Origin of the sequence: Proteus sp. CA142267 (genome assembly GCF_003336825.1) — a bacterium.
In the GTDB taxonomy this organism is placed as follows: domain Bacteria; phylum Pseudomonadota; class Gammaproteobacteria; order Enterobacterales; family Enterobacteriaceae; genus Proteus; species Proteus terrae.
Genome location: NZ_QPMG01000010.1, coordinates 57,672 through 156,137 on the forward strand (window position 1 = coordinate 57,672; position 98,466 = coordinate 156,137).

77 protein-coding genes and 1 tRNA gene (1 of these 78 cut by a window edge) are annotated in these 98,466 nt (G+C 39.1%); 52 read left to right on the forward strand and 26 right to left on the reverse strand.

The features are described 5' to 3' along the window. From C0T34_RS15140 to C0T34_RS15165, 6 genes are all read right to left on the reverse strand, one after another. Positions 1 to 260: the 5' end (the start) of an SGNH family hydrolase gene (locus C0T34_RS15140; protein ID WP_098941820.1), read on the reverse strand. 943 nt of this gene lie to the left of the window's left edge; 260 of the gene's 1,203 nt are visible here — the first part of the coding sequence; it begins with the start codon at positions 258 to 260; the stop codon falls past the left edge of the window. Beyond that, positions 247 to 1,665 carry an MBOAT family O-acyltransferase gene (locus C0T34_RS15145; protein WP_098941821.1) on the reverse strand — a complete coding sequence of 473 codons (1,419 nt, stop codon included), beginning with the start codon at positions 1,663 to 1,665 and terminating at the stop codon, positions 247 to 249. The genes C0T34_RS15140 and C0T34_RS15145 overlap by 14 nt, the downstream gene beginning before the upstream one ends. A 163-nt stretch (positions 1,666 to 1,828) precedes the next feature. Beyond that, positions 1,829 to 2,623 carry a protein bax gene (locus C0T34_RS15150; RefSeq protein ID WP_098941822.1) on the reverse strand — a complete coding sequence of 265 codons (795 nt, stop codon included), beginning with the start codon at positions 2,621 to 2,623 and terminating at the stop codon, positions 1,829 to 1,831. A 275-nt stretch (positions 2,624 to 2,898) separates the two neighbouring features. Continuing rightward, positions 2,899 to 4,053 (reverse strand): DUF4056 domain-containing protein, encoded by a 1,155-nt coding sequence (locus tag C0T34_RS15155; RefSeq protein ID WP_098941823.1) that lies wholly within the window; start codon positions 4,051 to 4,053, stop codon positions 2,899 to 2,901. Then, complete coding sequence (locus C0T34_RS15160) at positions 4,053 to 5,195, reverse strand: BamA/TamA family outer membrane protein (RefSeq protein ID WP_109850409.1); 1,143 nt, start codon at positions 5,193 to 5,195, stop codon at positions 4,053 to 4,055. Before C0T34_RS15160 ends, C0T34_RS15155 begins: the two co-directional genes overlap by 1 nt. Further along, a complete protein-coding gene (locus C0T34_RS15165; protein ID WP_109850410.1) occupies positions 5,195 to 6,196 on the reverse strand; it encodes a hypothetical protein in 1,002 nt (333 codons plus the stop codon). The genes C0T34_RS15160 and C0T34_RS15165 overlap by 1 nt, the downstream gene beginning before the upstream one ends. 356 nt (positions 6,197 to 6,552) lie before the next feature. On the opposite strand from C0T34_RS15165, the gene C0T34_RS15170 reads away from it, so the two are divergent. Beyond that, positions 6,553 to 7,008: a regulatory protein RecX gene (locus tag C0T34_RS15170; RefSeq protein ID WP_098941826.1), complete on the forward strand. Its 456-nt coding sequence runs from the start codon at positions 6,553 to 6,555 to the stop codon at positions 7,006 to 7,008. A 4-nt stretch (positions 7,009 to 7,012) separates the two neighbouring features. Here C0T34_RS15170 and C0T34_RS15175 read toward each other — a convergent pair whose 3' ends face one another. Next, the gene (locus C0T34_RS15175; protein ID WP_162556836.1) at positions 7,013 to 7,885 is read right to left on the reverse strand and encodes a LysR family transcriptional regulator; all 873 of its coding nucleotides are present in this window, start codon (positions 7,883 to 7,885) and stop codon (positions 7,013 to 7,015) included. Between the two features lie 424 nt (positions 7,886 to 8,309). Between C0T34_RS15175 and C0T34_RS15180 the strand changes: the two genes are divergently transcribed. The 12 genes from C0T34_RS15180 to caiF all read left to right on the forward strand — a co-directional run bounded on the left by C0T34_RS15180 (position 8,310) and on the right by caiF (position 29,687). Further along, the gene (locus C0T34_RS15180; RefSeq protein ID WP_109850412.1) at positions 8,310 to 12,422 is read left to right on the forward strand and encodes a neuraminidase-like domain-containing protein; all 4,113 of its coding nucleotides are present in this window, start codon (positions 8,310 to 8,312) and stop codon (positions 12,420 to 12,422) included. A gap of 41 nt (positions 12,423 to 12,463) precedes the next feature. Continuing rightward, positions 12,464 to 15,166, forward strand: coding sequence for a hypothetical protein (locus tag C0T34_RS15185; RefSeq protein WP_109850413.1), 2,703 nt, complete (start codon positions 12,464 to 12,466; stop codon positions 15,164 to 15,166). A 55-nt stretch (positions 15,167 to 15,221) separates the two neighbouring features. Then, on the forward strand, positions 15,222 to 19,553 hold the full coding sequence (locus C0T34_RS15190; protein WP_109850414.1) for a SpvB/TcaC N-terminal domain-containing protein: 4,332 nt from the start codon (positions 15,222 to 15,224) through the stop codon (positions 19,551 to 19,553). A 61-nt stretch (positions 19,554 to 19,614) separates the two neighbouring features. After that, positions 19,615 to 19,932 carry a phage holin family protein gene (locus tag C0T34_RS15195; RefSeq protein ID WP_088494501.1) on the forward strand — a complete coding sequence of 106 codons (318 nt, stop codon included), beginning with the start codon at positions 19,615 to 19,617 and terminating at the stop codon, positions 19,930 to 19,932. Further along, the gene (locus C0T34_RS15200; RefSeq protein WP_098941830.1) at positions 19,929 to 20,318 is read left to right on the forward strand and encodes a M15 family metallopeptidase; all 390 of its coding nucleotides are present in this window, start codon (positions 19,929 to 19,931) and stop codon (positions 20,316 to 20,318) included. The genes C0T34_RS15195 and C0T34_RS15200 overlap by 4 nt, the downstream gene beginning before the upstream one ends. After that, positions 20,315 to 20,671: a DUF2570 domain-containing protein gene (locus C0T34_RS15205; protein WP_066748856.1), complete on the forward strand. Its 357-nt coding sequence runs from the start codon at positions 20,315 to 20,317 to the stop codon at positions 20,669 to 20,671. The genes C0T34_RS15200 and C0T34_RS15205 overlap by 4 nt, the downstream gene beginning before the upstream one ends. 91 nt (positions 20,672 to 20,762) lie before the next feature. Next, positions 20,763 to 20,894 (forward strand): hypothetical protein, encoded by a 132-nt coding sequence (locus C0T34_RS18415; protein WP_257216053.1) that lies wholly within the window; start codon positions 20,763 to 20,765, stop codon positions 20,892 to 20,894. A gap of 4 nt (positions 20,895 to 20,898) precedes the next feature. Continuing rightward, complete coding sequence (locus C0T34_RS15210) at positions 20,899 to 23,760, forward strand: RHS repeat-associated core domain-containing protein (protein ID WP_109850415.1); 2,862 nt, start codon at positions 20,899 to 20,901, stop codon at positions 23,758 to 23,760. Between the two features lie 184 nt (positions 23,761 to 23,944). Continuing rightward, complete coding sequence (locus tag C0T34_RS15215; RefSeq protein WP_109850416.1) at positions 23,945 to 26,800, forward strand: RHS repeat-associated core domain-containing protein; 2,856 nt, start codon at positions 23,945 to 23,947, stop codon at positions 26,798 to 26,800. Positions 26,801 to 27,144: 344 nt separating this feature from the next. Further along, positions 27,145 to 27,756 carry a lytic polysaccharide monooxygenase gene (locus C0T34_RS15220; protein ID WP_098941833.1) on the forward strand — a complete coding sequence of 204 codons (612 nt, stop codon included), beginning with the start codon at positions 27,145 to 27,147 and terminating at the stop codon, positions 27,754 to 27,756. A gap of 292 nt (positions 27,757 to 28,048) precedes the next feature. Further along, the gene (gene fsa, locus C0T34_RS15225; RefSeq protein ID WP_098941834.1) at positions 28,049 to 28,711 is read left to right on the forward strand and encodes a fructose-6-phosphate aldolase; all 663 of its coding nucleotides are present in this window, start codon (positions 28,049 to 28,051) and stop codon (positions 28,709 to 28,711) included. Positions 28,712 to 29,294: 583 nt separating this feature from the next. Then, the gene (caiF, locus tag C0T34_RS15230; RefSeq protein WP_023582988.1) at positions 29,295 to 29,687 is read left to right on the forward strand and encodes a carnitine metabolism transcriptional regulator CaiF; all 393 of its coding nucleotides are present in this window, start codon (positions 29,295 to 29,297) and stop codon (positions 29,685 to 29,687) included. A 73-nt stretch (positions 29,688 to 29,760) separates the two neighbouring features. Here caiF and caiE read toward each other — a convergent pair whose 3' ends face one another. The 6 genes from caiE to caiT all read right to left on the reverse strand — a co-directional run bounded on the left by caiE (position 29,761) and on the right by caiT (position 36,874). Beyond that, positions 29,761 to 30,354, reverse strand: a complete 594-nt coding sequence (gene caiE, locus C0T34_RS15235) for a carnitine operon protein CaiE (RefSeq protein ID WP_098941835.1) — start codon at positions 30,352 to 30,354, stop codon at positions 29,761 to 29,763. A gap of 39 nt (positions 30,355 to 30,393) precedes the next feature. Beyond that, on the reverse strand, positions 30,394 to 31,179 hold the full coding sequence (gene caiD / locus C0T34_RS15240; RefSeq protein WP_098941836.1) for a crotonobetainyl-CoA hydratase: 786 nt from the start codon (positions 31,177 to 31,179) through the stop codon (positions 30,394 to 30,396). Positions 31,180 to 31,255: 76 nt separating this feature from the next. Further along, positions 31,256 to 32,812, reverse strand: coding sequence for a crotonobetaine/carnitine-CoA ligase (caiC, locus tag C0T34_RS15245; protein ID WP_109850417.1), 1,557 nt, complete (start codon positions 32,810 to 32,812; stop codon positions 31,256 to 31,258). 73 nt (positions 32,813 to 32,885) lie between these two features. Beyond that, the gene (gene caiB / locus C0T34_RS15250) at positions 32,886 to 34,106 is read right to left on the reverse strand and encodes an L-carnitine CoA-transferase (protein WP_098941838.1); all 1,221 of its coding nucleotides are present in this window, start codon (positions 34,104 to 34,106) and stop codon (positions 32,886 to 32,888) included. A gap of 69 nt (positions 34,107 to 34,175) precedes the next feature. Next, positions 34,176 to 35,318, reverse strand: a complete 1,143-nt coding sequence (gene caiA / locus C0T34_RS15255; protein ID WP_023582983.1) for a crotonobetainyl-CoA dehydrogenase — start codon at positions 35,316 to 35,318, stop codon at positions 34,176 to 34,178. A 41-nt stretch (positions 35,319 to 35,359) separates the two neighbouring features. Further along, positions 35,360 to 36,874, reverse strand: coding sequence for an L-carnitine/gamma-butyrobetaine antiporter (gene caiT / locus C0T34_RS15260; protein WP_098941839.1), 1,515 nt, complete (start codon positions 36,872 to 36,874; stop codon positions 35,360 to 35,362). Positions 36,875 to 37,474: 600 nt separating this feature from the next. On the opposite strand from caiT, the gene C0T34_RS15265 reads away from it, so the two are divergent. The 16 genes from C0T34_RS15265 to C0T34_RS15340 all read left to right on the forward strand — a co-directional run bounded on the left by C0T34_RS15265 (position 37,475) and on the right by C0T34_RS15340 (position 54,936). Further along, entirely contained in the window at positions 37,475 to 38,248 is a 774-nt protein-coding gene (locus C0T34_RS15265) for an electron transfer flavoprotein FixA (protein WP_109850418.1), read from the forward strand. Positions 38,249 to 38,259: 11 nt separating this feature from the next. After that, positions 38,260 to 39,198, forward strand: a complete 939-nt coding sequence (locus tag C0T34_RS15270) for an FAD-binding protein (protein ID WP_109850419.1) — start codon at positions 38,260 to 38,262, stop codon at positions 39,196 to 39,198. Between the two features lie 57 nt (positions 39,199 to 39,255). Beyond that, a complete protein-coding gene (gene fixC / locus C0T34_RS15275; RefSeq protein ID WP_109850420.1) occupies positions 39,256 to 40,548 on the forward strand; it encodes an FAD-dependent oxidoreductase FixC in 1,293 nt (430 codons plus the stop codon). Then, complete coding sequence (fixX, locus tag C0T34_RS15280; protein ID WP_023582978.1) at positions 40,545 to 40,832, forward strand: ferredoxin-like protein FixX; 288 nt, start codon at positions 40,545 to 40,547, stop codon at positions 40,830 to 40,832. Before fixC ends, fixX begins: the two co-directional genes overlap by 4 nt. A gap of 85 nt (positions 40,833 to 40,917) precedes the next feature. After that, positions 40,918 to 42,240 carry an MFS transporter gene (locus tag C0T34_RS15285; RefSeq protein ID WP_098941843.1) on the forward strand — a complete coding sequence of 441 codons (1,323 nt, stop codon included), beginning with the start codon at positions 40,918 to 40,920 and terminating at the stop codon, positions 42,238 to 42,240. A 472-nt stretch (positions 42,241 to 42,712) separates the two neighbouring features. Continuing rightward, positions 42,713 to 44,350, forward strand: coding sequence for an AMP-binding protein (locus C0T34_RS15290; RefSeq protein ID WP_098941844.1), 1,638 nt, complete (start codon positions 42,713 to 42,715; stop codon positions 44,348 to 44,350). Positions 44,351 to 44,416: 66 nt separating this feature from the next. Then, positions 44,417 to 45,652, forward strand: coding sequence for a CoA transferase (locus tag C0T34_RS15295; protein ID WP_098941845.1), 1,236 nt, complete (start codon positions 44,417 to 44,419; stop codon positions 45,650 to 45,652). Positions 45,653 to 45,688: 36 nt separating this feature from the next. Next, positions 45,689 to 46,516 carry an acyl-CoA dehydratase activase gene (locus C0T34_RS15300; RefSeq protein ID WP_098941846.1) on the forward strand — a complete coding sequence of 276 codons (828 nt, stop codon included), beginning with the start codon at positions 45,689 to 45,691 and terminating at the stop codon, positions 46,514 to 46,516. After that, positions 46,513 to 47,754, forward strand: a complete 1,242-nt coding sequence (locus tag C0T34_RS15305) for a 2-hydroxyacyl-CoA dehydratase family protein (RefSeq protein WP_036934372.1) — start codon at positions 46,513 to 46,515, stop codon at positions 47,752 to 47,754. The genes C0T34_RS15300 and C0T34_RS15305 overlap by 4 nt, the downstream gene beginning before the upstream one ends. Further along, on the forward strand, positions 47,754 to 48,887 hold the full coding sequence (locus C0T34_RS15310) for a 2-hydroxyacyl-CoA dehydratase family protein (protein WP_098941847.1): 1,134 nt from the start codon (positions 47,754 to 47,756) through the stop codon (positions 48,885 to 48,887). The genes C0T34_RS15305 and C0T34_RS15310 overlap by 1 nt, the downstream gene beginning before the upstream one ends. Positions 48,888 to 48,967: 80 nt before the next feature. After that, positions 48,968 to 50,287, forward strand: coding sequence for a GntP family permease (locus C0T34_RS15315; protein WP_072069069.1), 1,320 nt, complete (start codon positions 48,968 to 48,970; stop codon positions 50,285 to 50,287). A gap of 95 nt (positions 50,288 to 50,382) precedes the next feature. Continuing rightward, the gene (locus tag C0T34_RS15320) at positions 50,383 to 51,522 is read left to right on the forward strand and encodes an acyl-CoA dehydrogenase family protein (protein ID WP_098941848.1); all 1,140 of its coding nucleotides are present in this window, start codon (positions 50,383 to 50,385) and stop codon (positions 51,520 to 51,522) included. A gap of 53 nt (positions 51,523 to 51,575) precedes the next feature. Next, entirely contained in the window at positions 51,576 to 52,352 is a 777-nt protein-coding gene (gene fixA, locus C0T34_RS15325) for a putative electron transfer flavoprotein FixA (protein ID WP_098941849.1), read from the forward strand. Positions 52,353 to 52,363: 11 nt separating this feature from the next. Further along, a complete protein-coding gene (locus C0T34_RS15330; RefSeq protein ID WP_098941850.1) occupies positions 52,364 to 53,305 on the forward strand; it encodes an FAD-binding protein in 942 nt (313 codons plus the stop codon). Between the two features lie 63 nt (positions 53,306 to 53,368). Further along, the gene (locus C0T34_RS15335) at positions 53,369 to 54,655 is read left to right on the forward strand and encodes an FAD-dependent oxidoreductase (RefSeq protein WP_098941851.1); all 1,287 of its coding nucleotides are present in this window, start codon (positions 53,369 to 53,371) and stop codon (positions 54,653 to 54,655) included. Beyond that, positions 54,652 to 54,936, forward strand: a complete 285-nt coding sequence (locus C0T34_RS15340) for a ferredoxin family protein (protein WP_075673872.1) — start codon at positions 54,652 to 54,654, stop codon at positions 54,934 to 54,936. Before C0T34_RS15335 ends, C0T34_RS15340 begins: the two co-directional genes overlap by 4 nt. 73 nt (positions 54,937 to 55,009) lie before the next feature. On the opposite strand, the gene C0T34_RS15345 is transcribed toward C0T34_RS15340, so the two are convergent. The 11 genes from C0T34_RS15345 to aspA form a co-directional block, all read right to left on the reverse strand. Next, positions 55,010 to 55,975, reverse strand: a complete 966-nt coding sequence (locus C0T34_RS15345; protein ID WP_098941852.1) for a helix-turn-helix domain-containing protein — start codon at positions 55,973 to 55,975, stop codon at positions 55,010 to 55,012. A 710-nt stretch (positions 55,976 to 56,685) separates the two neighbouring features. Further along, entirely contained in the window at positions 56,686 to 61,620 is a 4,935-nt protein-coding gene (locus C0T34_RS15350) for a DNA repair ATPase (protein WP_109850421.1), read from the reverse strand. 90 nt (positions 61,621 to 61,710) lie between these two features. Then, positions 61,711 to 63,906 carry a flotillin family protein gene (locus tag C0T34_RS15355; protein ID WP_109850422.1) on the reverse strand — a complete coding sequence of 732 codons (2,196 nt, stop codon included), beginning with the start codon at positions 63,904 to 63,906 and terminating at the stop codon, positions 61,711 to 61,713. Between the two features lie 86 nt (positions 63,907 to 63,992). Then, a complete protein-coding gene (locus C0T34_RS15360; RefSeq protein ID WP_109850423.1) occupies positions 63,993 to 64,628 on the reverse strand; it encodes an OB-fold-containig protein in 636 nt (211 codons plus the stop codon). A 302-nt stretch (positions 64,629 to 64,930) separates the two neighbouring features. Then, positions 64,931 to 65,578 (reverse strand): type II CAAX endopeptidase family protein, encoded by a 648-nt coding sequence (locus tag C0T34_RS15365; RefSeq protein ID WP_109850424.1) that lies wholly within the window; start codon positions 65,576 to 65,578, stop codon positions 64,931 to 64,933. Between the two features lie 310 nt (positions 65,579 to 65,888). Then, a complete protein-coding gene (locus tag C0T34_RS15370; RefSeq protein ID WP_075673429.1) occupies positions 65,889 to 66,362 on the reverse strand; it encodes a type II toxin-antitoxin system YhaV family toxin in 474 nt (157 codons plus the stop codon). Positions 66,363 to 66,368: 6 nt separating this feature from the next. Beyond that, positions 66,369 to 66,704 carry a type II toxin-antitoxin system PrlF family antitoxin gene (locus C0T34_RS15375; RefSeq protein ID WP_075673430.1) on the reverse strand — a complete coding sequence of 112 codons (336 nt, stop codon included), beginning with the start codon at positions 66,702 to 66,704 and terminating at the stop codon, positions 66,369 to 66,371. Between the two features lie 274 nt (positions 66,705 to 66,978). After that, a tRNA-Phe gene (locus tag C0T34_RS15380) sits at positions 66,979 to 67,054 on the reverse strand. Between the two features lie 296 nt (positions 67,055 to 67,350). After that, positions 67,351 to 67,923, reverse strand: coding sequence for a transcriptional regulator (locus C0T34_RS15385; RefSeq protein WP_098941859.1), 573 nt, complete (start codon positions 67,921 to 67,923; stop codon positions 67,351 to 67,353). A gap of 183 nt (positions 67,924 to 68,106) precedes the next feature. Next, positions 68,107 to 69,432: an anaerobic C4-dicarboxylate transporter gene (locus tag C0T34_RS15390; protein ID WP_109394971.1), complete on the reverse strand. Its 1,326-nt coding sequence runs from the start codon at positions 69,430 to 69,432 to the stop codon at positions 68,107 to 68,109. A 158-nt stretch (positions 69,433 to 69,590) separates the two neighbouring features. After that, positions 69,591 to 71,015 (reverse strand): aspartate ammonia-lyase, encoded by a 1,425-nt coding sequence (gene aspA, locus C0T34_RS15395; protein ID WP_072069056.1) that lies wholly within the window; start codon positions 71,013 to 71,015, stop codon positions 69,591 to 69,593. Positions 71,016 to 71,389: 374 nt separating this feature from the next. On the opposite strand from aspA, the gene C0T34_RS15400 reads away from it, so the two are divergent. The 5 genes from C0T34_RS15400 (at position 71,390) to C0T34_RS15420 (ending at position 76,548) form a co-directional block, all read left to right on the forward strand. Beyond that, positions 71,390 to 71,896, forward strand: a complete 507-nt coding sequence (locus C0T34_RS15400) for an FxsA family protein (protein WP_098941861.1) — start codon at positions 71,390 to 71,392, stop codon at positions 71,894 to 71,896. 169 nt (positions 71,897 to 72,065) lie between these two features. Next, on the forward strand, positions 72,066 to 72,359 hold the full coding sequence (locus C0T34_RS15405) for a co-chaperone GroES (RefSeq protein ID WP_036914050.1): 294 nt from the start codon (positions 72,066 to 72,068) through the stop codon (positions 72,357 to 72,359). Between the two features lie 52 nt (positions 72,360 to 72,411). Then, positions 72,412 to 74,058, forward strand: a complete 1,647-nt coding sequence (gene groL, locus C0T34_RS15410; protein ID WP_098941862.1) for a chaperonin GroEL — start codon at positions 72,412 to 72,414, stop codon at positions 74,056 to 74,058. 189 nt (positions 74,059 to 74,247) lie between these two features. Beyond that, the gene (locus C0T34_RS15415; protein ID WP_098941863.1) at positions 74,248 to 75,879 is read left to right on the forward strand and encodes a Na+/H+ antiporter; all 1,632 of its coding nucleotides are present in this window, start codon (positions 74,248 to 74,250) and stop codon (positions 75,877 to 75,879) included. Positions 75,880 to 76,203: 324 nt separating this feature from the next. After that, a complete protein-coding gene (locus C0T34_RS15420; RefSeq protein WP_023582946.1) occupies positions 76,204 to 76,548 on the forward strand; it encodes a DUF4156 domain-containing protein in 345 nt (114 codons plus the stop codon). A 106-nt stretch (positions 76,549 to 76,654) separates the two neighbouring features. On the opposite strand, the gene epmB is transcribed toward C0T34_RS15420, so the two are convergent. Continuing rightward, complete coding sequence (epmB, locus tag C0T34_RS15425) at positions 76,655 to 77,683, reverse strand: EF-P beta-lysylation protein EpmB (protein ID WP_098941864.1); 1,029 nt, start codon at positions 77,681 to 77,683, stop codon at positions 76,655 to 76,657. 44 nt (positions 77,684 to 77,727) lie between these two features. Here epmB and efp point away from each other — a divergent pair, with 44 nt between their 5' ends. From efp to C0T34_RS15515, 18 genes are all read left to right on the forward strand, one after another. After that, complete coding sequence (gene efp / locus C0T34_RS15430; RefSeq protein WP_088494539.1) at positions 77,728 to 78,294, forward strand: elongation factor P; 567 nt, start codon at positions 77,728 to 77,730, stop codon at positions 78,292 to 78,294. A gap of 982 nt (positions 78,295 to 79,276) precedes the next feature. Then, positions 79,277 to 79,897: a 4Fe-4S dicluster domain-containing protein gene (locus C0T34_RS15435; RefSeq protein WP_075673437.1), complete on the forward strand. Its 621-nt coding sequence runs from the start codon at positions 79,277 to 79,279 to the stop codon at positions 79,895 to 79,897. Between the two features lies 1 nt (position 79,898). Further along, complete coding sequence (hyfB, locus tag C0T34_RS15440; RefSeq protein WP_109850425.1) at positions 79,899 to 81,914, forward strand: hydrogenase 4 subunit B; 2,016 nt, start codon at positions 79,899 to 79,901, stop codon at positions 81,912 to 81,914. Positions 81,915 to 81,926: 12 nt separating this feature from the next. Continuing rightward, complete coding sequence (locus C0T34_RS15445; protein WP_006536164.1) at positions 81,927 to 82,877, forward strand: respiratory chain complex I subunit 1 family protein; 951 nt, start codon at positions 81,927 to 81,929, stop codon at positions 82,875 to 82,877. A 6-nt stretch (positions 82,878 to 82,883) separates the two neighbouring features. Next, entirely contained in the window at positions 82,884 to 84,335 is a 1,452-nt protein-coding gene (locus C0T34_RS15450; protein ID WP_109850426.1) for a hydrogenase 4 subunit D, read from the forward strand. 12 nt (positions 84,336 to 84,347) lie between these two features. Next, complete coding sequence (hyfE, locus tag C0T34_RS15455; protein ID WP_036934333.1) at positions 84,348 to 84,998, forward strand: hydrogenase 4 membrane subunit; 651 nt, start codon at positions 84,348 to 84,350, stop codon at positions 84,996 to 84,998. Positions 84,999 to 85,002: 4 nt separating this feature from the next. Next, positions 85,003 to 86,571 (forward strand): hydrogenase 4 subunit F, encoded by a 1,569-nt coding sequence (locus C0T34_RS15460; RefSeq protein ID WP_098941869.1) that lies wholly within the window; start codon positions 85,003 to 85,005, stop codon positions 86,569 to 86,571. Position 86,572: 1 nt separating this feature from the next. Further along, entirely contained in the window at positions 86,573 to 88,306 is a 1,734-nt protein-coding gene (locus C0T34_RS15465; protein WP_075673441.1) for a hydrogenase large subunit, read from the forward strand. 11 nt (positions 88,307 to 88,317) lie between these two features. Further along, positions 88,318 to 88,872: a hydrogenase 4 subunit H gene (gene hyfH / locus C0T34_RS15470; protein ID WP_075673442.1), complete on the forward strand. Its 555-nt coding sequence runs from the start codon at positions 88,318 to 88,320 to the stop codon at positions 88,870 to 88,872. Next, positions 88,869 to 89,651 (forward strand): NADH-quinone oxidoreductase subunit B family protein, encoded by a 783-nt coding sequence (locus C0T34_RS15475; protein ID WP_072069032.1) that lies wholly within the window; start codon positions 88,869 to 88,871, stop codon positions 89,649 to 89,651. The genes hyfH and C0T34_RS15475 overlap by 4 nt, the downstream gene beginning before the upstream one ends. Beyond that, positions 89,644 to 90,054, forward strand: coding sequence for a formate hydrogenlyase maturation HycH family protein (locus tag C0T34_RS15480; RefSeq protein WP_088494545.1), 411 nt, complete (start codon positions 89,644 to 89,646; stop codon positions 90,052 to 90,054). Before C0T34_RS15475 ends, C0T34_RS15480 begins: the two co-directional genes overlap by 8 nt. Next, a complete protein-coding gene (gene hycI, locus C0T34_RS15485; protein WP_109850427.1) occupies positions 90,051 to 90,551 on the forward strand; it encodes a hydrogenase maturation peptidase HycI in 501 nt (166 codons plus the stop codon). The genes C0T34_RS15480 and hycI overlap by 4 nt, the downstream gene beginning before the upstream one ends. A gap of 427 nt (positions 90,552 to 90,978) precedes the next feature. Further along, positions 90,979 to 91,968, forward strand: coding sequence for a glycosyltransferase (locus C0T34_RS15490; RefSeq protein ID WP_098941873.1), 990 nt, complete (start codon positions 90,979 to 90,981; stop codon positions 91,966 to 91,968). Between the two features lie 413 nt (positions 91,969 to 92,381). Beyond that, positions 92,382 to 93,965: an ABC transporter substrate-binding protein gene (locus tag C0T34_RS15495; RefSeq protein ID WP_098941874.1), complete on the forward strand. Its 1,584-nt coding sequence runs from the start codon at positions 92,382 to 92,384 to the stop codon at positions 93,963 to 93,965. Then, positions 93,950 to 94,933, forward strand: a complete 984-nt coding sequence (locus C0T34_RS15500) for an ABC transporter permease (RefSeq protein ID WP_098941875.1) — start codon at positions 93,950 to 93,952, stop codon at positions 94,931 to 94,933. The genes C0T34_RS15495 and C0T34_RS15500 overlap by 16 nt, the downstream gene beginning before the upstream one ends. Next, a complete protein-coding gene (locus C0T34_RS15505; protein ID WP_109394989.1) occupies positions 94,930 to 95,742 on the forward strand; it encodes an ABC transporter permease in 813 nt (270 codons plus the stop codon). Before C0T34_RS15500 ends, C0T34_RS15505 begins: the two co-directional genes overlap by 4 nt. Further along, a complete protein-coding gene (locus C0T34_RS15510) occupies positions 95,736 to 96,533 on the forward strand; it encodes an ATP-binding cassette domain-containing protein (RefSeq protein ID WP_075673451.1) in 798 nt (265 codons plus the stop codon). The genes C0T34_RS15505 and C0T34_RS15510 overlap by 7 nt, the downstream gene beginning before the upstream one ends. Positions 96,534 to 96,592: 59 nt before the next feature. Continuing rightward, positions 96,593 to 97,237, forward strand: coding sequence for an ATP-binding cassette domain-containing protein (locus C0T34_RS15515; RefSeq protein ID WP_098941877.1), 645 nt, complete (start codon positions 96,593 to 96,595; stop codon positions 97,235 to 97,237). A gap of 80 nt (positions 97,238 to 97,317) precedes the next feature. Here the strand turns inward: C0T34_RS15515 and C0T34_RS15520 are convergent. Then, positions 97,318 to 98,466: autotransporter domain-containing protein (locus tag C0T34_RS15520; protein WP_239450336.1), on the reverse strand; the 1,149-nt coding region annotated here is incomplete at its 5' end.

The window sequence follows — 98,466 nt, forward strand, 5'->3', positions numbered from 1 at the left end:
TGATTATCAGGATGATTAACTTGTAGGTAATCTCCATAGCTTTCTACCGCAACGAATACGCCATCACGTAGTTGTCCACCTACTTGCCAAGCATAATAGTGAGAAAGCCCAGACCAAGGTGCAGGGCGATGATATTGTTGTTGCCAAAAACGCTCTAGTGATGTTTGGTTTAGCCAAATCAGAAAGAGGGTGCTGAATAGCACCATTAAGGCAACTTTTGCTGTCTTTTTTAAGTTTGAGCAGAAATCAAAAGCTGGCATAAATAAATCCTGGCACCCCATCTGGAGACAACATGAAAATAATCGTGAGGATCAACGCAAGTGGTAGAGGATAAACATACCACGGCACTCTTTTCTCAAGACGAGCCACAATACCCCGCAATGTGACAAAGCAAGGGTAAAGTAAGAAAAGTCCCCAGAACATAAAGAGGGTTAAGCCTTCAGCTTGTAATGACGCCCAAGCACCCACACTAAAGAGTTGCTGTATTAAAACTAAAGCATCTCCCACGGTTTGACTGCGGAAAAATATCCAAGCAAAGCAAACAAAGTGGAAAGTGATTATCCATGACAACAACATATTTAATGACGATAACGCGCTTGGTGGGGCATTTTTCTTCACTGGGAGGAGACGGTGTTTAATATTTAATAACACCACTCCAATCCCGTGAATAGCACCCCAAATAATAAAGGTCATAGCAGCACCGTGCCATAATCCAGAAATTACCATCGCGGCAAAGGCATTAAAATTTTGTCTAATCACCCCTTTACGATTGCCCCCTAAAGGAATATAGACGTAATCACGAATAAAGGTAGATAAACTGATGTGCCAGCGACGCCAGAAATCGGCTAAGTTTATTGCTAAATAAGGCGCATTAAAGTTGCGAGGGACAACAAAGCCCAGCAATAAGGCAATACCTGTAACAAGATTGGTGTAACCAGAGAAATTGAAATAGATATGCCATGCATAGGCATAAACCGCTGTCAGCACTTGTCCACTTTGCGCTAAATCGGGCGCATTAAATACCGGATCAACATAGTTTGTTGAGAACCAACCACTTAACCAAAAGAGTTTTGCGATAGCTAAAACAATCAGCATTATCGCCCCTTTATAATCAATGATTTTTCGTGTTGGAGCCTGAATTTGTGGTAGAAACTCTTTAGCGCGATTAATTGGCCCCGCGACTATACTTGGGAAAAAGCATAAATAAAGAACAACATCCAAAAACGGTGCTTTAGGGATCTCTTTTCGGCAAACAGAAACCACATAACTAACCGAATGGAAAATATAGAAAGAGAGACCTAATGGCGCAAGCAACTCAATAAGAGGCAGCTCAATACTGAGTCCCCATTGTTGGAATGCTTGTGTCAGCGTTTCTTGGAAGAATGAGTAATATTTAAAGGCGGTAAAATAGACCGCAACTAATAATCCTAATAGCCAGTATATGACTTTAGAGGATGTGTACTTAGTTAATATATTCGCCAGTAAATAAATAAAGAGTGTGTAACTTAATAAGATAATCGCAGGACGATAATCTGCATAAAAGAGAAAAGCATAACTTACTGTTATCAGTAGAATATTTTGGATCTTAACGTGCTTTTGGAAGAGCCAATATAGAACAAAAAAACTAACAAAGGCTCCGAGAAACTCGAATGAAAAAAAATTCATAAAGGGCTCTAAGGGTGTGATTTAAAAGTCATACCAAACGTGTTACCCCATATATTATGAATTCTAAGCAGGCTTTCAATCAAAAGATTATCTTGTGATAAATAAAAGCCACTTTTCTCTAGAAAGAAAAGTGGCTTTTTGTCAGATGAAAGCCTGTAAAGACTTAACTATCTTGTTTCGACTGTAACTGAACCTGAGTGATCAGTTTTTTATTTGAGTCGAACATTTCGGTCAGATAATCGTTATAACTTGAGCCCATTTCTGAGTAACCTTTCAAGTCAGTGATTAACTGGCGAGAGTCGAGTTGTTGCTGCGTCATTCTTTGCTGTGCTCTTGAGGAGCGCAATGAATTATAAGCGCGGTGCGTATTAAGATTACGCATATAAGCAATCACTGAGCCTTCAATATCAGGGTAGGCTGCATAGCCTTTGGTTTTCCCTGGAACGTTATTGCAAGACTGACTCCCACATCGCATACCGAATAGATTATTATTTTGTTGTGCCAACTTCGATGTTCCCCAGCCTGATTCCGTTGCAGCTTGCGTTGCGACAAAGTGTGTCGGAATAATATCAACGCGAGTCAGTAACGAATCCCAATTTACTTTTTTAGGGCTGGTACATGTGACGCCATAGTATTGACAGATTTCACGCAGTTTTTTTAAATCTGCGCTGCCCCAGTGCTGGGCTTTACGTTGAGCGGTTAACCACTCACGATCTCTCAAAATCTTATTATTAACATTGTCAATAATAGGAACTATGACATTTAAAAACGCTTTCTTACGCTGTGTTCCCGAAGGGTATTTTTTCAAATCTGGCAACGGTGTTGACGTGCTTTTGAAAGAATACGCCTGCAGTATCTGGGAACTGCTGGTACTGGTTGAAGCAAAACTTACACCAGTAAATAGTAGTGAAATCAAGAAAGCGAAGACGGCACTTGTCCTCATCAATTGAGAGGGCATTGCTTCTCCTCGTTTAACTGGATAAAAATCGAACGAATACTAGCAAATTACTTTTTTCATAGCTACAAAATATCGTCTCACATTAGGATAACTACGAGTGATTTGTTAAATAAATGTATAAGGTTTACTGGAAAGCCACGTTTTATAATCGCTTTTTTCCTTTAACAAAAAGTGCTTTTTTATCTTAAACTTAAATTTATCTTATGTAAAAAGACATGACTTAACCTAAATTTAGTAAAATTAAGCATTTTTAACGTGTCAATTTTGTTTGTTATTTAGTCAATTTTTGTTGTTTTTGGTCTAGTTTTATTATCAATTTCACGCGCTTTTTCTGTTAAATCAGTAAAATCCGCTTCACGCCAGTAGGTTTTAGGATGCGGTAAATTTCCCATTTCCTTTGTTGGCCAAAGCTGAAATTCTGCTAATTGTTCTAAAACGTAACCAGAATAAGCACTAGGTAAAGTGAGGTAGTGAGGGGGCGTTATTTCTTCGAAAGGTAACACTGGATACCGTTGGTCTGAGATATGATAATCACGCAGTAAAACTAAGAATTTATCGGGGACTCGTTGCTGACTATCCCACCATTGTCCATCAATAACATCAAACCATTGTTGCGTTAATTGGCGAGGTTGAGCCTCTAATTGGTAGAGCGCAGAGGGAATAATGCCTTGCATTGATTGATTATATTGTTCAAGGCTGGTGGCATGACCCTTTAAGATCAGTGTAAGAGAAAGCCTTGCTCCAATTAAATTGGAGTAGAGATCTTCGGGTGAAAATGCAGAGATACCTTCTGAAAAGCCTGGTACAGAGCGAAAACCATACCATTGTGCAATTTCATGCCATACCGCAAGGCGATAACCGAGGTGTGCGGCAAGATAGGCACTTAAGGTGTAACGCTCTAATTCGTTTTTAGGTGGCGTGAATGCGTTAAAGTGGATTTTACGTTGCGCCAACTCATCACTTAGCGTTAGCGTCCACTCTTGTCCTAATTTTGGATAGATATGGCTAAAGAGATAATAAGTATAATCCGCTGTATCACGAATATGGGCGATATCAAGAAATCCCCCTTTATGAGAATAAATTAAGCCAGATTTTTCACTTCCTAAGCCCAATACTGCACCTGTACCTAACCAAAAACTGTCGTTATAACGATGATTGCCCAATGCTGAGGCTTCGACAACGTTATCAATACGATAAAAAGGAATAGGGATTTCGAATGCTTTAACTTTTAAGTCGTAACCAAAGGCACAACAAGGTCTTAAGCCGTTGGGGGCGGTCAACGGTGCGGGTGTTTGCCAAAGCTGTGTTGCTTCTTCATCGGTAACGCTATCAAGATTGGCATGCAGAGATTTTACAGGAGTGACTTGAGTACAACCTGCAATAAATAAGAAGAAGACAATGGTGTTGATAAAAATAAACCGCTTAAACATCAAAATGCTTCACCTACTTGAAAATAAAATCCTGTACTTTCTTTACCTATACCAAAATCGAGACGTACATTCATACGTGGCTTAAATTCGAATCGATAGCCTACTCCGACACTCGGTAGCCAATGGCTTTTACCTAAATCACGCGCTTGGTCGCTTAACGTACCACCACCAACCCAAAGTGCAATGCCATGACGCCAATCGAGTTTTTGACGGTACTCTACTTGGGTTGAAAATACATGATTATCTTGATATCGCCCTTCGTAATAGCCTCGCATTTGGTGTCCATTGCTCAATTTAGATAATTGGCTCCAAGGTACATCACCTGATGTGAAACGGGCATAATTATCAAATGCTAATACCGAATTATCACTTAAGGGATAATAGTAGTTATATTGTATCTGCGTCGCATTAAAGCGGTTATTACTGCCCGTATCTGGTGAATAATGGGTATAACTGATATCAAAAGCCTGACCTTGATAAGCATTCGGTAAGAAATCGCGACTATCGTAAGTAAAGCGAACCGTTAATCCCGAGCTGGTTGAACGTAAAGGTAAATCACGTGCATTCATATAGTCTTTAAAGGGATTATCTGGGGCAGCAGCTTGTAGATTGGAGTAATCCCACCCTAATCCTATATAGGTATTTTTGGTAATTTGTCGCAGTAAAGAGGGCGTTAAACGCAATTCTTGAGAGCGAAATTCGCCGAAATGATCTTTTACACGCCCTTCGTGATAACCCTCACCCCAATAATTGGTAGGTACATTATTTAATGTTCCTGTGAGATAAAAGCGCCAAGTGTCATCAGCCAGATAAGTGTAGTTGCTAAAGTTCATGCCAAAAGCGCCGGTTGATGAACCAAAGCCACTTAATGAGAGAGACGAGATTTTGCTATCAGGGCGACTATCCGCTTGATAAAGACCAACGAGGGCGATACCTACACCCAATTCTAGCTCTGGTGTATAAAATGGGCCTGGTAATACGCCCCAGTCGATAGTTTTACTGCGGTCGAAGTTATTTTCTCCCCCTAATCCAACTAGCCATTGGTCTATTTGTTGTCTATCGGGAAAGAGTTGAGCTTGTGCTGTATGCGAAATAAATAGGCTGGCAAATGCCAGCCCAAAAATAAAGGGGTATTTAACCATTAAAAACGGAACTCACCTGAAACAAAGAAGCTATTACGGTTGTTGAAACCAAGCTCAGTGATCACATTAAAATTACGAGTCACTTCTAAACGCGCACCTACAGTTTGGTTCCATTTATGAGCAAGATGTTGTTCAACGTCAAATTTGACGTTCCCAATTCCTTCTAGAAAATCAGGATTATTCATCATGTCATTTAGTTTACCTGGTAGATGTAATTTACTTACATCTCCTCTAAAACGTTGAGTAATATCTTGGTACATTGCACCTGTCCACACCTGTAATTTGGTATTACCTTGGCCTGAAATCAGTGGTGAGAAAACAAACTCATAACCCACACGAGGTGAAATCACTAACGCTTTAATATCACCATCTAAAATATCTAAGTTTGTTTTAGTGTAGTTTAAGTCAAAAGTACCAAAAAATTGGTTATAACCACCGGCTAAAGTAAAACCCGCACCATAGGTTTTACCCTTAAAATCAAGCTCAAATATCTCATCTTTAGCTAAGGACATAGGAAAGCCAAAATCCATAGATACGTCATTTAAGACTGTTTTTGATGTTCCTTTTGTATAACCGTATAAGCCGTATACATTCATAAAAGGGAAAACCCAGCTATCCAGCTTGAGCATATGAGTTTCACTTTTTTCACGAGTATGTCCTACATCAACTTTAACAACATCGCTCATTTCTAGCCATTTACTGGCATCAAACCCAATCTTATCCACAATAATATCTTGGCGTAGATTCATATAGCTATAGCTGGCACCAAAAGGCTCTGGAATATCATAACCGCGGGCACGGGCTTCATCGCCCCAAATGGGTAAAACACGAGATTGGCTTGCTGGAGTACGAGTATCTAATGAACCTTCATTATTTAAAGCAGTACCACCGGATTGGCTAACACTTAAAGAAAACAGTGGGCGATCGCTATCCGCATAAGAAAAACCGGTCGCAAGAAGAGAGGCGGTTAATACCACCTTATTTAAATTGGAAAAGTTCATACATAACCCACAGGAAATTAAAAAAGTAAGTAGTAAAAGAGTAGCGGAAAATTTTAATCTTTTTCTAATTGATGGTCACCAGCTATAAGTGCGATATACAGTAATTGATGCTTGTATTTCGAATTATTGTAGTATTATTAAGTGATTATTAAGTTAATATCCCTATTTTTCCTAAGAAAACCTTAATAAAACTAGTAGATTAAAATTATAAAAGAGAATGATAATTCTTCTTTTAATTATTACTGTTTTATTTCTCTCGATATTACTGATGAAATTATCATCGAAATAAGCTATTTCGATGATAAACCGTTATGATAATAGTTGCTTTATATGGACTCTTTTAATAAAGGAACGTTATGACCTATCAAGAGCTTTATCAGTACGCTATTTTTATGCTGTCTCGTCGTGATTACAGTACAAGCGAACTGCAACGTCGAATCGAACGCCGAATTCGCGAAATTGAGAAAGATTCACCGACTGCACCTGAATATTTGCCTCAAGTCATCGAACGCTTACTTGAAAGCCAATACCTAGACGACAGTCGTACCATTTATAGCTTCTTTCGCAGTTATTTAAATAAATCCTATGGGCCGTTACGTATTCGCCAAGAATTACGCCTAAAAGGATTTCCTAGCGAAATTATTGAACGCGTATTAGAAGAAACAGATACTGATTGGTACGCACTTTGCCAAGATCTTAAAGAGAAAAAATTCGGTACAGCTAAACCTAAAGATTTTAAAGAGAGAGCCAAGCAAATTCGCTATCTACAATATCGTGGATTTACCTCTGATTATATCAATGCGCTGTTTTAATTGATTAACGTAGTGTCATTGCAATATCAGCTAATTTTTTATCATTATTTTTTTTAAAATAGACCTTTTGATGTAAGAAAATATCAAAAGGAAATGGTGAGCGAATAAATTGAACCTCATCATTTGTGATCGTTGAAATATAATGAATATTTTCAGGCATAAAGCAGTAACCCGCCCCTACATCAACGCAGTGCAAGACATCTGCCATCTCTGTTAAGCCTAAAGTATGATATTGATAACCTTGATTTTTTAGCTTATCTAAAATCGTTGAAAATATGGGGTTTTGCAAAGTACTGCTTCTTTGTATTAAGGTTTCTTTGGCAAAAAATGTTTTGATGTTGGGATATTGTTCAAAGAGTTTTTTACTCACCAATAAGCCGACTTTTTGTGTGCATAAATTAATCGTATTAATGTTTTTATGAGGATAGTCAAATTCAAGAGAGGAAATAACAAGATCAAACTCTTTATCAAAAAGTTCTTCTTTAATATCATCAATATAACCATCTTCTAAAGATAGACTATATTGATTGTTTTTTTGTCGGATCTCCAACAGTTTTGTTTTTAAGTCAGGATAATAAAGACCATCTAATTTAATGGAGAGCGAGGTTTTATTCTCATTGGGATTCATTATCTGATTTTCAATTTTTCTAATTTTTTCATAATAGGGATGTAAACGATCATAAAGTGTTTTCCCCGCAGGGGTAAGATCCATTCCGCTTTTGGAGCGTTTAATCAGTGACTTACCTATTTGGCTTTCAAGTTCGTTAATTCCGTGGCGTAGTGCGGATGGGGTAACATTGATTTGTTCTGCAGCTTTGACTAGGCTTTGACAAGTTGCGACGGCAAAGAACTGATTTATTTTTCGTGAGAAAAACATGCAGGCGTTCTCCATATTTATTTATATATATCTTATGAATAAATAATCCTCCCAAATGGAATCGTTATATTGATATTTATCAATAATCATTTTGATGCGACTAAAAATGAAAAAAAGGATAAAGAATAAATTAAAAAAACAACAATACCGACTAATGTTGATAATAAATAAGCATATTTTTGATAAAAATAAAATCAAACGATTAATTGTTTTTTATTTCCGTATTTTAGTTATTAATTTTCTCTGTTTTTCTCAATCTTTTTTATTAAAAACCGCAATCAATCTATAAAGAATAAAAAAACTCAATATCAGGTTATAAAAAATTCAATTTTCAATTCTTATTTTCTTGGTATTTTAATTTTCGAGATGAAACGACGATTTTATTCTCTTAATTTTAAATTAACTTATATTAGGAAAATATTTAATGAAAAACATTAATACACTTTTAACGAAAATGAATTCTGATACAGTGGAAAATATCACGTTAAATGATCTAGCTCCCTTATCACTTCATGAAATCCACACACTGAGTGAAGAGAAACTTAGTTGGCATGAAGCAAAAACATTATATAAAGAAGCTCAAGAAGCTGCAAAAATTAATAAATTAAAAGAAGCTCATTATTTAACACGTAATAATCCACAAGTACAAAATGCCGTGGCTTTAGGTATTCAACCTCATGCTGCTCAAAGTAGTACGTTAGAAAATTGGATCCCAAATCGAGAGAACCACTATGTTGATTCTAAATCTGTGGCATCGATGTTTTCACCTGCGGGTTATTTAACTGAACTTTATCGTGAAGCAAAAGAAATACATCCTGGTAGCCCAATGTATCGTCTTGATAAACGTCGTCCTGATTTAGCACAATTAATACTTTCTCAAGACAATATGGATAAAGAAGTTTCTACTCTTTCTTTATCAAATCAAATTCTTACTACCGCACTGCAAAATAAATTGGGCAATGATAAAGATTTATTTCAAGAACTAGCAACAAATCGCGTAATGGGTGAAAATCCTTATCATCAGCCTTATGAAACTATTCGACAAACATTATTATTACGCGATGGCTTAGTTGATAAATTAATAAAGGCTAAAGATTATCTTAATATTTTAGATACAGAATGGATCTCAACGATTAATTCATCTATTTCTCCTGAATTATATGCTATTTTAACAGAATTAATCTCTGACGATAAAATTGATGAACTAATAGAGAAAAATTTCGGAAATAAAGACATCAGTTTAAAGAATAATTTAAAGTTCTTATCAGAATATTATTCTGTTTCAGAAGAAGAAATATTACCATTATTTAATATGCTTAAAGTAAATAATGAACTATCTGCAAAAAGTATGTTGGTATTAAATAAGATTATTCGCTTACATAAAGCAACAGGGATCTCTGTTGATAATCTATATATTTTAATTAAAACAAAAAACAATGATAATAATATTGACTCTGAGGTTATTCGTTCTATTCTTCATGTACAATATATTATGGAGAAATACAATGTTAATATTGAGCAATCTATAGTACTTAATGGTGCTGATATTAATCGCCAAACATTGAATAATTCTTTATCGCTATTTGATATTTTATTTAATTCTCCTCCATTAGGTAAAAGTAAATTTATTGCAGATAATAAACCACTTGATTTTCATTCATCATCTCCAGATGATATTATACGTATTAATACCTTAAAACGTGCATTTCATATCGATGATATTGGCATTGTTGCTATGTGGAAATTAGCTTCTGGTAAAAAAACGGGATTTACTTGTTCTATAAAGAATATATCACTGTTATATCGAGTATATTTATTAGCAACAGTACATAGTCTAGACATTTATTCTCTTTCTTTATTACTTGATATGTTACCTGAACCTTTCAGTAAACCCATTAATGAACAATCTTTATCAGATGATGCAGGTAATTTAATTTATACAATAGATAATTATTGTAACTTTATCAAAGAGTATAAGTTTAGTATTCCAGAACTATATTCAATGACAGCTAAAAAATATGATTTGTCTTATAATCAAGAAATGGAAAGACTCTTTAACGAGTTAATGAAATTTAATGATTTTTATATAGATGAATTCACCGAACGGGCAATTATACCGTGCTATTTACCTATACTAGGTTATCATTTATCCCTTCCTTCATTAAGTGTTGCCAATGCTGTATGGGAATATCTCGATAGTAATATGATATTAAACTTATCTATTGATGATTTTAGAGACTTGGTAAGGAAGGATGATAAAACATTAGAAGATAAAAATAAACTTGTTACTTATATAAAAATGTTGTGTCAAATGATTTCTATATTGACTAAGTTAGGATTGAATGAAAACGAAATAAATATATTGGGAGAAAGGCGTTTGTTTAATTATGAATCTGTTCTTCCTAATATCGAATCAATAAAAGATATATCTGAATTCCATCGTTTCTATTTAGATAAAATAAATAATAAAGATGAGCTAATTAACCTTTTTATCGGTTATGGAGCTGTTTCAATTTTATCAAAGGCATATGGAGTCTCTGGTGAGGTAATTGAGCAAATTATTTCTTTATTAAAACTGGATGATGAAATTAAATTTGATAATATCAAAGAAATCTCTAGCTATATTGATATGGTTAAAACATTTAACATCACACCAAATAACTTTAATCTATTAACTCAGTTAAAATTTTCTACAAGTGGAAATAAAGAAAAAGACTACTTGAATTGGGATAGAATTAGTAAAATTTTACAAAGCGGGCTAAATGCTCAACAAGTTATTTTACTAAAAGATAAAATGGATGAAAAAGAGAGTGTTGCACTCAGTGCATTTTATATTCATAAGTTTCAGGAATTAAATTTAGTAACTAGTGATGATATTTATCATTATTTACTAATTGATAATAAAGTTTCATCTGAAATAAAAACCACAAAGATAGAACAAGCTATTGCAAGTATACAGCTATATATTAATGAATTTTTATCTTTGGATATGAAAAATGCTAATTCACTTATTAAGTCTCGTCAATTTTTTATAGATTGGGATAAATATAATAAGCGTTATAGCACTTGGAGTGGTGTCTCTTTATTAGCTTATTATCCTGAAAACTATATTGATCCTACAGTACGTATTGGTCAAACTAAAATGATGGATACGTTGTTACAGTCAATCAGTCAAAATAGTATTAATAGTGATACGGTTGATGATGCATTTAAAACCTATTTAACTTCTTTTGAACAAATTTCTAATTTAGATGTGATTAGTGGTTATCATGATAGTGTGAGATTAGAAGATGGGCACACATATTTTATTGGTTGTAATGCGTCAGAAAAAGTAAGTTATTATTGGCGTAGTGCAGATCATAGTAAAATAAAAAAAGGAGTCATGGCAGCAAATGCTTGGACAGAGTGGACTAAAATTGAGAATGGTGCTAACCCTTACAATAATTTGATTCGTCCTGTTATTTTTAATAATCGATTATATGTTGCTTGGATTGAACAAAAAGAAACTGAAAGTAAAAAGTCTGAGAATAAAGAAGAAAGTACATCTACACCAATTTCTAAGCAGACACAATATAGTTTAATTTTATCACATATCCGTTATGATGGTACTTGGAGCTCACCTATTGATTTTCAACTGCCTAATAATATTATAGATAATGAAAAAGGAAATTTTTATTTAAGCTATAACGAAGAATTAGATAAATTATATTTTTTAACTTATGTCACAAGTGATATCTATAAAGATGAAAATAAAGAGTATCAAGTTTATTCTATTGATAATGAAATGGTGTTTTCTAATATATCGGATTTAAATGAGGAACGTGCAAAAAATATTTATATTAATGTGAAGTCTGAATTTGATTTGAGTAGTGAAAAACTCACTAAAAATATTAATAATAAATTTGCATTGAGAGGTAAATTAGCTTACTCAATATCTCACGATCCTATTGATGATATAAAAACAATGGACTCTCAACATGTCTCTTTTTCTGGAAGTTTAATTAATGGTGTCAGTGTAGAGTCGAAAAATAAAACATTATCTTGTTACCTTTCTGCTTTTGTTAACTGTAATATTAATTATGGACATTTTGCTCCTGCACCTATTAAAGATATCTTTAAAGGTTTATTAAAGAGTGGTTCTCTATTAGAGGATATTGTTTATACTTCAGGTAGTGTTGGTAAGTTGACAACCTTGTCTTTTAATGGAAAAACTGATTGTAGTTATTATTTAGGTTTTGATGTTATAAAAAATATAATTTACTTCTTTATTTACGATAATACTAAAGGTGCGGTAATTAACGGTTTAGATGTTAATAATGGAGAAGATTATAGCGTAGAACTGTCTTTTTTCACTAAACAGTCAAATGGTTTATTAAAATATACATCGAAAAATAAAACTGCCTTTACGCTTTCTAATGAATTAGGCAATTTCTCGTTACAACATTTTCTAGATAAAGAAACACCAAGATTTATTTTTTATGTTTCTGGAAAAACAACGAGTCAATTGCATATGGGAAAGGAGTATCTTACCCATTAACTATTAGTGATTTAAATAAAATTATCTATAGTGCTGACGAAATGGTTAATGATATTAAGATAACATTATCTTCTAGCCAGGATAATAAAGTCACCTATTCTCTCGAACAATGGTCTAACGCTAATACTTCTTTAGTTGAGGGTAGTAATAGCTTCAATAGTAAAAATAAAGAGCTTAAGCTTGATGTTCCTCAGAATGCATTTAATGACAATGGTGAGTTAATATTAACTGCGAATGTAACAGCGGTTAATAAGAACCAAAAAATTATTGCTAAAAGCCTATGTTACTTTAAAGTCAGTGAATTAGAACATATAAATGAGAGTATTATTAGTTTAAAAACAAATCAAAAGCATGCCCAATATATGTCAATGACAGTGGCAAATGAACCTTTGTTAGTGCGTTTAAATACATTATTTGCACGTCAATTAGTCAAACGTGCGAATAACGGAATTGATGCTATTTTAACGCTAAACTCTCAGAGACTGCCTGAACCCGCTCTGGAAAAAGGCGCTGATGTACCGATGGATTTTAATGGTGCGAATGCTCTCTACTTTTGGGAACTGTTCTATTACACCCCGATGATGTTAGCAAATGTGATGCTAGAAGGGCAAAATTACGACGAAGCTAGTCGTTGGCTACGTTATGTGTTTAGTCCAAATGGTTATATTGATAACAATACTCATACTCATCGTGTTTGGAATTCACAGCCATTATTAGCGGATACAGCTTGGGATCATGATCAACTGGATTCAACTGATCCTGATGCTGTGGCACAAGCTGATCCAATGCACTATAAATTGGCTACATTTATGAAGTGCCTTGATATTCTTGTGGCACGAGGTGACAGTGCTTATCGTCAACTTGAGCGTGACACACTAAATGAAGCTAAAATGTGGTATGTACAAGCGCTGAAATTATTAGGAAATGAGACAGAACTATTAGAGGACGATGTGTGGTCAGCACCGACATTAATTGATGCAGCAACCATAACACATCAAGCAAAACCTTCTGTTAATGATGAGAAAAAAGAAACAACATTATCACGCACAGCAAATACCTTAACTTCGCTTTTTTTACCACAAATTAATGAGAAGTTAGCGCAGTATCGAGACACGTTAAAATCGCGTTTATTTAATTTGCGTCACAACTTATCGATTGATGGGCAATCGCTGTCATTACCAATGTATGCAACACCAGCAGATCCTAAGGCATTGCAAATCACCGCAGTTAATCAATCGCAAGAGAATGGTGTATTGCCGAAAGCGATGATACCGGTTCAGCGTTTCCCTGTGATATTAAATAGCGCAAAATCAGTCGTCAGTCAGTTAATACAGTTTGGTAGTTCGCTTTCTAGCATCACTGAGCGTCAAGATGTGGAAGCGTTGTCAGAATTACTAGCAACGCAGGGTAATGAAATTACTCTCCAAAATATCAAGTATCAGCAGAAAACGATTGAAGAGTTTGCTTATAACGAAAATTCATTACAGGATTTACGGAAAGGTGCCCAAACCCGCTATGATTATTATAGCAAATTATATAACGAAAACATTAGTGCGAAAGAAACAAGAGCACTAGCACTTCGCGTTATGGGCATGGGATTTACGACAATAAGTCAACCATTTTATGTGGGCGCGGGTATAGCGGTTTTAGCACCAAATACGTTCGGTATGGCAGTGGGGGGATCAAATTATGGTGGGCTACTTAATGCAGTAGGTACTGGATTCCTTAGCGCTGGTAGCATATCTAATATGGCGTCAGACATTTTAAGTCAATCTGAAGTGTACCGTCGTCGTCGTGAAGAGTGGAAACTATTACGTGATACAGCACAATCAGAATTAACACAATTTGATGCACAAATTAAAGCATTGGGTGTGCGTAAAGAAGCAGCTAATTTGCAATTAGGACTTCTGATGCAACAGCAAGTGGATATGCAAGCACATTTAACGTTCTTACAAAATAAATTTACCAATAAAGCTCTGTATAGCTGGTTACGCAGTAAATTGATGGCGATTTATAAGCCATTCTACGACTTAACTGCCTCCCGTTGCCGTATGGCGGAATCGGCTTATCAGTATGATTTAGGTGAAACACAAACCTTTATTCGCCCAGGGGCATGGCAAGGTAATTATTCCGGTTTGATGGCGGGTGAAAGCTTAATGCATAACCTGACTCAAATGGAAAACAGCTACCTTGAAAAAGATAAACGTGTTTTGGAAATCACCAAGATTGTTTCGTTGGAAGACGTGTACCAAGGTTTAGGCACTAATAAGTTTGGTTTTGAACAAGTCGCTGATGTGATTAATAAATCGAAAACCCAGCTAGGTACGGCAGAAAATGGTATTACGCTGAAAAACGGTCAATTACAGGCTTCGATTAAGCTCTCTGATTTAGCTATCGACAAAGATTATCCTGCAGATTTAGGTCAATTACGTCGCGTTAAACAAATTAGTGTGACATTACCTGCGTTAACAGGCACGTATCAGAATATTCGTGCGGTGTTGAGTTATGGCGGTAGTGCGGTGAAACCACGAGGTTGTAGTGCGATTGCGATTTCTCATGGCATGAATGACAGTGGTCAGTTCCAACTGAACTTTAATGATGAGCGTTATCTGCCATTTGAAGGTTTACCTGTGAATGATAGCAGTACACTGACTTTAAGCTTCCCTGATGCGACAGATAAGCAAAAAGAGATGTTACTGACACTGAACGACATCATTCTCCACATTAATTACACCATTCGCTAATTACCCAAATCTTAATTAATTACAGGCTCCTTAGGGAGCCTGTCAGGAGTTCTACATGCAAAATTCAGAGAAATTGACCTTTGATGCGCCAAACTTACCAAAAGGTGGTGGGGCTGTCACAGGATTAACGGGCAACATAGGTGCTGTTGGCCCTGATGGTGCAGCCACTTTTAGCTTGACGTTGCCCATTAGCCAAGGTCGTGGTTATGCCCCTTCTTTAAGTCTAAGTTATCAAAATCAAGCCGGTAATGGCGCTTTTGGCTTTGGCTGGTCTGTGGGTGTGATGTCGATTCGTCGTCGTACTTCAAAAGGCGTGCCTACTTATACTCAACAAGATGAATTTGTTGGGCCTGAAGGTGAAGTGATTGTGCCAATTATCAATAAGAAAGGCGAAATTGAAACGGCACAACGTAATGAGTTACTTGGCATAAAACTCGCTCATCAATATCAAGTGACAACTTATCGTTCACGTATTGAAAAAAGTTTTAGTCGTTTTGAATATTGGTCATTAAATGAGGCTAATGCTTCAGCCAATACACCAAAACAATTTTGGGTGATGTTGAGTGCAAATGGTGAGGTTCACTTATTCGGTTATGAAACCACAGCACAGATCGTGGATAGCCAAAACAGTGCACATATTGCGCAATGGGATCTCAATGCTTCGGTTTCAGCGATGGGGGAGCAAATTGAATATCACTATCGCGCTGAAGATGAACAAGGTTGTGATAAACAAGAAATTCAATCCCATAAAAATGCTAATACACAGCGTTATTTAGAGAAAGTGTATTACGGTAACCCTGTGGGAGAGCGTGCTTTTTCATGTACGAAAACGGATAATACCTTACCGAAAAATGCCTTGTTTACTTTGGTCTTTGATTACGGTGAGCGTGATAGTGCATTAGCCACCTATCCACAATGGCAAAGTAATTCCGCATGGGCACTGCGTAAAGACTGTTTTTCTCTTTTCCATTACGGTTTTGAAGTTCGTACTCGTCGTTTATGTCGCCAAGTACTGATGTATCACCGCCTTGAAAGTTTAGAAAAACAAACAGTATTGGCAGAAACCCCTGAATTAGTCGCTCGATTAACGCTCACTTACGATGAGTCCGCATCAGGTAGTGTTTTAGTCTCAGCACAAAAATCCGCGTTTAACAACAATAAAAATGCGCAGTCGTTAGTGACATTGCCACCGGTTAAATTTGATTGGCAAATGGTGGGGGCGACTAAACAAGCCCAGTGGCAATCACTGGATGAGCTTGCTTCTTTTACACCACAACAGCCTTATCAATATGTTGATTTATTAGGCGAAGGATTGGCTGGCGTGTTGTATCAAGATCGTGGTGCTTGGTGGTATCGCGCCCCCGTCAGAAAAGAAGATAAACAAAATCCGAATGCCATAACATGGGATAAAGCAAAAAAGCTTCCTGTTATTCCGTCATTGCGGAATTCAGCCATGCTGACCGACGTGACGGGTAATGGAAAACTGGAATGGTTAGTTACCCAAGGTGATGTGAATGGTTATTACACCCAAGATGAAACCAACGCAGAAAATTGGCTAAATTTTGTGCCACTTGATGCACTGCCAGTAGAATATTTTCATTCTAGAGCGGAAATTACCTCATTAACAGGTAGTGGTTTTGCTGATTTAGCTTTAATTGGTCCTCGCAGTATTCGTCTTTATGCGGGCTCTGCGCAAGGCTGGAAAAAAAGCAAAGATATCATGCAGGCTGATGGCGTGACGTTGCCGATTAAAAACGTTAATCGACGTACCTTAGTGGCTTTTAGTGACGTATTGGGTTCAGGTCAACAACACCTAATTAAAGTGGATTACCAAGGCGTAACCTGTTGGGTGCATTTAGGTGAGGGGAGATTTAGTACTCCGATGACGATCCCTGGTTTTTCTGCGGATCGTCTGAAATTTAATCCTAATCAATTCTATTTAGCAGACTTAGATGGTAGTGGTACGACTGATATTATTTATGCTCAATCTACTCATTTAGAGGTGTATTTTAACCAAAGTGGTAATCAATTTGTGCGTGGTGATGATATCGCATTACCTAAAGGTGTGCGCTTTGATAACCAATGCCAACTGCAAGTGGCGGATATCCAAGGTCTTGGTGTCGCTAGTATTTTACTGACAAAAGCTTATCCAACACCGCAACATTGGGTGCTTTCGTTACAAAATAAAAAGCCGTGGTTATTAACGTCCATTAATAACAATATGGGGCTTATTCAGAATTTGCATTACCGTAGTTCAGCGCAATATTGGTTAGATGAAAAATCAACTCGTCAACAGCAAAATAAAGCTAAAGCGGTTAGCCACTTACCTTTCGCACTACATACGTTGTGGAAAATTGAAACCATTGATGAAATCACGCAAAGTCTTTTAACGCAAACTTACAACTATCGTCATGGTGTCTGGGATGGTGAAGAAAATGAGTTTCGTGGTTTTGGCTGTGTAGAAGCCACCAATGCTGAGTCTTTTAAAAGTGAAGAAAATACCACGGATAAAACGCCAAGTGCATTAACGCGCCAGTGGTTTTTAACGGGAAAATCCTTAGTTGATAACCAGTTTTTTAATGAGTTTTGGCAAGGCGACAGTGTGGCGTTTTCTCACTTCTCACCACGCTTTACCCAAGGCGATGGAAGTTCAGAAAAAGCGTGTGATAACACAGTGCATCAAGAACACGCCTATTGGCTTGAGCGTGGACTGCAAGGCCAATTGCTGAGAAAAGAGGTCTATGGATTAGACAATACCGTTGTATCTGATGTGCCTTATGTCGTTACGGAACAACGGCCACAAGTGCGTTTAATTGAAGCGCAAGGGCGCTCACCAGTGGTGATGCCTTCTGTAGTCGAAAGCCGTGACTATCATTATGAGCGTATTGCTTCTGATCCTGCTTGTCATCAACACATTATCTTAGAGCAAGACGATTATGGTTTTGTATCTAAAGCCGTTTCGATTAACTATCCAAGACGCGCTAAGAGGGCGAAAAACCCTTATCAGCACTACGAAAGCCTACCCGAGACGTTATGGGCATCCAGTTATGATGAGCAACAACACACTCTGCGTTTAGGTTTGTCGCGTCAAACTTGTCATCATCTTGTTCATCCTGAAAAACAGGTTTATCAGCTCGCGATCATCAACGCCAGTCGCCAAGATAGTTGGACATTCGGTGCGGAAAAGCAGCCGAAAGAAGGCCTGAATGTCGAAGCATTATTAGCGAGCAATAATTTGCTCACACAAAAATCAGCTTCAGTCTTTGTAGGGCAACAACAGCTTGCTTATCTGGATGTGAGTGGTAATGCAACATTAGCAGAACCCGATTTCCCTGTGCGTTTAGCTGACAGTGAAATCGCGGAATTAGATGAAGAAACCGCAAAAGTTATTTCACAACCTTATCCAGATTTAAAACTGGATGAAGTGATGAAAAATGCAGGTTATCAGCAAAAAGACTATTTATTCGCTGATGAAACAGAAAAAAGCAAAAAATTGTGGGTAAAACCGTTATTAGGCGTTAAAGCCTATGGTTCATTAGCCCAGTTCTATAAGCCACTGGTGTATAAAAAAACAGAGCTTTCTTGTGATTATAACTTACTGTGGGATAAGCAATTCTGTGTATTAATGGGTAAAGGATCTCCTTTAAATACACAAGATTTTCATCTTACTTATGATTGGCGCTTTTTATCACCTAATTCAATAACAGATGAAAACAAAAATCTTCGTCAAGTGACCTTTGATGGTTTTGGTCGTGTAACGACAACCCGTTTTTCAGGGACTGAAAAAGGTCAGGAAAGTGGTTATAGCCATAAAGCCTTTACGATGCCAAATACTGTCGATGAGGCTTTGGTACTGACATCAACTCTGCCTATTGCTACGGGTTTTGTTTATGTCACGGACAGTTGGATGTCTTCATCGTCAAAACTGCCTCCACACGCTCTGCAAATTATGACTGACCGTTATGACAGCGACTCACAACAGCAAATTCGCCAGCAAATCGCCTTTAGCGATGGTTTTGGACGCCTATTACAAACCTCTATCAGAGTTGAAGCGGGTGAGTCCTTTGTGCGCAGTGAAAAAGGGGAATTAGTGGTGGACTGTGTACAGCAAGCACAGCAAAAAAGTACCACAACACGTTGGGCAATTTCAGGTGAAACTGAATATGACAACAAAGGGAATGTAAAGCGCGTTTACCAGCCTTATTTCCTGAATGATTGGCGTTATGTTTCGGAAAGTTCATCTCAGCCTAATCGCGTTGCGGATACCCATTATTACGATGCATTAGGTCGTTTATATCAAGTGATTACTGCAAAACAATATCGCCGCCATACGATGATGACGCCGTGGTTTGTGGCTCAGGAAGATGAAAATGACACCTTAGTGTAGGTTATTTATTACGCGGATTAATGGGGAACACCATTTATCCGCTCTATTTAGGAATTTTATTATGCTGGTAGCAATCCCATCTGAAAGCGATGCGCTGGCTTGGATGATTATCGGTGGATTTTCAGCCTGGGGAGGTATCGTGAGGTATTTAATGGAAATTAGGCAAAAACAAATTAGGTGGTCTTGGTGTGGCATTGGTAGCCAAATTGTGATTTCAGTATTCACAGGATTATTAGGGGGATTATTGAGTTTTGAAAGTGGTGCAAGTCGCTATATGTCTTACATGATTGCAGGGCTTTTTGGCTCAATGGGAAGTACCACATTGATTTGGCTATGGAATCGTATTTTTGGCATGAACAACCTTAAGGAGCCTAAATGAATACGTATACATTAAGTCAACGTAGTCAAAACAACTTAAAAGGTGTGCATCAAGATTTAGTGCAAGTGGTTCATCAGGCGCTGACATTGAGTGAATATGATTTTGTGGTCATCGAAGGGCTACGCTCATTCGCGCGCCAAAAAGTGCTAATGAAAGAAGGCAAAAGCAAAACACTCAATAGCCGTCATTTAACGGGTCATGCTGTAGATATTGTACCGTTAGTGAATGGCTCGATCCCTTGGCACGATTGGTCTGCGTTTGAATCTGTATCAAAAGCGATGAAACAAGCAGCACATCAATTGGGTGTTTCAATGAATTGGGGCGGTGATTGGGTATCGTTTCGTGATGGCCCTCATTATGAGCTGTCTAGAGAGGTATATTCATGAGTCTAACCTGGCTTCTACGCTGGGGATTAAAAGGAGGCGTGTTGTTAGTCATTCTGACCACGCTTCTGGTGATCCGCTATCAGCACAACCAAATTAATCGACTTTCAGAACAAAATAGTCAGCTTGAATATCAACAACGTACATTGCAATCACAATTAATGCAATGGCACGAGCAAGCGGAAAAAATCTCTGAAACGCTCACTCATCAACAAAAGGAGCAACACTATTTAGAGGAAGAAAATCATGCAATACGCCAAGAATTACGGCTACTTCTGGCTCAAACGCCTTGTGCTAATGAGTCTGTGCCTGACGCTGTTATCCAGTTGCAGCAAAACACCCTTAACCGTCGTTAAAGCACCCGAAAAATTTGTACCAACACACTTATTACAGCCCTGTTCAGCACCGTTTTTTAATGTGCAAGTATGGGGAGATTATCCTGATTATGTGGCACGTTTAATGTTGGTATTAGAAAAATGTAATACCGATAAAAAAGCGGTGGCAGAAATATTGGCAACAAAAAATCAGCTTGGTACTCATGAGTTAGATCATAAAAGAAAGCAAATTAAGGAATTATAGAAATATGTCAAATCAACAATTACATACAAGAACGCCAACGGTGGTGGTTCATGATAATCGAGGATCAACAATCCGTGAAATTAGCTATTGCCGTCATCCTGATACGGTTAGCCAAACCGATGAGCGTATTACGCGTCACCATTATCATGTTCGCGGTTATTTAGAACGCAGTATTGATGCAAGATTGTATGAAGCACAACAAACAGACTCAGCAATTCAATCGAATATTCAACAAACGGTGAGTTTAGGTGGCGCGATTGCTGTATCTCAAGGGATTGATAATGGTACAAGCTTTAGTCTTAATGATATTGAGGGTACCGTTTCACAACAGATTAATGCAAAAGGAACAGTCACAGCTTATGAATACAGTGATAAACAGTTTGAGCGTTATTTAGAACAAGTCAAAGAAGGAAAATTAGGGAATTCAGACACGAAGGTTATTCAAAAATTTAAATGGGGACAAGGAAACGCGAGTGAGTTAATCGATACCAATCAAGTGGGAAAATGTATTGAACACTTTGATACGGCAGGTAAAAAAACGTATAGCAATTATTCTCTCTTGGGGCATGTTATTGCAGAAACACAACAATTGCATATGGGCAGTGTTATTGACTGGAATTCAAATAATAATGAAGAAGCGAGTATTGAGCGAGCTGAAAAATTTACCACTCAATATACTTATGATGCGATAGGGGCTGTATTAGAAGAAACCGATGCAAAGGGGAATAAACGCCGTATTGCCTATGATATTGCAGGCTTTGTTAAGCAATCTTGGTTGACCTTAAAAGGGCAATCAGAACAAGTGATTTTACGGTCACTCTCTTATAGTGCGACAGGGCAAAAACTGCGTGAAGAGCAGGGTAATGGCTTAGTCACCACTTATGAATATGAGCCTGAAACGCAACGTTTACTGCATGTCAAAACAGTGCGTCCACAAAACCATGTTTTGGGTGCGAAGATTATGCAAGATCTGCGTTATGAGTACGATCCTGTCGGCAATATTATTTGTCTGAAAAATGATGCTGAAGCCACTCGCTACTGGCGTAATCAGAAAATCGTGCCTGAAAATCGTTATATCTATGACTCTCTGTATCAATTAGTGAGTGCAACAGGTCGTGAATCGGCCAATCAAAAAACACCTGCTTCAATGCAATCTCAAACCATTACCACGATGGTCAAAGATGCACAAAGTTATACCAATTACACGCGGTTATACACTTATGACAGAGGCGGTAATTTAACGCAAATCCGTCATAACTCTTCTATTGCGCAACAAAGTTTTACTCAAGATATTACCGTTTCAAATAAAAACAATCGCACCTTATTAAAGTCACAATGTTCTGATCCGAAGCAAGTCGATAGCTATTTTGATGAGAGCGGTAATTTAACCCAGCTTCTTAATGGTGATGCCATTATTTGGGATAGCCGTAATCATTTGAAAGCCACAAAAGAGATAATGGAAAGTGGACATTTGTCTGAGGGCGAAACTTATCAATATAACAGTGCGAGCCAACGTATGACGAAAATACGCGGGCGTAAAGCTGTTGGCGGTGATTTAGAAAGAGTCACTACGCTCTATTTACCGAATATTGAACAATGGGACGTGAGTACAAATTCTGTGACAGAGAAATATGCCGTTGTACAAATTCAAGCAGGCACGAGTGCCAAAGTCAGAGCATTATGTTGGGAGATGGGTACACCGAAAGGGATTGAAAATAATTCACTGCGTTATAGCTATGATGACGGTATTGGCAACAGTGGATTAGAAACCGACGGTAAAGGGCAATTAGTCAGTTATGAAGAGTATTACCCTTATGGGGGCACCGCCATTTGGTCTAGCGAAAATGTGGTAGAAGCAGATTACAAAACCATTCGTTATTCCGGTAAAGAAAAAGATTCTACGGGGATGTATTACTATGGTTATCGTTATTATCAACCGTGGATTGGTCGTTGGTTAAGTGCAGACCCCGCAGGTACGATTGATGGGCTAAATTTATATCGCATGGTGCGCAATAATCCTGTGACATTACATGATCCAGATGGGCGGGCACCGACTCCTGCAACAACAAGTGAGCATTTTATCAATCGACTACCGACTTCATTTCATAAAATAAAAACAAATAATTGGGCGAGGGAGGTTATTAATCAGGCTGAGGTTTGGAATCAAGAAGATTCACTCGACTTTAAAAGAGAAACTCACTATGCAGTCAGTAAGTTAGGCCGGCATTTTTCGCTCTATTCAACCCCTGATTATCCATCAAAACAACTCATTGTTACTGCCCATGGTGGTTTTAACTTAAACAGTGGAGCGGTTCCAATACCCGATGGAATGACATTAGAATTCTTAAATCCACACAGAACTTTTTTATTGGATCCGGGGATTGATAATGTCGCAATAGAAAAGAGTCTTACGTTATTTTCCATTTCAAATCATCATATGGAGTTACATAATCAATTCGCGATTGAAGAAATGGAATTATTGGGAATAAGGACAGTGACAGGCGAGTATAATAATATGAATTCTAAAGTAGCAGAAGAAGATAATAATGGGAGAATTAATATTACAAATTATAGATTAACCACATATGAGACCGATACACCCGATAAAATAGGTAATGCGTTGGCTGCCAATCGAGCGATTACGCAAACAATTCAAGATCAAACAGTAAGAACGGATATTGTCACAGTAAGTGATACGATCACTTCTGATGGGCTTTCTTTTCCTTCAGTTACGACAATGGGAAGACTTTTCAATGACTTAAGGGTAAATGATATTAAATATGACAATATTGTCTGCTCATTTTGTCGTTCCAAAGATGACAGGCCCAATATGGACTATGATCCTATTCGACAGATACGTGAATAACCTTATTGTAACGCTCTTAATAATGTTTAGAGGCTAGACGATAAGTGCGGTTAAATTAATCATGAGGAATTTAGTTTAGAAATAAATTAATAATAAATCTTCATGACCCAATATATTTAACCGCCATTAATCACTAACGAAATATTTATTATCTATAAAAAGAAAATTGAAAGGAATTAAAAATATGTTAAATAAACAATTACACACAAGAACGCCAACGGTAGTAGTTCTTGATAATCGAGGATCAACAATCCGTGAAATTAGCTATTGCCGTCATCCTGATACGGTTAGCCAAACCGATGAGCGTATTACGCGTCACCATTATCATGTTCGCGGTTATTTAGAACGCAGTATTGATGCAAGATTGTATGAAGCACAACAAACAGACTCAGCAATTCAATCGAATATTCAACAAACGGTGAGTTTAGGTGGCGCGATTGCTGTATCTCAAGGGATTGATAATGGTACAAGCTTTAGTCTTAATGATATTGAGGGTACCGTTTCACAACAGATTAATGCAAAAGGTACGGTGACAACGTATGAATATTCTGAGCCCAGCGTTGAGCGATATTTAGAGCAAGTCAAAGAAGGAAAATTAGGGAATTCAGACACGAAGGTTATTCAAAAATTTAAATGGGGACAAGGAAACGCGAGTGAGTTAATCGATACCAATCAAGTGGGAAAATGTATTGAACACTTTGATACGGCAGGTAAAAAAACGTATAGCAATTATTCTCTCTTGGGGCATGTTATTGCAGAAACACAGCAATTGCATATGGGCAGTGTTATTGACTGGAATTCAAATAATAATGAAGAAGCGAGTATTGAGCGAGCTGAAAAATTTACCACTCAATATACTTATGATGCGACAGGGGGTGTATTAGAAGAAACCGATGCAAAAGGGAATAAACGCCGTATTGCCTATGATATTGCAGGCTTTGTTAAGCAATCTTGGTTGACCTTAAAAGGACAATCAGAACAAGTGATTTTACGGTCACTCTCTTATAGTGCGGCAGGGCAAAAACTGCGTGAAGAGCAGGGAAATGGCTTAGTCACCACTTATGAATATGAGCCTGAAACGCAACGTTTACTGCATGTCAAAACAGTGCGTCCACAAAACCATGTTTTGGGTGCGAAGATCATGCAAGATCTGCGTTATGAGTACGATCCTGTTGGCAATATTATTTGTCTGAAAAATGATGCTGAAGCCACTCGCTACTGGCGTAATCAGAAAATCGTGCCTGAAAATCGTTATATCTATGACTCTCTGTATCAATTAGTGAGTGCAACAGGTCGTGAATCGGCCAATCAAAAAACACCTGCTTCAATGCAATCTCAAACCATTACCACGATGGTCAAAGATGCACAAAGTTATACCAATTACACGCGTTTATACATTTATGACAGAGGCGGTAATTTAACGCAAATCCGTCATAACTCCGCTATTGCGCAACAAAGTTTTACTCAAGATATTACCGTTTCAAATAAAAACAATCGCGCCTTATTAAAGTCACAATGTTCTGATCCGAAGCAAGTTGATAGCTATTTTGATGAGAGCGGTAATTTAACCCAGCTTCTTAATGGTGATGCCATTATTTGGGATAGCCGTAATCATTTGAAAGCCACAAAAGAGATAATGGAAAGTGGACATTTGTCTGAGGGCGAAACTTATCAATATAACAGTGCGAGCCAACGTATGACGAAAATACGCGGGCGTAAAACTGCTAACGGTCATTTAGAAAGAGTCACTACGCTCTATTTACCGAATATTGAACAATGGGAAGTGAATAACAATCCTGCTACAGAAAAATATGATGTGGTTCATATTCAAGCAGGCACGAGTGCCAAAGTCAGAGCATTATGTTGGGAGATGGGTACACCGAAAGGGATTGAAAATAATTCACTGCGTTATAGCTATGATGACGGTATTGGCAACAGTGGATTAGAAACCGACGGTAAAGGGCAATTAGTCAGTTATGAAGAGTATTACCCTTATGGTGGCACCGCCATTTGGTCTAGCGAAAATGCAGTAGAGGCTGATTACAAAACCATTCGTTATTCAGGTAAAGAAAAAGACGCTACGGGTATGTATTACTACGGTTATCGTTATTATCAACCGTGGATTGGTCGTTGGTTAAGTGCAGACCCAGCCGGTACGGTGGATGGACTAAATTTATACCGAATGGTGCGTAATAACCCAGTGACATTGCATGATCCGGATGGAAGAAATCCTAGCTTTACGCCTGAAGGAAGAAAAGATGAAGTATTACAAAAAATGACACCTAAACAGCTGAATGATGCTTATTATCAGGATGTTATGATAAATTTAGATAATGAATTGGCCGAAGGCAGTACTTTAGCGAAAAAAATGGCTGGCAAATACGTGGAGGCTATAAAAGATTATACCGCAGGGGATAGTAATAAAATAAATGCCTATTTGCGAGAGAATGGACCGCATGCCAACGATTTGTCGAGAAAGATAACAAAAAAAATAAATAATCTTGAAAAAGCTTTAAATAAGATGCCAAAAATAGAGGGGGATTTTCTTCGTGCAGTGCCTGACTCTGGAATTAGCAGTAAACTAGCTTCGGGAGTATTGAAAATTGGGGATAGGTTAGGTGATCCAGCTTACTTATCCACGACGAGTAGTGTCAGTGCTCTCAAGACGCAACAGTTTTATCAGATGCACAAACAGGTCATTATTTATGATATTCATTCTGCTATGGGAACACGTTTACAGTTCAGGCCATTTACATCAGTGAGCATGCCACAGCGTGAAGTACTGTTACCAAAAAATGGACAATACGAAATCATAAATTTTACATCTTTCAGTGGTGATAATCACAGAGGAAAGGAACAATATATTACCTATATAAGACTGAAACATGTTCCCCATAATAGCGAAATTACTACATATGGGATGAGTGATGGAGAAATAAATAAAACCAGTAATAGCTTGGCTTCATTAACTCATTCAGATGGTTTAACCAGGGGGAGTCGTTTTCTTCGGAGATTGAGTTGCATCACTAAGACCCATTAATACACAAATTATGTATTGTTAGGGTACACCGAAAACAGGCAACCCAGAGAGACAGCATTTCTGTTTTATTTGGGTTGTTTTTATTTTATATTGATGATTTTATTTCTTTTAATAAAATATAAAAAAGTAATAAAAATAATTTAATTTATTATTTTTGTTATTGATAGTCATTTAATAAATATTAAATTACCGTGTTAGTTCCATTTTAATATTAAATTAAATAGCGATATCACTCACAAATATAAATAAATCAATATTTAATTATCTTTTTTTGACTAGTATATATTGTGATTGATGCAATCATTATATTTAAAAATACTTATTAATAATTATGAGGCTTTATTATGAAGAAAAATAAACTTATGGTATTCACTGCAACATTATTATTATCATCAGCGGGTTTTATTTCAACAGCGTCAGCTGATGTGACGTTAAAACATGGCTATATTGATGTCCCTCCCAGTAGAGCTTTTCTTTGTTCAGCAAAAGGAGGCAAGTTAAATGAGGATTGTGGTCCAATACAGTATGAACCTCAATCAATTGAAGGGAAAAAAGGATTTCCTAATGGCGGGCCTGCTGATGGTCAAATTGCCAGTGGTGGAAAAGACGCTTTTTCTGCTTTAAATGAACAAAGTGCTGATCGCTGGCATAAAGTAGCAATGAAAAGTGGAGAAAATACCTTTAAATGGACATTAACCGCTAAACACAGTACAGCTTCATGGCAATTCTTTATTACCAAACCAGAGTGGGATGTAAATAAACCACTGACTCGTGCTGCTTTTGATTTAACACCATTTTGTCAACAAGATGATAATGGGAAAATACCAACAGAAACCGTAAAATTAAACTGTAATATACCAGAGCGTTCAGGTTATCAGGTTATTTTAGGTGTTTGGAATATTGCAGATACAGGCAATGCATTTTATCAAGTCATTGATGCTGACTTTAAAAAATAATCAATTTAACGTAATAGAAGAAATTATTTAATATTAATAATGGCATTGTACTCAATCTTGTTTATTTTTAAATTATAAATAGATCATAAATCCGAATTCTAAATTTGGAACAGTGCTAATGTCTTTTATTAAATAAAAAACATGACTATTTATTATCGTTATTTAATTAATAGCGCCTTTACTCGGGCGTTATTTTTATTGGAACCACTAGAAATCCATCGCGCACAATGCTACTTTTTACGTTATACCTATAATTATTTAGCTTAAAAACCAACATTATTGAGGCGCGATTATGGAAATATATTTAGATACAGCGGATATCGAAGAAGTCAGAAAACTCTCTCAAGTTCTTCCTATTGCAGGTGTCACCACCAATCCGTCTATTATTGCTAAATCCGCACAAGATATTGAAATACTGTTACCTGAATTAAAAGCAGCAATGGGCGGTAAAGGCCGCATATTTGCACAGGTCATTGCCAGTGATGTCGATACCATGATTGAAGAAGCATTGCGTATAGGAAATATTGCAGATAATACCGTGATTAAAATTCCTGTTACAGAAGCAGGGCTTGTCGCTATTAAACAATTAAAGCAAAAAAATATGCTGGTATTAGGCACTGCAATTTACAGTGTGTCTCAAGGGTTAATGGCGGCATTAGCAGGTGCAGACTATATTGCTCCTTATGTGCATCGAATGGATAGACAAGGCTCTGATGGTGTAAGAGTGGTAAAAGAGTTACAAACTCTAATTACTATGCATAATTTACCCACAAAAATCCTAGCAGCGAGTTTTAAAACACCACGACAAGTGGTCGATTGTTTATTAGCAGGCGCTTCTTCAGTGACATTACCGATAGAGCTTGCTTACTCAATTATCCGTTCACCAGTAGTGGATGATGCAGTAAATAGATTTGCTGACGATTGGCAAACCGCATTTGATCGTCGTTTTTTATAATCAAATTAATAATATAAGATTAAGTGCTATATCGCTATATACCGCAATATGGCACTTTATTTATCAATTTCGGTATATGTCGATATTTATCTTCACTTTTACTAATGTATTAATAACTAGGTTAATATAGCTTAAAATAAACGAATATTGATTTATATCTAATAATAAGCCACCTTTATAGCAATCTAAATTTAGATCTATTACTATAATGTTAGTCTATAAATGGATTATTAATACAATCTATTCTGTTTTTTGTTTTGTTGTTAAAAATGGCTTTTATATCAATAAATTATTATTAGTTACTTAAAGTGTTTTTTATATTTTAATATTTTATTAATTTTTTGTTTTTTACTCGGTTTAATTGTTATTGCTTTGGATTTAATAACAAAATAATAAATTGTGACGGGCGTGTTAATTAAAGAGTTTGGTTGTTAAAAATAAACTAATATTATATTGATGGGGTAGTTAACTTACCTAATTAACAGGGAAAACCGATACTCCGCGGTGCAATGATAATTAACATATTCAGTTATTATCTTTATTTAGCGATAAATAAAACTTTATTTGTGATACTGGAGTAAATATGTGTGAAGAATACATGAATAAGCCACTCTATCTGTCCATTGCTGATTGGGTTCAAGAGCAAGAACGCTGGGTAAGCGCAAAAGAGATTGCGAAGAAATTCGATATTCCTCAATGCAATGCGATTAATATCGTCTCTTACATTCTTTCTGATGTAAAAGAAATTGAGTGTGAAACAAAAAGCGTGCCTAACCAGCTTGAAGGTAGAGGCTGTCAATGCCAACGCATGATCAAAGTGAGTCATATTGATCCTCAGCTTTATTCTCGCATAAAAGGTCATGTTCAAGGCAAAAGCAGTCAAAGCTCACCTGAAAAATTAGCAACGATGATCCCTCATGGATTAAATCATGAGCAAAAATGGCAATGGATGTTGTCAAAATCTCAACGTCGCTAATTTACGTGACTTCCTTTCATGCTAAATAATTTGAACAATGACGACAGGCGCTTGCAACGCCTGTCGTAGTTTGTCACTGACCTTTCGGCTTTACATCTGTTGTACCGCGTAAATGCGGGCGATTAGGTTCAGGTGCAGTTAAAGGTGTGGTTTCAACTAAGCTTTGGCGACAACGAACCGCCAAGTCTTGATATTCGCGTGTGTTCATACGCTTCCATTCCATGTCATTGTCAGTAATATCCCGCACATGTTTTGCAGGGCTACCCATCAGCATTTGCCGAGGTTGCCCTTGAAAGCCTGCTTTTACAAAGCTCATGGCGGCAACAATACTTTCTTCACCGATTATTGCACCATCCATAATCACGCTATTCATGCCGATTAAACTGTCACGCCCGATAATACAACTATGAAGAATGGCACCGTGTCCGATATGCCCATTTTCTCTAACAATGGTATCCATATCGGTATAGCCATGCATGATACAACCGTCTTGAAGGTTAGCACCTGCTTCAACAATCAAGCGCCCATAATCCCCTCTTAGTGATGCCAAGGGGCCGATATAAACACCCGCACCGATAATCACATCACCAATTAATACAGCAGATGGATGAACATAAGCTGTTGGATGAACCACAGGAATAAGACCTTCAAACGCGTAGATACTCATCAGTTTTCCTCTTTGTTGTATTATCGAGATTAACGATAATTACCGGCCTTTCCACTCAGGCGCGCGTTTTTCAGCAAAGGCTAGTGGGCCTTCGGTGGCGTCTTCTGAATGTAAAACACTTGGGTAATGTTTTAACACACCACTGCGCATAAGTTTGTAACCCTCTTCAATAGAAAGCTCGCTAGTAGCGCGGTAAATCTCTTTTAATGCAGCAACAGCCAGTGGGGCACTGTTGGCAATTTGGTCTGCAAGTTCGCGTGCGCTGTCCATAAGTTCAGCGGAGCTGACAACACGGTTTGCAATACCCCAACGAAGCGCTTCGTCGGCATTCATGCGACGACCTGTCATCAGCATTTCATTGACGATAGCGGGTGGTAAACGTTTAGGTAAACGCAGAACACCGCCACTGTCAGGTACAATGCCTAACTGTGCTTCAGGTAAAGCAAAAGAAGCATTGTCTGAACACACCATCATGTCGGCAGCGAGTGCTAATTCAAAACCACCACCAAAAGCATAGCCGTTAACTGCAGCAATGACAGGTTTATCCAGATTGAAAAGCTCAGTTAAACCCGCAAAACCACCGGCACCAAAGTCAGCATCAGGTGCTTCACCTTCAGCCGCAGCTTTTAAATCCCATCCTGCAGAGAAAAAGCGTTCACCTGCACCTGTAATAATCGCAACACGTAAGTTGGGATCATCACGAAAACGCAGAAAAACTTCGCCCATTTCATGGCTTGTTTTCGCATCAATAGCATTCGCTTTTGGTCTGTCTAATACAATTTCAAGTACTGAACCACGAGTTGTTAGGTGTAATGACTGGCTCATGTTGTATTCCTTTTCGTCATCAAAAATAAGCATTTATGATTGAGGTTATTAATTTGTGATTAAACCTACCTATGTCTTATTTCAAATGCTTTTTAATCACTTTTCCTGAGCAGTTACGAGGTAAGCCATCTCTAAATTCAACTTCAGAGGGGACTTTGAATTTCGCCATATTTTGCTCACAGAAATGGAAGAACTCTTCTTTACTCAAGGTCTCATTTTCAACCAGTACAACAAATGCTTTGATCGCTTCATCGCGAATGTTGTCAGGGACACCAATTACAGCCACATCTTGAATTTTAGGATGTGAAGAAATGATGTTTTCAATCTCAACACAAGAGACATTCTCGCCACCGCGTTTGATCATATTGCAGCTACGATCAACGAAATAGAAAAAGCCTTCATCATCACGATAACCATAATCACCAGTATGTAACCAACCATCAGGCTCTAAGGCTTTTGCTGTAGCATCAGGTCGGTTGTAATACTCTTTAAAAATAGTTTTTCCGGGTTCGCCTTTTACGCAAATTTCACCTACAACTCCATCAGGGACTTCATTATTTTGTTTGTCCCTGATTTGAGCTTGATAGCAAAAACCAGGTCTACCAATTGAGGGCCAACGGCGTTTATCGCCGGGTCTGTCACCAATTAAACCAACAATAGTTTCTGTCATGCCATAAGAGGTGAGTAATCGCACGTTAAAGCGTTCAAGGAAGGCATCTTTTTCTTCGTCAGAAAGATTGAGGTAAAACATCACTTCACGTAATTTGTGCTGCTTTTCTTCTGATGAAACAGGTTGCGCTATTAAGGTTCTCATCATCATTGGAATACATTCCGCGACCGTTGCTTGGTATTTAAGGATCTGTTTCCAAAAGGCTCTGGCACTGTATTTTTCTAACAATACAAAGGTAGCACCCACAGAAAATGCGGCGAGTGATGCAGTGCATTGGCAGTCAATATGAAAGGCTGGCATAACCGTAAGATAAACGTCGTCTTCGCGTAATGCGTTTTGCCATGATGAGTAATAACCCGCAAAGCGTAGGTTATAGTGTGTAATAACTACGCCTTTAGGTTGAGATGTTGTTCCTGAGGTAAAAAGAATTTCAGCAGTGTCATCCACACTTAATGGTGTGTGATGATTAAGCGTAACAGGGTGCTTGGCTTTCTCTTTTAAAAAGTCGATAACGCCTTTTTCAGCAGGTAGACTGTTTTCTGTTATTAAAAACAGTTGCGTTAAAGGGCATTGTTCATCCTGCAACATAGGTTGGTAAATAGGATAGAAATTATCGCGGGTGATCACGTAATGAGCTTGGCAGTGATTGATTATCCATGCGCTCTCTTCATACATAAAGCGCGCATTAATTGGCACCATAACAGCGCCAATTTTTGCCAAGCCAAACCAGCAAAAGAAAAACTCAGGACAGTTATCAAGATGTAAGGCAACGTGATCGCCTTTTTTTATGCCACCAGCATGAAAAAGATTTGCGGTTCTATTTATCTCTTCATTTAATTCACTGTAGCTAAATTGTCTCACTTGTCCTTGTGCGGATTCAAAAATTAGCGCTGTTTTTGTACCATAAACCTCTGCCAAATCATCCCACATCTGACGTAAGTTTTGTTTGCCAATCACATCCATTAAACTGTTACCCTATCTTTTGCTGTAAATTCAGACGTGCTTTATGCCTACACAAGGTCTGAATTTTACAGTGTTACTTTACGATTTTAGCCAGTCCCTTATCGACCAGCCCCCTGATTTGTTCTTCGCTATAACCGATATTTTTCAAAATCGCGTTTGTATCCATGCCGTGAGATGGCATTCCACGCCATATTTTTCCCGGATTATTTTTGAATTTAGGCATCACATTTGGCCCTTTGCAGGTTTCGCCATTCATGGTTTGCCATTCGGTAATCGATTCACGCGCGATATATTGCGGATTGTCTTCAAGCTCTGGAATAGTCAGCACTTTAGCGCTGGCAATATTGAGTTCTGAAAGACGTTTGAGTACTTCTGTGATGGGTTGCTTAGCTAGCCATTCATCTAATTTGTCTTCAAATAATTGACCATGAGGGCAATTAATACGGTGAATAAGTTGAGTGCCTTCAGGCACTTCCGGTGTACCAAGCAGATGAGCAAGTCCGATATCTTTGAAGATTTCTTGAATTTGAGTGATACCGACAACTTCCATCACGATATAACCATCTTGGCAACGGTAAAGCCCACAGCCGGCATAGTACGGATCTTTCCCTTTGGTCATACGAGGACAGATTTCGCCACCATTGAAATAGTCCATCATGAAGTATTGCCCCATACGCAACATCACTTCATACATAGCAATATCAATACTTTCGCCTTTGCCTGTTTGTTGAACTTTATACAGTGCCGCTAACGCAGAAGTGGTTGCGGTCATCCCTGAGAAATAGTCTGCGGTATAAGGGAAGGCTGGCATTGGCTGATCTTTGTCACCGTTTTGAATAAGGTAACCACTGAAAGCCTGAGCAATGGTGTTATAAGCGGGTAAGTTGGTGTATTGCGGATCGCCATATTGACCAAAACCCGATAAATGAGCGATAACTAATTTAGGGTTATGTTCCCATAATACTTCATCTGTAATACCGCGACGTGCAAAGGCAGGGCCTTTACTTGCTTCGATAAAGATGTCGGTTGTTTCCATTAATTTTAGAAACGCATCACGACCTTCGTCTTTAAAGATATTTAACGATAGTGCATGAAGATTACGGCGAGAAAGTTGAGGGTAGTGAGGTTGAACGCGAATGGTGTCAGCCCATGCAACGTTTTCAATCCAAATCACTTCAGCTCCCCATTCTGCGAACATTTGTCCTGCGAATGGCCCTGCAATTTCAATTCCTGAAAACACAACACGAACCCCTGAAAGTGGGCCGAATTGTGGCATTGGTAAATGTTCTGTCATAGCATCACCTCGTAAGTGGTCTGAGTGAAAACTCTCTCATCATTTGATGAGAGAGTTATTCGTGATTAATTAGCGATACTGTTTAAGTACTGAACGTCCTAATGTCAGGATCTGCATTTCATCAGAACCACCAGATACACGGTCAACACGAAGGTCACGCCAGAAACGAGAAATACGGTGCTCGCCAGCAATACCGACACCACCAAGCACTTGCATTGCACTATCAACTACTTCAAACGCCGCATTTGCACAGAAGTATTTACACATAGCTGCATCACCAGAAGTGATTAAGTTGTTGTCACTCTTCCATGCAGTTTCATATAACATGTTGCGCATTGAATTGAGTTTGATCGCCATATGAGCGAATTTTTCTTGAATAAGTTGGAAACGACCGATAGCTTCGCCAAATTGCACACGTTGGTTGGCATAACGTGCCGCATCTTCAAATGCACACATCGCTGTACCGTAGTTAGTGAGTGCCACTAAGAAACGCTCGTGGTCGAACTCTTCTTTCACACGGTTAAAGCCGTTACCTTCACGACCAAACATGTCTTTCTCTTCAAGCTCAACGTTGTCGAAAGTGATTTCACAGCAGCTATCCATACGTAAACCTAGTTTTTCTAACTTGTTGACTTTGATACCTGGTTTGCTCATATCCACAAACCATTCAGTGAAGATAGGTTTATCTGGAGACGCTGAATCACGGCTCATCACAACAACGTAAGGGGTATAGGCACTACTAGTGATAAAGCACTTGCTACCATTGAGGTAAACTTTGCCATCTTTACGGGTATAAGTAGTTTGTAAGCTACCTACGTCAGAGCCTGCGCCGGGTTCTGTAATTGCGGAGTTCCACATCTGTTTACCTGTACCGCGGAACGCCATAATTTTATCAATTTGCTCTTGAGTCCCTTCACGCAAGACGGTGTTAAATCCACCCGGCAATTGATAAAGCACGTAAGTTGGCGCACCTAAACGACCTAATTCCATCCAGATTGCCGCAACAGTAACAAAACCTGCATTTAATCCACCGTGCTCTTCAGGGATAAGCAGATTGTCTATTTCCATATCCGCTAAGGCTTTGACAAAACGTTCTGGGTATTTACTTTCGCGATCACACTGTGCGAAATAAGCTTCCCAGTTTTCACTGGCCATTAATTCGCGGACACCGTCAACAAACAGTTCCTGCTCATCATTCAATCTAAAATCCATGTTAATAACCTCTTAATATGTCATTCTTTGCGTATAGCGGATCAGTCTTTCCAATGTACTTTGGCATCTTTAATAAAGGACAAGGTGACCATGATATTGACGAAAAATAGTGGACATCCTCCAGCGATAATGGCGGTTTGAATTGGTTTTAAACCCCCAAGTGCGAGCAGAATGATGCCGATAACACCGACCAGCACAGACCAGCCGATACGCACTAATAAAGGTGGCTCAGAGCCTTCTTTCATAGAGCGACAAGTGGACATTGCTAGTGTGTAAGAACAGGCGTTAATTAAGGTGACAGTGGCAATAAAGCAGAGGATAAAGAAGCCCCACATTGTCGCTGTACTCAACGGTAATGCCGCCCATGTCTCGATGATTGCGCGAGGTACACCGTATTGTTCAATCAGTTGTGGAATGTTGAGGATATTTTGGTCAATCAGTTGTATGGTGTTGCCACCAAGAATTGTCCAAATTAACCAAGTTCCTGCGGTTAAACCTGAAACCATCCCTAAACATAATTCACGAACAGTACGGCCTTTAGAGATACGTGCTAAGAAGATACTCATTTGGATGGCGTAAATAACCCACCATGCCCAATAGAAGACAGTCCAACCTTGAGGGAATCCACCTTTACCGATTGGGTCTGTATAGAACAGCATACGAGGCATATACATCATCAATGTACCAACAGAGTCAGTGAAGTAATTGACGATAAAGCTCGCACCACCAACGATAAATACCCAACCCAGCATTAAGAAGCTCAGGTAAGTACGAATATCACTGGCGATTTTCACCCCTTTTTGCAGACCGAATGCTACGCAAATTGCGTTTAATAAGATCCAGCAAGAGATAATGATGGCGTCTAATTGCAGGGTATGAGGAATACCAAATAAGTATTGAATACATTCAGTCACTAACGGTGTTGCTAAACCAAGGCTAGTTCCCATTGCCAGAATTAAAGCAACAAGATAGAAGTTATCAATAATGGTTCCGACGATCCCATTAACGTGTTTTTCACCGATTAGCGGGGTTAAGGTGCTACTTGGACGGATAACTTCCATTTTGCGAACAAAGAAGAAGTAAGCGAATGCAACAGAAAGGAAACTATAAGTCGCCCAAGGTAAAGGACCCCAGTGGAACAAGCTGTAAGCAAGGCCAATTTCTTTAGCTTGAGTTGAGTAAGCTTCCATCCCAAAAGGAGGGCTTGAAATATAGTAGTATATTTCAATCGAACCCCAGAAGAGGACGGCAGCCGACGTACAAGACGCAAACATCATGAAGATCCAGCTTGCGGTACTAAATTCAGGTTTATCTTCCCCAAGGCGTTTATTGGCATAACGACCGAAGACTAACCAAAACCAACCCCCGAACATAATGACCATGTACCATTCGAAGGCCCAACCCCAGACATTGGTAACATAGCTGAATACGGCATTAATCACTTCATTTGAAGCGTCAAGATCACGTACCGTTAGCCAGCATAAAATACCAACAATGATTAATGGCGGAAAAAAAACCTTCGGTTCTATTCCTGCCTTTTTATTATCTTTGCTCATAGGTAAATTTTCCAAATATATTTAACGCAGAAGTTTAAGTAGTGTTAATTCCTAATATCTAATAAAGCATTTGAGTTTATTTATGAATATTTCGTCTATTGGTGTTTCATCATAATAGATAAATAAACTGATTGGCTAACCCACAAATCGATTAATGATGATGAATAATGGATATTATAAGAAATCCATTCTGTTATTCACTTCACACTATTCTTTTTGTCGATTTTATGTTACGTTTTATAACGTTTTATTTTCATTGTAACTTATTGATAATTATATCTATCGTTTTGTATGTAATAGGGTTGTTATATTCTGTCTTTCAATATTGTTGATCTTGGTGGCAATATTGAACGTTAAATACCGTTATATTTATTATGTTCAATATTGTTGATCGATGTAGCAATATTGAACGTTGTTCACTTCAATTAAAACTAATTTCAATATTGGTGATATGTTTAGCAATATTGAAACCTATCCATTCTTTATTTGTTAATGTTCAATATTGGTGACCTAGGTTTAATTTTTTAATCTCTTAATTGTGTTAATTCTATATTACATTGCCAGAGCAAATGACATTATTTATTAATTTCAGGAGATGTAATGAATATTATTACATGTTACAAGAGTGTTCCCGATGAGCAGGATATTACGGTAAATAGCGCAGACAGTTCGCTGGATTTTTCTCGTGCTAACACCAAAATCAGCCAATATGATTTAAATGCAATTGAAGCCGCTAATCAGCTTAAGACTCAACTTGATGGCATTCAAATCACGGCAATGAGTGTTGGTGGTAAAGCACTGACAAATGCGAAAGCACGTAAAGACGTACTTTCGCGTGGTGCTGATGAACTCGTAGTTGTGGTTGATGACCAATTTGAAGCTTCTTTACCTTACCAAACAGCGGTTGCGCTGGCTGCGGCAGCGACTAAAAAAGGTTATGACTTAATTCTTTGCGGTGACGGCTCTGCGGATCTTAGCTCACAACAAGTTAGTTTGCTGGTGGGTGAATTATTAAATGTTCCTGCGATAAATGGTATTAACAAAATTGTTTCTCTTTCTAATGACTCAATTACGGTTGAGCGCGAGTTAGAAAATGAAATCGAAACACTGACCATTCCATTACCTGCTGTTATCGCCGTTTCTACCGACATTAACACACCTCAAATTCCTTCGATGAAAGCCATTCTTGGCGCGGCCAAGAAACCTGTTCAGCAATGGAGTGTTGCCGATCTTGGTCTGGATGCGATTACTACGCGTTCAGAGCAAAAAGTGGCGGCACCAAAACAGAAAGTACGTCAACGCATCATTATTGAAGGTGATGGCGATGATCAGATTGCTGAGTTGGCAGAACATTTACGTAAAATTCTTAAGTAATAGGGGGAGTTATGAGCCAGTTTTCAACTGTTTGGGTATTTAGTGATGCACTTTCCCGTTTACCAGAATTAATGGGTGGCGCTTCTTCATCAGGGCAATCTATCAATGTATTTACATTGAATGATGAACAAAGCGTTGCTGCTTTTAAATTAGGGGCAACAGAGGTTTTCCAATTAGAAGGTAAACCTGACGATCGCATTATTGAAGACTATGCACAGAGCATGGTTGAAACCATTAAACAAAAAGGTGATGCAGGATTAGTGCTATTGCCTAATACACGTCGCGGAAAATTATTAGCTGCACGTTTAGGCCACCGTTTAGAAGCAGTCGTTTCTAACGACGCCCAATCTTTAAAAGCAGATGGTGATGCATTAGTGGCAAAACACATGGTTTACGGCGGTCTTGCTTTTGGTGATGAAATCCTGAAAACCCCTTACTGTGTGGTAACTGCAAGCGTGGGTGCTTTTAATGTTGCATCAGAAACTGGCGCTACAGGTAATGCACAAAAAGTCGCATGGATTGCTCCAGCTCAAACTATCGTTCGCAATTCAGTTCAACCACGCGCAATCAACACAGTTGATTTAGATAAAGCGCGCTTTGTTGTTAGCGTTGGTCGCGGTATCGGTAGCAAAGAAAATATCGTTATTGCAGAAGAGTTAGCGAAAGCCATTGGTGCTGAAATCGCCTGTTCTCGCCCTGTTGCTGAAAATGAGAAATGGATGGAACACGAGCGCTATGTCGGTATTTCTAACCTGATGCTAAAACCTGAACTCTATTTAGCAGCAGGTATTTCAGGACAAATTCAACATATGGTTGGCGCTAATGGTGCACAAACTATTGTTGCTATTAATAAAGACAAAAATGCACCTATCTTCCAATTCGCTGACTACGGCATTGTTGGTGATTTAATGAAGATTTTACCTGCATTAACTCGTCAATTATCTAACTGATTTATTTAAGCAGGGAAGGAAACTTATCTGCTGTTTATCGCAAATTCTGGAGATGTTATGTCCGATTCCGAAGATATTTTCGATGCCATTATTGTTGGCGCAGGATTAGCAGGATCTGTGGCTGCACTTGTTTTGGCAAGAGAAGGCGCACAAGTATTGCTAATAGAAAGAGGTAACTACGCTGGCGGGAAAAATGTAACCGGTGGTCGTATGTATGCACATACCCTTGAGCGCATCATTCCTGAGTTTGCGCAAGAAGCGCCTGTTGAACGCGTGATTACTCATGAAAAATTGTCATTTATGACTGAAACAGGCGCAATGACGATTGATTACCAAAACACGGAAGGGAACAACCCCAAAACGGCCTCTTGGTCTGTATTACGGGGCGAGTTTGACCAATGGCTAATGGAACAAGCCGAAAACGCGGGTGCGCAATGTATTACGGGTATTCGTGTTGATAAGCTCGTTGAGCGTGATGGCAAGATTGTCGGCGTCGAGGCAGACGGTGATGTGTTAGAAGCCAAAGCGGTGATCCTCGCCGATGGTGTGAATTCTATCTTGGCTGAACAGTTAGGGATGACAAAACGTGTTGCGGCTGAAAATGTAGCCGTGGGTGTAAAAGAGATCATCGAACTGCCTGAAAGTGTCATTAAAGATCGTTTTAACCTAAAAGATAACGAAGGTGTGGCTTGGTTATTTGCAGGTTCGCCTACCGATGGACTAATGGGTGGCGGTTTCTTATATACCAATAAAACCACGCTTTCTTTAGGTCTTGTCTGTGGGCTTCACCATATTAAAGATGCAAAAAAATCAGTGCCACAAATGCTGGAAGATTTTAAACAGCATCCCGTTGTTGCTCCGCTAATTGAAGGCGGAAAAATGGTGGAATATGGTGCACACGTTGTTCCTGAAGCTGGATTAAGAATGCAAAATGAATTAGTACGTGATGGCGTATTAATTGCTGGTGATGCTGCAGGGATGTGTATGAACCTAGGCTTTACTATCCGTGGCATGGATTTAGCGATGGCATCAGGCGAAGCCGCTGCAAAAACCGTGCTCTCTGCCATGGAGAAAAATGATTTTAGCAAGCAAACGCTAAATGAATATCTCAAACATTTAGAAGATGGCCCGTTACGCGATATGAAAGCCTATCAGCGTATGCCTGATTTACTTGATAACCCTCGTATGTTCACCGCTTACCCTGAAATGGTAGTTGGTATTGCAAAAGATCTCTTCACCGTAACGGGTGATGCGCCAGTACCGATGCGTAAAACCATGATGCGTCATACCAAAAAAGTGGGCTGGATGAATCTGATCAAAGATGGGATCAAAGGAGTAAAAGCAATATGAGTTCTCCCGTAAATGTCGATGTCAAATTAGGCATCAATAAATTTAATGTCGATGAGGAAAATCCACATATCGTCGTTAAAGAGCAGCCTGATATGCAGGTATTGGAAACCTTAGTTAAAGCATGTCCAGCAGGTCTTTATAAAAAGCAAGAAGATGGCACCATCAGCTTTGACTATGCAGGGTGCTTAGAGTGTGGAACTTGTCGAATTCTTGGTTTAGATAGTGCGCTTGAAAAATGGGAATACCCACGCGGAACGTTTGGCGTGGAATATCGTTACGGATAATGTATCGCTACTTTTCTCCCAGTGCTGCTCCGGCCTGGGAGCTTTTCTTTTTTGCTTTATTTAGAAAAAATACCAGGACGCAGTCATGCAACCCAGAAACTTTGATGATATTCGTTTTACCTCTGTACATCGTCGAGTGATGTTATGGGGGAGTGGCGGCCCTTTTCTTGATGGCTATGTATTAGTGATTATTGGTGTGGCATTAGAGCAACTCACACCGTTATTACAGCTTGATACACAATGGATTGGTCTGCTTGGTGCGGCAACATTAGCAGGGCTTTTTATTGGTACATCACTCTTTGGTTATATTTGTGACAAAGTCGGTCGCCGTAAAATGTTCCTTGTGGATATTGTGGCTATTGCCATTATTTCGATTGCGACGATGTTTGTCTCCACGCCAGTGGGGTTGTTGGTGATGCGATTCCTTATTGGGATTGTGATTGGTGCTGATTATCCTATTGCGACCTCGATGATCACTGAATTTTCCAATAAAAAACAACGCGCTTTTGCCGTCGGTTTTATTGCTGCAATGTGGTATATCGGAGCGACTTGCGCCAACTTAGTCGGTTATCTTTTATATGATATTGCAGATGGTTGGCGTTGGATGCTGGGCAGTGCCTTTATCCCTTGCGTGATTATTTTAATTGGTCGCTTTGATTTACCTGAATCACCGTTGTGGCTAATACGCAAAGGGCGTATTAAAGAGTGTAATGAAATGATGATAAAACTCTTTGGTGAACCCGTAGTATTTGAAGCGGAAGATGCCAAAACAACGCGTTTTATCGAGCTATTTAATAAACGTCACTTCTCTTTTGTTCTGTTTGTTGCGGTCATTTGGACTTGCCAAGTTATCCCGATGTTTGCCATTTATACCTTTGGGCCACAGATTGTCGGTTTATTGGGATGGGATGCGGGAAGAAGTGCGGCACTGGGGAATGTGGTGATTAGCCTGTTCTTTATGTTTGGGTGTATTCCTGCCATGTTTTGGTTAAATCAGACAGGGCGACGTCCACTATTGATTGGTAGTTTTGGCATGATGACATTGGCATTATTGGTGCTAGGGGTTTTCCCTGATTTACCTATCTTATTTGTCATCTTAGCGTTTGCGACTTACGCCTTCTTTTCTGGTGGCCCCGGAATTTTACAATGGCTCTATCCTAACGAATTGTTTCCGACTGATATTCGTGCCTCAGCAGTGGGGATCATTATGTCAATAAGCCGTATTGGTACGGTTATTTCAACGTGTGCTCTTCCTGCCTTTATCGCCACTTATGGTATTAACACCACGATGCTGGTGGGGGCTGCGATCTCTTTATTCGGCATGCTAGTCTCTGTGTTGTTTGCACCAGAAACCAAAGGATTAACACTCAATCAAACCTCAACCATGCCAATGCGACGAGGAAAATAGTCAATCTAATCGATGATTAATAAAATAAGTTAAGTGATTTAAATTACTTTTTATTTAGATGTTATAAAATTTAATCATTATTGTATTTATTTTTATATTATTTTGATTTAAATTATCACGTCGATATTTATTGATAAGATTTGTTTATATCTTAAAGTGAGATGAGTATATTTATATTAAAAAAGAGAGTGGTTTTATTTTTTTATTTAAATAAAGTGACTCTCCTTTTTCTTTATTAAAAATAACACCTTTATAACGCCTTGGTTTCAAATTTATCTCATTATTATTAATTACTCTTCAATTACAAATTATATTTAACCCACCAAATCTAGACCTCAATCACAAATCTCTCTCAGACTATTCAAATGACGAAAAACAGTTCGTTATTTACCAAGAATGAATAATTTCCCCTACCCAGAATAAGGTCATTACAGACGTAAACACCAGCAAAGAAGCGGTTGAGTAGGTATTTATGACCTTATTAGAAATGACAGTTAAAGAATGTCTAAACAATGTAGTAAAGCAACATGCTTTACAAATAGCCTTGATTGAAAACCAAAGTAAAAAGACACTTTCTTGGCAACAATTACAACAAGAAGTAGAAAGTGTTGCGCGTGGTTTTTTAGCGATTGGTTTAAAAAAAGGTGATCGTTTAGGTATTTGGTCTGCTAATAGTAAAGAGTGGATAATTTGTTTTCTTGCTGCTGCTCAAATTGGTGTTCCTGTTGTTTGTATTAACTTTCATTTTAAGAAAAGAGAGTTATTAGATTTATGTCGATTAACCGGAATTAAAGCACTCTGTTTTTCTGATGGTTTTAAAAGTAATCATTTTATTGAGGTTGTTAATTGTCTTTCTAAAAAGGCATCTGAAAATAAAGATGTATTACCTCAATTATTTATTAGCATGGGAAATGAACATGCAGAAAAAAGTGTCTCTTTATCTCAATTAAAAGAAGTTAGCCAAAAAATATCAGAGAAAGAATATCAACATGCGGTTGCACAAGTCAGTGTAAAAGATTTGCTGACCATCCAAATGACCTCTGGCAGTACAGCAATGCCTAAAGGTGTCATGTTAAGCCAATATAATGTCATTAATAATGCCATGCTGTCAGCACAGCGCTTAGGTGTTACGCATGACGATGTGATTTGTCTTGCCGTTCCTCTGTTCCACTGTTTTGGACTCTCTTCTTGCCTCTTTTTTGCATTAACAACCGGATGCCAATTAGTTCTTCTCGATAACTATTGTGCTGAAGATGTTTTAAAAGTGGTGCAAGACTATCGTTGTACCGTTATGCATGGCGTGCCAACGATTTTTAGTCGCTTAATGAAGCATGAACAGTTTTCTCACTACGATTTATCTAGTCTTGATAAAGGTATTATTGCTGGGGCGAGTTTTCCTCCTACATTAATCGATGACATCGAAAATATCCTCGGCATGAAAGGGATCACCGTCTCTTATGGCCAAACAGAAGCTTCACCTTGTTGCACTCAAACTCTCCCTAATGATGCTTTAGAGATCAAACGCAGCTCTATTGGTAAGCCTTTACCTTTTGTTGAAATGAAAATTATTAATCCAAAAACAGGCAAACCTGTGCCAGTGGGCACTTTAGGTGAAATTTGCACGTGTGGCTTCCATGTAATGATGGGTTATGACAATGCGCCAGATAAAACTAAAGAAGCGTTAGACGAAGAGGGTTGGTTACACACGGGTGATATTGGTTATGTCGATGAACAAGGAAATTATCACTATGCCTATCGCATGAAAGAGATTGTGGTACGCGGCGGTGAAAATATCAGTCTTTGTGAAATAGAAGAGGCGATTGCTGAATATATTGGTGTTGATGCGACAAAAGCATTTGGGATCCCCTCAGCTGATTTAGGCGAAGAAGTGATTGCCACCATTTGTGTGCAAAAAGGCCACAGCATTGGTGAAAGTGAATTACGCGAATTTCTACAAGAGCGATTGGCTCGCTACAAAATCCCCAAAGAACTCCATTTCTTTACAGAATTTCCTCATACCCCTTGCGGAAAAATTGATGTGCAAGCGCTGAAATTGCAATTGGGTTATAGCGTTTCAATCACGGATGAAAAAACCAAAGTAGCGGGTTAAGTGACAACGGATTTATCCACATTCTGACAACAGCAGTATGAAGTCTAAAAATAATTAGGAGAAGAAATGACAAGTCATAAAGCACTGGAAGGCGTCACCGTAGTTGAGTTGGCGACCTTTATCGCAGTACCTGCAGCGGGTCGTATTTTAGCTGATATGGGAGCGAACGTAATTAAAATCGAATCTCCAAGTGGCGATAACTTACGCTATACCGCACCAACAGAAGGTCGCCCGTTAGATCAACATGAAAACACCAGTTTTGATTTAGAAAACGCCAATAAACGTGGGATCGTGTTAAATACGAAAACAGAAGCAGGGAAAAAAATCCTGTTTGAGCTGTTAGAAAAAGCGGACATTTTCTTAACTAACTGGCGTCCCGGAGCAAGAGAGCGCGCAGGTTTAGACTATGAAACGTTAAAACAACGTTTTCCAAAGTTAGTTTACGCTAGCGTGACAGGTTATGGTGATGAAGGCCCAGATAAAGACCTTCCGGGATTTGACTACACCGCATTCTTTGCGCGTGGTGGTATTTTAGGTTCTCTGTACCAAAAAGGCACAGTACCTATGAATGTGATCCCAGGACTTGGCGATCATCAGTGTGCATTAGGCTTGGTTTCAGGTGTGTTAGCCGCTTATATTCGTGCTCAAAATATCGGCCAAGGTGAGTATGTTTCAACTAACTTACTGCATACCTCAATTTATACCCAAGCAATCATGATCCAAGCGGCACAATACCCTGACTATGGTCAGCCGTATCCAATCGATCGCCGTAATACCACCAGCCCATTTATTCTGGCTTATAAAACAAAAGATGACCGTTTTATTCAAGTCTGTATGCCTGTTTACGACGCTTATTATCCAACCTTTATTTCTTGTATTGGTCGTCCAGATTTAGCAGAAGACGCGCGTTATACCCGTCTACAAGAAGTGGCAAAAAATAATCGCTCTCCTGAATTATATGACCTGATTTGGCAACAAGTTGAGCAAAAAACAGCGTCAGAGTGGGCAGATATTTTCACCAAAAACGATATCCCATTCAGCATTGCACAAACTTGGGAAGAAGTGTTGGAAGACAAACAAGCTTGGGCAATCAACACCTTCTACAACATGAAATACAAAAATGGCAGTGAAAAAGCCTTAGTTCGTCCACCAATTGATTTCTTAGAGAGTGGTTTACCTGAATATCGCCGTGGTCCTTTGTTAGGTGAAGACACACCGTCTGTATTAGCTGAATTAGGATATAGCGCTGAAGAGATAGCAAACCTTGAAGCTAATAAAGACGTGATGACGTGGAAAGAATAATCCACTTACTTTTTTAATTTTCAGGAGAGCAAAGGCATGCAACAAGACATTTTCACAATGGGCGTTGATATCGGATCGTCTGCATCAAAATGCATCATCATGAAAAATGGTGACGTTATTGTCGCGAAGTCGTTGGCATCAGTCGGTGCTGGGACATCTGGCCCTGAAAAAGCGATCAATGAAGTATTGCGCCAATTTGGTGGCGATCTCAGTCAGATCAGCTGGATCTGTGCAACAGGATATGGCCGTAATTCTCTGAAAGAAGCCAATAAAGAAGTGAGCGAATTGAGCTGTCATGCGAAAGGCGCACACTTTCTTTTTCCGGGCGTGAAAACGGTGATTGATATCGGCGGTCAAGACGTTAAGGCACTTCATATGGATGGTGTCGGCCGTTTATTAAACTTTGTGATGAATGATAAGTGCGCTGCTGGTACCGGACGCTTTCTCGATGTGATGTCGCGAGTATTAGAAACCAAAATTTCCGATCTCGCTCAAGAGGGCGCTAAGTCCACTAAAAAAGTCACGATTAGCTCAACCTGTACCGTGTTCTCTGAATCGGAAGTTATCTCCCATCTCGCAAATAACGAAACAATACCCGACGTGATTAATGGTATTCACCGCTCTGTCGCTAGCCGTATTGCTGGTCTGGCAAAACGGGTCGGTGTTGAAGCTCCTGTTGTTATGACAGGCGGTGTTGCCAGTAATTTTGAAGTTGTTCGTTATGTTAGCGAAGAGTTGAACGCCTCTATCGCCACCTCTCCATTATCACAATACAACGGGGCGATAGGTGCCGCCATTTATGCCTTTGAAGCGTACCGCCATCAACTGGAAGACGATGCGTTAACAATAGGAACATCAAAATGAGCAATGTAGATATGAATGCGCCGGATTATATTCCTGCGAAAAAACGACTGCAAAAAATCGCGGCTGATGCTTATCAGCGTGCGTGGGACGCGAAAAACAGCGGTGAAAAAATAGGGTGGTGTGCCTCTAACTTTCCTCAAGAAATCGCTGAAACATTAGGTTTATGTGTGGTTTACCCTGAAAACCAAGCCGCTGCAATTGCAGCGAAAGGTGCAGGTTTAAAAATGTGTGAACACGCAGAAAGCATGGGATATTCCAACGATATCTGTGCTTATGCTCGCATCAGCCTCTCTTACATGGATATTAAACAGTGTGAAGAGATGGATATGCCACAGCCAGACTTTCTACTGTGCTGTAACAACATCTGTAACTGCATGATCAAATGGTATGAAAATATCGCTTATGAGCTGAATATCCCGATGATCCTTATCGATATTCCTTATAAAAATGACTATGACACTGATGATGTCACGGTGAAATACGTTCAAGCTCAATTTGATGATGCGATTAAACAACTCGAAAAGGTCACTGGCAAAGTTTTCTCCGAAGAGAAATTTAAAGAAGTTTGTGAGATCTCACAACGTACAGGGCGCGCATGGTTAAAAGCGGCAGAATATTGCCAATATGAACCCTCTCCAATGAATGGTTTTGATCTCTTTAATCACATGGCTGTTGCGGTTTGTGCTCGCGGTAAATTAGAAGCTGCACTGGCTTTTGAGCAACTGTGTGAAGAGATGGAACAAAACATCAAAGAGAAAAAATCGACTTATCGCGGAGAAGAAAAATACCGTGTTCTCTTTGAAGGTATTGCCTGCTGGCCTTACTTGCGTGCCACATCGACTCCGTTAAAAGAGCAGGGTATCAACGTTACCGCTACTGTTTATGCCACCGCGTTTGGTGTGATTTATCAAAACAGCGACGAGATGATGCGAGCTTACTCTTATGTTCCTAACTGTGTCTCTGTTGAGCGTGCTGCGGATATGCGTATTGACGTTAGTCGTCAGAATAAAGTGGACGGCGCGATTATTCACGTTAACCGCAGTTGTAAGCTCTGGAGTGGCATTATGCCTGAAATTGAGCGCCGTATTCGTCATGAACTTAAGATCCCAACAGTGACTTTTGATGGCGACCAAGCTGATCCTCGTGTTTTCTCTGAAGCGCAGTATGTCACCCGTGTTGAAGCATTGACTGAAATTATGGCTGCTAACAAAGCAGAAATGAAAAAGGGAGACATCTAATGAAAACATTAACGGAGTTGTTTGATGAGTTACAAGCCGTGGTGGATAACCCTGTTGCTCAATTAGATGGTTTTATTCGCAGTGGCAAAAAGGTTATTGGTTGTTTTCCTGAATATACCCCGAATGAAATTGTCTATGCGGCAGGTATGGTGCCTTTTGGTATTTGGGGTGCAGAAGGACGTGAGATCTCAGAAGCGAAGAAATATTTTCCTCCTTTCTATTGTGCGTTAGCGCTTTCTTCTCTTGAAATGGGGTTAGATGGCGCGCTGAATAAACTATCAGCAGCCATAATTCCTTCTTTGTGTGACACCTTAAAATGCTTAGGGCAAAACTGGAAAGCCGGTGTGCCACAAGTGCCTTTTATCCAACTGGTACATCCACAAAATCGTAAAACCCCAGCAGGTATTGCTTTCTTAACCGAACAATACAAAAAAATTGCACTGCAATTAGGGGAAATTTCAGGTCAGCCAGTGACAGATGATGCACTGAAAAATGCGATTCATCTGTTTAATCTGCGTCGCGCCGTGTTACGCGAGTTTTCAGAGATGGCTGCGCTTCATCCAAACTTAATCACACCACAACGCCGTAATACCGTGATCAAAAGTGGTTACTTTATGGATGTCGTTGAACATACAAAATCTGTTGAAGCCATTGTTGCACAATGCAAAACCTTATCCCCAGAACCTTGGAAAGGGCACAAAGTTGTTGTGACAGGCATTATTGCGGATAGCCCTTCTATTCTACAAATTTTGGCTGATAACAAGATGGCGATTGTGGCGGATGAAGTCGCACATGAGTCTCGTCAGTTCCGCCAAGATATCCCTGAAAACAAAGCACCTTATGAAGCGATGGCAGAGCAAATCGCTCAACTTGAAGGGTGTTCACTTTTGTATGATCCAGAGAAAAAACGCGGTCGTTTAATTGCCGACATGGTGAAAAACACCGGTGCTGATGGTGTCGTTTATTTGCTGACGAAGTTTTGTGATCCCGAAGAGTTCGATGCCCCTATTGTGAAGAAATTTCTCGATAGAGAAGGCATTCCTTCCATCATTATCGAAATCGATCAGCAAACTAAAACATATGAACAGGCAAGAACGGCACTGCAAACTTTTGCAGATGTGCTTTCTGCTTAACAACATTAATCAATAGTCACAAAAGACCTGCGTCATGTACGCAGGTCAATTGAACCCTAACACATATAAGTGGGGCAATCATGGGTATTATTTGTTTAATCATCGGGCTAGCGATATTAATGATTATGTGTATGAAAGGCATACATATTTTCATTTCTGTCTTTACCACCAGCCTGTTTCTTGCTGTGACTGCATGGCTTGTATCACCAGATATGCTTAATCCTGTCGATGCACTATTACAAGTGTATACCGGCGGATTAGGTGGTTATTTTGGCAGCTTCTTCTTCATTTTCGTACTTGGTGCGATTTTTGGCAAACTAACCGCTATCAGTGGCGCTGCTGATAGTGTTGCCTCTTTTATTATTGGTAAATTTGGTGAAAGAGCCGTTATTCCTTCATTAGTTGCGGCTTGTGCCATTTTAGCCTACGGCGGTGTTTCAGTGTTTGTTGCACTGTTTACCGTTTATTCAATGATGGTGAGTTTATTCCGCAAAGCGAATCTTCCTCGCAGACTTATTCCGGCTGTCTATTTTGCAGGTGCGGGTACGTTTGTGATGATAATGCCGGGCTCCCCTCAGATCCAAAACCTTATCCCAATGAAATTCTTAGGTACTTCGGCTACTGCTGGTTTAGTACCGGGGATGTTGACTGCACTGTTCCAAGTCACCTTAGTCATTATTTATCTCACTTGGTTATTTAAGCGTGTAAAAGCAAAAGGCGAAGGCTGGGTTGAAGACGAAAAAACTGCAAAAGCAGAGGAAGGTAAGAAAGATCGTCAATTACCTAATGTGTTAGTCGCATTACTCCCTATGCTTATTCTGCTTGTCGTGCTGAATATCCTAAAATGGGACCCTGCTATTGCGTTGTTCTGCGCGATTATTGCCGCCTTAATTGTGTACTTACGCTACCTCGATTGGAAAAAACTTGTCCCTAATTTAGCCGCAGGAACGATGGAAGGGGTGACCTCCCTCTTTAACACGGCAGTTATTGTTGGGTTTGGTGCGTTAGTCATGACCTTACCTGCGTTCAAAGAATCATTCCAAGCAATCGCTCAATCGGGTCTTAATCCACTTGTTGTGACTGCAATTTCAGTCGGTGCCTTGGTGTTTATCAGTGGTTCAGGCTCTGGTGCGTTAAGTATTGCTATGCCAATGATTGCTGCAATGTTCCCTGCAACTGTGGTTGATCAAGGCTCCTTACACCGTGTAGCCACAATGGCATCTATGAGTACAACACCTCCATTTAACGGATTGATTATTACTGTCTTTAGCGTCTGTGGTGTCAGCCATAAAGAGGGATACGGTCCTGTGGGTACATTAACCCTCGCTATCCCACTGTTAGCCATGATGTTTATGTTGCTGCTGTACACCTTTTTACCTGCATCTATAGCGACGATGTAGAAATAACGTTAACCCATTAATGCGTGCGATAAGACGACAAACGTGAAATCGCACGCCATAGAGATAACCATAAATATTCTCAGAGGAAAATAAACATGGATTTTCAGCTAACAGAAGAACAAGTCCTGATCCGCGATATGGTCAGAGAGTTTGTTGAAAACGATATTAAACCAATTGCGGGTGCAATTGATAAAGAGCATCGTTTTCCAAGTGAAAGCATCGCCCCGATGGCTGAATTAGGACTCTTTGGTTTCAATATTGATGAAGCTTATGGTGGTACAGAGGCGGATGCAATTAGCTATGTATTAGCAACAGAAGAGATGGCAAAAGTCAGTGCCTCTCACGCGATGATCATGGGTTCACAATGCTCTTTAACGGGCCCAATTATTCAAAAATATGCTAATGAAGAGACTAAAGCACGCATTTTACCAGGCGTAGTTTCTGGCGAAAAATTAGGGTGCTTCTGTTTGTCTGAACCTAGCGCGGGTTGTGATGCTGCGGCTCAAGAAACAACCGCTGTTCGCCAAGGCGATAACTATGTGATTAATGGCTCTAAATTGTGGATCACCGCGGCACCTCAAGGTGCGTTCTTTATCGTGTTTGCCATGACAGATAAAAGTAAAGGCGTTAAGGGGATCACTGCATTCTTAGTTGAGCGTGATAACCCGAGTATCAGCATTGGTTTACCTGAAGATAAAATGGGCATGAACGGCTCTGAAACCTGCTCTGTGAGTTTTAGTGATTGCGTTGTTTCAGCTAGCGCTATGTTAGGCGAAGAAGGTAAAGGCTTTAATATCGCAATGGAAACCTTAGATGGTGGGCGTTTAAGTTGTTCTGCGCTTGCATTGGGGATCGCGCAAAGCGCATTAGATGCCACTATTGCTTACACCAAAGAGCGTATTCAATTTGGTAAACCAATTGCTGCTAATCAAGGTATTCAATGGGTATTAGTGGATATGGCAACCCGTGTTGATTGCGCCCGTATGCTGGTTTATCGCGCGGCTGCAGCCAAAATGGCAGGTCTTCCTTATACCCGTGAATCTGCTCAAGCCAAACTTTATGCAGCAGAAGCTGCCACTTATGTGACTCAAAAAGCCGTCCAATTACATGGCGGTATGGGTTACACCAAATCCTATCCTGTTGAACGTCTGATGCGTGAAGCAAAACTCACCGAAATTTTTGAAGGCACAAGTGAAGTGCAACGCATGGTTATCGCTAAACATATTTTAGCGTAATGAGATTTGAGCTTATTAATTTGTTGCATTGTGCAAAACGGAGAATGTGAATTATGAAACTTATTGCCTGCTGTAAGGTTGTTCATGACGAACAAGACATCACAACACGGCCTGATCGTACACTCGCAACTGATAATGCGGGTTTAAAAATTAGCTTGTATGACTTGAATGCCATTGAAACCGCAGTAGAAATTGCCTCTACCCTTGGTGATAGCACTGTAACTGCATTAAGTGTGGGTACAAGTGCAATGGTTGAAAACGCGAAGATCAAAAAAGATATTTTATCGCGTGGTCCTGATGCATTAACACTGGTTGCAGATGATGCATGTAGCGCTCTTTATTCAACGGATACTGCCAATATTATTGCGCAAGCGGCACAAAAAGTTGGTTTTGACTTATTAGTTTTCGGCGAAGGTTCTGGTGACTTATATGCTCAACAAACAGGTTTAGCGGTAGGTGAATATTTAGGTTTACCTTGTGTCAACGCAGTAAACAAAATCACCGTTGAAGGTGACAAAATCATTGTTGAACGTGACTTAGAAAATATCACGGAAGAACTAGAGCTGACATTACCTGCCGTTGTGTGTGTCACTTCAAGTATTAACACACCAAAACTCCCTTCAATGAAAGCCATTTTAGCAGCAAATAAAAAGCCTGTTGAAAAGCTGGGTTTGGGAGATATCGGTGTTGATATTTCTGCTCTGACTGTTGTGCAAACACAAGTGTGTGCACCAGAACAGACTGATCGCCTCGGTATTATTTTAGATGGTGATTCAGATGAAAATATTGCCACTTTTGCTGAACATTTACGCCAAGCGGTTAATCAATAAGGAGATTAAAAATGGCTAGTTTACTACCTACTACCTTTGTTTATGCCGAAAAAGCGGATGATTTAGCAAAGCTGATTGCGTTTGCTCGTGGTCTTGGTGAAAAGGTTAATGTGCTGTTTATTGGTGATGATGAAAGTACGCGTGAATGTGTCAATTTAGGCGCTGACTGTGTTTATTGTTTCGCACCACAAGAAGGTGTAATTGTTGAAGATTATGCAGCCTCTTTTGCCGCCATTATTAAAGAAGCGGGCGCGAATGCACTGGTTCTCCTTGCTTCATCAAAACGTGCAAAAGCGATTGCAGCTCGCCTTGGCGTAACGTTAAAAGCCGGTGTTGTCAGTGATGCATTAAGTCTTGCTATTGAAAACAATACCGTGATTGCGACACACCAAGTTTATGGTGGTTTAGCACATGCTAAAGCAGAAATTCGCTCACCTTATGCGATTGCCACTGTGGGCAGTGCACTTGATGTGGAAGCCATCAAAGATGCACCCAATGCACCTGTGGTGCAAAGTGCCTTTATCGCCCCCGCACATACATTAAAAGTGTTAGCACGTAAGCCAAAACAAGGTAGTACTGTTGATTTAGGTAAAGCGCATTGTGTTGTTGGTGTTGGACGTGGTTTTGCTAAGGCTGATGATATTGCATTAGCGTCAGCATTAGCGAAAGCCCTTCAAGGTGAAGTGGGTTGTTCTCGTCCAATCGCTGAAGGTGAAGGCTGGATGGAACACGATCGCTACATTGGTGTTTCAGGCGTGACTTTAGGTGCAGATGTTTATGTTGCTGTCGGCATTTCAGGGCAAATCCAACATATGGTTGGTGTGGATAGAGCAAAAATCATTGTTGGTATCAACAAAGATAAAAATGCCCCAATTTTCAATATGGTGGATTACGGTATTGTTGGCGACCTCTACAAAGTGTTACCTGCATTAACCGCGAAGCTTGGCGGCTAATCACCGTAGGTCGCTTAGTGATAATTTGCTAAGCGACCACACATAATAAAAGGATAGGAAAGTATGTCAGACGATATTTTTGACGCCATTATTGTGGGTGGTGGACTTGCTGGTGGTACTGCTGCCTATGTATTAGCACAAGCAGGGTGTGATGTTTTAGTGGTAGAGCGAGGTAATTTCGCTGGCAGTAAAAATATGACTGGTGGGCGTTTATATGCACACAGTCTTGAAAAAATCATTCCCAATTTTGCCCAAGAAGCCCCTGTTGAACGGCTTGTGACACGCGAAAAAATTTCCATGCTAACGGAAACCGATGGCGTCACTTTAGATTATCAACACACTCAACAAGAAGAGGAAGCCGCGCGCTCTTATACGGTATTGCGTTCTTCATTTGATCAATGGTTAATGGGAAAAGCAGAAGACGCTGGCGCACAAGTGATCACAGGCGTTCGTGTCGATGAAGTGTTGGTAAAAGATGGCAAGGTGTGTGGCGTAAAAGCGGGTGATGATGAAATTGAGGCCCATGTTGTTATTCTCGCTGATGGTGTTAACTCATTATTAGCAAAACAGTTAGGTATGACACAAAAAGTTAATCCCCATACCGTGGCTGTGGGTGTTAAAGAGTTATTGGAATTCTCGCCACAACAAATGGAAGATCGATTTGGTTGTACTAATGATGAAGGTTTAGCTTGGCTTTTTGCTGGCGCACCATCAGGCGGATATTTAGGTGGTGGATTCTTATATACCAATAAAAATACCGTTTCTTTAGGCCTTGTTTTAGGGCTGCATAATGTCGATAAATTCGAAAAAACGGTTCCTCAATTATTAGAAGATTTTAAACAACATCCTGTTGTTGCACCACTTATCAAAGACGGCAAATTATTAGAATATTCAGCACATATGGTGCCCGAAGGTGGCATGAATATGGTATCTGAATTAGTCAAAGATGGCGTATTAGTTGCGGGAGATGCTGCTGGATTTTGCCTTAACGTTGGCTATACAGTAAGAGGGATGGATCTAGCAATTGCCTCTGGTGAAGCGGCTGCAAAAGCAGTATTAATGGCGAAAGAGCAAAACAGCTATAGCCAAAAAGAATTAAGTTGCTACCAATCTTTATTAAATGACAGTTTCGTCATGAAAGATATGAAATTATACAAAGACTTACCTTCTTTCCTTGATAATACAAGATTCTTTACGGATTACCCGCAAATGGCAGCCAATGTCATGCATGATTTATTCGTGATTAATGGCCCAGAAAAACCTGTACGTAAGAAAATACTGTCTCAAGTTAAGAAAGTCGGTGTGATGAACTTAATTAAAGATGGATTTAAGGGGGTACGTTCTTTATGAGTCAAGTAAACGTAGACGTTAAATTAGGCGTCAATAAATTTAATGTGGATGAGGAAAATCCACATATCGTTTTAAAGGATGATATCGATCCTGCACAATTTGAAATCTTAATGAAAGCTTGCCCCGCAGGGTTATATAAAAAAGATGAAAAAGGACAATATCTTTTTGATTATGCAGGATGTTTAGAGTGTGGTACTTGCCGTGTTTTATGTGGCGATACAATTTTAAAAAAATGGGAGTATCCGTGTGGCACATTAGGCATTGAGTTTCGTTACGGCTGATGTGATAACTTTTATCTCCTCCCTCTAGAATAACCTCCAAAATGTAAACTAGAGGGGGAGATAATTAGTCTATTTATCTTAATGAGTGTATTTTCCGATATTCGGAAGGTGTCATAAAAAATTCGGATTTAAATTTTCTACTCAAATTAGAAATATCGCTAAATCCACATTCATAAGCTAACTGTGTAATATTTTTCTCTGCCAAGAGAGGATTAACTAAAGCCGTTTTATAATTCTCAAGACGTTTTTGGTAGATCCAACGAAGTACAGACGTATTTTGTTCTTTAAATAACATCTGTAAATAGCGTACGGAGATCCCACACGCATTTGCACATTCATTTACACTGAGATCAGGATCAGAAAGATGTTGCTCAAGATAGTGCTGAGCAAAATAAAATAGCGTTGATCTTCCTAAGCTTTGCGGTGGTGTCGCAATACTGTATTCACTGAAAGCAGATGTAATTAGATTCAATAAAATATCGGCAAGTTGCTGTGCATGTTGTGGTGGCATTGAATCTAAGAACGGAATATAGCGCATCACAAAGCTATAAACGAGAGAGCCAGTAATGCTATTACCACGTATCGCTCTTGCGGTGAGATTTTGGGTATTGCCTAAACGTGATGCCAATTTCTCTCTTGGGATCAAAATTTTAAATAATGAGTAATCGTTATCAAAAGACCATGATACGGGTCTTGCCATATCAAAAATACAAAAGTCACCTTGCCGTAGAAATGCGGTTCTTCCATCTTGAGTAAGATGGCTGGTTCCTGAACGCTGTATCTCAATTTGAAAATGCTCTTCTAAGCTCAGTTTATGAGTTAAAGGACGGCTACTCGCCCAGTGCCCATTAGACTCTAGCTGAATAAAGCGCATATTTGTCACCTGTTGCTCGACAATATTGGCATAAAATCGAGAATGAGGAGGCAATTCGACTTCATTGCATTCATAAGACGATAAAAAGCGGTCTTTTATTGTATCCCTGAATACGGAAAACCGATCTACGTCAGGGAGTTCCCGAGTCGTAAACATGCTTTTCATAGTACGCCCACTTTTATTGAAAGTATTTTGTTGTGTTGCTATTCGTCAGGTTTAAAAATGGCTTAAATCAGACAGAAATAGAATAATTCTTTTTGATAACTTTAATCTAAAAATTAGAATAGTAAGTTTAAATAATTATTAATGAAGATATCGACTATCTTCTTTGTTAATAAATTGAAGACAATATATTTAAAAATTTTTAATTTATTTAAACTAAAGTCATGTAAATTATATAATTAATTTATAGCACTTTTGATGCTATCATTTCTATGCTATTAATCCTAAGTTAATTTCCTATCTTTAGAGAGAGATCTCATAAATAGATTAAGAGTGATTCTTATTAATATCTCGTTTATTTCATTCTTTTCAGAGTGTGAGTTAATATGGATTTTATGTACTGGATATAATCATTTGTTAAATAATATTGTTATTTATTGTTAATCGTAGCGTTATTAATTATATAAAATATAATTAAATTTCTATAAATTTAATTATTAATAGAATTAATAATATATATTACAACAATTCTTCCTTTGATATCATGATTTATTAATAGTAAATATATTTAATCTTAACGATGTTCACGCTTTCATTTGTTGTGAACAAATCAATATCGTGAATGTGAAATAGGTTTTTCGATTTATAAAACATTATTTATGTAGTATTTAGCCCACTAAAATAAGTGGGCTAAACATGACTATTTTTTATCTTTAACGTAGACCTTGCACACTTTCCACCAAATTGGCTAACTGTGATACTACGCGCTCGCCAATATCAGCGTTATCACCACCCAATGCTTTATTACGCATAAAGTCTTTCTTGATTTGTGCCCAACGAATGGTGTCTTTTTCGGTTAATTTTCCACGTAACTCAGCAAGTTTTAATAAGTTCTCTTCAGCACCTGTTGTTAGCAGTTGTGCTTCACCAAGATAGTGATCGTCTAGCAAGCGTTCAATTTCTTCATCATTCATTACCGCAGATACTTTCTCACTTAATTTATTCATATTGCGGTAACTACCTTGTAAGCGGAATGCTGGCTCTGTGCGATATTTATCTGATTGCGCTGCGCTGGCAATATATTGCTGATTCACTTTTAAGATAACGTTTCTTAAGGTAATTAAGTGCTTAAGTACCATCACTATTTCGTTAATTTCAGCATCTGAATATGGGTAACTTAATGTGTTGGTAGAAACAGATTTCCCTATTGCTTTATCCACTAAAACATAGAGATCGTTAAGATCACGCAGAGCCAGCGGTGCTAATACCGCATTAGATGTTAGGCTGTTTTCGATATAACTGAGCGCAAAGGCTTCATCCATACCACCTAGTACTTCACCTAAGTTATAAATATCAGCACGGTTAGCCAGCATATCAGGAATACGGAAGACTTCGCCTGATTCGGTATAAGGGTTTCCTGCCATTACGACACAGAATTTTTTGCCACGCATATCATAGGTTTTGGTTTTTCCTTTCCATACCCCTTCAATACGTCTTGTTCCATCACACAGTGAGATAAATTTTTGTAAGAATTCAGGGTGAGTATGCTGAATATCATCCACATACAGCATAACGTTATTACCCATTTCTAGTGCTAAGTTGAGTTTCTCAAGCTCTTGTCTCGCTGTTGCGTTGGGCGCTTGCTCCGGATCGAGCGATAGCACGTTATGTCCTAACGCAGGACCATTGATCTTCATAAAAATAAGACCTAAACGTGCGGCTGCATATTCCATTAATGTGGTTTTGCCGTAACCCGGAGGGGAGATCATTAATAATAATCCCATTAAATCGGTGCGCTTACCTTCTCCTAAAGCACCAATTTGTTTTGCCATATTGTCGCCAATAATCGGTAAATAAACATTATTAATCAGCTTGTTACGGACAAAGGAGCTTAACGGTTTGGCTTTAAATTCATGTGGTTTTAAGCGCTCACGTTCATCACTGACTATTTTCTGACGCAAGGTGAGGTACTGTCTAAATGCAGGAATAAAGTTTTTTCGCTGCCCGCGCATTCGACTGAAATAATCATCTAAACTGAGTGATAACGCTTGATTTTCAATCGTTGGGTGAGAGCCTAATAGTCCCGTCACTGTAAAGTATAAATCGGCTTCACTATAACGGGCTGATGCGACTTTATCTAAAATAATGATAGCAATAGCACCCGGAATATAAGGCGTAAGATAGGCATAATCAGGTAGAGAGCATAACCCTTGTAGCCAATTTTGGATCAGTGCCCAACGCTGTGCGTATCGCGCACCTAAATTTTGTTGTGAACGATTAAAGTCCATCCACATATGGGCTTCTTCTAATCGACTTTGCAGTGCAATCACTAGCTCTTTAGCGTATTTGCTATAAACCAATTCAATGGGTGTTTTCGCCAACGCAAAGCTTAAATATTCAGAGGCTTGTATCGGAATATAGTGTTCGCACTCAATCGGATTATCATGAAGAAATAGGCGTATATCCGCTTCAATTTCAGCTTGCAGGTCGGTTAATGCGTCATCTGTATGGAATAATTGCTGAATATTCAGTGCTGTTCTTGCACGTTCAGGCCACAGGGCAGGGTATTGCTCATTTTGTTTGGTTTCCCAAAATAGTGCGGCTACTGCGCGTGCAGTGGGGTTATAACGTAGAAGATCGGCACTTTCACCTATTGGGATCAGCTTTTTCAATATAGCGATCGCATCGTGATCGTGGATCCCTTTTTCATAGCCTTCTTTATAACGTGGCGTTGCGAAATCACGCACGAGCTTTTCCAGCTTTTCTGGAATAGTGAGTGCTTCTTTTAGTGTTTCGTAATCAAGACCATCTTGACGTTTTCCTGCCGCATAAATAATGGAGTAAGCAAGGTATTCTGCGCGATAAACGGTGTCTGATTCAGACTCAAGTGAAGCATTCCAATAAGGCTGTAATTGGGCAAGTTCTGCATTTTCAATCGGCTCTTGGTAATCCGTTCCTGTCAGGTATAACCAGAGTTTATCTTCTTTAGGTAAGATAGTGAGATCAAGCTCTTGCGTATTAACACTAAAACGATGGCGAGGCCCTAATTTAATGATATTACCGCCGTCTTCAAAAATATCAGTTTTATCTCGCAGAATACGAATAGCCTGATCACGAGAGGATTTTAGACGCGCATCAATATCATCAGCTTTGACGTTATCATTGATTTCTCTTAGTTTTTCAATGATTTCCCGCGTTTTTAATGATAGTGGATCGGATGCAAAGAATGCATTTAACTCATCTTGTGATTGTAAGCGAGAGGTTCGACGTTGCAGATTTTCCAGCAAGCGATTTGCCGCAGTAAGCAGGCTTTGTGATCGACGTTGACGATCATCAAGCAGTACTTGTTTGTGAGATTCAAAGGTTTCAACTAACTCTTCACGTTTAGCGAGAATATCATCAAGAAATTCATCATGATGGCTAAATTGGCTTTCCAGCTCTTCTAATTGAAGCAATAAGCGAGAAAGTTGATCATCACAACGCTCAGGATCGGTTGCAAGGGATAATGCATTAGTGATCCCTTGGCTAAACAAGCGAAATTGTGCGCCAAATTGGGCCACGCTTTCGACACTACTTTGTGATTTGCGTTTTTGTTGTAGTCGAGCGCGGGATTGGTTTAGTTGAGCATAGATCTGTGAAATTGCATCAATAATATGCGTTTGTTGAGTGATATCTTGGAATGTTAAAGATGCCATTAAATTAGAAAGCATATCCAAATCAGTAGACATTTTTTCCATGTCATTCATCGGGATATCTAACTGTGCGCTGTTTTGTGCTTTTTCAATGAGATTTTCAAAGGTAACAAGCTGAGTTTTAAACGGTTGTAATGCTTTATCACTGGCAAGAAAAAGCGCTGTAGCTTGAGAAACGCGTTGCTGAGTTTCCGTAATTTCCGTTTCCATCACGTTGAGCTTGGTTAAATCCATATAACGGAATTCACGCAATGAAATCAGATGCCCACGATGAGCATTCAGTGAATTTAAGCTATCAACAAATTGTTGTATATCAGTCCAACTATCAGGCAGTGTTAAGGCGAGTAGTGATTTTTGGCGATTAACCGCTTCAAGCATGGATTTCGCAGATTGCTGACGAATACTTTCTACTTTTTCATATTCATCAAGGACTAATTCGCTGGTTTGAGCGATATCTTTGAGGAGTTTTCCAATACCTAAACAGTGTTCATCATTAAACCAATAATAGAGATCTAATAAATTTTTAGGTTGTGAACTGAGTTGCTCATAACGAGCAATAGAAACTTGATTACCTTCAATTTCTTTTGCGACATGCAATATTTCAGAGATCCCTCGAACTAAATCGGCATTACCAATTCTTCCATAGAAACCATTACGAGGCGGTTGTTTATCGGCAAATTCTTCAGAATAGAAGGGAGTTTGCCAAACTTGCATTGGATGAACACGTGTTGCTTCTTCGCCTTCACCTTCAAAGAGTACCATTTTTCCGTCTTCTAACATCGCATAGCCGTGGCCAATTAGAGGCACAGCAAGTTTGCGCTCAATCATATTGTAATTGAAAAGCGCAAGGCGACCTTGTGAAGGCGAGTAGAAAACATATAACACGTCTTCACCATTAGGCGAACGGCGTAGACGGCGGAAATACATACCTTCCATCGGTTGATCAAAGGTTTTGTATTCACCATTTTGCAGGTAATAACCGCCAGGAAAAATAATGCCATGATCTTCAGGTAGTTGAACACAAGCTTGTCCAATTGCATCAATGCGTTGGACAGTTTGCGTCAAAATGTTGTAGACCAAATAACGCCAATTTTCTTCTCGATATGGTAAGATTTTTAATAGAATTAAACTGCCTGTTTGAGCATATTCAATTTGTGCATCATCAAGAGATTGGTTTTTATCTAATACGGCTTCACGATAAATACCTAAACCATCTTCCGTATTATTTTCACATTTGACCGTTAGATCGCCACCGGTTGTTTCGACAAAAACGGTATCAAGAATATTGATATGAGGGAAACGACCATTAACCGTATCTTCACGTTGGGTTTTCGTCCATTCAAAATCGTAAGCAGGGGGAAGAGCGATATCTCGCTCACCACGATTATCAATATATTCAATACGTTGCTTATCACTTGAAATTGACCAACGAAAAACACGCACATCAGTAATACGAGCACCAATCTGGAAACTGGCGAGTAACTTTCCGTCACGCTCAACTAGCTGTAATAGTTGCGTATTTTTATAGTAAGTATAGAGCTCAGTAAAATCTTGAATAAAGCGATTGTCGTTTAAGAACGTATTTTCATAAGGTACGGCTTCAACATCAAACTCGCCCTCATTTTCAATTAAACGATAAAGCGAAAAAACATCTTCAAGATGTGTTTCACGTTTTAATCCAAGGAAAACGTTATAACCAAATAGTAACCACTTACCTACACGAACAATATCTCTGGCTTGGCAGTTATTTTCAGTGCGAATACGAATACGGCCAATAATATCCATTTGGCTTTGACCAAATTCATCTAAGCGATGCTGATTGAGCTCAGTGGCTTTTTGATGAAGTTGTTGACCTTGCTCAGTGAGGCGTTTGCGTAAAATTTCATACGCACCACCTTGTGCAACGGCGCTATCGAGTATTTCCTGCTCGCGATTCGTATCCAGAATGTCAGACATGGTATAACGGATTTCCTTGGCTTAAACGATAAAAACAAAAGAAAAGACACAGAGATAAACGCTATGTCTTTTCACCTCCTTTAAATGAAATTATTCTTCTTTAGAGGAGTCTGATTTAGTTGTCACATCTTTAATTAGCTGACTGGCGCCTTTTGTTGCCATAAATCCATTAATTAAATCTTGAACTTCAGGATTTTTTAATAAAGAAGCGATATCGAGTTTTTTATCTTGTTGAGTACGGTTAATCAGCTTTTCAACGTTCTCTTTGGCAAAACTGCTTTTATCCATAAAACCATCAACAGCTTTGCCTAAGCTTAATGCTTTAGAGAAGGTATTAAAGAAGTTGCCATCACCGCCCACAATTTCAATATTGGTTTTGCTTAGAGCGGCTGCCAATACATCAGCTTGTTCGCGTGCAATTTCTTTGTTGGCTTCAATAGATGCCATTGCTTGTTCAAATTGTTTTTCAAGACGCATGCGGAACTCTTCGTGCGAACGAGCCGTATCGCTAAGGTGATCCATCGATTTAAATTTATCAGTTAAACCATCGGCTTCTGCTTTCAAGCGTTGGCGAATAACTTCGGCTTGTGCTGAACCTAATTGGCCTTCACCGCGTGCTTGAGCGGCAAGTTTTTCTTCAAGGATCTTAGCATCCGCTAAACCGAGCTTCTCTTTTGCATGTGCTTGTTGTTCTTCGCCACGCGCTTGAGCGGCTAATTTTTCTTCCAAGATTTTCGCTTCTGCAAGGCCTTGTTGTTGTTGGGCTTGTGCTTTAGCTTCCATCACTTGCGCTTCAGTTAAGCCTTTTTCTTTCATGCCTCGTGCTTCCGCCAATAGTTTTTCAGCGGTGACATTAGCAAGCACTAATCCTTCTTTCTCTTCAGCTTCTGCAGTTGCTTGGCGTACACGAGCTTCAGCAAGACCTAATGCTGCATGCTCTGCTTCAATACCTTCAGCTAAACGTTTTTTCGCTTCAGCTTGTTTTACTGAGGCTTCTAATTCCGCTTTCGCCATGGTGCTGATTTCTTCAGCTTTGTGCTTAGCACTAGATTCATCGGCTTCAGCTCTTTTCACTTGGCGAACTAAAGATTCTTCCGCTTCTGCTTGTGCATTAATCACAGTGACTTGGCGCATACGTTCAGCTTCTGAAACTTCACGTACTTCTTTAATGCGTTCTTCTTCTTGAGCTACGGTTTTTTCTACGGCAACACGCTCACGGATAACATTTGAGATGTTTTTACGTTCTTCTTCTAATGCTTTTTCTTTCTCAATACGTTGCAACTCAACTTCACGTTCACGAGCCACAATTTCTAACTCACGCGCACGATTCACACGCTCTTGTTCAATAGTGACGGCGCGGGTACGATTTTGTTGTGCAACTTCTACTTCGCGCATACGGTTTTCTTCACGGATCTCAATTTCTTGTTGAGTCTGAATACGAGCCTGCTCTGCTTTAAGACGCTCTTCTTCTTGAACGCGTAGCGTTTCTGACGTTTCACGAGCGCGAATATTGTCGATTTCTCGTTTTTGGCGTGCTTCTGCATCTGCTTGTTGGCGCTCTAAAGCCAGACTTGCTTCGCGAGTTTCAACATTTTTCTTTTGAATAGCGAGCTCTTGATCGCGCTCTTTTTGGTTGGTTTCAATATTATGAATGGCGGTAATTTCCGTGATTTTACGGATACCTTCAGAGTCAAAAATATTATTAGGATCAAGCGCTGATTTCGGGGTTTGTTCTAAATAGTCGATAGCAACATCTTCTAATGCATAGCCGTTTAGATCTTTACCAATGACATCAACAATGCGATCACGGAAATTTTGTCTATCTTCAAAAAGCTTAGACAGTTCAAATTGTTTACCTACCGTTTTCAATGCTTCAGAAAATTTTGCACTAAAAAGAGTACTGACTGCTTGATGATCAGAAGCTCTATCAACACCAATGGCTTTCGCGACTTTTAGTACGTCTTCGGTGGTTTCATTAACACGTAGATAGAAAGCAACTGTGATATCTGCACGTAAATTATCCTGACAAATCAAGCCATCTTTACCACGACGGTCTACTTCTAACGTTAAAAGAGAAATACGCATAAACTCTTTTTTGTAGATAACAGGATAAACCAATGCACCCGTAAAATGGACTTTAGGTTGTGAGGTCATATCGTTGACAATTAAGGCTGTACCTTGAGGCACCTTAATATAGAAAGCCTTAAATAATCCAAATAGCCCTAAAATAATTAGGATTGCGAAACCAACGACAGTTAAGAAAGGCATAACGAAAGCCAAATCCATACTTTTTTCTCCATAGGTTCAGACGATACCGTCATTTTTTAATAGTGTTTGTCTGTTAACTAAATTGTCTTTCATCAATGTGGATATTAACGATGAAATTCATCTTCCGTTACGACTTGATAACTGTGAGTGAGCGCGTCATAACTAATAATAACTACGCTATCCCCTCGTTTAATATTTTCTGTTTCAGGCGCTCTAATTTGTAAAATTAAACCTGCACCTCCATCTTCTAAAACAGCTTCACCTTTGTTTTCTGTTACATTCGCTGATCGTACTATGGCTAATTTACCTATCAATTGGTGTACTGATTTAGGCTTATTACGTGACATCAGTTTTTTACGGATCGGTTTTAAACAAACAGCAGTAAGATTAAGTGCAATAAAAGAAGTAATGATAAAGGCAATAAAACCCGTTAAATAACGAATAAAACTTGTTTCAATAGCATTGATAATCCAATAATTAGTAAAGTAACTGATAAACCAGCCAAAAAGGGTGAATAAAGTTAAAATAATGGTGACAGGAATACCCGCTAATCCTAATTTAGTTAACCAACCAGCAAGCCCTGTTGCATCAACATTGATATCTAATTCACTATCAATATTAAATAAATCAATATCTAATAATCCAAAAGCAGCGCAGAGCCAATAGAAAGAGATAATAATAAGTAATGCACTAAAAATAATGCTGGGAAAAGCTAGGCTATTTTGGAAAAACAAATTCATAAAGGTTCTCTTAATTTAAGAAAATGGCAATGTTATTATCATATTAATATCTCTTATCATACTTTAAAACGTTGAAAAAGCATGTAGTTATAATCACATTCTCTATTTGTTTTTCAATTTTATTTTTTATAGAATTTAATATAACTTATTGAGATGATTATAAATAATATTCGGTATTATTGTGTATAGAATCAGATCATTCTCTAAAAAATAATAAAAACATTTTCATCTATTAAGTATCATTTCTTTTTAAGTTAATAAGTTTTTTATTATAAAAAATAGAAATATACTAAATAAAAACTCTATAACATTAAAAAAATGATACTGATTGTGTTGTGTATTCCATGTAACACTATCGGAGCGATTAATGAACGAGTTCCTATTCTGATTTGGCAAAAAACAACACCCACAACAAAAATAAGGATAAACGTAGTGATTGACTCATATTGAGTGTGCATCGCTGCAAATAGAAGTGACGAGAGAATAATGGCAATCCATTTGCCTATATTGCCATACCACATACCTGCATTTAATAGAAAACCTCTAAAAATGATTTCTTCAGTAATTGGAGCAACAAAAATAACAGAAAGAGCAAATAAGAAGAAGGCAAAGCCTGTAATATATTCGATTTCTGTAACCCATGAATTATCTTCAGAGCCTAAAAATAAACTAATAAAATATAATCCCACTAAGGCTAAAAAAGGGGCTTTTAGTGTGCTCCATTGAAGATGGCCTAACGGCATTAATTTAATATTTTTTTGATAAGCAAACCAAATAATCAAGCAGTAGGGGAGGTAAATAAAAAAACTTACCAATGAGATGATATAAGGCGATTGAAATAGTGCAATAGGAGAGGGAGTCAGTAATAGACTAAACGATGAGAAAAAATAACCTACAAAGGCAAGTACGCAGATAAAGGAATGAGAGATCCGATCTTTGGGAAATTCCATTTTTGGTGATCCTTGGGTGATAAATCATACCGTTTAGAGCGATATTATAGGAAACAGAGTTTAGATATTAATTATATCTAATGAAAATGATATTACTCTACTTTAATAATTAAGATGAAAATCAATAATTATAAAATATTTTGTATATTCTATTTTTCATTTTCAAAAAATGATAATGTTCTTCACTAAGAGATTTAATGTATTTCTAAAAATTATAGGCAAATATTCAATCGATTATTGACTTAATAAGAATTATCTTTTTTTGTAAACAAAAACTTATCACCTTAAAAAGGTGATAAGAGATAGAAAATTAAGGATCCTGACAGTCAGCTTCATTTATACAGTCACTAAATAAATCATTCCAATTTTTAGGTGGATGACCTTTCTTTAGTTTTTTCTCAAAGACTCGGTAAGCATCAGTTTTATTGCCATAAGTTCGCAAAGTATCATTATCATTTATCCATGCCAGAATGATGATCTTTTCCTTAAAACTGAATCTAAAAAATAAACGATATCTTCCATTTACTAATTTAATTCGTGACCAATTTTTATTTTCTTCTCCTAAAGTATTACCCAACCTAAACTCTGGTGCCCGTGGGTCATTTGTGATGTTTACTATAGATTTCAATACATGAGCAAAAATTTTTGTATCTGCTTTTTTCTGATAATCTTCGGGATATTTTTTTTTCAGAGCTTCGACTTTTTGTAGTAATTCATCATATTGTTGTTTAAAGCAAGGATGTGCGTAGATTGTCCATCCATTCAAATCTGTAGGGAAATCCATATTATTTTATTCGTTATCGGTGATGTCATCGTCAAGGTTGATATCCATACCTTCAACTAATTCAAAACCACGAGATATATCGAGAGGTTGAATGGTTTGAGGATGATTAGTTATATCTTGAGCGAGAAAATTAAGAAACGATGCCATAACAGGATCTTCAGATCCATCGCTGTGACGTGAGATAAGTACATCACCAGTGCTCAGTAATTTGTAGTGAATACGATCTCCACCACTAAGATGTAGAGCTTCTCTAATTGACGCGGGAATTGTGGTTTGATGACGTTCTGTTATTTTTGAATCAGCTTCAAGAGCGATGTTGTCAGTGCAAACGTGGGTTAGCATGATTTGCTCCTTTTACTTACGGTGTATGTTTTATGAACTGATTATAGATAATAGAAGAAAACAATGCAAATGCATTGCAATGTAATTGCATTGTTTTTTGCTCTAAAATTAATTGAAAATCTATGAATACGACTATGTTTTTAACGTATGAATTGATGTGAGATTACGTCAGTGTTGTTAAATATATAAGAAAAGAAAATAGCTAGGATCTTGAGAATGATTTTCAAACCGCTAGAAAGCAAAAAACCAGCCCTAAGGCTGGTTTTTCTAAAGATGGTGCCCGAACTCGGAATCGAACCAAGGACACGGGGATTTTCAATCCCCTGCTCTACCGACTGAGCTATTCGGGCTAACGAGGCGCATTAAACCGTATTCAGCGTGATGCGTCAACGTCTTTTTAATAAAAAATGCAAAAATAAGTTTGTTTGCTTTCTTTTTATTCTATTCGAGTTTAAATTTTCATCATAAGCTATTTTTTAGTAAAAAGTGCTTAAATAACAATCAGTAAAGATATTCACTTTTTTGCATATCAAAGAGAAAACTTTCTCTTTTTTTGATGATTTAATTTATTTTTTGCTACTCAATAGATAGAAATTGAGTACAAGCGAAAAAATAACTCATTTCTTTCGTTTTCTAACACTCAAAACTAACTTAGTGCACCATTTTTACGGCATTGAGCAATCTTAAGAATATCTTCCGCCAATAATTTTGCTGTAATAATATCATCAGCGTGATGATTCACCATTAAACGGCTTAAACAGCCTTCTAAGATGAGTTCCATCTGTTTAGCAACTAACTCACTATCTTCGATATCAAGCTCGTGTAGTAGCGTTCTAGAGTAATCAAATGAGCTTTGCTTTTGGCGTTGGCTTAATTGGTGAATTTGAGAGTGCTCATCAGGATATGCGCTACAAGCCGCTACGAATAGACAACCGGGAAAACGGTTTTTCTCTAGACGCATCGCCAGTTGATCATAACGAGCCAGTAATTTTTGTTCGATAGTCAGTTCTTCATCTAGCATGACTTGGCGTTGCCAAATATCAATTTGCTGTCCGTGGTGGCGAAGACAATCAAAAATCAATGCGTCTCTATCAGGCCAGAAAGGGTGAAGGTCAGATTCATTGATACCCGAATCTTGAAGAAGCTCGGGTAAAGTCGCCGCTAAGCCATATTGCTCTAGCTGGATAAGTACGTGGTCTAATAACGCTTCACGTTGCACGGAAATCTCCTTAAATCACGTTGTCGCGAAAACATCATAATTAGCAGACTTTAACTAAAAATGAAAGCAAGGAGCGAGAGGTGAAAATGAAAATACCCCATCTTACGACAGGGTATTTTCTTGTTTTTTATTTCTTGTCAGCGCTAGGCGCTTTTTTGCAATGTTTTAATTTTTTACTTCAAACTACAGGATCATACCGCCGAAGAGGAAACCAAATCCGACAGCTAATACCACACCAATAGTACCTGGGATAAAGAATGGGTGGTTGAAGACTAATTTACCGATACGAGTTGTACCTGTGTCATCCATTTGAACTGCCGCAACCAGTGTTGGGTAAGTTGGCAGGATGAACAGACCAGAAACCGCAGAGAAAGAAGCTATTGCAGTTAATGGAGTTACACCTAGAGCTAAAGCCATTGGCATCAATGCTTTTGCTGTTGCTGCTTGTGAATATAACAGTGCAGAACAGAAGAAGAAGATAACCGCTAATAACCAAGGATGGCCAGTGATTAAATCACCTGCAGTCAGTTTGATCCAATCAATGTTACTTGAAACGAAAGTATCACCTAACCATGCAACACCCAGAATACAGATACATGCACTCATACCTGCTTTAAAAGTACTTGAGTTGAGGATAGTATCCGTTTTCACTTTACAGAAGATAGTGATAAGGGTTGCAACACTCAGCATGATGATAAGAATGGCGTTAGTGGTATTCATTAACGGCTCTTTCACGATACCTAAACTTGGGCTGTTGATAACAGCATAAGTTACAACGCCGATAACACCCAATAAGAACAGCATTACAGATGATTTAGCACCTGGTAATGTTTCTCTACGTTCTTGGCTACCACGTAATTCAACCAGACCTTGTTCTAAACGTTCACGATAAACCGCATCATCTGATAGTTTTGAGTTAAATACCCAAGAGATGATGAAGGACATCAGAATGATTGCAAGGAAAGTTGCTGGTAATAAGATAGATAGCAAAGTGATGTAGCTTACTGTATTACCTTCACCGACCATTGCTGGGTTTTCCATGACAGAGGCCATGTAAACAACAGCAGCAGAGATTGGAGATGCAGTAATACCGATTTGAGCTGCAACAACACCTGTTGATAAAGGACGGCAAGGTTTGATGCCTTGTTCTTTTGCAACTTCTGCGATAACTGGCAGTGTTGCTAAAGAGATGTTCCCTGTACCTGCAAATAGAGTTAAGAAATAAGTCACAATTGGCGCAAGAATTGTGATGTATTTTGGATTACGTCTTAACAGTTTTTCAGTTTGGCCAACAAGGTAATCCAAACCACCAGCAACCTGCATCGCAGAGATTGCGGCAATAACAGCCATAATGATGGAGATAACATCAAAAGGGATTGAACCAGGTTTAACACCGATAGCAGCTAAAACCAAAACCCCTAAACCACCGGCAAACCCGATACCAATTCCCCCAAGTCTCGCACCGAGGAAAATGGCCAGCAGAACGATAATCAATTCTACGGCTAACATAGCGTTTACTCCTTGAGATAATTAAAAAAATGAGAAAGATAAGTTAAATTTTTGTTTTTACAATCAAGTAAAAAGGCACGTCTCTTAAAGAGTCCGTGCCTTGTATTTTTAAGAGCTCATTCTTATGTTTAACAGTGTCATGTTATAAAACACAATTATTAATCATCGAAGCGTTTTGCTTTGTAAGCCGGGTTTTTTAAGTTCTCAACAGAGAAGATATCATCCAGTTGTTCTTCGGTTAATAAACCGCGTTCTAGAACAACTTCACGTACACTCTTACCTGTTTCAGCACAAATCTTACCAACGATGTCGCCGTTATGGTGACCAATGAATGGGTTCAGATAAGTAACGATACCGATTGAGTTAAATACGAAGTGTTCACAGATTTCTTTATTCGCAGTGATACCATCAACACATTTTTCTACTAAGTTACGGCAAGCGTTGCTTAACAGAGAGATTGATTCGAACATTGCTTGACCGATAGCTGGTTCCATTACGTTTAATTGTAATTGACCTGCTTCAGCAGCCATTGTTACACATGTGTCATTACCGATAACTTTAAAGCAAGCTTGGTTAACAACTTCTGGAATTACTGGGTTTACTTTAGCTGGCATGATTGAAGAGCCTGCTTGTAGTTCTGGAAGATTGATTTCTTTCAGACCTGCACGAGGACCAGAGGACAGTAAACGTAAGTCATTACAGATTTTAGACATTTTCACAGCTAAGCGTTTTAATGCGCCGTGAACCATTACATAAGCACCACAGTCAGAAGTTGCTTCAATTAAGTCTTCTGCTGGAACACAAGCTAAACCAGTTACTTCTGCTAGTTTTTCAACAGACAGTTTTTGGTAACCCGGTGCTGTATTCAGACCAGTACCGATAGCTGTTGCACCTAAGTTCATTTCTAACAGTAACTCAGCAGTGCGTTTCAGGTTCTTGATTTCTTCTTTCATCAGTACAGAGAAAGCGTGGAATTCTTGACCTAAAGTCATTGGTACAGCATCTTGTAATTGAGTACGACCCATTTTCAGGATGTCTTTGAACTCAACCGCTTTTCTATCAAAACCTGCTTTCAGCAGTTCGATAGATTCAGTTAATTTGATAACAGAGTTATAAACCGCTACACGGAAACCACAAGGATAAGCGTCGTTTGTTGATTGGCTCTTATTGACGTGGTCATTTGGGTTTAAGTATTGGTATTCACCTTTTTGATGGCCCATTAATTCCAGACCGATGTTTGCGATAACTTCATTGGTATTCATATTTAATGAAGTACCAGCACCGCCTTGGAATACATCAACTGGGAATTGATCCATGTGTTTACCTGTTTCTAATACTACGTCACAGGCTTTGATAATCGTATCAGCGATTTCACGAGGAATAGTGTGAAGTTCTTTGTTTGCTAATGCAGCAGCTTTTTTCACCATTACCATACCGCGGATGAATTCTGGAACATCATTGATGGTACGATCACTGATGTAGAAGTTTTCAATTGCACGTAAAGTATGGACGCCATAGTAAGCATCAGCAGGAACTTCTCTTTTACCTAACAGGTCTTCTTCGATACGAGTTTTATTTGACATGAGAACCTTCTTATTAAAATTTTAACTGTCTAGTTATGCGCTTGTTAATAAAATATATCGTTAACGGTTAATAATGTAATATAACTTACCGTTTTGCTTGGTACTGACATGATCATATTCGGGTTGTGAACAAATACCTTTAAGCTGGATCACTTTATAAGTAAATAACGTCTAAATATTTTCTTTTTGTGATCTATCTCATGGATTTTACAGTTCTACTTCTCTTTTTAACGCCCCTTGAAAAGGAGTGTTAGGCTCCCCATTATTATGTAGATAAACTAAGAAAAAGCGAGTTCGTAAACCATCACCTTAGATGTAGTTCACACTCCTTTCTATTAATAATATGAATCTTTTTTTATAAAAAGGAGAACCAAGTGCGTTGGCTCCCATTAATTGTTATCTGCCTTCTTATCTATGTAGAAGCTGTTATTTTCGTCAATGTGGCATCTTCTATTGGCGTTCTTACAACACTATTCCTTGTGGTGCTAACTTCTTGTGTTGGTGTCTCACTGGTAAAAAATCAGGGCGTAAAAAATATTGCTTCAATGCAACAAAAACTCGCAGTAGGTGAAGTCCCCGCAGCAGAAATGGTGAAAAGCGTTTCGTTGATACTGGCGGGTATTTTATTGTTGATCCCGGGCTTCTTTACGGATTTCTTGGGCTTGCTGTTGTTATTACCACCATTGCAAGCGCTATTAGTGACGAAACTGATCTCTCGAATTCGAGTTTATTCAGCAAGCCATGGTCAAAGTGGATTTTCTTCTAATCAGAATGGAACAACATTCGAAGGCGAATTTCAGCGTAAAGAGGATTCACCGAGTAACCAGCTGAATAATAAGGCTGAAAATCAGGATAACGACCATTTTCCTGACAAAAAATAATTAGCCCAAAGCATAATCAACTGAAATGGGGAAAATTTGAAAAAAAATCACACTTCTCCCCTTGAAGTTTTATCGGATGCCCCCACCTGTATCGTCATGGTACTGGTTCATCTTGGGCACTGGTATCAACCTTAATCCTGATATGGACTTTTTTATAGGAGCACTATTAATGAAGATTCGTCCATTACATGACCGTGTTATTGTTAAACGTAAAGAAGTCGAAGCTAAATCAGCAGGCGGTATCGTACTGACTGGCACAGCAGCGGGTAAATCTACTCGTGGCGAAATTTTAGCCGTAGGTCAAGGCCGTATTATGGAAAACGGCGACGTTAAACCGCTGGATGTTAAAGTTGGCGATATCGTAATTTTTAACGACGGTTATGGCGTTAAAACAGAAAAAATTGATAACGAAGACGTGCTTATCATGTCTGAAAGCGACATTTTAGCAATTGTAGAAGAATAATTTTTCTCTTTTAAGATCTTCTTAAACTGAACGAATTCAAAGGAAATATACGATGGCAGCTAAAGACGTCAAATTCGGTGTAGATGCTCGTAATAAAATGTTACGTGGTGTTAATGTTCTTGCAGATGCAGTTAAAGTAACTTTAGGCCCTAAAGGTCGTAACGTTGTTTTAGATAAATCTTTCGGCGCACCTGTTATTACTAAAGATGGTGTATCTGTTGCTCGTGAAATTGAACTCGAAGATAAATTCGAGAACATGGGTGCACAGATGGTGAAAGAAGTTGCTTCTAAAGCCAATGATGCGGCAGGTGACGGTACTACAACTGCAACAGTATTAGCACAATCAATCATTGCCGAAGGCTTAAAAGCAGTTGCTGCTGGCATGAACCCAATGGATCTGAAACGCGGTATCGATAAAGCCGTTATTGCAGCAGTCGAAGAACTGAAAAAACTGTCTGTTCCATGTTCAGATACTAAGGCGATTGCTCAGGTTGGTACAATTTCTGCTAACTCTGATGAAACCGTCGGTACTCTGATCGCACAAGCGATGGATAAAGTTGGTAAAGAAGGTGTTATCACCGTTGAAGAAGGTACTGGCTTAGAAGATGAGCTAGACGTTGTTGAAGGTATGCAGTTTGACCGCGGTTATCTGTCTCCTTACTTCATCAACAAACCAGAAACGGGCACAGCAGAATTAGAAAACCCATTCATTCTGTTAGTTGACAAAAAAGTTTCTAATATCCGTGAATTACTGCCTGTATTAGAAGGTGTTGCTAAAGCTAACAAACCTCTGCTTATCATTGCAGAAGATGTTGAAGGTGAAGCACTAGCAACATTAGTTGTGAACAACATGCGTGGTATCGTTAAAGTTGCTGCTGTTAAAGCACCTGGCTTTGGTGATCGTCGTAAAGCAATGCTGCAAGATATTGCAACATTAACTAACGGTGCTGTGATTTCTGAAGAAATCGGCATGGAGTTAGAAAAAGCGACATTAGAAGACTTAGGTCAAGCAAAACGCGTTGTTATCAACAAAGATACAACAACGATTATTGATGGTTTAGGTGATCAAGACGCAATCAGCGGCCGTGTATCTCAAATCCGTCAACAAATCGAAGATGCAACTTCAGATTATGACCGTGAAAAATTACAAGAACGCGTTGCTAAATTAGCTGGCGGTGTTGCAGTAATTAAAGTAGGTGCAGCAACTGAAGTTGAAATGAAAGAAAAACGTGCTCGTGTTGACGATGCTCTGCATGCAACTCGCGCAGCAGTTGAAGAAGGCGTTGTTGCTGGTGGTGGTACTGCTCTGGTTCGTGTTGCTAACGCTCTGCGTGAGATGGTTGGTGATAACGAAGAACAAACAGTAGGTATCCGCGTTGCATTACGTGCAATGGAATCTCCAATGCGCCAAATCGTTGCTAACGCAGGTGAAGAACCATCTGTTGTTGTAAACAACGTGAAAGCGGGTGAAGGTAACTACGGTTATAACGCTGCAACTGATGCTTACGGTGATATGATTGATATGGGTATCTTAGATCCAACTAAAGTTACTCGTTCTGCACTGCAATTTGCTGCATCTATCGCAGGTCTGATGATCACAACAGAAGCGATGATCACAGATTTACCTAAAGACGACAAAATGGATTTAGGTGGCGCTGGTGGTATGGGCGGCATGGGTGGAATGGGCGGCATGATGTAATTCATCAGCTAACTGTTTTACATGAAGAACCCGAGCTTAGGCTCGGGTTTTTTTATGCCGTTTTATTTCAGAATTATCAGATAATTTATTTTTTATATAATTAGAAACAACTTATTTCTTTACAACTAGACAACAGATCGTTTTTACTGCACCGCTTAAAAAATAATTAAATAAATTGGGGTGTTCACCATGTCTGTCGTCGCCATCGTACTTATCTTTCTTTTTGCCGTGATTGTGAGTGTATTTATCTCACGATTGCTGTCAGAAAAAATTCCTTTGCCATTGATCCAAATTGCTGTCGGAGCCTGTTTATCTATCTTTGGCTTTGAAGTTGATTTTGATCCGCATCTTTTCTTATTCCTGTTTATTCCTCCATTGCTCTTTTTAGATGGTTGGCGTATTCCCAAAGAGGCGTTATTCCAAGAAATTAAACCGATTATGTCGCTGGCAATTGGTTTAGTCGTAGTAACAGTGATTGGTATGGGCTTTTTTATTCATTGGCTTATTCCTTCAATTTCGCTTGCTATCGCTTTTGCATTAGCAGCAATTTTGTCACCAACCGATCCTGTTTCTGTTTCGGCTATGACCGTAAATTCGCCACTTCCTTCGCGTATGACGCATATTTTAGAAGGCGAATCATTGCTTAATGACGCGACAGGTTTAGTCTGCTTTAGCTTTGCTGTTGTGGCTGCATTAACTGGCTCTTTCTCTATTGCATCAGCAACAGGGCAATTTTTATTAGTGGCTTTAGGTGGTGCGGCAATTGGTTTGATTGTGGCTGGCGTGATTGGTCGATTAAATCAGTTTTTAGTTAAACGTACTGGCGAAGATCCGGCTATCCAAATCTTGATAAGCTTATTGATGCCATTTATTGCTTATTTATTGGCTGAGCATTTCCATGTATCGGGGATCTTAGCCGCAGTTGTTGCTGGTATTGCAATGCACTACGAAAAAATTGTGGGTCGTATGCAAGCTGCTACACGTATGCAAAGTAAAGCGGTTTGGGATACTGTTCAAGTTGCACTTAATGGGATGATTTTTATTTTATTAGGTGAACAACTTCCTGCGATGTGGAAGGTGTTACCTGAAGTGACGCAATCAGCAGGTGCGGCTAATCCTTGGGCGGTGGTAGGTTACATCATCGTTATTACAATAGGGCTTGCCGTATTGCGTTTTACATGGGTGTGGATCTCTATGTCACTGACAGTATTCCGCTCTCCTGATAAACGTTTATCTCGCCATGATCTGCGTTTAATGGCCATTATGGCAACTGCAGGAGTACGAGGTGCAATTACACTAGCAGGTATCTTAACCCTTCCTTTATTAATGACAGATGGTTCACCTTTCCCAACCCGTGATCTCGCTATCTTTATTGCTATGGGTGTTATTCTTTGTTCATTATTAATTGCAACTATTGCATTGCCGATTTTAACCAAAGGGCTATCAGAAGATTTACCTTATGAGAATGATGAAATTCGTACACGTCTGGCGTTAAACGAAGCGGCGATTGCGCATATTAATGAGTTAATGAACCAGCCTTGTGAAGATCTTGATGAGATGTCACTACGCAATGAAGCTGGTTCGCATTTATTAGAAATCTACAGTCGTCGTCTTGATAGTGAAGACAGTGTGCAAGAAGGCGCACTTGATCTGAAACGCTTGTTTAGCATGGAACGCCAGTTGTCGCGCAGTGCGTTAAAAATAGAGCGTGATACATTACAGCAGTTACGTAAATCACGTCATATTAGCGAGCATATTTTTCATCGTTTACGCCATGAATTAGATTTAAAAGAAGAAGCGTTGAATCATCATTTGAGTTAATTTGGCCAATATTATCTTCAGATAGCGGTTTGTTGTCTGAAGATTTTAAAAAAATTAACTAATTGTGTGTTCATTCTCGCACTGTATAGACCGAAAATAAGCCAGATCGTTTTAAAAGCATAAAAGCGGTGTAGAATAGGGGCATTGTTGCTTTGTCTATCTCAAAGCCGAATTTGTACGTTAAAATAAGTTTGAAGCGAAAATAATATCTTAAGGCTATTGGCTAATGTGAGATAGTAATGATGATTTATTTTTGCGCATAATAGGGATGACAAGGTATATTGTTGTCGTGACTAAACGGACACTCAAATAAATGAGGGGATCATGCGAATTAAATTGTTATTGGGAGCTGCTGCAGCGTTGTTACTAGCAGGCTGTTCTGCAACAAACACATTAAGCACTGCGGGCTCACAGGTACAAATCACTGATACGCAGCCAGGCAGTGAATGCCAATTATTAGGAACAGTGACAGGTGTTCAAAATAACTGGTTATCAGGTTCCCGTACTGAAAGCCAATCACTGCGAGGTGCTGCTAACGATCTACGTAATAAAGCAGCCGCAATGGGTGGTAACGTTATTTTTAACGTTGGTACTGGCGCAGGTAGCTTTGTTGATAGCTTTGCACCATTAGATAGCAAAATGAGTGGACAAGTTTATAAATGCCAGTAAGGGCATTTAATTTATTCACTATTTATTAGTCTGCTAATAGATAAAAAGCTGTAGTCACTTCATCTGTTTGAACTGAGCTACAGCTTTTTTGTTTTTGTGATATTTATTATTGCTGGCGTAACCCAAGATCTAACAAAGTTTTACTTGGTTCACCGCCGATTTCACGCGTGAGTTTGGGTACCATATAACCTGAAACTAAGCTCATCAGTGCTTTCATAATTTCTCTCGCTTCACTATCTGGCACCATAAAGTGAGCAGCACCTTGTACTTTATCTAGAACGTGTAAGTAATACGGCATAACACCTGCATCAAATAGTGCACGACTTAAATCCGCAAGGACTTCAGCACTGTCATTGACACCGCGTAATAACACACCTTGATTTAATAAAGTGACATTGGCATTTTTTAGCTTTGCACAGGCTTCTCTCAATGCATCATCAATCTCATTGGCGTGATTGGTATGCAATACCATGATATTTTGCAAACGTGATTGTTTCAGGCGTTTACATAGCGTGTCAGTAATACGTGCAGGGATAACCACAGGTAAGCGAGAGTGAATGCGTAAGCGCTTAAGGTGAGGAATAGCCTCTAATTGTGTTATCAACCAATCAAGCTCATCATCTTTCGCCATAAGGGGATCTCCCCCAGAAAAGATGATTTCATCGAGTTTTGAGTTATTTTTGATATACTCAATTGCTTTTTGCCAATTCGCTTTGTTTCCTTTGTTGTCTTCGTAAGGAAAATGACGACGAAAACAGTAGCGACAATTGACAGCGCAACCACCTTTGACCAGAAGCAATGCACGATTCTGATATTTATGTAATAAACCTGGCACCGCATTTTGTTGCTCATCTAATGGATCCGTAGAAAATCCCGGTGTTATGGTAAATTCAGCATTTGCAGTTAATACTTGTAAAAGTAATGGATCATTAGGATCGCCTTTTTTCATGCGTGCAACGAATTCACGGGGAACCCGTAGCGGAAAAAGCCGTCGCGCCTGAGCCCCTTTTTGGAGATCAGCGTGATGTTCCAACGCTAAAAGTTGGAGTAATTCAACAGGATCACTGATTGCCTGCGCGAGTTGTGTTAACCAGACTTCTCTGGTGGGGTGATTATGAGTTACAATGTGTGCCATTTTTTGGCTATGCCATTTTAAATTAAAAAAGTTAGAGGATATTCATGGCTTCTTATAATACCAACGATTTTCGTTCAGGTCTTAAAATCATGTTAGATGGCGAGCCAGCCGTCATTACTGAATGTGAATTTGTTAAACCAGGTAAAGGTCAGGCATTTGCTCGTGTGCGTCTGCGTAAACTGATCTCTAACAAATTACTGGAAAAAACATTTAAATCTACTGATTCAGCAGATGGTGCTGATGTCATGGATATCAACTTAACTTACCTGTACAACGACGGTGAGTTCTGGCATTTCATGAACAACGAAACTTTCGAACAATTAGCAGCAGATGAGAAAGCCGTTGGCGAAAACGCTAAATGGCTGATCGACCAAGCTGAGTGTATCGTAACACTGTGGGATGGTCGTCCTATCGCTGTTGTTCCACCAAACTTTGTTGAATTAGAAATCGTTGATACTGATCCAGGCCTGAAAGGTGACACCGCAGGTACAGGTGGTAAACCAGCAACATTAAGCACTGGTGCTGTTGTTAAAGTTCCACTGTTTGTACAAATCGGTGAAGTTATCAAAGTTGATACTCGTTCTGGTGAATACGTATCGCGCGTAAAGTAATCGCATAGGTTATTTTACTGAGTGTAACGTTAAGCACAATAAATAATTACCGCAGATAATGTTAAATATCTGCGGTATTTTTTTATTTTAATTTATAAATATTGATTAATAGACAGCATTTTCTTTCTAAAAATTTGATTGATTTGTATTACTGCATTATTTAATTTTTTGTGTTATTATTTTGTTTCTGATTTATTTAACCCTTCATTATTTCTGATGCCTAAATAGAATGCCATATTCAATATTGGAATTGGTAAAAAATAACCATTTTCTTAGAATGAGTGTGTAGGTTGTTTTGGTAAAGATAATCCACAGCAATATTTATTTAAGTTATTTTGACTTTCCTTTAAGAGATATTGAAGAGTATAGATAAAAACATTAATCCTGTAATATTATTGATCTTTATTTTATATTTTATTTGTACTAGGGAAACCCTTTCAATATAGACATTTACTTTGATATATCTCTTTTGTTTTTTCTTCTTTTATTTTATCTGAAAATAAATATTAACTTATTTATAGCTTTATAGCTTTATAGCTTTATAGCTATTTAAATAAAATTTCATTTTTCTTATCTCCTTTCTATTATCAATTATTTATAGTTTAATAATAATTAAATCGTTAACTAGATTACTATCAAGTTGAATATAATCATTAAAAGTTAATATTTTTAACTATGAAATAAAATAATGGTTAATACTGAATAAAACTCTATCAAATATTATGATGTTGAAGTAATAACGCCGATTAAGCCAATTAAACAGAATAAATCTATTTTATCTGTCTCATTTCATTTTTTACACTCTGGTTAGGTGTCAACGTCATTATTGTCGACACGTCATTCTTAGTTCCTTCTTTTATTTCTATCTTAATGATTTTTATCGTAAATAAATTAAATCCTCTCTTGGCATGAAATATGCTTCATCTAAAGAAAAATTGACGACAGTAATGCTGTTAAACGTTTTTCTCGGAGGATGTGGCGAATGAATCGCTTTGTAATTGCAGAGCCACAACGATGCATAGGGTGTAATACCTGTATGGCAGCTTGTTCAGAAGTTCACCAAGCTGTGGGTTTACAGGCGCATCCGCGTCTTACAGTGGTAAAAGTGGAGGATCAGACAGCACCGATGCTTTGTCGGCACTGTGAGGATGCTCCTTGTGCTCGCGTGTGCCCAGTCAATGCCATCACTCATGAAGATAATATGATCTTTCTTAATGAGAGCCTGTGTATTGGCTGCAAGTTGTGTGGTCTGGTTTGTCCTTTTGGTGCAATTACACCATCAGGCAGCAAACCCGTTAACTTACCGGCTGTTTTTGAACACTTTGTGCCTGAAGAAATGTTGGCTGATGTGCCAGCAAGCCTTCCAACAACCAACCCATTCCTTGCTTGGAATGTGGGTGTCCGCGCAATCGCAGTGAAATGCGATTTATGTGCTTTCTCAGATGAAGGCCCTGCTTGTGTCAACGTATGTCCAACCGATGCATTGCATTTAGTTGAAGAAGACAAACTTGAAGAGCAGATGAAAACGCGTCGCTTAGGCTCAGTGATGGAACCCATTACCAGTCTTGACGATTTATCTACTTTGACACAGGAGCGGAAGTAATATGGAACCTCTTCAGTTACTGCTGTGGTCAGTCATCCTGTATGTTGTTGGTGGCGTTATTGCACTGTTTTTAAAAAAACAGGAAGGGTTGGCAATCCTTATTTCAGGGATCAGCGCAATCATTGGTGGTGTCTTAGGTATTTTAAGTGCATTACCGGTTATTTTTGGTGGTGAAATCGCGACTTTTACCGCTGCAGGCCCTTTCGATTTTGCCGCCTTCGTGGTGCGTATGGATATGTTAGGCGCCTTTATGGTGTTCGTCATTTCATTACTGGTCAGCGTGTGTGCACTTTATTCTCTTGCTTATGTACAAGAATATAAAGGACGTGGCGCTTGGAGCATGGGATTTTTTATGAATCTGTTTATTGCTTCAATGGTTGGCTTAGTCGTGATGGATAACGCATTCTATTTTATTATCCTATTCGAAATGATGTCACTGGCTTCTTGGTTCTTAGTTATTGCTGACCAAGATGACGAATCTATTCACGCAGGTCTACTTTACTTCTTTATCGCTCACGCAGGCTCCGTGTTAATCATGATTGCCTTCTTCTTGATGTGGCGTGAAAGTGGTAGCCTTGATTTTGATTCATTCCGTCAACTCTCTCTTTCTCCTGCAATGGCCTCTGTGGTGTTTTTACTGGGTTTCTTTGGTTTTGGTGCCAAAGCCGGTATGTTGCCTTTACACAGTTGGTTACCCAAAGCTCACCCCGCAGCACCTTCACATGCATCGGCATTAATGTCAGGTGTCATGGTTAAAATTGGTATCTTTGGGATAATCAAAGTTGGTATCGATTTATTAGGTGCAACTGAAATGTGGTGGGGAATTGTTGTCCTCGCATTCGGTGCAGTTTCTTCTGTACTGGGTGTTATGTACGCATTAGCAGAGCACGATTTAAAACGTTTACTTGCATGGCATACCGTTGAAAATATCGGCATCATCTTAATGGGCGTGGGTGTTGGTATGGTAGGAATGGCAACGGACCATCCTGTTATTGCTGCACTTGGTCTGCTAGGTGCTTTATATCACTTATTGAACCATGCGGTGTTCAAAGGATTATTATTCCTTGGTGCTGGCGCCATTATTAACCAAATTCACACTCGTGATATGGATAAGATGGGTGGGTTAGCCAAACTGATGCCTTACACTGCAACGGCATTCTTAATTGGTTGTATGGCAATTTCTGCATTACCTCCATTAAATGGTTTTGTGAGTGAATGGTATACCTATCAGTCTCTATTCACGATGAGTCACGAAGGTAACTTTGTGATGCGCTTAAGTGGTCCTATTGCCATTATTATGTTGGCAATTACAGGGGCATTAGCGGCAATGTGTTTCGTGAAAGTTTATGGGGTTAGCTTCTGTGGTGGCCCTCGTAGTGAGCAAGCAACAAAAGCAAAAGAAGTACCACTACCAATGACGATTGCGATGGGTTTATTAGCGCTTTTCTGTGTTGTGTTAGGTGTGGGGGCAGCTTTTGTTGCACCAATCATTGCCAATATTGCAATGTCGCTTAGCGAAACCAGCGCATTAACGGTAGCTCAAGGCTCAATGCTTGTTCCTGATACTGCATCGCAAGCCATGTTCTCTCCAGCATTAACATTTGTTTTATTAATTGCTCTACCGCTTATCCCATTCCTGATTTACCTCGGCCTAAAAGGCAATCAACCAGCGTTTCGTCGTAAAGGTAATCCTTGGGCGTGTGGTTATGTGTGGGAAAAAGATATGGCAGTGTCAGCAGGTGGCTTTACTCAAGCATTACGTAGCATGTTTGCACCACTTTATCGTATGCGTAAACAACTTGATCCATCTCCATTGCTGTCTCGTAGTTTTAATAAAACACAGCTCGGTGCTGAAAAGGTCGAACCATTCTGGGATGAACGCATTATTTATCCTCTGGTTCGTGGTATCCAACGTTTTGCAAAACGTATCCAATGCCTACAAGGCGGGGATTTCAGACTCTATTGTCTATACGTTGTCGCAGCGCTGGTCATCTTGCTTTTAGTCATCGCAGCGTAAGGAGAGGGACTTATGACTTTCCAAGAAGCACCTACGTTAATGATGGGCATATTCGCACTAATACAAGCACTCTTTTTGTTAGCGATAACCCCATTATGTACAGGTATTTCGCGCACAATTCGCGCCAAGATGCATTCGCGTCAAGGCCCCGGGATTTTGCAAGATTATCGAGATATCTTTAAGTTATTTAAACGTCAATCTGTGGCACCCGAGCAATCTGGCGTGATCTTCCAAGTGATGCCTTATGTGTTACTGGGAAGTATGCTGGTGGTTGCGATGGCGTTGCCTGTCTTTACCGCAACGTCACTGTTTGCGGGTGCGGCGGATCTTATCGCACTGATTTATCTGTTTGCACTTTATCGTTTCTTCTTCTCTTTATCTGGTCTGGATTCAGGAAGCCCGTTTGCAGGTATTGGTGCTAGCCGTGAATTAACGCTGGGTGTGTTAGTAGAGCCTATCTTAGTGTTATCACTGATTGTGGTGGCGTTAATTGTGGGTTCAACCAACGTCGGCACCATCAGTGCAACACTTGCTCAAGGTTGGGTATCACCAACTGCCACACTGTTAGCCTTATTAGCTTGTGCTTTTGCCGCATTTATCGAAATGGGCAAAATGCCATTCGACGTTGCGGAAGCTGAGCAAGAGTTACAAGAAGGTCCATTAACTGAGTATTCAGGCTCTGGTTTTGCGATGGTGAAACTGGGTCTTGGGTTAAAACAAGTGGTAGTGGCTGAACTGTTCTTAGCCATATTTATTCCTTTCGGTAAAGCAACAGAATTTACCTTTATCGCATTGATCATTGCGCTAGTTTTAATGGCAGTGAAATTGTTAGTGGTGTTTGTATTAGCGTCATTGGTTGAAAACAGTTTAGCGCGTGGTCGCTTCTTACTGACTCACCATGTGACATGGTTAGGATTCGGTGTTGCGGCACTGGCTCTTGTTTTCTATTTAACCGGTCTATAAGGAGCGATGATTACAATGGAAAATATAGCTCTTGCGACCTTACTCATCCCATTTGCGGGGGCGTTGATTACGTCCTTAATGCCAAATCGGATGGCGAAGTGGTTATGTACACTGTTCGCTTTATTAGCCACATTAGGAACGGTTGTTTTAGGTTGGCAGTTCCTCGCTGAAGGTAAAGTCGATACCACAATTACGCTAGTACAATATGGTGATGTTGCGCTCTTTGGTTTTACCATTGACCGTGTCAGTACATTGATTGCTTTTGCTGTTGTGTTCTTAGGATTGTTAGTGAGTTTTTACTCTACTGGCTATCTGACTAATGGCAACCGTGAGCATCCACATGATGGTACTCGTCGCTATTATGCCTTCTTGCTGATTTTTATTGGTGCAATGGCGGGTTTAGTCCTTTCATCGACTATTTTAGGCCAACTCCTGTTTTTCGAAATCACAGGGGGATGTTCTTGGGGATTAATCGGCTACTACCAATCTGAAAAATCACTTCGCTCAGCAATGAAAGCGTTGTTGATCACTCACGTTGCTTCAATCGGTCTTTATCTTGCGGCAGCAACCTTGTTTGTGAGTACAGGTACTTTTGAGTTAACCGCAATTGCAACCTTAGATGAACCAACCAAATTGATTGTGTTTGGCGGAATTCTCTTTGCTGCTTGGGGTAAATCAGCTCAATTACCACTGCAAGCTTGGTTACCTGATGCGATGGAAGCACCAACTCCTGTGAGTGCTTACTTACACGCAGCATCAATGGTAAAAGTCGGTGTTTACATCTTTGCTCGTGCGATTATGTCAGCAGATGGTAATGTCCCTCATCTTATTGGTTGGGTGGGTATTACCATGGCAGTTATCACGTTGATTTATGGCTTTATGATGTATCTGCCACAAAAAGATATGAAACGCTTGTTAGCATGGTCAACCATTACTCAGCTCTCTTATATCTTCCTTGCATTATCTATTTCTATCTTTGGACCGCGTGAAGCGTTTGAAGGCGGTATCGCTTATATCTTTAACCATGCCTTCGCTAAAAGCTTGTTCTTCTTAGTTGCGGGTGCGTTGAGTTATAGCTGTGGTACTCGTATGTTGCCGCGCTTAAAAGGGTTAATTAACAAATATCCATTATTGGGTGTCGGTTTCTGTGTTGCCGCACTGGCAATCGCAGGTGTTCCACCAATGAATGGCTTCTTTAGTAAATTCCCAATTTTTGCCGCAGGTTTTGAACTGTCGAGTGTTTTCTGGGTGATGACACCAATTATGGTGCTAGTACTGATTGAATCTGTTGCTAGCTTCACTTGGTTTATCTACTGGTTTGGTCGTGTTGTTCCTGGCAAACCAAGTACAGAAGTTGCACAAGGACAACCTGTTCCTATGGCAATGCAAATTGTGGTTGGAATACTGATTGTGATGTCCTTTGCATCCAGTGTTATCGCAGTCACTTGGCTAGGATAAGGGAGATAAATCATGACTGGAGCACTTATCGTAAACAATTTGGCGGGGTTAATGATGATCACCTCGCTACTGGTAATTGGCGCTAAAAAGCCGATTGCTTCATGTTGGTTCTATGCATTGCAATCTTTCGTTTTAGTGATGATTTTTGTCACTTTAGCCAATACATTAGATGCTCACCAACTCACACTTTGGGCGATTACCGCCTTCTTTACTAAAGTTCTGCTTGTGCCACTTATTTTAGGATTCGCATTCCGTAAGTTATCCGATCCTAGTGCGAATATTAGTGTTATTAGCCCTGCACTTTTAATGTTGTTGGCTGCTGTTATCGTTATTTTAAGTTGGTTTGTGGTTGAGCCAATTCAAATACCAATGGTTGTTGATTTGAAACCTGCACTCGCAGTTTCTTTAGGACACTTTATGTTAGGTCTGCTTTGTATCGTGACTCAACGAAATATCCTAAAACAAGCTTTTGGTTACTGCTTAATGGAAAACGGCTCTCACTTAACACTGGCACTATTAGCGTGGAGAGCACCAGAACTGGTCGAAATCGGTATCGCCACTGACGCCATCTTTGCTGTGATTGTTATGGCAGTGTTGGCTCGTAAGATTTACCGCACGCTCAACACACTGAACGTGGATCAACTGACCGCGCTGAAGGGGTGAGGAGATGAATCAAACAACCATGTTAATAATTTTAATGTTTGCACCGTTGGTGTTTTCAATACTGGCGTTTCTAAGTCCGTTATTAAAAGCGGGAGCACGTCCTGTTGTGACGGGTATTCACGCTATTGGTATCACCGTATTGTTAATCGCTGCATTAGGGACTGTGGCAGATGTCATGTCTCATGGCGAAATATTGGTTGCTGCTAATTGGGTTCATGTGGATAGCCTAGGCGCATTATTCCTTGCCATCTTAGGTATTATCGGCTTTTTAACTGGGCTTTATTCTATTGGTTATATGAATCACGAAGTGGATGAGGGTGAAATCTCAGTACGCACTTTGTGTAACTATTATGGATTCTTCCACCTCTTTTTATTCACCATGTTATTAGCAATTACGAGTAATAACTTGATCTTAATGTGGGCAGCCATTGAAGCAACAACCCTAAGCTCTGCATTCTTAGTCGGAATTTATGGTCAACGTTCTTCTCTGGAAGCTGCGTGGAAGTATATCATCATTTGTAGTGTGGGTGTGGCGTTTGGTCTTTTTGGTACTATTTTGGTTTATGCCAATGCCGCAAGCTTTATGCCTGATCCAGATCAGGCCATCTTCTGGACTGAAGTGTTGAAATATACAGACCAGTTAGACCCAACACTAATGCATTTAGCTTTTGTCTTTATTTTAATCGGTTTCGGTACCAAAACGGGTTTATTCCCAATGCACGCATGGTTACCCGATGCGCACAGTGAAGCGCCAAGCCCAGTCAGTGCGCTGTTATCAGCTGTACTACTGAATTGCGCGCTGTTAATCATCATTCGTTACTACATTATTATTGATGCGGCAATCGGTACTGAATTTACACGTAACTTGCTGTTAATCTTTGGCTTCCTCTCTGTTGCTATCGCGGCGTTCTTTATTCTTATTCAGCGCGATATGAAACGTCTTTTAGCGTATTCCAGTGTGGAAAACATGGGATTAATTGCCGTCGCGTTAGGAATTGGCGGACCAATTGGTATTTTGGCTGCTTTATTCCACACCTTAAACCACAGTCTGGCGAAAGCACTGTTGTTCTGTGGCTCCGGTAACGTGTTATTGAAATACGGTACTCGTGATTTAAATGTCGTGAAAGGCATGTTTAAAGTGATGCCATTAAGTGCGGCTCTTTTTGCTGGTGGTGCTTTAGCGTTAGGCGGTATGCCTCCTTTCAACGTCTTTATCAGTGAATTTATGATTGTTGTAGCAGGTTTAGCTTCTCAGCACATTGGCTTAACTATCCTATTATTATTGTTATTGACTGTAGTATTGGGTGGGTTAGTTCGTATGGTGGCTAAAACTGTCTTTGGTCCAAAACCTGATGTTGTTGCTAAAGGTGAACTGGGAATTTTAACCACATTACCAATGGTCATTCTGATTGCACTTATGCTGTTAATGGGAACTCACATTCCTAAGCCTGTCAGCGAGCTGTTAGAAAATGCCGCTAATATCGTGATGAATATTGATAAAAGTGAGTCACCTACTTATGCATGGCCAACGGCTTTAATCAGCAATCCATCCACATCGGTTCAGGAGATGTAACGTGAGCTACCAAAATTATGTCAGTAGAAAAGAGGGAAAAGAACTAGGTGGAGATTATGTTGCCAAAGTTCGTGAAAAATTCCCATCAGCTGTTCTTGATGAAGAGCGACAAACCGCTGATCAATTGACGATAACAGTAAAAACGGAATCACTTCCTGAAGTGGTGGAATACCTGTATTACGGCTTAGGCGGTTGGTTACCTGTTTTATTTGGTAACGACGAACGTAGTTTAAACGGGGACTATGCTGTTTACTACGCATTATCAATGGAAGAGGGTGAAAAATGCTGGGTTGTTGTAAAAGCCCACGTTAGCCCAATCACTTTAGAATTCCCGTCAGTAACACCGCGAGTACCTGCTGCAGTGTGGGGGGAACGTGAAATCCGTGATATGTATGGTCTTATCCCTGTTGGTTTACCTGATGAACGCCGTTTAGTGCTTCCAGATGACTGGCCTGAAGAGATGTATCCACTGCGTAAAGATGCGATGGATTATCGCCAACGTCCAGCACCAGCGACCGAAGTTGAAACTTATCCTTTCTTGAATGAAGGTAAGCAAGATGCGCGCGTTGTACCAATTGGCCCTATGCACATTACCTCAGATGAACCGGGACACTTCCGCTTATTCGTAGATGGTGAAAATATTGTCGATGCAGATTACCGCATGTTTTATGTTCACCGTGGTATGGAAAAACTCGCTGAAACTCGCATGGGTTATAACGAAGTCACATTCTTATCAGACCGTGTGTGTGGTATCTGTGGTTTTACTCACAGCGTGGCGTATGTGACTTCTGTTGAAAATGCGTTAGGCATTGAAGTGCCTCGTCGTGCGCATACTATTCGTTCTATCTTATTAGAAGTTGAACGCCTTCATAGCCATTTATTAAACATTGGCTTAGCTAGCCACTTTACAGGCTTTGATACTGGCTTTATGCAATTTTTCCGTATTCGTGAAAAATCAATGCAGATTGCAGAAATGCTGACCGGTGCGCGTAAAACGTATGGCTTAAATTTAATTGGTGGTATTCGCCGCGATATCTTAAAAGATCAGCGCCTGAAAACAATTCAATTAGTTAGAGAAATGCGCAAAGAAGTCACTGAATTAGTGGATATACTTCTGTCAGCACCAAATATGGAACAGCGTACTGTCGGCGTAGGTATTTTAGATAAGAAAGTCGCTCGTGATTTTAGCCCAGTAGGTCCAATGATCAGAGCGAGTGGCTTTAAACGTGACGTGCGTTTTGACCACCCATTTGCAGATTATGGCAATCTTCCATTAACTCTCTTTAGTTATGAAGGCGGCGACGTATTCTCTCGTGTGATGGTGCGTATTAAAGAAGTCTTGGATTCAATGGCAATGATTGAATATGCCTTAGATAATTTGCCTGAAGGCCCATTATTAACCGAAGGCTTTACTTATCAACCCTATAAATTTGCACTAGGCTTTACTGAAGCGCCACGAGGCGAAGACGTTCACTGGAGTATGTTGGGTGATAACCAAAAATTATTCCGCTGGCGTTGCCGTGCTGCAACTTATGCTAACTGGCCTGTATTACGCTATATGTTGCAAGGAAATACAGTCTCTGATGCACCGTTAATTATCGGTAGTCTTGACCCTTGTTATTCCTGTACTGACAGGGTAACGCTCGTCGATGTGAAAAAACGTAAATCTAAAACAGTTTCTTATAAAGAAATTGAACGTTACAGCATCGAACGTAAAAATTCGCCGCTCAAGTGAGGGAATGAACGATGTTAAAATTGTTTAAAACCATAATCAAAACAGGCGAAGCAACGACCAAATATCCATTTAAGCCTCTGGATTTACCTGATGGTTTCAGAGGAAAGCCTGAATATGATGCACAGCAATGTATTGTCTGTGGTGCTTGCACCGCAGCCTGTCCTGCTAATGCGTTAACGATGGAAACGAATTTGGAAACAGGCGAGCGTCATTGGCAATTATTCATTGGTCGCTGTATTTACTGCGGTCGTTGTGAAGAAGTTTGTCCAACAAGAGCGATTGTTTTATCTGATATGTTTGAAACGGCAGTGACCAAAAAGTCAGATCTTTATATTAAAGGGACTTTTAAATTATTGAATTGCCGTGAATGCCATCAACCATTTACGCCTAGAAAATCAGTTGAATATGCGATGGAGCTATTAGTGCAATCAGGTTGGGATGAGCAAACTGTAGAAGCGATGCGCCCACAATTTGAAACTTGCCCTGAATGTAAGCGTAAACATAACTTGTTATCTGATGGTCGTGAAAATATTAGTGTGGGCGAAATTGGGAGTACAATAAAATGAGTCTACCAGAAATTCCCATTAATCATCATGTTAGCCAACCGATCACCCTTGATGATCAGGTACAAAAGCTAAAACAGACATTGTTGAAAGATATTCAGCGTTCAGCTTATGTTTATCGTGTTGACTGTGGTGGTTGTAATGGTTGTGAGATTGAAATTTTCTCCGCAATTACCCCAGTTTTTGATGCTGAACGTTTTGGTATCAAAGTGGTAGCCTCACCTCGTCACGCTGATATTTTATTATTCACTGGCGCAGTAACGCGCCAGATGCGTGTTCCTGCATTACGTGCTTATGAATCAGCGCCAGATCCAAAAATTTGTATCTCTTATGGTGCTTGTGGCTGTGGTGGCGGTATTTTCCACGATCTGTATTGCGTATGGGGGGGTAGCGAATCTATCGTGCCTATTGATGTGTGGATCCCTGGTTGTCCTCCAACGCCAGCAGCAACGATTTATGGTTTTGCTGTTGCATTGGGTTTGTTAGACCAAAAATTAAAAGGCGAATCACACATTGAAGTAGAAAATGAGAAAGCATCTCTAATTCTGCCTTCTATTCCTCTAGATGCTCGAGTAATGATTGAGCGTGAAGCACGTCGTCTTGCTGGTTATTATCAAGGAAGGCAAATCAGTGATCATTTTCTTACCTTATTAGAAGGTGCCACTATTCAAGAAGTGAGTGGACGTGTTGATGAATGGCTACGACAAGCTAACGATCCTCGTTTATCAGAGATTGTAAAACGTCTGGTCTATTCATTAAGCCAAGGAGGAATTTATGCCTGATGACGCTAAAGTTTACTTTTGGTCACTAAGACAAAAGTTTGTTGATAGCGATGATGATATTCCTGAGCAAGCGCAACAGGTGATGTACTATTCGCTCGCGATTGGTCACCACGTGGGTATGATTGATTGTCTAAAAACAGAACTAGTCTGTCCTTTAGAAAAATATAAAGCATGGATTGATTTATTACCTGAAGGTGAAGCAAAACGCAAAATGCAGGGATTGCTGACATTTGGTGAAATCAATATTAACTCGGAGCATACTCACTTATTAGCGTTAGCATTTGATCCTATTATTAAAAATGACGATCCTATTTTTAGTGAATGGAGTCAAACGCTGATTAAATTACTGGGCGAGATCCACGCAGAACCTGCTATTTATTTGATTGTGAAGAGAAAACCATGAGTAAATCAATGACAGCACCTAAAGTGGTATTAACGGTTGGCAACAGTATGATGGGCGACGATGGTGCAGGCCCTCTGCTTGCTGAGTTAATGGAAGCAAACCCAATTGATGGATGGATTGTTATCAACGGGGGAAGTGCACCTGAGAATGTTTCTTACCAAGTAAGAGAGTTACAACCACAATGTGTTGTCATTGTTGATGTTGCTGACATTGGTTTAAATCCAGGTGAGATCAGGGTGATAAATCCTGATTATATAGCGGAAATGTTTATTATGAGCACCCATAATATGCCGCTGAATTTTCTTATTGATCAATTAAAAGATGATATTCCTGATATTACTTTTCTAGGGATCCAACCTGATTTAGTCGGTTTTTACTACCCAATGACGGAAGCCGTAAAAAATGCCGTTGATGAAGTTTATCAAGGTATCAAGTTTTGGCGAGTTGATTACTTTCCGGAGTTTGAAGTTTGTGATGAAGAAGATATCGAAGAATAAAAATAGAACAAGTATCCAAAGATTATAAATAAAAACTAAAACATCCGCTTTGCGGATGTTTTTCGTTAATGACACCTATATTACTCATTAGCTACAAAAGTAAGCACTAATGACACTTATATTACTCATTAAAAATAAGGTTGTGGCTATAACATGCTTTTTATGTACTAACCTTAATTTTTCCTTTAGTAATTTCTTTTAAAAAACAATCCTGCTTAACCTGTTCTTCATAGGATATCTTAAAAGTTAATTATACTTATTCTTTATTAATAATGATTTTTACTTCAAATTAGCAAAAAGTAACTTTTTACTTAGGCATAACGAGTGAATAGCAAGAATAGCTCCATATTGAGGCTGGTATCTTTGCTATCTTTAACCAATATGTTCAGAACGAAAGTTATTTATTAGAAAGAATAAAAGGTTGATTATGTCTTCTTTTGTACCTCAATTAAGTATTGTCGTTGCCGTTTATAATGGTGAGAAATTTTTATCAAAATTTTTCAACTATTTACAAGCGCAGAAACTACCGAGTTGGGAGCTTATTCTTGTTGATGATGGTTCTAACGATAATTCATTAAAATTGCTTTATGAATGGAAGGGGAAATTTCCTGATGTCACTATTTTGACACAAGAAAACCAAGGTGTTTCCGTTGCGCGTAATTCTGGATTTAACGTCGCACGTGGAAAATACGTGGCTTTCCCTGATATTGACGATGTTATTGATGCCAGAATGTATCCTCGGCTACTTGAAATCGCTCTGGCGGATGATTTAGATATCGCGACTTGCAATGGTAATTACGTCTATGCGGATGGGCGTCCTTCGCGTCCTATCTTTCCATCTAATCGATTACATTCAACGGATGTTTTAACTGGGCCACAATGGCTAGAAATGGCATTAAATTCTAAGAAATTTTTGCATGTGACTTGGTTAAATATCTATCGACGTGAATTTCTACTTGCTCATGGTTATTATTTTGAGCCAGGTTTACATCATCAAGATATTCCGTGGACAACAGAAGCATTATTAACCGCTAAACGTGTTAAATATATTGATGAGCGTTACTACGACTACTTTATTCATTCTGAATCTGTTTCTCATAAAACACCTAATGATACTATTCATGTTAGAACAATTCATAATTACATGAAAATATTAGAAATGCTTGATGCTATTAATCAAAAGCATAAGGAAGTGTCTCAAAATATCAATGCATGTTATTGGCAAATCGCAAAAGAAGGTTTAGGAATTATTCACTCAATCGGTTCTATTCAATCTATTAAAGTTAAAAAACAAATAGTTAAAGAGCTTTTTGATAGGGGAATTTGGACACTTATCTGGCAGAATGCGAAAGATTTTAGATTGCGTTGGCGTTTAGGACGACGCTATTTCAAATTAAAAAGAATATTAAATACATAATCACAAGAGGGCACAATAATGTGCCTTTTTTATTGTCAGTGTAGATTAAATAAAAAGGAATAATTTAATTTCGTTAAAAAGTCACTTTATTTCGTTTTACGCTCACTGATAAATTCAATGATAAATATATAACTTATTTATTAGAAAAATACTGTGCACTTGCTAGAAGTTTGCCATAATGAGTATTACTGCTTAATAAAAGTTTATGTAAAATCAATAAACTGTCGAATATTATTCGAGTAGTTGAATAAAAAAATTTATTATGATGCCACTGGTTTAGCCTTTATCTGTATTATCTGTACCAAGTTGCAGAACATCATAATTATCATTGTTATTTATCTTGTTTCAGCCTCTTCATCTTATTTAGATAGAGACTGATGATAAGTCGTATCTAAAAAATCGGAGAATGTTTTATGTCTATTCGGTTTGGTTGGCGTCAATCATTAGTAACGTTAACTTGCTTAGCCGCGTTAAGCGTCCCTTTTGCAACATCTGCTCAAACATTGAAATTAGCGATTGGTGAAGAGCCAACAGAGGGGTTCGACCCAATGCTGGGTTGGAGTCATGGCAGTTATTTACTTCTTCATAGCCCATTGTTAAAGCAAAATGCGGATCTCTCTTGGTATAGCAATATGTTAAGTGACTATCAGCCAAGTGAAGATGGTAAAACATGGAAATTAACGTTAAAACCAGATTTAAAATTCTCTGATGGTCTGCCGCTGACAGCAAAAGATATCGTCTTTACCTATAACAATGCGGCTGCCAGTGGCGGTAAAGTGGATATGGGTAACTTCCTTTCTGCAAAAGCTGATGATGACTTACATGTCACTATTACATTAAAAGCGCCACAAAGTACGTTTGTAAACGTACTGGGCTCTTTAGGTATCGTTTCTGCTGATAAGTATGATGAAAAAACCTATGCACAAAAGCCAATTGGTGCCGGCCCTTATCGCATGGTCAGTTTCCAACCGGGTCAGCAATTAATTGTTGAAGCTAACCCTTATTATGCAGGACAGAAAAACGATTTTGAAAAACTCATCTTTGTTTTCCTTGATGAAGATGCCGCCTTTGCTGCTGCTCAAAGTGGACAATTAGGTATTGTGCGCATTCCACCAGCAACGGCTGCAATCGCTAAGAATTTGCCCAATACCAAATTGTGGGAAAGGCCAAGTGTTGAAAACCGCGGTATTGTTTTCCCAATGGTAAAATCAGGTGAGAAAAACGCCCAAGGCTATGATATTGGTAATGATATCACCGCTGATATCGCTATTCGTAAAGCTATTAACTACGCACTAGATCGTAAGTTGCTTTCAGAGCAAGTCCTTGATGGTTATGCCGTTCCCGCTTATACCGGAGTAAAAGGACTCCCTTGGGATCAAACTGAGGCTACATTTAAAGATGGTGATGTTGAAAAAGCGAAGCAAATTCTTGAAGATGCAGGTTGGAAACTCAATAAAAATGGCATTCGTGAAAAAGACGGTTTAGAAGCCAAACTCACCTTATGGTATACCAGTGGTGATGCAACTCGTCGTGATTTAGCCGAGTCAATTCGTGCGTTAGTACAACCTCTTGGTATTAAAATGGATCTTAAATCAGGAAGTTGGGATACCGTAGAGCGCTATATGCACTCAAATCCAACCTTATTTGGTTGGGGAAGTCTTGATCCTATGGAACTCTATCATCACTACAGCGAAAATGCGGCGGGTGTTGGTTATTATAATCCAGGTTATTATAAAAACCCTGAGGTCGAAAAACACCTACAAGCAGCACTTGATGCCCATACGTGGCAAGAAGCGGTTCCTCATTGGAAGGCCGTTGAGTGGGATGGTAAAAATGGCGTTGGTGTAAAAGGTGATGCTGCTTGGGCTTGGTTGATGAATGTGCAACATACTTACCTAACTAACCCTTGTGTTGATCTAGGTACAGGAACGCCTGAAATCCATGGTTCATGGTCATTATTAAATAGCGTAGATACTTGGAAGTGGACTTGTCAGTAATACGTCAAAGTGCAGGTTTTTTCCTGCGATTACTCTGCCTGCTGTTGGTGACAACAGCAGGTGTTTTTATTTTATTAAGTTTTTCACCAATCGATCCTATTAAGGCCTATATCGGTAGTGATCTACTGAATGTTCCTCCGGAACAATATCCTTTAATTGCGGCACGTTGGGGAATTGACCAGCCTTTATGGATGCGATTTTGGCTTTGGTTTAGCCAAATCATTCAGGGGGATTTTGGCTATTCCATGTTGTATAACATGCCCGTTATTGATGTTATTCGTGAACGTGCAGGACCTTCGTTTATCTTGCTTTTTTCAGCATGGGTATTTTCAGGTGTTATTGGCGTTGTGATGGGATTAATCGCAGGTCGATATCTTAATCGTTGGCCTGATAGAATTATCTCTACTTTATCTTATCTATTAGCCGCATTACCGACGTTTTGGGTGGGATTACTACTGCTATCTCTGTTTTCTGTCACTTTACATTGGGCGCCAATTTGTTGTGCGTGGCCGATGGGAAGTAGTGCTGAAACGGCAACATTAAGCCAGCGTTTTTCTCATCTTATCTTACCTATGATTGCACTTGGATTATTAGGTACCGGGAATATCGCTTTGCATACTCGTGCGAAAGTCGCTGAAGTAATGGGCAGTGAATTTATCCATTTCGCTAAGGCCCAAGGTGATAAAGGTTGGGCTATGATGCTATTTCATGTTCTACGTCATGCCATTACGCCTGCACTTTGCTTACAGTTTGCATCAATTGGTGAATTACTTGGTGGCTCTCTTTTAGCTGAAAAAGTATTTGCTTATCCAGGCTTAGGGCAAGCAACGGTTGATGCAGGATTACGAGGCGATATTCCTCTGCTAATGGGAATTGTTGTTTTCAGCACTATTTTGATTTTCTTTGGTAATAGTATTTCTAACATATTATTAAGACGTATTAATAAAGGAATTTTACGAGACTCATGATTTACGATCCGAACAAACCTTTGCTACGACTTTTGTTAGTTACCCTCGCGTTAATTGGGTTAGTTGCATATGGTTTTTCTGTTTCTCATACTGATATCGTAATGGACTTTTTGGCTAGAAATCAGGCTCCGTCAGATCAATATTGGTTCGGTACTGATAACTTAGGCCGCTCTTTGTGGCTACGTTGTTTCCAAGGCATGTTAAGTAGTTTAAATATCGGTGTGACGAGTGCGGTTGTGAGTGGTGCAATCGCCTTAATTTTTGCTGGTATCTCCTCAATCAATCGTTATTGTGATTTTTTTGTAAGAGGCGTTGTTGATGCGCTTTTAGCATTACCTCATTTATTATTATTGATTTTAATTTGTTTTACCTTAGGTGGTGGGCAACAAGGGGTGATTTGGGCTGTGGCATTAACCCATTGGCCTAAATTAGCTTTAATTTTACGAGGTGAAATTCAGCGTATTAGAGAAGCTGATTATGTAATGTTATCGCGTCGTATTGGCAACACGCCTTTTGAGTGCGTAAAAAAACACTATATTCCTATGCTGTTACCCCAGTGGATCGTAGGAACCTTATTAATGTTTCCTCATGCAGTATTGCATAGTGCAGCGTTGAGTTTTCTTGGTTTTGGTCAGGCAGCTCATGAACCTTCACTCGGCTTATTACTGGCCGATGCACTACGCTATTTAAGTACAGGCTCTTGGTGGATGGTGGTATTTCCAGGATTGATTTTGATGTGCTTAGTATTGATCTTCGATCAATTTGCTAAAGCAATGCAACAATTATGGTTAAGAGGGGCAGGATGTTAAGTTTTGAACAGCTTTCCATTGATATCGCGCAATTTCGTTGGTTAGGAAAACGAAATTGGCAGCCGTTGCTAAAATCAATCTCACTGGATATTAAACCCGGAAAAATGCTGGCATTAGTGGGTGGCAGTGGTGAAGGAAAAAGCCTGTTATTACAAAGTGCATTAGGGCTTTTACCCGCCAACATGCGAGTTCGTGGTGCGATTAAATTGAATGGGCACACACTAAGTGAACGGGAACTGATTGCTTATCGTGGGAATACCTTTTGTTATATTCCTCAAGGTGTCAGTGCTCTCAATCCGTTGATCTGTATTGGTGATCAATTAAGTCGCTCTGCGCGTTTAAGTGGTGCAGATGTTTCGTCTGATGATATTGTGCAACAGTTAGGGCTTTATCACCTTTCGGGTTCATTAGTAAAAACGTATCCGGCAAAATTGTCTGGTGGAATGGCAAAGCGAGTATTAGCCTGCAATGCGACACTCTCTAATGCACAGTATATTTTGGCGGATGAGATCACCTCATGGCTTGATGATGAACATGCGTGCTTGTTATTAGGTCATTTAAGAGAGTTATGCAATCAAGGTAAATCAGTGCTTTGGGTTACACATGATTTAGCCTTAGCCGCAAGGTTTGCGGATACGATAGCGGTGCTTAATCAGGGTGAAGTTAACGAAGTCATTCCTGCTAATGTGCTTAATCGTCATGAAGGTAGTGAGTGGTTAAAGACACTCTGGAACGCATTACCTGAGCAACAATTTATAAATACAAAAGAAGCATCACTTAATCCATTATAATATTGAGTTCTTAAGTTTTATTTTTATACATTTCATTTGTTATTTTTGGAGTTATCTTTATGCCACTTTTAGAGTTAAAACAATTATCTGTGGAGCAAGCAGGTAAGATGTTATGGCAAGATCTCTCCTTTTCGTTAGATGCGGGAGAGCGACTCGGTATTTCAGCGCCAAGTGGCACAGGAAAAACGACATTAGGTCGCGTTTTAGCACAGTGGCAAAAACCCACTCAAGGTTCAATTCTTATTAATGGCAAACCATTATCTAACAAGGGTTATTGCCCTATTCAATTAGTTCCTCAACACCCTGATAAATGTTTTAATCCCTTTCGAACAACAGGAGATAGTGTTCGTGATGCTTGGTCACCTGATGATCACTGGCTCGAAAAACTCAGGATTAAACCAGAATGGTTAACGCGCAGACCTAATGAATTATCCGGTGGAGAGCTTGCACGTATTGCGTTATTGCGCGCGTTAGATCCTCGTACTCAAATATTGATTGCAGATGAAGTCACGGCACAGTTAGATGCACAAATTCAAGCTGATATTTGGCAAGTATTGATCGATGAAAGTCAGAAGCGCCCTTTAAGTTTGGTTATTTTTAGTCACAATAAAGCACTACTTGAGAAGGTTTCTACCAAAGTGTGGTGGGTTAATGAAGAAAAAAACAATTCTATTATTTCAAATTTGAATTATTCAATCGGTTAATAAAAAAAGAGCTTCCTATATATTTTTATAGGAAGCCAAATAATACAGCTAAAATAAACCCCAAATGTAACAATAAGGAACTAGAAGCGATAGGTGTAACTTACACCAATTTGCATATCGTGATTGCGATAGGTTGTCATTTCCCAATTTGCTGATGTATTGACAGAAGATTGTTTATCAAACTGATAAGTGACTCCAACATTGGCAAATGGGCGTTGTTTTACCTGTTTTTTATTTTCTGAATAATTAATTTGTTGTTGACCTAAATAGTCAATATGGCTACGAAAATCCCCTTGATAATGCGATAAGTTCCACAGTAAGCCTGCTTTTGTATTAAGTATGAAAGAAGAACCTAATAAATGCTCCATACCCAATCCTATTTTGGCGAATAATGAATGCGTTTTAAGGGCATCATAGTGTGCTGCAAATTGGGCATTTTGAGTTTCACTATAAGCTGAACGTGAGATTTGATTAAAAGTAAGTCCTACAAATGGCGTTAGCAGTAAATTATTTGATAATGAATATGGATAATAAGCTTTTAAATCAATATGATAACCTGAAATCTTAGTATTTCCTTTACCTGATTCAGTATTTGCTAATGCTGCTCTTTCAATAGAAACTTTACGATTTAAATAAGCACCTTTTAAAGAGAAATGCAGTGCATTATTATTTAGCTCTGCATTCAATGACGGCATTAAATCTAAACTAAAACCAATTAAAGGTAATGCATAGCCTTGATATTGATAACCTTTAGGTAATGAAGAATAGACATCAGTATCAATGGCAAGCCCTACAACTAATGGAATATGATTAATATCAAAACGATAAGCACCACTTAACCCAGTTTGTGTTGCATTGGCTTTATTGACATTTTGATAGTGTGTAAAACCACTAATACACGCTTTTTCAGTACCTACAGAGCAAGTTGCAGAAGCTAGATAACGCAATTGACCTTGTTGCATATCTATAAGCTTATAGCCGTTTTCAGCCATTAATTGCATTGATTTATAAGTGCTTTCAATGTCGATAGGTTTGCTGATAATGATCGATGGTTTTGTTATTTCTTTCTCTTTTGCTCGTAGTTCTAATTCATCTTCTACTGGGAGCAGTTCTTTGGCTTTTTCTTCGGCAATGCGCTTAGATTCTTCTTGAGTTTTCGCTTCTTCGGCTAAACGTTGCTTTTCTCTGGCTTCGTCAGCCAAACGTTGCTGTTCTTTGGCTTCGTCAGC

Bases quoted from the DNA above. Each gene is read 5' to 3' on its own strand.
- C0T34_RS15335 (WP_098941851.1), top strand. From the start codon at position 53,369: ATGTCAGACGATATTTTTGACGCCATTATTGTGGGTGGTGGACTTGCT.
- C0T34_RS15195 (WP_088494501.1), top strand. From the start codon at position 19,615: ATGCTGGTAGCAATCCCATCTGAAAGCGATGCGCTGGCTTGGATGATT.
- fixA (WP_098941849.1), top strand. From the start codon at position 51,576: ATGAAACTTATTGCCTGCTGTAAGGTTGTTCATGACGAACAAGACATC.
- caiB (WP_098941838.1), bottom strand. From the start codon at position 34,106: ATGACAGAACATTTACCAATGCCACAATTCGGCCCACTTTCAGGGGTT.
- hycI (WP_109850427.1), top strand. From the start codon at position 90,051: ATGAGTAAATCAATGACAGCACCTAAAGTGGTATTAACGGTTGGCAAC.
- caiA (WP_023582983.1), bottom strand. From the start codon at position 35,318: ATGGATTTTAGATTGAATGATGAGCAGGAACTGTTTGTTGACGGTGTC.
- caiE (WP_098941835.1), bottom strand. From the start codon at position 30,354: ATGAGTATCTACGCGTTTGAAGGTCTTATTCCTGTGGTTCATCCAACA.
- C0T34_RS15460 (WP_098941869.1), top strand. From the start codon at position 85,003: ATGAATCAAACAACCATGTTAATAATTTTAATGTTTGCACCGTTGGTG.
- C0T34_RS15160 (WP_109850409.1), bottom strand. From the start codon at position 5,195: ATGGTTAAATACCCCTTTATTTTTGGGCTGGCATTTGCCAGCCTATTT.
- C0T34_RS15330 (WP_098941850.1), top strand. From the start codon at position 52,364: ATGGCTAGTTTACTACCTACTACCTTTGTTTATGCCGAAAAAGCGGAT.
- C0T34_RS15415 (WP_098941863.1), top strand. From the start codon at position 74,248: ATGTCTGTCGTCGCCATCGTACTTATCTTTCTTTTTGCCGTGATTGTG.
- C0T34_RS15270 (WP_109850419.1), top strand. From the start codon at position 38,260: ATGAGCCAGTTTTCAACTGTTTGGGTATTTAGTGATGCACTTTCCCGT.
- C0T34_RS15220 (WP_098941833.1), top strand. From the start codon at position 27,145: ATGAAGAAAAATAAACTTATGGTATTCACTGCAACATTATTATTATCA.
- hyfH (WP_075673442.1), top strand. From the start codon at position 88,318: ATGTTAAAATTGTTTAAAACCATAATCAAAACAGGCGAAGCAACGACC.
- C0T34_RS15165 (WP_109850410.1), bottom strand. From the start codon at position 6,196: ATGAACTTTTCCAATTTAAATAAGGTGGTATTAACCGCCTCTCTTCTT.
- C0T34_RS15265 (WP_109850418.1), top strand. From the start codon at position 37,475: ATGAATATTATTACATGTTACAAGAGTGTTCCCGATGAGCAGGATATT.
- C0T34_RS15365 (WP_109850424.1), bottom strand. From the start codon at position 65,578: ATGGAATTTCCCAAAGATCGGATCTCTCATTCCTTTATCTGCGTACTT.
- hyfE (WP_036934333.1), top strand. From the start codon at position 84,348: ATGACTGGAGCACTTATCGTAAACAATTTGGCGGGGTTAATGATGATC.
- efp (WP_088494539.1), top strand. From the start codon at position 77,728: ATGGCTTCTTATAATACCAACGATTTTCGTTCAGGTCTTAAAATCATG.
- fsa (WP_098941834.1), top strand. From the start codon at position 28,049: ATGGAAATATATTTAGATACAGCGGATATCGAAGAAGTCAGAAAACTC.
- C0T34_RS15200 (WP_098941830.1), top strand. From the start codon at position 19,929: ATGAATACGTATACATTAAGTCAACGTAGTCAAAACAACTTAAAAGGT.
- C0T34_RS15215 (WP_109850416.1), top strand. From the start codon at position 23,945: ATGTTAAATAAACAATTACACACAAGAACGCCAACGGTAGTAGTTCTT.
- epmB (WP_098941864.1), bottom strand. From the start codon at position 77,683: ATGGCACACATTGTAACTCATAATCACCCCACCAGAGAAGTCTGGTTA.
- C0T34_RS15420 (WP_023582946.1), top strand. From the start codon at position 76,204: ATGCGAATTAAATTGTTATTGGGAGCTGCTGCAGCGTTGTTACTAGCA.
- aspA (WP_072069056.1), bottom strand. From the start codon at position 71,015: ATGTCAAATAAAACTCGTATCGAAGAAGACCTGTTAGGTAAAAGAGAA.
- C0T34_RS15300 (WP_098941846.1), top strand. From the start codon at position 45,689: ATGCAACAAGACATTTTCACAATGGGCGTTGATATCGGATCGTCTGCA.
- C0T34_RS15145 (WP_098941821.1), bottom strand. From the start codon at position 1,665: ATGAATTTTTTTTCATTCGAGTTTCTCGGAGCCTTTGTTAGTTTTTTT.
- C0T34_RS15390 (WP_109394971.1), bottom strand. From the start codon at position 69,432: ATGTTAGCCGTAGAATTGATTATCGTTCTGCTGGCCATTTTCCTCGGT.
- caiC (WP_109850417.1), bottom strand. From the start codon at position 32,812: ATGGATGTGATTGGCAAACAAAACTTACGTCAGATGTGGGATGATTTG.
- hyfB (WP_109850425.1), top strand. From the start codon at position 79,899: ATGGAACCTCTTCAGTTACTGCTGTGGTCAGTCATCCTGTATGTTGTT.
- C0T34_RS15150 (WP_098941822.1), bottom strand. From the start codon at position 2,623: ATGCCCTCTCAATTGATGAGGACAAGTGCCGTCTTCGCTTTCTTGATT.
- C0T34_RS15480 (WP_088494545.1), top strand. From the start codon at position 89,644: ATGCCTGATGACGCTAAAGTTTACTTTTGGTCACTAAGACAAAAGTTT.
- C0T34_RS15435 (WP_075673437.1), top strand. From the start codon at position 79,277: ATGAATCGCTTTGTAATTGCAGAGCCACAACGATGCATAGGGTGTAAT.
- C0T34_RS15175 (WP_162556836.1), bottom strand. From the start codon at position 7,885: ATGTTTTTCTCACGAAAAATAAATCAGTTCTTTGCCGTCGCAACTTGT.
- C0T34_RS15295 (WP_098941845.1), top strand. From the start codon at position 44,417: ATGACAAGTCATAAAGCACTGGAAGGCGTCACCGTAGTTGAGTTGGCG.
- C0T34_RS15475 (WP_072069032.1), top strand. From the start codon at position 88,869: ATGAGTCTACCAGAAATTCCCATTAATCATCATGTTAGCCAACCGATC.
- C0T34_RS15490 (WP_098941873.1), top strand. From the start codon at position 90,979: ATGTCTTCTTTTGTACCTCAATTAAGTATTGTCGTTGCCGTTTATAAT.
- C0T34_RS15170 (WP_098941826.1), top strand. From the start codon at position 6,553: ATGACCTATCAAGAGCTTTATCAGTACGCTATTTTTATGCTGTCTCGT.
- C0T34_RS15205 (WP_066748856.1), top strand. From the start codon at position 20,315: ATGAGTCTAACCTGGCTTCTACGCTGGGGATTAAAAGGAGGCGTGTTG.
- C0T34_RS15495 (WP_098941874.1), top strand. From the start codon at position 92,382: ATGTCTATTCGGTTTGGTTGGCGTCAATCATTAGTAACGTTAACTTGC.
- C0T34_RS15450 (WP_109850426.1), top strand. From the start codon at position 82,884: ATGATTACAATGGAAAATATAGCTCTTGCGACCTTACTCATCCCATTT.
- C0T34_RS15405 (WP_036914050.1), top strand. From the start codon at position 72,066: ATGAAGATTCGTCCATTACATGACCGTGTTATTGTTAAACGTAAAGAA.
- C0T34_RS15310 (WP_098941847.1), top strand. From the start codon at position 47,754: ATGAAAACATTAACGGAGTTGTTTGATGAGTTACAAGCCGTGGTGGAT.
- fixC (WP_109850420.1), top strand. From the start codon at position 39,256: ATGTCCGATTCCGAAGATATTTTCGATGCCATTATTGTTGGCGCAGGA.
- C0T34_RS15155 (WP_098941823.1), bottom strand. From the start codon at position 4,053: ATGTTTAAGCGGTTTATTTTTATCAACACCATTGTCTTCTTCTTATTT.
- C0T34_RS15340 (WP_075673872.1), top strand. From the start codon at position 54,652: ATGAGTCAAGTAAACGTAGACGTTAAATTAGGCGTCAATAAATTTAAT.
- C0T34_RS15185 (WP_109850413.1), top strand. From the start codon at position 12,464: ATGGTTAATGATATTAAGATAACATTATCTTCTAGCCAGGATAATAAA.
- C0T34_RS15445 (WP_006536164.1), top strand. From the start codon at position 81,927: ATGACTTTCCAAGAAGCACCTACGTTAATGATGGGCATATTCGCACTA.
- C0T34_RS15375 (WP_075673430.1), bottom strand. From the start codon at position 66,704: ATGCTAACCCACGTTTGCACTGACAACATCGCTCTTGAAGCTGATTCA.
- C0T34_RS15370 (WP_075673429.1), bottom strand. From the start codon at position 66,362: ATGGATTTCCCTACAGATTTGAATGGATGGACAATCTACGCACATCCT.
- groL (WP_098941862.1), top strand. From the start codon at position 72,412: ATGGCAGCTAAAGACGTCAAATTCGGTGTAGATGCTCGTAATAAAATG.
- fixX (WP_023582978.1), top strand. From the start codon at position 40,545: ATGAGTTCTCCCGTAAATGTCGATGTCAAATTAGGCATCAATAAATTT.
- C0T34_RS15345 (WP_098941852.1), bottom strand. From the start codon at position 55,975: ATGAAAAGCATGTTTACGACTCGGGAACTCCCTGACGTAGATCGGTTT.
- C0T34_RS15355 (WP_109850422.1), bottom strand. From the start codon at position 63,906: ATGGATTTGGCTTTCGTTATGCCTTTCTTAACTGTCGTTGGTTTCGCA.
- C0T34_RS15515 (WP_098941877.1), top strand. From the start codon at position 96,593: ATGCCACTTTTAGAGTTAAAACAATTATCTGTGGAGCAAGCAGGTAAG.
- C0T34_RS15305 (WP_036934372.1), top strand. From the start codon at position 46,513: ATGAGCAATGTAGATATGAATGCGCCGGATTATATTCCTGCGAAAAAA.
- C0T34_RS15510 (WP_075673451.1), top strand. From the start codon at position 95,736: ATGTTAAGTTTTGAACAGCTTTCCATTGATATCGCGCAATTTCGTTGG.
- C0T34_RS15315 (WP_072069069.1), top strand. From the start codon at position 48,968: ATGGGTATTATTTGTTTAATCATCGGGCTAGCGATATTAATGATTATG.
- caiD (WP_098941836.1), bottom strand. From the start codon at position 31,179: ATGAGCCAGTCATTACACCTAACAACTCGTGGTTCAGTACTTGAAATT.
- C0T34_RS15360 (WP_109850423.1), bottom strand. From the start codon at position 64,628: ATGAATTTGTTTTTCCAAAATAGCCTAGCTTTTCCCAGCATTATTTTT.
- C0T34_RS15350 (WP_109850421.1), bottom strand. From the start codon at position 61,620: ATGTCTGACATTCTGGATACGAATCGCGAGCAGGAAATACTCGATAGC.
- caiF (WP_023582988.1), top strand. From the start codon at position 29,295: ATGTGTGAAGAATACATGAATAAGCCACTCTATCTGTCCATTGCTGAT.
- C0T34_RS15320 (WP_098941848.1), top strand. From the start codon at position 50,383: ATGGATTTTCAGCTAACAGAAGAACAAGTCCTGATCCGCGATATGGTC.
- C0T34_RS15505 (WP_109394989.1), top strand. From the start codon at position 94,930: ATGATTTACGATCCGAACAAACCTTTGCTACGACTTTTGTTAGTTACC.
- C0T34_RS15210 (WP_109850415.1), top strand. From the start codon at position 20,899: ATGTCAAATCAACAATTACATACAAGAACGCCAACGGTGGTGGTTCAT.
- C0T34_RS15285 (WP_098941843.1), top strand. From the start codon at position 40,918: ATGCAACCCAGAAACTTTGATGATATTCGTTTTACCTCTGTACATCGT.
- caiT (WP_098941839.1), bottom strand. From the start codon at position 36,874: ATGAGCAAAGATAATAAAAAGGCAGGAATAGAACCGAAGGTTTTTTTT.
- C0T34_RS15190 (WP_109850414.1), top strand. From the start codon at position 15,222: ATGCAAAATTCAGAGAAATTGACCTTTGATGCGCCAAACTTACCAAAA.
- C0T34_RS15290 (WP_098941844.1), top strand. From the start codon at position 42,713: ATGACCTTATTAGAAATGACAGTTAAAGAATGTCTAAACAATGTAGTA.
- C0T34_RS15180 (WP_109850412.1), top strand. From the start codon at position 8,310: ATGAAAAACATTAATACACTTTTAACGAAAATGAATTCTGATACAGTG.